Below are 97,161 nucleotides of genomic sequence, written 5' to 3' on the forward strand. Positions count from 1 at the left end.
CTCAACCGCCGCCGACGCGGCGAAATCGAGTGGCAGGAACTCCAGGCCGGGCAACGCGCCTACGTGGACGGCGACTCCCGGGAGCTCAAGACCCGCCGCGACCAGGCAGAGCGCGGGGACATGCGCTCGCTGCGCCGGATCGTCGACCTCGACGACGGCGATGCCGGACAGCAGTCGGTGACCGCGGCACAGGGCGAGCACCGCCGTGTGATCGAGGATGATCACCTGCGGTCCCCGACCTGGCCCGCGGTGATGGCGGCTCGCCACAGCGCGGCCTCACGCACATCGTCGTCACTGAGGTCCGGCCGCAGATTGCTCCGCACATAGGAGACGGCACGGGCGGTGCGCTCGGCCCGCTCGGCTTCGGTGGGCCTCGCGGCGATCAGCCGCTCGACGTAGGCGCGGGTGCTGATGCCCCGCTCCTCGGCAAGTTGCCGCAGCCGGTCCCGCGCCTCTTCGGTGATCTTTATCGTCGTATCCGCCATGCCGACAGAATACTTCTGAATACCGAGGGGTGCGGGTGCGACCGCGAGGCCCGGCAGCCGGGCAGCATGCGCGAAGGGCCCGGAGACCGTGACGGTCTCCGGGCCTTTTCCTACGTGTAATGCCCGCTCAGGCCGTCAGCTTCGCCAGGGTCGCGTCGATGCGGGACAGCGTGCGCTCGCGGCCCAGGAGTTCCAGGGACTCGAAGAGCGGCAGGCCGACCGTGCGGCCCGTGACCGCTACACGGACCGGGGCCTGGGCCTTGCCGAGTTTGAGGCCGTGCTCCTCGCCCGCCGCGAGGACCGCGTTCTTGAGGGACTCCGCGTCCCAGTCCGCCTCGGCGATCTTCGTACGGGCGGTGGCCAGCAGGGCGTCCGCGCCCGGCTTCATCGCCTTCGCCCAGGACGCCTCGTCCGCCACCGGCTCGTCGAGGAAGAGGAAGTCGACATTGGCGGTGATGTCGGAGAGCACCGTGACCCGGGTCTGGGCCAGCGGGGCCAGTGCCTCGAAGGCGGCGGCGTCGAAGGACTCCGGCGCCCAGGGTGCGTGCGGGGCCTTCAGCCAGGGGCCGCAGGCCTCGATGAATGTCTTCACGTCCAGCTGCCGGATGTGGTCGGCGTTGATCGCCTCGGCCTTCTTCAGGTCGAAGCGCGCCGGGTTGGCGTTGACATCGGCGATGTCGAATGCCTCGACCATCTCCGCCATGGAGAAGATGTCGCGGTCGGCGGAGAGGGACCAGCCCAGCAGCGAGAGGTAGTTGAGCAGCCCCTCGGGCAGGAACCCGCGCTCACGGTAGAGGTTGAGGGACGCCTGCGGGTCGCGCTTGGAGAGCTTCTTGTTGCCCTCGCCCATGACGTACGGAAGGTGCCCGAACAGCGGGACGTCCTTGGCGATGCCCAGCTCGATCAGCGCCTTGTAGAGCGCGACCTGGCGCGGGGTGGAGGAGAGCAGGTCCTCACCGCGCAGGACGTGCGTGATGCCCATCAGCGCGTCGTCGAGCGGGTTGACGAGCGTGTAGAGCGGGGCTCCGTTGGCGCGGACGATGCCGTAGTCCGGGACGTTCTCCGGGGTGAAGGTCAGTTCGCCGCGGACCAGGTCCGTGAAGGTGATCGGCTCGTCGGGCATCCGGAAGCGGACGATGGAGCTGCGGCCCTCGGCCTCGTACGCCGCCTTCTCTTCCGCCGTCAGGTCACGGCAGTGGCCGTCGTACCCGGAGGGCCTGCCCGCGGCGCGCGCGGCCTCGCGGCGGGCGTCCAGCTCCTCGGTGGTGCAGTAGCAGGGGTACGCGTGACCGGCCGCCAGGAGCTTGTCCGCCGTGTCGCGGTAGAGATCCATCCGCTGCGACTGGCGGTACGGCGCGTGCGGGCCGCCCACTTCGGGGCCCTCGTCCCAGTCGAGCCCCAGCCAGCGCAGCGAGTCGAGCAGCTGCTCGTACGACTCCTCGGAGTCGCGGGCGGCGTCGGTGTCCTCGATACGCAGGACGAGGGTGCCGCCGGTGTGGCGCGCGAACGCCCAGTTGAACAGGGCGGTGCGGACCAGACCCACATGGGGGTTGCCGGTCGGCGAGGGACAGAAACGAACACGCACGGGTGCGTTAGCCACGCTTGATCACCTTGTTGGTGAGAGTGCCGATGCCTTCGATGGTGACGGCGACCTCGTCGCCGGCACTGAGGGGGCCGACCCCGGCGGGGGTGCCCGTGAGGATGACGTCGCCCGGGAGCAGCGTCATGGCCTCGGTGATGTGGACGACCAGGTCCTCGATGGAGCGGACCATCTCGCTCGTACGGCCGAGTTGGCGCTGTTGGCCGTTGACGGTGCACTGGATGGTGACGTCGGAGGGGTCGAGTTCGGTCTCCACCCAGGGGCCCAGCGGACACGAGGTGTCGAAGCCCTTGGCGCGGGCCCACTGCTTCTCGCGCTTCTGGACGTCGCGGGCGGTGACGTCATTGGCGCAGGTGTAGCCGAAGATGACGTCCTTGACGCGCTCGCGCGGGACCTCGCGGCACATCCGGCCGATGACGACGGCCAGTTCGGCCTCGTAGTGGACCTCGTCCGAGAAGGAGGGGTACTCGATCGCGTCGCCGGAGCCGATCACCGAGGTGGTGGGCTTGAAGAAGGCCACCGGGGCCTCGGGGACCGCGTTGCCCAGTTCCGCCGCGTGTTCCGCGTAGTTGCGGCCGATGCCCACGACCTTGTTGGGGAGCACGGGCGGGAGCAGCCGGACCTTGCTCAGCGGGACCTTGGTGCCGGAGAGCTCGAAGTCGGCGTACGGAATGCCCTTGATGATGTCGAGGACGAGGCCGGCGGGGTCGCCGGTGCCTTCGCCCTCGACCGCGCCGAAGGCGACATTGCCGTCGATGGAGAATCTGGCGATGCGCACGGGATGCTGTCGCCCCTCACTTGCTGGCTGGTCTGGAGACTGACGCTCCAGGCTAACGCGCGGTGAGAACGGCCCGGCGCGTGGTTTGCCGACCGTGAACACCGCTGAGCGCGGCCGGGCTCCACGGAGAGCCGCCGGGCGACCGCGCGGAAGGCTGCCGGTGCACCCCGCGTGAACGCGAAGCGACCGCCTCACGTATGGAAGCGCGGGCGGTCGCGAGCGGATCACGGAGACGGATCCGGCGGAGCGGGGCGGAGGCGGAGCCGGGTGCAGCGGCACACGAGCGGGAGTGGAGCGGGGCGCGGGCGGGAGAAGCGGCGCGTCCGCGGACCCGGCGGGCGCGGGAACCTACTGCGCGACAGGCGCGTCCATCAGAGTCGTACGGCGGGGATTGGCGGTCCGGTTCGGCAGGGTGACGGGGTGCTCCGGCTGTTCCCTGGGGGCCAGCTCCTCGGCGTCCTCGAGGTGCGCCAGTGTGGTGCGCCGGGGGTTGGCGGTGTTGCGGAACATCATCGTCGTCTTCATCTGTGTTTTCAGACCTTGTCGGGTGAACGGGCGCCGGGGCGCCGCTTGTCGGATGGGCCGTCCCTGTAAAGCGTCAGGCTAAACATCCGATTCCCCGCCACACCGGGGATCGATCGGCGATCACCCTGTGAGTTTGCTCACGAATCGACGGTCATTTCACCCATATCAGACAGGTGTGCGCACCCATCGAAACGGACATTGCGTTACTGAACGTTACATTCCGCTGTTGATCATCAGGACTGGGACACCCCCCACCCGTAAGTGGCTCGTCAATAAAAGTCCCGTTTCCTCCGCCAAGCCTTTCTACCGCTTGTGATGCGGCGCTCACGCCGTGTCATACGGGTCACAGGTCACCCCATGGCCCTTGTTGGAGATCCTGCACTGTGCTGGAATTCCCCCCACCGCCGCGGGTTTGAATTGCCGGCGCGCAGAGGCGCAACGCAGCGCCGAGTTGACGGCGGGGAAGGGGAGCAGCGCCGGTCACTCACGACCACCATGGGGAGCTTTTCCGCGCCCCACGAAGCCGACACCGTCCCGCCGTTGCGCGGAGGGACGCCTGGTCCAGAGGTTGCGACGCTAGTGCAGGGACGTTTCAAGAGGGATAGCAGTGCTGCGGCGGAGCAGGAGCACCGCGGCGGAACCGACCGCGGCTCCTCGGCCCAGCACACCCAGAACCAGGGTTCAGCGCCCTCGGGCGAGAGCGGCGGCCGCGGTGGACATCTCGGTACGGCTCCGGGTGGGGCCAAGCCGTCGGGGAAGCCGTCGGCCGCGCCCAAGTCCACTCCGGCACCCGTGCCTCAGGTCACCGGGGCGGGCGACTCGGGCTCGCGCATCGCTCTGCGCAACTGGCGCATCAGCACCCGTCTGGTGGCGCTGCTGACCCTGCCGGTGGTCGCGGCCACCTCGCTGGGCGGACTGCGTATCAACGAGTCGCTCAACGACCAGCAGCAGCTGGAGCACATGCAGCTGCTCACCAGGATGACCAAAGAGGCGACCAACCTCGCGGCCGCGCTCCAGGCCGAGCGTGACGAGTCGGCCGGTCCCCTCACCAACGGCGCGAACCCCAGGGACTTCAAGGTCCAGGACCGCCGTACGAAGACCGACCGGGCGAAGAAGACGTTCATCAACGCCACCGTCGACATCGGCAACGCCGACAACGACGACGCGCTGGAGAGCATCCGCTCCAACGTCAAGCAGATCGCCACCCAGGTCAACAAGATCAACGAGATCCGCAAGGACGCCTACACCTCGCGCTCGGAATCCAGCGAGGAAGCGAACTCGCTCACGGTCGACGCGTACAGCGGACTGATCGACTCGCTGCTGAGCCTCTCGCAGGACATGGCCCAGGCCACCAGTAACCCGGACATGATCAAGCGGACCCGTGCGCTGGCCGCCTTCTCGTCGGCCAAGGAGTACGCCTCCATCCAGCGGGCGGTCATCGCCGCCGCGCTGCCCGCCGACGCGAAGACCCCGGGCCGGCTCAGCGAGAACGACCGCCTCTACGGTCTGGCCGCGGCGAACAAGGAGAAGAACGCCCTCGCCTCCTTCACCTCGCTGTACGAGTCGATGGGCGGCGACGCCGAAGAGCTGATGGCCCCGCTCAACGGCCAGGGCAACCCGGAGATCCAGGCGTCCGAGAAGTACGCGGACCGGGTGCTCGACCGGACCGACGGCCTGCAGAGCCAGCCCGAACGCTCGTATCTGGACTGGACCGACCAGGCATCTACGCGGATCAACGCGATGAAGACCATCGAGTTCACGCTGCTGGGCGAGATGGAGGCCAAGGCCCGCGAGCTGCGCGACGAGTCGGAGCAGGACGCGCTCATCAACGCCGCTCTGATCGTCGTCGTCCTCGGTGTCTCGCTCGTCGGCGCCTTCGTGGTCGCCCGGTCCATGATCCGTTCGCTGCGCCGGCTCCAGGACACGGCGACCAAGGTGGCCCAGGACCGGCTGCCCGAACTGGTCAAGCAGCTCTCCGAGTCGGACCCGCAGGACGTCGACACGTCCGTCGAGTCGGTCGGTGTGCACTCCCGGGACGAGATCGGCCAGGTCGCCACGGCCTTCGACGACGTGCACCGCGAGGCCGTCCGGCTCGCCGCCGAGCAGGCGCTGCTGCGAGGCAACGTCAACGCGATGTTCACCAACCTCTCGCGCCGCAGCCAGGGCCTCATCCAGCGTCAGCTGTCGCTCATCTCCGAACTGGAGTCGCGCGAGGCCGACCCGGACCAGCTGTCCTCCCTCTTCAAGCTCGACCACCTCGCGACCCGTATGCGCCGTAACGGCGAGAACCTCCTCGTCCTCGCGGGCGAGGAGCCGGGCCGCCGCTGGACCCGGCCCGTACCGCTGGTCGACGTGCTCCGTGCCGCCGCCTCCGAGGTGGAGCAGTACGAGCGCATCGAACTGTCCTCGGTGCCCACGACCGAGGTCGCCGGCCGCGTCGTCAACGACCTCGTGCACCTCCTCGCCGAGCTGCTGGAGAACGCGACGTCGTTCTCCTCGCCGCAGACGAAGGTCCGGGTCACCGGTCACGCGCTGCCCGACGGGCGGGTGCTCGTCGAGATCCACGACACCGGTATCGGCCTCTCCCCCGAGGACCTCGCGGCGATCAACGAGCGGCTCGCCTCGCCGCCCACCGTGGATGTCTCGGTCTCGCGCCGCATGGGTCTGTTCGTGGTCGGCCGGCTGTCCCTGCGTCACGGCATCCGGATCCAGCTGCGCCCCTCCGACTCCGGCGGTACGACCGCGCTGGTCATGCTGCCGGTCGATGTCGCCCACGGCGGCAAGAAGGTTCCGCCGGGCAGGCCCGGCGCCGGTGGTCCCGGTCAGGGACCCGGTGGTACGGGCGGTCAGCTGACCGGTGGTCCCGGTGCGGCCGGAGGCGGCCGTCCCGGTGGCGGCCCCGGCGGCTCGTCGGCTCCCGGCGGCCTGCTCGGCGCGGGTGCGCCGCGTGGCCAGGTCGGTGCGGGGCCGCGTGCCGCGCTGCCGTCCCGCGACGGGAACCAGGGCGGGTCCGACTCGCAGCGCCAGGGCCAGGGACAGAGTTCCGGGCAGCCCAGCATCTTCAGCCAGAACGCCTTCGGCTCCTCCTCGCAGAACAAGGGCCGGAGCGGTCCCGGTCAGGGCGGTCCCGGTCAGGGCGGTCCCGGTCAGGGCGGTCCCGGTCAGGGACACGGCCGTACCGACCGCCCCGGCGCCCCCGCGGCGCCGGACAGCCCGGCGGGCGGCCGTCAGGACGCCGGTCCGGACCAGGGCGGCCAGAACGGCTTCAGCGGTCAGGCCCAGAACGCCTTCCAGCAGGGTGGCGCCCCCGACCGCGGCCGGCAGCTCCCGCCGCCCGGCGGACCGCGCGCCGAACTGCCCGGCGGCAACCCGCAGCCGCGGCACTCCCAGAACACCACCTGGGGCAGCGGCCAGCAGTCCCCGCCGCCGCGCCCCTCGCTGGACGCCCCGCGCGGCCACGAGGAGCACGAGTCCACCGGCCCGTTCGCCCGGCCGACGGGCGAAGGGCAGGGGCCCGGTGCCACCGCGGAGTTCCAGCGCCCGGACTTCAGCATGCCGCGGCGCGACGCGGGCCCCGCGCAGGGCGGCGGCGCGCAGGACCCGGCGGCCACGGCGCAGTTCCCCCGGCCGGACTTCAACGCCCCGGCGGCTCCCGGAGGTTACTCGCCTGACCGCGACGGCCGGCAGGACCGGGACAGCGGCCAGGACCGCGGCGACCCGTCCGGCTTCCGTCCGGGCCAGTCCGACTTCCGTCCGCCGTCGGACTACAACGCGCAGCAGAACTACAGCGCCCAGCAGAACTTCAACGCCCCCCGGCCCCCGGCGCCGGCCCCGGTGCCCGGCTCCGAGGGCGGCTACCAGCCGCCGAGCCTGCCGCCGCAGCCGCAGCACGAGGCGCTGCCTCCGGCCTCGGGTCCGGGTGACGGCCGTACTCCGCTGTACGACAATCTGGAGACCAACTGGTTCCACGGCACACAGCAGGACGACGCACAGCAGGGCGGTCCGCGGCAGGACGACGGCCGGCGGCCTCAGGAGCCGGACCCGTTGGGCTCGCAGGCCTCCTTCGGTTCCTCGGACCCGCTGGGTTCGCCGGACCCGCTGGGCATGTCGGACTCGTCGGAGCGGCAGGGTCTGTCCCAGCCGCCCCAGCGTCCTCCGATGCCGCGGCGCGAGCCGTCCAACGGCAGCGGCGCCCGTGGCTCCGGCGCCAACGGTTCCGGCACCGGCGGTTCGGGCTTCGGCGTCTTCGACGCCAGTCCGGACACGAACGGCATCGGCGTCTCGTCCTCGTGGCGCACCTCGCCCAACGACGAGCTGGTGCGCCAGGCCGAGCGGGCGAAGAAGCCCCAGGCAGGCGGTATCACCACCTCCGGTCTGCCCCGCCGGGTACCGCGCGCCAATCTGGTGCCCGGTACCGCGCAGGAGCAGAGCAACCAGACCGGTCCGCAGGTCTCGCGTGCGCCAGCGGACGTACGCGGCCGGCTGACCAATCTCCGTCGGGGTATCCAGCAGGGTCGTCAGGCGGGCAATACCGGCCCGGCGAACAGCGGATTCAACCTCGGCAACTCTCACCAGCAGGAGCGTTAGTTGAGTCCGATGAGTCAGGCTGCGCAGAATCTGAACTGGTTGATCACCAATTTCGTGGACAACACCCCTGGGGTGTCCCACACGGTGGTGGTCTCCGCAGACGGACTTCTGCTGGCCATGTCCGAGGGCTTCCCCCGCGACCGCGCCGATCAGCTCGCGGCCGTGGCGTCCGGTCTGACCTCGCTGACCGCGGGGGCATCCCGGATTTTCGAAGGCGGCCCGGTCAACCAGACCGTGGTGGAGATGGAGCGCGGCTTCCTCTTCCTGATGTCCGTCTCCGACGGTTCGTCCCTGGCCGTACTCGCCCACCCCGAGTGCGACATCGGCCTGGTGGGGTACGAAATGGCCCTTCTGGTCGACCGCGCGGGCACGGTCCTCACTCCGGACCTGCGCGCCGAGCTCCAGGGAAGTCTGCTGCACTGAGGATTCCCAGGATCAATCCCAGCTCAACAACCGTCAGGCCGCCCAACCGGCCCCCCACCGGCCAAGTCAGACGGCACGCAGACATCTTGCTGTCACGCCCGGAGGATTCATGACCCCGCCACCCGCCTCTCACGATCCGTACGGCGCCTCGATAGACGCGTCCTACGGCCCTGAAGGCGACCAGCCGCTGGTACGTCCGTACGCCATGACCGGCGGCCGGACCCGGCCGCGGTACCAGCTCGCCATCGAGGCGCTGGTCAGTACGACAGCGGATCCGGCCCATCTCGCCACCCTGCTCCCCGAGCACCAGCGCATCTGCCACCTGTGCCGTGAGGTGAAATCGGTGGCGGAGGTGTCGGCACTGCTGACCATGCCGCTCGGTGTCGCGCGCATTCTGGTGGCGGACCTGGCGGAGGCCGGCATGGTGGCCATTCACCAGCCCGGCAACGGAGAGGCCGGCGGCACGCCGGATGTGACACTGCTCGAAAGGGTGCTCAGTGGACTTCGCAAGCTCTAGCGGCGGTGCGGGCGCGGGTGCGGCCCGATCGACCACCAGCGCGAAGATCGTGGTGGCGGGCGGCTTCGGCGTGGGCAAGACCACGTTCGTCGGCGCCGTCTCGGAGATCAACCCGCTGCGTACCGAAGCCGTCATGACCAGCGCATCCGCCGGCATCGACGACCTCACCCACACCGGAGACAAGACCACCACCACCGTGGCCATGGACTTCGGCCGCATCACCCTCGACCAAGACCTCATCCTCTACCTGTTCGGCACCCCCGGACAGGACCGCTTCTGGTTCATGTGGGACGACCTCGTACGCGGCGCCATCGGCGCCGTCGTCCTCGTCGACACCCGCCGCCTCGCCGACTGCTTCCCCGCCGTCGACTACTTCGAAAACTCAGGACTCCCCTTCGTCATCGCCCTCAACGGCTTCGACGGACACCAGCCCTACACCCCCGACGAAGTACGCGAAGCACTCCAGATCGGCCCCGACACCCCCATCATCACCACCGACGCCCGCCACCGCGCCGACGCCAAAAGCGGACTCATCACCCTCGTCGAACACGCACTCATGGCACGGCTCAAGTAGTCGTACACCTACGGAAGTTGCCGTAGCCGAGGCCGGAGGCGGGCTATGTCCTTTGACACAGCCCGCCTCCGTGTTCATAACATTTCGACAGAGAATTCACCGTCTCCGGACACACGACGCACTCGTCCGGTGCCGCTGCGCTCACATCGGCCCCGCCTTTTGGCGGGGCTCGCTCTTTATGCCCGTTTTACGTGAGGCCTGTACCACTCGGAATGGCTTGTTCCAGCTGTTTGGAGCCGGACCCTTCCCCGTGCTGGAATTCGACAACCCCGAATAGCACGGCCCTGAGAGAAAAAAACACGGCACAGCGTAGGTGCCGACGCCGAGAGGTTGTTGGTCGAGTGAGGCGAAGCAAGAACAGCTCCGCGGAGCAACAGGCGCGGGGCAACTTCACCCCGCCCCAGCGCGCGGCGGCGCCTCATGCGTCCGAGGCAGGCTCGCCCGCGAAGACCGGTAGCGCCAGCCGGTTCTCCCCGCGCAACTGGCGGGTACCCACCAAGCTCAACGCCATTCTCCTGATACCCGCGATCGTCGGTCTGGTGATGGGCGGCTTTCAGGTCAAGGCCTCCCTCGACACCTGGCAGGACGCCCAGGACGCCGAGGGGACGGCGCTCGTCGTACGGGCCGCCTCGGAGTACGCCCAGGCCGTACTCAACGAGCGTGACCTCACCGCTCAGTCGCTGCTGACCAACAAGCGCGACGCGCCGGTCGTCGTCCAGGCCCGCGCGGCCACCGACGCCGCGAAGGAGAAGTTCGACGTCGCCGTGCGGGACATGCCGCCGAACCGGGGCCTGGAGCGGCGTCTGAGCCTGTTCCGCAGCGAAGAGCCCAAGCTGGCGGACATCCGCAAGACCGCGTACACCGCGGGCGTCGAGACCCCGGACAAGACGGACAACAACGGCGGTCCGGTGGCGACCGAGGAGGGCTATGTGCTGATCCAGCACTCCCTCATGGAATTCGCCAACGAACTGAGCCTGGGCGTCGGCAACATCACCAGCTACGGCCGTACGGTCTACGCGATCCAGCTGGCCAAGGCCGCCGGGTCGCTCCAGCGCTCCATCGGGACGCATCTGCTGGTCAGGCCGAGCCAGAAGGAGGACGTCAGGCGGGGCCAGACGATCGCCTTCTCCTCGTACGCCTACCTGGAGGACATCTCCATCGCCGAGTACGTCTCCGGCGGTACGGAGGCGGACACGGTCAAGCTCCAGGACGTCATGAAGCGGCAGGCGGCCGAGGGAGCCAAGAAGCTCGCCGCCGCCGAGCAGCAGGCCGCGGCAGCCGGCCAGGACTTCACACCGCCGCCGACGCAGGAAGGCTCCGTCTTCGAGGGCATGGTCGCCGCCATCGCGAGCGGTGACAGCCCCGAGCAGCTGGCTCAGCGCGGTGTCACGCCCGAGACCTGGATGGCCGCCGCCACCGCCAAGTTCGACGGCTACACGGTCATCGAGAAGGATCTCGTCGACCGGGCCGTGACCGACGCGGCCCAGATCTCGGACAACGCCAGGAACGACGCCATCACCAACGGCGCCATCGTGCTGGTCGCCCTGCTCGCCGCCTTCGTCCTGGCCGGGATGGTCGCCCGGCAGATGAGCCGCTCGATGCGCTCGCTGCGTACGGCCGCGTTCGGCATCGCCGAGCAGCGGCTGCCGATGCTGGTCGACCAGCTCTCGCGGACCGAGCCCGGCCGGGTCGACACCCGGGTGCAGCCGATCCCGATCGATTCGCGTGACGAGATCGGCGAGGTCGCCCGCGCCTTCGACCAGGTCCACCGCGAGGCGGTCCGGCTCGCGGCCGAGCAAGCCATGCTCCGCGGCAACGTGAACGCGATCTTCACCAACCTCTCGCGCCGCAACCAGTCGCTGATCGAGGGCCAGTTGACCCTGATCTCCGACCTGGAGAACAACGAGGGCGACCCGGACCAGCTGGAGAACCTCTTCAAGCTGGACCACCTGGCGACCCGTATGCGCCGCAACGGCGAGAACCTTCTCGTCCTCGCCGGTGAGGAGCCGGGCCGCCGCTGGAACGAGCCGGTGCCGCTCGTGGACGTCCTGCGTGCCGCCTCCTCCGAGGTCGAGTCGTACGAGCGCATCGAGCTGTCCGGCGTCCCCGAGAGCGAGATCCACGGCCAGGCCGTGACCGACCTGGTGCATCTGCTGGCCGAGTTGCTGGAGAACGCCACCACGTTCTCCTCGCCGCAGACCAAGGTCCGGGTCACCGCGACCCGGCTGCCCGACGGCCGCGTGATGATCGAGATCCACGACAAGGGCATCGGCCTCACCGCCGAGGACTTCGCGGACATCAACCACAAGCTGGCCAACCCGCCGACCGTGGACGCCTCCGTCTCGCAGCGCATGGGCCTGTTCGTGGTCGGCCGGCTCTCCGACCGGCACGGCATCCGGGTCCAGCTGCGCCCCTCCGGCGAGCAGGCCGGCACGACCTCGCTGGTCATGCTCCCCGACGCGATCACGCACGGCGGTGGCGCGCAGGCGGCGCCGTCCGAGGACTTCGCGGTCTCGCAGATGATCCTCGACGAGACGGCCCCGGTGGCGGAGCGGGTCTTCCGGCCGAGCACCCCGAAGACCGCCGCGGAGCTGGGGTTCGACGACTCGCGTTACGACGAGCCGGCGGCCGATGGTGCTCTCACGCCGAACACGGTCAACCGCTCGCTCGCGGGCGAGGGCCCGCAGGCCGCGCAGGGGACCTCGCCGGAGGGCGCACAGCCGCTCTACAGCGATCAGGTCGATGGCCGGTACCGCGGCGGAGCCGATGACCGGTTCACGCCTCAGGACATGGCGTACGACGCGGGATTCCCGACCGGGCCGGACTTCACCGGGGGCAACGGAGCGGGGCACGGCACGGACCACGCGACGGCTTCGTTCGACGAGTACCGCGCGCCCGCGGAGCACCAGCAGTCCGACGCGTATCAGGGGCCCCAGGGGCAGCCTTATACGGAAGCCCCCTTCCCGGCTTCGCAGGGCACCGGCGGATCGTACGAGAACGCCTTCGCTCCCCAGACCCACCAGGACGACTGGGCCGGTCAAGGTGCATACCAGAGCACTCAAGAGACCGAGCGGCGAACGGAACCGGAATCTTCACCGCGCGCTCCCGAGATCGCTCAGGAACGCGTAGGCTTCGACCGTCCGGGTCCCTCCCCGAGCGCCAGCCACGCATTGACGGATGCGGGCCTGCCGCGCCGTGGCGGCAGCCAGCCGCCTCAGCAGTGGCAGCCCACCGGTCAGGCCAACGGGCCGTCCGTACCGACCCAGTTGAACGGCCTGAGCACCGGCCTGGACAATGGAAACGGCGGCAACGGCCACAGCAGCGGTGGTGATCAGGACAACGACCGGAGCGACGACCGGATCAACGGCCTCGGCGGCCTGGTCAACGGCCAGGCCGTCAACCGTGACAATGGTCAGGACAACGGGCAGAGCAACGGGCAGATCGGGGCGGCCGGTTCCGAGGACTGGCGATCGATGAACGACGATCGCTTTCAGCGGGCCGAGAAGCTCCGTGAGCCCAAAGCCGGCGGGATCACCTCGTCCGGTCTCCCCCGTCGCGTGCCCAAGGCCAATCTGGTCGAGGGAGCGGCGGAGCAGACCACGCAGAGTGGACCTCAGGTTTCCCGCGCCCCGGAGGACATCCGCGGCAGGTTGAGCAACCTGCGGCGCGGTGTCCAGCGGGGACGCAACGCGGGATCGGACACGAACGGACCGGGCCAGGGCCCCGGCAGTACCTACAACCAGGAGCGTTAGTGTGAGCCCGATGAGCCAGGCGGCGCAGAATCTGAACTGGTTGATCACCAACTTCGTGGACAACACCCCTGGGGTGTCCCACACAGTGGTGGTCTCCGCCGACGGACTCCTGCTGGCCATGTCCGAAGGTTTCCCCCGCGATCGCGCCGACCAACTCGCGGCCGTGGCTTCCGGTCTGACCTCGCTGACCGCGGGGGCGTCCCGGATCTTCGAGGGCGGCGCGGTCAACCAGACCGTCGTCGAGATGGAGCGCGGTTTCCTCTTCCTCATGTCCATCTCCGACGGCTCGTCGCTGGCCGTACTCGCCCACCCCGAGGCCGATATCGGCCTGGTGGGCTACGAGATGGCGCTTCTGGTCGACCGCGCGGGCACGGTCCTCACTCCGGACCTGCGTGCCGAACTCCAGGGAAGTCTGCTGAACTGACAGACAGTGCACGTTCCGCCACCGCACCATTAAGGTGCGGTGGCGCGGCCTAGAGGGACATGGACCGGCGACCGGCAGTCGGAGGAGGACACGTGGCTACACCCCCAGGCGGACACCCCTATGACGGTGGCCCGCAGTCCCCGAGTGGTCATGCTCGGAACCGTTTCAACTTTCCCTCCACGCCGAGCAGGCAGAGCGGCCTGGGCGGAAAGGACGGCCAGGGAGGTCGGGACGGGCAGGGCGGGCAGAGCGACGGCCGGAGCCCGCGACAACAGCCCTACCGCCCGCCCCAGCAGCAACAGCAACAGCAACAGCAACAACCGTACGAGCAGCCGCAGCAGCGGCAGCCGTACGAGGAACCGCCGCAGCGCACCCCGCAGCGGCAGCCGTACGAGGAACCGGCGCGGCAGCAGCCGTACGAGCAGCCTCGGCAGCCCCGCATCCAGCCGGTGCCGCCGAAGCATGTGGAACCCGCTCCGTCCATGGGCGCGCACAACCCGTTGGTGCGCCCGTACGCGATGACCGGCGGCCGGACCCGGCCGCGGTACCAGCTCGCCATCGAGGCGCTGGTCAGTACGACGGCGGATCCGTCCCAGCTGCAAGGGCAGTTGCCCGAGCATCAGCGGATCTGCCAATTGTGTTTTGAGATCAAATCGGTCGCCGAGATCTCGGCGCTCCTCTCCATTCCTCTCGGCGTGGCCCGGATCCTCGTAGCCGACCTGGCGGAGGCGGGCCTCGTCGCCATCCATCAGCCCGGCGGCGACGAGACCGTCGGGGGTCAGCCAGACGTGACACTGCTCGAAAGGGTGCTCAGTGGACTTCGCAAGCTCTAGCGGCGGTGCGGCCCGCTCAACCACCAGCGCGAAGATCGTGGTGGCGGGCGGCTTCGGCGTGGGCAAGACCACGTTCGTCGGCGCCGTCTCGGAGATCAACCCGCTGCGTACCGAAGCCGTCATGACCAGCGCATCCGCCGGCATCGACGACCTCACCCACACCGGAGACAAGACCACCACCACCGTGGCCATGGACTTCGGCCGCATCACCCTCGACCAAGACCTCATCCTCTACCTGTTCGGCACCCCCGGACAGGACCGCTTCTGGTTCATGTGGGACGACCTCGTACGCGGCGCCATCGGCGCCGTCGTCCTCGTCGACACCCGCCGCCTCGCCGACTGCTTCCCCGCCGTCGACTACTTCGAAAACTCAGGACTCCCCTTCGTCATCGCCCTCAACGGCTTCGACGGACACCAGCCCTACACCCCCGACGAAGTACGCGAAGCACTCCAGATCGGCCCCGACACCCCCATCATCACCACCGACGCCCGCCACCGCGCCGACGCCAAAAGCGGACTCATCACCCTCGTCGAACACGCACTCATGGCACGACTGCGGTAGTACACCGCCCCATGCGACGGCCCCCGCACTCGAAGGAGTGCGGGGGCCGTCGTATGCGGTGCGGGGGGGGGAGCGGTGAGCGTGCTCAGCCCTGCCAGCTGTGCGGGGCGCGGAAACCGGGGGTGCGCTCCAGGCGGCGCCAGCCGGCCGTGGAGCGGCCGCGGTGCGCCGGGGCCTCGGGCTGGGACGCGGCGCGGGCCATCAGGATGGCGGTGATCGCCGCGAGCTCCTCGGGGCCGGCGTGGCCCTTCTCGACGCGGAGCAGGGATTCTTTGGTGGGATCGCTCATGGAAGTCGTGTCTCCGTCTTCTCGCCCGATGGTCGGTGGCTGCTCGCCCGAAGGGCGCTGGATCACTGCGGCGGGTTGCCGTGCTTGCGGGACGGCAGGTCGGCGTGCTTGGTACGGAGCATGGCCAGCGCCCCGGCGAGGACCTCGCGGGTCTCGGTGGGGTCGATGACGTCGTCGACCAGGCCGCGCTCGGCCGCGTAGTAGGGATGCATCAGCTCGGCCTTGTACTCCTTGACCATGCGGGCGCGCATGGCGTCGGAGTCCTCGGCCTCGGCGATCTGCTTGCGGAAGATGACGTTGGCGGCACCCTCGGCGCCCATCACCGCGATCTCGTTGGTGGGCCAGGCATAGGTGAGGTCGGCACCGATGGACTGGGAGTCCATGACGATGTACGCGCCTCCGTACGCCTTGCGCAGGATCAACGAGATCCGGGGCACGGTGGCGTTGCAGTAGGCGTACAGCAGCTTGGCGCCGTGCCGGATGATGCCGCCGTGCTCCTGGTCGACGCCCGGCAGGAAGCCGGGAACGTCCAGCAGCGTGACGATCGGGATATTGAAAGCATCACACATCTGGACAAAGCGTGCGGCCTTCTCGGACGCTTCGATGTCCAGGACCCCGGCGAGGGACTGCGGCTGGTTGGCGACGATGCCGATGACCTGGCCGTCGAGCCGGGCCATGGCGCAGATGATGTTGCGGGCCCAGCGCTCGTGGACCTCCAGGAAGTCGCCGTCGTCGACGAGCTCCTCGATCACCTTGTGCATGTCGTACGGGCGGTTGCCGTCCGCGGGCACCAGGTCGAGCAGGGCCTCGGAGCGGCGGTCCGCCGGGTCCTCGGAGGGGACCGTGGGCGGGTTCTCGCGGTTGTTCTGCGGCAGCATCGACAGGAGGTAGCGCACCTCGGCGATGCAGGTCTCCTCGTCGTCGTACGCGAAGTGCGCGACGCCCGAGGTCTCGGCGTGCACATCGGCGCCACCGAGCCCGTTCTGGGTGATCTCCTCACCGGTGACGGCCTTGACCACGTCGGGGCCGGTGATGAACATCTGCGACGTCTCGCGGACCATGAACACGAAGTCCGTGAGCGCCGGGCTGTAGGCGGCGCCGCCCGCGCACGGGCCGAGCATCACGCTGATCTGCGGGATGACACCGGAGGCGCGGGTGTTGCGCTGGAAGATCCCGCCGTAACCGGCGAGCGCGGAGACGCCCTCCTGGATACGGGCGCCGGCGCCGTCGTTCAGCGAGACCAGCGGGGCACCGGCCGAGATGGCCATGTCCATGATCTTGTGGATCTTGGTGGCGTGGGCCTCGCCGAGGGCGCCGCCGAAGATCCGGAAGTCGTGCGCGTACACGAAGACCGTCCGGCCCTCGACGGTGCCCCAGCCGGTGATGACACCGTCCGTGTACGGCTTCTTGGCCTCCAGGCCGAAGCCGGTCGCGCGGTGCCTGCGCAGCTGCTCGACCTCCTTGAACGAGCCCTCGTCGAGCAACAGCTCGATGCGCTCGCGGGCGGTCAGCTTGCCCTTCGCTCGCTGCGCCTCGGTCGCGCGGTCGCTGGGCCCTCGGCGGGCCTGCTCACGCAGGGCGTGCAATTCGGCCACACGGCCCCTGGCGTCTGCGGGCTCGCTCGAAGTCTCGTCCACTACGGTCATGTCCCAACCCTACGAACATCACCAAGGAAAGCGCGCCGTCGACTCCACACAGTCTCCCGGCGGTATTCCTGGTGGGCCTGGACAGAACCCTGCCCGATGCGGGGTTCCCGAACAGCAACGTACCCCTGCCATTTGTGGGGATCCCCCTAGACTTCAGCGCAACGACACCGTGCAGCCATGAGTGGCGCCGGCCACTGACGGACTGATCCTCAGCCGCACCGTACGGCCCGCATCGACCACCTCGACGGACGGGTCCAGTGCGGTGACGGCCCGCACCCGGCGGCTCCAGGCGATCTCGAACGGCCGGCCCGACCGGGTGGGGTCGCTCACCCGCAGCGTCGCGGTCCGGCCCCGGACGGTGACGAGCACGCTCGCGGGTGCGCTCGCGGTGAGCGGTCCCGCCGTACCGGATTCCCAGAAGTTCGCGGCGGTACAGCCGAGGGAGCGAATCTCCACGGCCTGGCAGGCGGACGTGTTGGCGAGGATCTCCAGCCAGTGGCGGTCGTCCGCGCGGGCCGCGAGCGTACGCCGGGAGGCTCCGGGCATCAGCAGGTAGACGTAGGAGGCGTCCACCGGATCGGTGCCGTGGTCCAGCCAGAGGGTGCGGTAGCGGCGGGTGCGCCGCTCGGTGGAGCCTCCGGTGTTGATGTCGTGCCAGGCGCCGGTCCGGTCCTCGGCGAGCGTCCGCAGGGGCGCGCCCCCGGGGAGGACCCAGCCGCCGTGGCCCTCCAGGTGCGCCCAGCGGGGGCGCGGCCCGTGGTCGAGGGTGAAGTCTCCGGGGCCGGCGGTGCCGGTGGACTCCCCCAGGTTGCGGTTGTCCACGACCGTCTCGACCGGCACCCCGTCCGTGCTCGTGATCCCCGCGCCCAGGCAGACGACGGCGTCGTCGGCGCAGAACCAGGACTTTCGCGCTTCGAGGGTGGAGCCGAGCCCCTTGAGGTGCGCTCCGACGACCGCGAACCGCCCGTCGGTCGCGCCGCCGACCCACCGTACGGCGGGCTTGGGTTCGCCCCACTCGCCGCCCGCCCGGTCCGCGAGCCGCTTCGTGGAGACGGTCGTGCCCGGCAGCCGGTACGGGTCGACCGTGGGCCAGAACCAGTCCGTGTACTGGTCGTTGCCCTGCCGCGCGCCCCACCAGTAGAGCATTCCGGCTCCGGTGTGCCAGCCGCGCGGATGCTCGCCGCCGCCGCACTCGTAGTACGTGATCCGGTCCGAGGCCATGGCGATGTTGGCGGCCCAGCCGCCGCTCCCCCGGTGCACGGCCCGGTCCATCGAGGCGAACAGCCGGTGGCCGGCCGGTTCGGGGGCGGCGGGCACCCCGGAGGCGGCGACGGCGGCCAGCCGGGCGAGGTCCGCGACACCGAACTGCCGGGCGGTGAGGATCGGCGCCACGGTGTCCCGTTCGATCCAGCCCTTGACGAGCGCGGTCCAGCGCTCGCGCTCGGCGGCGGACGCCCCGCCCGCGAGCAGCGGGATGGCCGCGATCAGCTCCTGGCCGTGGAAGTGGTCGCTGCGCATCACCCGGCGCTCGTCGCTCGCGAGGTAACCGCGGCTGACGGCACGGCCGTTGACGCTGTCCATCATCAGACCGTTGAAGATCAGCGGGGCGTAGGCATGCTCCACGCTGTCGAGGACGATCTGCCGGTTCGGGTCGGTGACGGCCCAGGTGGAACCGGCGAGCAGGGTGAAGAGCCGCCCGAGGCCGTCCAGCATGACCTGGCCGTACGTACCGGAGTACGGCACCCAGGTGTGCTGGACGAACGAGCCGTCGGCGTAGAGGCCGTCGCCCCTCGTGACGTACGGGAACACGGGCGACAGCGCGTCACGGGCGAGCGCGATCTTCGCGGGGGCCGCGCCGATGATGCCCCGCAGGGTGACGGAACGGCAGAGGTCGACGCGGTTGGCGCCGGTGCTGGTGCCGGAGTAGTCGGTGAGCGCGGTGTCGGGGATGAAGTGGTCGACGGCTGCTGCCGCGGCGGCCCGCTGCTCGGCGGTGAGGTGCTCGTACAGGACGGCGACGATGTCCATGAGGAGCCGGGGGCTGCCGATCTGCCACTCCCACCAGTTGCCGTACGGGGTGGTGGCGGGCCGGTAGACCGTCGCGGAGAGATGGTCGAGCCCCCGGACGACGGCCGCGAGGAGCGTCTCGTCGCCGGTGAGGCCGGTGCCCGGCTGGGCGAAGGCCTGGGTCATGGTCCAGAGTCTGCTGTAGCTCTGGGTGATGCCGGACGGCGGGTCGTACGGCCGGTCGGGCCAGAGGGAGGTGTCGGCCGGGGCCATCGACTGCCGGAATCGCGCGGCGAGTTCACCGGTCTGCGCGAGCCGGGCGGCGTAGGGCGCGGCGGCCGGGTCGTAGCCGCTGCCGAGCTGGAGGTCGACCCAGCGCAGCCGTAACGCCTCGAACTCGTCGGCGGATCGCGCCTTCGCGGCGGCCGGGCGAGGCAGGGCCAACAGGACGGATCCCGCTCCGGCCGCGATCAGAAGGGCACGACGGGTCCAGGCGGACAGCAGCGACACGGGAGCCTCCGGAAGCGGAAGTGGTGCGGAGCGGCTACCCGTTGGTGTAGCACGCCCGTACCGGGTCCTCAACAGGATTCGAGGGCGGCCGGAGATCGCGGACGGCGGGAACCATCCGATCACCCCCAACAGTCTGAACAAGTGTTCTGTCCTCAGGTGCAAGGAGAAACACGATCGTGCAACCCACAAGACCCTCTTCCCGCCGTGCGGTACTGGCCCTCGGCGCCGGGGCGTTACTGGCGACAGCGATGCCCTCGGCTGCATACGCCGTGGCGTCGGGCGGCGGGGAGATCTCCCGGCAGCTGAGCGACCTCGAGGCCAAGTACGCCGCGCGCATCGGGGTGTTCGCCCGCGACACGGCCACGGGCCGGACCGTGGCGTACCGCGCGGACGAACTCTTTCCGATCTGCTCGGTGTTCAAGACGCTCGCAGCGGCTGCCGTCCTGCGGGACCTCGACCGGAACGGCGAGTTCCTCGCCAAGCGGATCCGGTACACGAAGGAGTACGTCACCGACATCGGTCACGTCCCGGAGACCGGCAAGCCCGAGAACATCGCCAACGGCATGACGGTCGAGGAGCTGTGCTCCGCCACCGTCTCCCACAGCGACAACGGGGCGGGAAACCTGCTGCTCCGCGAGCTGGGCGGGCCCACCGCGATCACCCGTTTCAGCCGGTCGCTGGGCGACCCGGTCACCCGCCTCGACCGGTGGGAGCCCGAGCTGAACACGGCGGAGCCGTGGCGGAAGACCGACGTCACCAGCCCCCTCGCCATCGGGCGGACCTACGGGCGGCTCGTACTCGGTGACGCTCTCCCGGCGCAGGACCGGGAGCGGCTGACCCGCTGGCTGGTCGCCAACTCGACCAACACCGAGCGTTTCCGGGCCGGTCTTCCCGCCGACTGGATCCTGGCCGACAAGACGGGCGGCGGCAGCCAGTACGGCGTCGCCAACGACGTGGGCGTCGTCTGGCCTCCGGACAGGGCGCCCCTGGTGCTGAGCGTGCTGACGACCAAGCACGCCGCCGAAGGGCCGACGGACAACCCGATGGTCGCCAAGGTCGCCGAGCTGGTGGCGGCGGAACTCACCTGACGCGCCCCGGCCCCGTGCGCCGCGATCGTCACTGAGTCTCGTACCGGGAGTCCCGTCTCATGGGACTTCTGGTACGAGATCCGCGTCCCGTCGTCAGCCAGGTGTCGATGACGGCTGCCAGCTCGTCGCGGCCGGTGAAGACGTGTCCGTTCATACCGGTGGCCCGTGCGGCGCGTACGTTCTCCGCGCGGTCGTCGACGAAGAGGAAGTCGGCGGGGGCAGCCCGCATGGCGACGACGCAGTGGTGGAAGGCCGCCGTCGCGGGCTTCGCCGCTCCGATCTTTCCGGAGAAGGCCACGTGGTCCAGGTCGTGCAGCCAGGGCTGCGCGGCGAGGAAGGCGTCCGCGTGGTCCGAGGGGATGTTGGACAGCAGCGCGACCTCGGCGACGTCGCGGAGTGACTGGACGTAGGCGACCATCGAACCGTCGACGCGTGACCAGCTGTCGATGTCGGTGAGGCGCAACTCCTCGATCGTGCCGGCGTCGACGGGCACGGACAGCCATCGCAGTACCGCGGTCCAGTACTCGGGCGCGGACTGCTGACCGGCGTCGTAGGGCGGACGGCAGGCCCAGTAGGCCGTGGTGAATGCTTCGGTGGGCGCGTGAGCGCGGGCGGCCATCTTCTCCAGGGCACCCGGGCGTTGGTGGCGGGCGATGACCCCGAAGAGGTCGAACAGCACGATGCTGCGGTCGGTGGATATCTCGGTGGACATCGTCGTGGGTTCCTCCCTGTCTCAAGGGGCGTTCAGCGGGCGCGTCGCCATCTCGGGCGTGCGGTCGGATCCGGTGCGCAGGATCCCGGCGGCCACAGCGGTGATCGCACACAGCAGGGTCAGCAGTACGAAGGCGTGGTTCAGGGCGACGATGTGGGTCAGCCAGCCGATGACGGCCGGGCCGGCGAGCATGCCGACGTAGCCGAGCCCGGCGACGCGGGAGACATTGGCCCCCGCGGCGGAGGAGTCGGCGTGCCCGGCCGCGCTGAACAACTGCGGGACACAGCCGGACAGCCCCAGACCGAACAGCGCCCACCCGGCGAACGCGGCCCATACCCACGGGGAGACGGCCACGACCGTGATGCCGACGGCGGCCGTCGCCGCGCCGTAGCGCAGGATCGGCATGGACCCGAACCGGGCGACGAGGCGGTCCGCGAGCAGCCGGCCGATGGTCATGGTCGCCGCGAAGGTGCCGTACGCGAAGGCGGCGACGCTCGCGGGTGCGCCGAGGGTGTCCTTCAGCTGAAGCGCGCTCCAGTCGTTGGCGGCGCCCTCGCACAGCATGACCATCAGAGCCAGGACGGCGAGGATCCAGACACGCCCATTGGTGCCCCGGCCCCCGGCGGCCGGCGCTTGCCCGGCCGCACCCGCGAGACCTTCGGCCGCACCCGCGAAGCCTTCGGCCTCCCCCGTGGAGCCGGTGTCGGCAGCAGAGCCGGTGTCGGTGTCGGCAGCGGTGGGTGCGGCCGGCAGCAGGGCGCGTCCCGACACCAGGGCGATCACGACACCCAGGGCTCCCACCGCGGCCATGCCCACGACCGGGCTCAGGTCCGCGCTCGCCGTGGCCGCTCCGACGAGTGCGGCGAGGACACCACCGACCGAGAACGTGGCGTGGAAGGCGGACATGACGGGGCGGCCGTACGCCTTCTCCACGTGCACGGCGTGGGCGTTCATGCTCACGTCCAGGCAGCCGTTGCAGAAACCGAAGACCAGCAGGGCGCCTGCCAGCGTCCACGGCTCCAGCGAAAAGCCGGGCAGCACCAGGGCCGCGCTGCACAGCACACCGGTGGCGGGGACGACCACGCGTGCACCGAGACGGTCGGTCAGCCGCCCGGCCACCTGCATACCGATGAAGGCCCCCAGCCCCAGCAGCACCAGCAGTCCGCCGAGCGTCGCGTGGCTGATGCCCACGCGCTCCTCGATGGCGGGGATGTTCACCACCCAGGTACCCATCACAGTGCCGCAGAGGATGAAGTAGACAAAGGTCGCCGCACGGGCGGATCGAAGCGAATCGCTCATGACATCCACCGTAACGAACATGTAGATCGATTGAATATTGTCGTTTCGCACACATTGAGTGTTCGTTTCGGGTGGTGTTCAATCGCGGTATGAGCCACGCAGACCGGCACGGGATGATCGCGCAGGCCGTCAGGGAGTCGGGAAGAGTCACGGTCCAGGAACTCGCAGAACTGACCGGCGCCTCCGAGATGACCATCCGGCGCGACCTCGACACGCTGGCCGCGCAAGGCGTCCTGGAGCGCGTCCGCGGCGGGGCGCGCACACTGCTGCTCAGGGGCGACGAACCGCCCTTCGCCCTGCGCACTCACGAGGCCGTCGACGCCAAGCGCCGCATCGCGGCCGAGGTGTCCTCGCTCGTCGCCGACGGCGAGACCGTCCTGCTCGACAGCGGCACCACCTGTCTGGAGATCGCCCACCTGCTGCGCCGACGGCCGGTCACCGTGATGCCCCTGTCCTTGCAAGCCATCCATGTACTCGGCGAGGGCCCCGGCCGGGCCACGCTGATGGTGCCCGGCGGGCAGCCCCGGGCCGCCGAGGGAGCGCTCACCGGCCCCCTCACCCTCGCGTCCCTGGCGGCACTGCGCTTCGACACCGCCGTCATGGGCTGCTGCGGCCTGAGCGCGGCCGACGGCCTGACCGCCTACGACCTCGACGACGCGGCCGTGAAGAAGGCCGCCATCGCCTCCACGCGCCGCGTCATCGTCGCCGCCGACGGCAGCAAGCTCGGCCACACCGCCTACGCCCACGTCGGCCCGACCACGCTCCTGCACACCCTCGTCACCGACACCACGGCACCCGCCGACGAGGTCACCGCGCTCGAAAGGACAGGCGTCGTCGTCAAGGCCGTCTGACCCGTCAACACCCTTCGCCTCACGTCATGTTGTGAACATCACCCATCACTGAGAGCGCTCTCAGCCTCAACTCTTGACGCAATCCCCATGGGTAGCAAGAGTGTTGGGCAACGCAGGTGCGGCCCCCCACATACCGCACTGCCTGCGTACCCCCACATCTCAGGAGAACATCCGTGATATCCCGCAGAATGTTTCTGTCCGGCACCGCCGCGGCGGCGACGGCGCTCACGTACCCCGTCTGGGGAAGCTCTCTCAGCTCCAAGGCCTCGGCGGCTCCGGCCACGTGTGAACTCGCCCTGGAGAACAAGTCGCTGCCCGGTTCGGTGAACGCCTACGTCACCGGTCACGACCAGGCCACCAACAGCTGGGTACTGCTGCGCGCCGACGGCAGCGTCTACCGGCCGGAGTCGCCGGGCGCCCCGCAGACTCCGCTGCCCGTCGACTGCGCGATCCCGCTGAATGCCGCGGGTGCCGCCCCGGTGCTACTGACGCTGCCTCAGATGTTCGGCGCGCGCGTCTACTTCGTACGCGACGACAAGCTGGACTTCCTGCTCAACCCGGGGCCCTCCCTGGTCGAGCCGGCCTTCGCGACCGAGTCCGACCCCAACTACGGCCGCACCTGGTCGTTCGCCGAGTTCACCTTCAACTCGGACCAGCTCTACTCGAACATCAGCTATGTCGACCTGGTGACGGCCCTGCCGATCGGCATCAAGCTGGAAGGGGACGCCACCCATACGGTCGCCCCGCTGCCCGAAGGCGCCCTGGAGAAGATCGCGGACGGGCTCACCGCCCAGGCGGCCGTCGACGGGCACCCGTGGGACAAGCTGGTGCTGCGCGGCGAGGACGGAAAGGTGCTGCGCGTCATCTCACCGCAGAACCTGTCCGGCGAGAAGCCGTTCGAGAACGTCTTCAACAGCTATGTCGACAAGGTCTGGGAGAAGTACCGCTCCGAGGACCTGAAGATCGACCTCCAGGGCGGCCGGGGCGTGTTCACCGGCCGGGTCAGCGGCGACACGCTCACCTTCAACGGTGGGCACACCTTCGCCAAGCCGACCTCGATGGACATCTTCACCTGCAACAGCGGGCCGTTCGCCAACAACCCGAACGACTCGGACGACAAGAAGGGGCTGCTCGCGCGGCTCGGCGCCGCCTTCAACCGCTCGACGCTCCTCACCCACCCCGACCAGCCGAACGGCGCCACGGCGGCGGACTACTACAAGGACCCGGTCACCAACCACTTCGCACGGGTGCTGCACGCCAACACCCCGATCGGGTACGCCTTCCCGTACGACGACGTGCAGCCGACCGGCCAGCCGGACGTCTCGGGCGCCGCGCACGACGGCAACCCGCGCCGCTGGACGGTGGCGGTCGGTTCCTGACCCGCGCCGTACATGCGTACGTGAGCAGGTGCGTACGTGACGGAGGTGCCCCGCTCCCCCAGCTTTTCAGCCGGGGGAGCGGGGCACCTCCATGTGTGACGACATGCGTGACGACATGTGTGACCGGGCAGTGCGTGACCCGGCAGTGCGTGACCGACAGCCTCAGCAGCCGCAGCTGTGGAACGTCACATCCCAGTGGTTGCCCTCGTCCGCGTAGACGTTGCCCGCGCCCGACTGCCACTGCGGAGCGCCGTCACCAGGACGCACGCCTATGTAAGTGAACGTGTTCTTCACGTAGTTGGTGACACAGGTGGCCATGGCGAAGTCGATCTTGTAGCCGTTCCAGTGCGAGTACGTGCCGCCCGCGTGACCGGTCTCCGTACCTCCGGTGATGTTGAGGGCGCAGCCGCTGGCGCTCTTCAGGGTCTGCGCACCCTTGGCCGAGTCGAGGTTGAGCTGGTCGAACGAGGTACAGGTCGGGTTGTTGCGGTCGGAGCAGCCGCCCGACGAGGACCAGGTGATGCCGGACGAGCTGAACATCGAGGTCGCCGTGGCGTGGGTGACCTTGGTGGCTGCCTGGGCGTCGGTGGACGTGCTGAGGACGCCGAATCCGGGGGCGAAGAGTGCGCCCGTGACGAGGGCGAGGGCGCTGAGCGCCGAGCGGATCTTCATGGGGGGAATGCCTCCAGCGTGGGGACCGTACTCAAAGGACTTCAAGGACTTCAAGGACTGTCGGAACAAGAGAACTGTCGACGACCGCGCTTACGGGCCGTGGCACGGACCGTTACGTCGATCGGGCGGCGGTGCGGCGGTACGGGTGGGGCCACGGAGATCGTGCCCGACGTCTACGCGCGTCCGCCAGGGCCCCAGGAACTCGATCGGGTGACATTGTTGAACCTTGAACGAGATGGGTCTATGGTGAGGTCATCGAACTTCGTTGAACGTTGAACAGTTACTCCCAGGAGGAATCATGGCTCTCTTCGGCCGCAAGAACGCCGCCGTCCGCACCCCCGCCGCCCCGGCCACCGCCGTGGCCACCCTGGACCCCGCTCTGGCGGCGCTGACCGGCGAATACACCGTCGACCCCGCCCACAGCAGCATCGGCTTCACGGTCCGCCACGCGATGGTCACCAATGTCCGTGGCACGTTCACCGAACACCAGGGCTCGCTGAGCCTGGACGGCTCCAACCCGGCGGCCTCCACGGCCTCCATCGATGTCTCGATCGCCAGCATCGACACCGGGATCACCGACCGCGACGGACACCTCCGCAGCGCCGACTTCTTCGACGCCGAGGCCTTCCCGAAGATGTCGTTCCGCTCCACCTCCGCCGAGCAGGTCGACGCGGAGACCTACCGCATCACCGGCGACCTGACCATCAAGGACGTCACGCGGCCGCTCAGCATCGACCTGGAGTTCCACGGCTCCGCCACCGATGTGTACGGCAATGAGCGCGTCGGCTTCGAGGGCAGCGCCGACATTCTGCGCTCGGACTGGGGCCTGACCTGGAACGCGGCGCTGGAGACCGGCGGTGTGATGGTCAGCGACAAGGTCAAGCTGACGTTCGACATCTCCGCGATCAAGCAGGCCCCCGGGGCTGCCTGAGCCGGTCGGTGACTGTGACAGCGGGAGAGGACCGGCGGGAGAACGCGGGGGCGGCAGGCTAGAAGCCGCCCCCGCCGTCGAACCCGCCGCCTCCTCCGAAGTCCCCTCCCCCGCCGAAGCCTCCGCCGCCGAAGTCACCCGGGTCGAAGTCCGAGCCCGAGTAGTCGCCGCCGACGGAGCCGTCCCCGTAGCCCCCGTAGTCTCCGCCGAAGTCCGCGCCGTACGCGGGAGTCGCCATCATCGAGCCGAGCGCCGTGCCCACCAGCAGTCCCGGCAGCAGTCCGCCGCCGAAGTAGCCGCCGGCCCAGGGGCCGTATGCCGCTCCCGCCTCCCAGTAGGGGCGGGGACCCTGGTCGGTGTGCACCGTACGGGTCATCGGGTCGTCGCCGTCCGCCAACCGGGCCGCGTCGGCCGCGCAGACCGGGACGGTCCGCCGGGCACCGGCGGGCGGGGCCCATTCCGCGTCGGTCACCGACGGGCCGTGGCGCGGGTCGAAGAAGCACGGTGAACGGCGCTCCGGAAGCGGGGCGCCTTTTCTGCGCGCGTCGAGCACGGCCAGGGAGAACCGGCCGTCCTCCAGCGTTTCGGTCACCCCCCGCACGTCGGCGGGCCGTTGGGCCGAGGCCATCAGGGACTTCGCCCTCTCGTACGCGTCGAGCGAGTGCTCGTAGTCCGCGCGCATCGCGTCGTCGGCGCCGGCCTCGGCGGGGCGGAAGTCGAGCCGGTCGAGTTCCTCGCCGAAGGCGGTGATGTCCTCGTCCACGACGACGCGCAGCTTGTCGAGGGCGGCACGCTCCCGCTCGGCCTGCTTGCGGCGGTTCCGGTGGATCACGGTGTACGCGCCCGCTCCGCCCAGTACGACGACCGCGCCGAGCACGATCAGTCCGGTGGACGCGTCGCCACCCGATCCGCCGCCCGATCCGGAGCTCAAGTTCCACGAGTCGGGGGCGTGGCCACGGATCTGCGGGAGTGCCTGGTCGACGAAGTTGTTCAACTCGGTCGAGGCGTCGACGCCGCCGCCCGCCTTGACCGCGTCGGTGAGGTTACGGACCGCCCGCTGCGACATCACACTGGAGTCGGCGCCCGCGTTGAACCCGTCGCCCAGGTGGATGGCGTACAGACCGGTCACCCCGGTCTCGGCCCGTATCGTGCGCAGCACAGAGCCCGGCGGGAACTGGGCGTTGTCCGGCAGGACCGCCACGAACAGCGGCTTGTCCGCGTCCTCTATCTTCTTCGTCAGGCCCTTGGCCTGAGCCGTCGAGAGCTGGTCCGAGACCCGTGGGTCCACATAGACCGGGCCTTTCTTGAGGGCCTGGGCTACGGCCGTGGGGCCGGTGGCGGTCTGCGCGGCGGGCGCCACTCCGAGGGCGGCGGCCGAAAAGGCGAGCAGCAGCCCGGACAGCGCGGGGAAGAGCCTCGTCCTCATACCTATCGACGCTACCCGAAACGGGGCAATACGGAACGGCGAAAAGTTCGGCACTCGCACAGATGTCCGAGCGCCGAACCTCTCGGGAACGCGGCTAAGAGGCCCGGTAGGCCGCCGTCAGCCTGGCCACCGCTCCCGCCGGGTCGCCGGTGAGCAGCAGATGGTCCGCGTCGGCGAACGGCTTCGCCGTCGCCGCCGTCGGATACTGTCCGATCCTGTGCTGTACGAGCAGCCTGGCCCGTTCGACCAGGGCCCTGCTCTTCGGGGAGTACCCGCGCCCCGCCTTCGCCAGCGCCCTCGCCTCGGCACCGAGGCCGGTGAGGGTCCGCAGCCCGCCCCCGGGCGGCGGCTTGAGGGTCGTCAGCCCCCAGCCGTACGGGAACTGGGGATCGTACGACGTGTCACCGACGTTGACCGGCAGCGAGGCGACGGACTTCGGCCAGGTCAGCGGTAGTTGACCGGTGAAGGGGCGCGCGCCGTAGAGGACGTCGGCGACGCCGTCGCCCTCGGTGCCCGGCAGCCAGGACGCCACCAGCGCGTCGATGCCGGCCAGGCGGTCGCCGATGAGCAGCGGACGCCCCGACACGGTCAGCACCGCGCATTTCATGGCCCCGCAGACCCTGTCGACGGCCTTCTTGTCGGCGGCGGACAGCTCCAGGTCGTGGCCGTTGCCGACATCGCCCTTCCCCTCGGTGTAGGGCGTCTCGCCGACGACGACCACACCCACGTCGTAGCCCGCCGTGCCGGTCGACGCGTCCTCGGAGTAGGTGAGAGAAGCGCCGTGGGCCGCCTTCCTCATGCCCTCAAGGATGGTCGTCCCGGTGGTCGTCGTCCCGGACGCGCCCTGCCAGCTGATGGACCAGCCGCCCATCTGGTTGCCGAGGTCGTGCGCGTTGGACCCGGCCACGTACACCTTCTGGGACGGCTTCAGCGGCAGGATTCCCCCGGCGTTCTTCAGCAGCACCTGGGACTTGGCGACCGCGTCCCGGGCCACGGCGCGGTGTTCGTCCGAGCCGACCGAGGAGAGGTGGGTGGTGTCCGCGTACGGCTTCTCGAACAGGCCCAGCCGGAACTTCTGTTCAAGGATCCGGGAGACCGCGTCGTCGATCCGGCTCTCGGCGATCCGGCCCGCCGTCACCTCCTCCTGGAGGATCCGGCTGAAGTCCCGGTACGCGGTCGGCACCATGATCATGTCGAGACCGGCGTTGACCGAGGTGCGGACGTCGCTCGCGTAGTCGCCGGGGATCTGGTCGATCGCCTGGTAGTCGCTGATGACGAAGCCCTGGAAGCCCATCCGGCCCTTGAGTTCCTTGTTGATCATCGCCGCGTTGGCGTGCATCTTCACCGGGCCCGCGCTCCTCCTCCCCGCACCGAGGATGTCCAGCGAGGAGTACGAGGGCATGACCGTGCCCGCGCCGCGCCGGACCGCCTCGGTGAACGGGGCGAGGTGGACCGTTTCCAACTCGTGGCGGGTGACCTTCGTGACGCCCTGGTCGATGGTGTAGGGGCCCGAGGTGGACGAGCCGTACTCCGTACCGCCGTCTCCGACGAAGTGCTTCGCGCTGGTCAACACCTTGTCGTTACGGGACAGTTCCTCGCCGGACCGGGCGCCCTGCATGCCGTCGACGACCGTCTCCATGGCGGTCACCAGGGCCGGGTCCTCGCCGAAGGCCTCGTACGTACGGCCCCAGCGCTCGTCGCGGGCGACGCACAGGCAAGGGGCGAAGTCCCATGGGATGCCGGTGGCGCGGACCTCCCGCGCCGTGACGGCCCCGGTCTTCTCCGCGACCGACGGGTCGCGGGTCGCGCCGATACCGATGTTGTGCGGCATGATCGTCGCGCCGATGACGTTGTTGTGCCCGTGGACCGCGTCCACACCGTAGATCAGCGGGATCTGGTGGCGGGTGGTCCGCGTCCTGAGCTGGTAGGAGTCGACCATCTCGGCCCAGGCGGCGGGGGTGTTGGGGGTCGGCGCGGACCCGCCGCCGGAGAGCAGCGAGCCGAGGGCGTACGTGCCGATGTCGCCCTGGTCCGTGAGGGCGTTGCGCTCGGCCTGGGTCATCTGACCGGCCTTCTCGGCGAGCGACATCCGGGAGAGGAGGTCGGCGACGCGCCGCTTCACCGGCAGCCTCGCGTCGAGATAGGGCAGGCCGTGCGCGTCGATGACGATCTTCGGGGTCTCGGCGGGCGCCTCGGCTCCGGTGACGGTGAGCGGGAGCGGGACGGTCTCCGCGCTCTCGGCGACCCGGTCCCGGCGGGTGGGAACGCTGACCGTACGGGAGGTGCCGGAGGGGGTGCCCGCCGGGAAGGTGAGCGTGCCGGAGACGGCGCGGTGGTCCGTACCCGGGGCGGCGGCGCGCTCGGTGGCGCTGTCTTCCGAGGCCCCTGCCCCGGTCTTGTAGGCGACGGTCACGGCCCCGCCGGTGCGGCCGCCCCCGGGGGTCGTGACCGAGATCGTGACCTCGGCCGTGTCCCCTTCCTCTACCGGGTACACCGGGGCGTCGGTGAGGACGCTCGCCCGCGACGCCGGTTCGCCCACCGGGGCGAGGTCGTCCACCGAGACGGACGACCCGGCCCCGGTGAGCGGCAACAGGCCCGCGAGGACGGCGCCCGCGACGAGCACCACCGTCCGCACTCCCGGCCTCGCGCTGCCTCTCGGCCCCCGTCTCACATGTGTGTGGTGCATGGTGTCGTGCTCCTTCGGCGCGCGGTCAGTGCTGCTGCCGCGTCGCGTCGTGCGTGGGGCCGGGCGCGAGTTCGTGCAGGGAGTCAGTCGTGAGACCGGGCGTGAGATCGCGGGTGAGCCGGATCGTGTCGCGGTACCACTTGGCGCTGTCCTTGAGCGTCCTGGCCTGGGTGCCGTAGTCGACCCGGACGATCCCGAAGCGCTTGTCGTAGCCGTACGCCCACTCGAAGTTGTCCATCAGCGACCAGGCGAAGTAGCCGCGTACGTCCGCGCCTTGGGCCCGCGCCTCGGTGACGGCCGCGATGTGGTCGGCGAGATAGGCCGTACGGTCGGCGTCCGGGACGGAGCCGTCGGCGGCGACGGTGTCGTCGAACGCGGCGCCGTTCTCGGTGATCACCGTCGGTACGCCGTAGTCGCGCTGGAGGCGGACGAGCAGCTCGGTGAGCTCGGTCGGGGTGATCTCCCAGTCCATGGCGGTACGGGGCAGATCGCGCGGCACGACCCGGGTGACGGGCAGCCCGTCGGCGTCCGCCGGGGAGCCCTCCTCGGTGACTCCGGAGAAGAGCGTGCCCCGGTAGAAGTTGACCCCGAGGGTGTCGAGGGGCGCGGAGATGATCTCCAAGTCGCCGTCGCGCACGGGGAGTTCGACACCGCGCAGGGCCAGGTCGGCGACGGTGTCCTCGGGGTAGCGGCCATGGACGAGCGGGTCGAGATAGAGCCGCGTACCCATGCCGTCGGCGCGGCGGCAGGCCTCGGCGTCGGCCTCGCTGCCGGTCTCGGGGGTGGCGGTGCCGAGGTTGAGGGTGATGCCGAGGTCGAGCGGGCGGTCGCCGGCGGCCTCCCGGATACGGCCTGCGGCGAGGCCGTGGCCCAGGAGGAGATGGTGGACGGCGTGGACGGCGTCGCCGAAGTTCTTCCGGCCGGGCGCGTGGACGCCGATGTCGTAGCCGAGCATGGCCGAGCACCAGGGCTCGTTGAGCGTGGTCCAGTGCTCGACCCGGTCGCCGAGGGCCTCGTGGGCGAGCATCGCGTAGTCGGCGAAGCGGTACGCGGTGTCGCGGGCGGGCCAGCCGCCCGCGTCTTCCAGTTCCTGCGGGAGATCCCAGTGGTAGAGGGTGATCCAGGGGGTGATGTTCCGCCCGCGCAGCTCGTCGACGAGCCGCTTGTAGAAGTCCAGGCCCTTCGCGTTGGCGGGGCCCCGGCCGCCCGGCTGGATGCGCGGCCAGGCCAGCGAGAAGCGGTAGGTGTCGACGCCGAGTCCGGCGATCAGCTCCACGTCCTCGGGCATCCGGTGGTAGTGGTCGCATGCCACATCGCCGTGCTCACCGCGTACGACGGCGCCCGGCACCCGGCAGAAGGTGTCCCAGATCGAGGCGGTCCGGCCGTCCTCGGTCGCCGCGCCCTCGATCTGGTACGCGGAGGTGGCGACGCCCCAGCGGAAATCCGTGGGCAGTCCGGGGACGGCCACGGCGGGGCGGGCGGCGGCGGCGACGGGGGTGGTGGCGGCCTGGACGGGGGTGGCGTTCATAGGTCTCCTGGGGCAGGGGGGCACCCAGCGGTGCGTGAGGGTGGGGGTGCGTGAAGGCGGAGGGAGGGAACACGTACGAGAGTTGGCAGATATGGCCGAAAATGAACGAAGGTGGTCACACGGAGTCAGCGGGCACCGGATGGTGCAGCCAGCAGGCCACCGATCGCGCCGGTTCGCCGTCCGGGGCCGCCGGCACCGGCACCCGTTCCGCGCAGGGCGCGAACGCCTTGCCGCAGCGCGGATGGAACGCGCAGCCGGCCGGCATCGCCGACAGGTGCGGGGGCGAGCCGGGTATCCCGGTCAGCTCGCGGCGGGGCCCGTGCAGGGCGGGGAACGAGTGGAGGAGTCCGTCGCTGTACGGGTGGCGCGGGTCGCGGTAGATCTCGGCGGCGTCGGCCTCCTCGACGATCCGTCCGCCGTACATGATCGCGATCCGGTCCGAGAACTCGATCAGCAGCGAGATGTCATGGGTGATGAAGACGACCGAGAAACCCAGCTCCTCGCGGAGCCTGACCAGCTGCCGGAGAATCTGACGCTGCATCACCACATCGAGTGCGGTGGTCGGTTCGTCCATGATGACGATCTCGGGCTCCAGCGCGAGCGCCATCGCGATCATCACGCGCTGGCGCATGCCGCCGGAGAGCTGGTGCGGAAAGGCGGTCAGCCGGTCCGTGGAGATGCCGACCAGCGAGAGCAGTTCCTCGGCGCGCGCCGTGCGTTCGGCCGCCTTCATGCCCGGCCGGTGCGCCTTGAGCACATCGGTGAGCTGACTGTGCACGGTGTGCACGGGGTTGAGGGAGTTCATCGCGCCCTGGAAGACGATCGACAGCTCCTGCCAGCGGAAGGCCCGCAGCCGGCGGGGGCTGAGCGCCAGCAGGTCCACCGGGGCCGCGTCCCGCGCGCCGGGCGGATGGTAGTGGACCTCGCCGCCGGTGATCACCCCGGGCGGCGAGAGCAGCCGGGTCACGGCGTACGCGAGCGTGGACTTGCCGGAGCCCGACTCCCCCGCGAGACCGAGGACTTCGCCCCGGTGCAGGGTCAGATCGATGTCGCGCAGCGCGCGCACCGCGCCGGTTCCGGTGCCGTAGTCGACGGTGAGTCCGCGGATCGTGAGGACGGGGCTGCCGGTCATGCGCGCGGCTCCTTGCCGTCGTGGAGATTCTGGGATTTCCGGGGGTCCTGGGGTTTCCCGGGGTCCTGGGGTTTCCCGGGGTCCTGGAGGTCTCGGACCACCGGGGTGAAGCCCACGCGCATCCTGACCTTCCTCGACGCGCCGGTCTCGGTGCGCAGCCGTGGGTTGATGAACTCGTCGATACCGAAATTGATGAGGGAGAGGGCCGCGCCGAGCAGGGCGATACAGACCCCGGCCGGTACGAACCACCACCACGCGCCCTGGGCCAGTGCCTGGTTGGACTGGGCCCAGAAGAGCACCGTCCCCCAGTTCCAGTTGGAGATGTCGGCGACACCCGTGAACGCGAGGGTGATCTCCAGCAGGACGGCGAAGATGACGGTGCCGACGAAGCCGGACGCGATGACGGCGGTGAGGTTCGGCATGATCTCGAAGCAGATGATCCGCCAGGTGGGTTCGCCGGTGGCCCTGGCCGCCTCCACATAGTCCCGGCGTCGCAGCGAGAGCGTCTGCGCGCGCAGCACGCGGGCTCCCCAGGCCCAGGAGGTGGCGGCGATGACGGCGGCGATCAGCATGTCCCCGGTGTCCGAGACGAAGCTGGCGATGATGATGATCAGCGGCAGCGCGGGGATGACCAGGAAGATGTTGGAGAGCGCCGAGAGCAGTTCGTCCGCGACGCCGCCCAGGAAACCGGCGCTGACGCCGATCAGCACGGACAGGACCGTCGCGAGGAATCCGGCGACGAAGCCGACGACCAGCACGCCCCGGGTGCCGACGAGGATCTGGGAGAGCACGTCCTGACCGGTCTGGGTGGTGCCGAACCAGTGCGCCGCCGAGGGTGCCTGGAGGATGTCGTCACTCATCCTGTCGGGGTCGTACGGCGCGATCCACGGTCCGACGACGGCCAGCAGAGTGAAGAATCCGAGAATGGCGAGCCCGGTGACGGTCTTTCCGCCGCGCAGGAAGCGCAGCCTGGCCCGTCGGCCCCCGCCCCGGCTCGGGCTCCGGCCTGGCTCCGGGTCCCCACCCGCTTCGAGGACGGCTGCTTCGGCAGCGGTGACGGCCATGGCTCAGGCCTCCCTTCGGGTACGCGGATCGAGCAGCAGGTAGATCAGGTCGGCCAGCAGGTTCGCGGCGAGGACCGCGAGCGTGATGATCAGGAAGACGCCCTGCATCAGCGGGTAGTCCTTGGCGCCGACGGCCTGGAAGAGCTGGAAGCCGATACCGGGATAGGAGAAGACCATCTCCACGAGCAGCGTGCCGCCGACGATGAAGCCCAGGGACAGGGCGAAGCCGGAGATGTTCGGCAGGATCGCGTTCCTGGCGGCGTACGAGAACATCACGCGCCGCTCCGTCAGGCCCTTGGCCTGCGCGACCATGACGTAGTCCTCGGAGGAGACGGTCACCATCATGTTGCGCATGCCGAGGATCCAGCCGGCCATGGCGCTCAGCACGATCGTCACGCCCGGCAGCACCGCGTGGTAGAGCGCGCTGGAGAGGAACGGCACGTCGAAGGCGGGCACCAGCGCGCTGTCGTAGCCGCCCGCGGCCGGGAAGAGCGGCCACTTCACGGCGAACAGGGAGATGGCGATCAGCCCGAGCCAGAAGTAGGGGATGGACGAGATGAAGGTGGTGACGGGCAGCAGCCCGTCCAGCCAGGAGCCGCGCCGCCAGCCGCTGTAGACGCCGATACCGGTGCCGAGGAGGAAGCTGATCAGGGTGGCGGTGCCGACCAGGGCCAGCGTCCAGGGCAGCGACTGGGAGATCACCTCGCTGACGGGCGTGGGGAAGAAGGTGAAAGAGAGGCCCAGGTCGCCCTGGAGGAGATGGGACCAGTAGTCGGTGTACTGCTGCCAGAGCGACCGTTGCTTGTCGAGGCCGAAGAGCGCCCTGAGGGAGTTGACCGCGCTGGAGTCGAGCTGGCCCTGGAAGCGGGAGATCAGCGCCTGGACCGGGTCGCCCGGCATCAGGCGCGGGATCAGGAAGTTGATGGTGATCGCGGCCCAGGCGGTGAGGGCGTAGAAGGCGAGCCGCTGGAGTACGTACTTCACGAGGCCGCTCCTTCCTGCGTGCCGGCCGCCGGGCCGGGTACGTCGGCCGCCTGAGCCGGTGCGTCGGCCGCCGACCCCGGCGCGGATGCCGCCGGTCCGTTCTCGTACAGCCAGCAGGCCGCCCACTGGTCGCCGTCCCCGTCCAGCTCGAAGCGCGGCGGGAGTTCGGTGCGGCAGCGCTCCATGGCCTTCGGGCAGCGGGGGTGGAAGCGGCAGCCGTCGGGCGGGTCGATCAGGGAGGGCGGCTCACCGCTCTCCTCCCCGTCCGCTTCCCGCTCCTCGCCCGGCCCTCCCCCCGACACGACCCGGTCGGGGTCCGGCGCGGAGGCGATCAGCAGCTGGGTATAGGGGTGGGCCGGGCGCTGGGTGACTCTCTCGCTGTCCCCGCCCTCCACGATCCGGCCCGCGTACATCACCAGGGTCGTGTCGGCGAAGTACCGCGCGGAGGCGATGTCGTGCGTGATGTAGAGAATCGCCAGCCGCAGCCGCTCCTTGAGGTCGCGCAGCAGATTGAGCACGCCGAGCCGGATGGAGACGTCGAGCATCGAGACCGGCTCGTCGGCGAGCAGCACCTGCGGATCGGCGCCCAGGGCGCGGGCGATGGCGACGCGCTGGCGCTGACCGCCCGACAGTTCGTGCGGGAACTTGTCCAGGAACTGTCCCGGCGGGGTCAGTTGGACCCGTTCCAGCAGCTCGGCCGCCTGGGCCTCGGTGGCCTGCCTGCCATGGATCTTCAGCGAGCGCGTGAGGTGGTAGCGCACGGTGTGCACGGGGTTGAGGGAGGCGAACGGGTCCTGGAAGATCAGCTGGACCTGCCGGACGTACGCGCGGAAGGACCGGCCGCGCCCGGCCACCACCGGCTTGCCCCCGAGCCGTATCTCACCTCCGGTGAGCGGGTACAGCTGGGCAAGCAGCCGGGCGACGGTGGATTTCCCCGAGCCGGACTCCCCCACCAGCGCGGTGACGCTGCCCCGCCGCAGCCGCAGCGAGACATCGTCCACGGCGTGGACCGTACGGCGGCGGCGTGCGAGCAGGTCGCCGCCGGTGCGCTTGACGGGGAAGTGCTTGGTGACGCCGCGCGCTTCGAGTACGACGGCGGAGTCCTGGGTGCCCGGGACACGGGCCTGCTGGCTCTTCTGCGTGGTCATGGCCGCGTCCCGCCGTCACTTGGCGGGCTTGAGGCGCAGCACGATGTCCAGCGCGTTCGGCTGGGTCGGCTGCGGAGGGCCGTACGGATCGGCCTCGCTCGGCCAGCCGACCCAGTTCTTGGTGGAGTACTCCGCTCCGAGGGGCGCCGCCGCCGTCGGGATCATCGGCACCTCCTCGACCATGATCTTCTGGAGGGTGTTCATGGCCGCCGTACGGGCCGAGTCCTCCTCGGCGTTGGCGTACTCCCTGAGCGCCTTGGTCGCCTCGGGGCTGTCGAAGCGCCCGAAGTTGCCGAGCGGGGCGCTCTTGCCGATGGGCTGGAGCAGCGAGCCGTCCATGATGTTCTGGTACATGTCGTACGGCGTGGGCCCGTTGTTGGTCCAGTGCAGGGTGGCGTCGAAGTTGCCGTTGGCGACGTCGGACGTCCAGGCCTCCACGGTCTGGGTCTTGACCTTCGCCTCGATACCGAGTTGCTTGATGTTGTCCTTGATGATGGAGAGCCCGGTGATGTAGTCGTTCCAGCCGGCCGGGTCGGTGAAGGTGAGCGACACGGGCTTGCCCGAGGGATCCTTCAACTGTCCGCCGGAGAGCGTGAATCCGGCGTCGCTCAGCACCTTCTTCGCCCCCGCCACATCGGGCTTCGTCGTGGCGTTCTTGTACGCGGGCGCGAGGAAGGACTCACCGGCGGGCAGCGGCACACCGGTGGGGTTGGTGATCTCCGGGTAGAGCGTGGCCTGCGCCTGGACATGGATGGCGCGGCGGTCGACCACCATCGCCATGGCCTTGCGCAGCGACGCGTTGCTCAGTGCGCCCTTCTCGGTGTTGAACCACAGGCCGTGGATGCCGAGTCCGGAGGGGAACCAGAGCTTGTTGTTCTTGGGGTCCCTCGCGACGTACAGCTGCTTGTAGTTCGGCATGAAGACGAACGACCACTCGGACTTGCCGCTGCCCAGGGCGGTGGTCTGCGCGCTGTTGTCGTTGTACGAGGTGTAGCGCAGCTCCTTCACCCGCGTGGTGCCCTTCCAGTAGGAGGGCGTCGCGGTGAGCGTGGTGGTCTGCGGGGTGAACGTCTTGAGCCGGTACGGTCCCGAGCCGACCGGCGTGCGGTTGGGCCAGGTCGCCGGGTCCTTGACGCCCTGCCATATGTGTTTCGGCACGACATAGGTGGTGCCGATCTTGTTCTGGTTGACGAACTGCGACTCCTTGAAGGTCAGTACGACCTTGTCGCCCTCCGTCGCGATCCCGTCGTACGGGATGCCGAAACCGTTGAGCGCCGGGTACTTCTTGATCAGCCCGAAGGTGAACGCGGCGTCCTCGGCGGTGAGCGGCTTGCCGTCGGACCACTTGGCCTTGGGGTTCATCGTGAAGGTGACCTTGGTGAAGTTGGCCTCCCACTTCCAGGCGCCGGCCAGCCAGGGTTGGCCCTTCTCGTCGGGCCGCACGAGGTTCGTCATCACCAGCGGCTCGTAGATCATGTAGCGGTAGCCGAGCGAGGCACCGGCGGAGGTGCTCAGGAACGGATTGCTGTTGTTGGTCTGCGGGCCGTTCGGCATGCCGATGGTCAGGACGCCCGAGGCACCGGCGGACCGGTTGGCGTCCGAGTTGGCCGAGGAACATCCGGCGGCGAGGGCGGCCACGGCGGTGGTGGCGGCCAGCGCCCGGAGCGTGCGGGGTGCGGACATGGTGAGGACTCCTGGAATGGGCTGCGCTGCGGAATTCGAGGTGGTCACGTTGACGGTGTCGGGCTATCGGATACGGGCCGCCGCGGCGGCGAGCGGGGCCGACCGCCGTACGACGAGTTCGGTGGGCAGGACGACCCGTCGCTCCGGCACGGACACCCCGCCGAGCCGGGTGAGCAGCATCCGCGCGGCCGTCTCGCCCATCCGCCGGGTGGGCTGGCGCACGGTGGTCAGCGGCGGCTCGGTGTGCCGGGCCAGCGGGATGTCGTCGAACCCGACCACCGCGACATCGTCGGGGACGGTCCGCCCGGCGGCCCGCAGGGCCCGCAGCGCGCCGGCCGCGCAGATGTCGTTGTGCGCGAACACGGAGTCGATGGCGGTGCCCTCGGCGAGGACGCGTTCGACGGCGAGACGCCCGGACAGCTCGGTGAAGTCCCCTTCGAAGACGCGGGCGTCGGGCAGGATCCCGCTGAAGCCGGCGAGCCGGTCCCGTACGCAGCCGAAGCCCGCGGGTCCCGTGATGACCAGGGGTCTGCGGCGCCCGTCGGCCAGCAGGTGGCGGGCCGCGGACGCGCCTCCCTCGTGGTTGGTGGTCGCGACGGACGGAAAGTCCTCCGGGTGGCTGCCGCGGTCGTCGATCAGGACGACGGGCAGGCCCTTGTGGTGCAGGCCGACGAGGGTGTCGAGGGTGTTCGCGGGTTCGACCACGAGCAGTCCGTCGAAGGCGCGGGCCGAGACCTGGGTGGTGAAGCGCTCCACCGATTCGGCGCCGCGGTTGCAGCTGAAGAGCAGCAGTCCGTAGTCCGCGGCCTCGACGGTGTCCGCCACGCCCTGGAGGACCTCGCCCATCCATGGCCAGACGAGTGACGGGACGAGCATGCCGACCGTACGGCTGTTGCCGCGGGCCAGTCCGACGGCGCCCGAGCTGGGTACGTAACCGAGCCGGGCGATCACGGCGCGGACGCGGGCGGCCGTACCGCCGTCGACTTCACCCTTTGTGTTGATCACCCGGGACACGGTCGTCTTGCTGACGCCGGCCTGACGGGCGACGTCAGCCATCGTGACACGCATCGGGCCTCCGCGTTGAGGTGCTGTGGATCAGTGCCGTACGACGGTGCCTGCAACCGGTACCGGAACCGGTACCGGCGCTGGGCGGTGAGTTAACCGGGACCACAACACGCCCGTCAATACTTCACACCACAATTGGTCCACACCTTTACTACGCAGCAGGCCAGCGTTCAGGTCAGGGGTGAGGCATGGTGGTTGTGCGTTCAGGTTGTGAATGCGCGTCCTCTTGACGGGAGTTCACCGGAGCAGTTCACTCACGCCGCACAGCACCTTCGCACCACCCCCCACACCCTGCCGAGAAAGGCAGCAGACCTATGTCGAGATCGAGATCGGGTTTAAGACCGAGTTCGGGATCAGGACCGGCCCGCACCGGGCTGCGATCGGCCCGCACCGGGCGGCGGCTGACGAGGATTCTCCTGTCCGGCGCCCTGGTCACCGCCGGACTCACCGGGCTGTCGGCCGGTCCGGCGCAGGCCGCCGGCGAACAGGTCAACATCTGGCTGACGACCACCGACGACAGCGGCGGACGCCATGTCACCCGCGGTCTCCAGCAGCAGACCCCCGTCAACTTCCAGACGGGCACCGGCGGCAGCGGCACGAACATCAGCGTGGACGAGGGCACCCGCTACCAGACCTTCACCGGCGGCGGCGCCTCGTTCACGGACACCGCGGCCTGGCTGATGAAGAGCAGCGGCGCGCTCTCGCAGGCGACCCGCGACGACACGATGAGGAAGCTCTTCTCCCCCACCGACGGGATCGGGCTCTCCTTCATCCGCAACCCGATGGGCGGTTCCGACCTCGCCCGGTTCGGCTACACGTACAACGATCTGGCGGCCGGTCAGACCGACCCGAGCCTCGCCAGGTTCTCGATCGCGCACGACCTGGCGGACGTGCTGCCGCTGACCAAGCAGGCCAAGCAGCTCAACCCGGCGCTGACGACGATGGCCTCGCCGTGGACGGCTCCGGCCTGGATGAAGGACAACGGGCAGCTCAACGGCGGCTGGCTGAAGGCCGAGAACTACGGCACCTACGCGAGCTACTTCGTTAAGTATCTCCAGGCCTACCGCGACCAGGGCGTACCCGTCGACTATGTCTCGGCGCAGAACGAGCCGACCTGCTGCGCCGGTTACCCGTCGATGAGCTGGAACGGCTCGGGCCTCGCGTACTTCACCAAGAGCGAGTTGCTGCCGAAGCTCCAGGGCGCGGGACTGTCCACGAAGGTGCTGGCGCACGACTGGAACTGGGACACGTACGACGCGTACGCGGCGGCCACCGTGAACGACGCGGCGGTCCGCGACCACCCCAACTTCGGCGGGATCGCCTGGCACGGCTACGGCGGCGACGTACAGAAGCAGACGACCGTCCACAACCAGTACCCGCAGCTGAACGCGTTCCAGACCGAGCACTCGGGCGGTACGTGGATCGCCAATCAGCAGCGCGAGGACATGTCGAACATCATCGACTACACCCGTAACTGGGCGAAGTCGGTGACCAAGTGGTCCCTGGCGGTGGACCAGAACCGCGGCCCGCACAACGGCGGTTGCGGCACCTGCGACGGCCTGATCACCGTCCACAACGGGGACGGCAGGCACGGCCAGGTCGACTTCACCATCGAGTACTACACGATGGGCCACCTCACCAAGTTCGTGAAGCCCGGCGCCCAGCGGATCTCCTCCTCCGCCAGCGCCACCGTGCCCAATGTGGCCTGGCGCAACCCGGACGGGTCCAAGGCGCTGATCGCCTACAACGACGCGTCGGCGGCCAGGGAGATGCGGGTCAACTGGGGCGGGCAGACGTTCAGTTACTCGCTGCCCGGCAAGACCTCGGCGACCTTCACCTGGGCCGGCACCCAGTCCGGCGGCGGTTCGGGCACGGGCTCCGTCACAGGGCTCGGCGGCAAGTGCCTGGACGTCGCGGGCGACTCCAGCGCCGACGGGACGGCCGTCCAGCTGTACGACTGCGACGGCTCGACGGGCCAGCGCTGGACGTTCGGCGCGGACTCCACGGTCAGGGCGCTGGGCAAGTGCCTGGATGTGACCTCGGCGTCCACGGCGGACGGCGCGAAGGTCCAGTTGTACGAGTGCAACGGGTCCGGGGCGCAGCAGTGGAGATACGAGTCGGCCTCCGGCGACCTGGTGAACGTACCGGCCGACAAGTGTCTCGACGCGTCGGACAACTCGTCGGCGAACGGGACGCGGGCGCAGATCTGGGCCTGCACCGGGGCCGCCAACCAGAAGTGGCGGCTTCAGAGCTAGCTGTTCTGTGCCAGATGTTCGGGACTCGATCGCCGGGCGGGCCGAAGAGCGGCCCTGGGCCCGGCCGGCGATCGAGTCCCGACGCGGCGGTCACTGCGGCGGTTCGACCCCGGCCCGCATCAGTCCGTAGGTGTACGCGTCCTCCAGCGCCTGCCAGGAGGCCGCGATGACGTTCTCCGCGACCCCGACCGTGGCCCAGTCGCCGTTGCCGTCCGCCGTGGTGATCAGCACCCGGGTGGTGGACTCCGTACCGTGCCGGCCTTCGAGGATGCGGACCTTGTAGTCCACCAGTTCCAGCTTGGCCAGCTGCGGATAGATCCGCTCCAGGCCGACCCGCATGGCCCGGTCCAGGGCGTTGACCGGGCCGTTGCCCTCGGCGGTGGCGACGATGCGCTCGCCCTTGGCCCACAGCTTCACGGTGGCCTCGTTGGCGTGCGATCCGTCGGGGCGGTCCTCGACGATCGCGCGCCAGGACTCCGTACGGAAGTAGCTGCGGGGGCGGCCTTCCACCTCTTCGCGCAGCATCAACTCGAACGACGCGTCGGCCGCCTCGTACGTGTAGCCCTTCAGCTCACGCTCCTTGACCCGGCCGACGACCCGGCCGACCAGATCGCGGTCGCCGCCCAGATCGATGCCCAGCTCCTTGCCCTTGAGCTCGATGGAGGCGCGGCCCGCCATGTCGGAGACGAGCATCCGCATGGAGTTGCCGACCGCCTCGGGGGCGATGTGCTGGTACAGGTCGGGGTCGACCTTGATCGCGGAGGCGTGGAGTCCGCCCTTGTGGGCGAAGGCGGAGACGCCGACGTACGGCTGGTGGGTGGAGGGCGCGAGGTTGACGACCTCGGCGATGGCGTGCGAGATCCGGGTCATCTCGGCGAGCGCCCCGGCGGGCAGGACACGCTGGTCGTACTTCAGCTCCAGGGCGGCGACGACGGGGAAGAGGTTGGCGTTGCCGACGCGCTCGCCGTAGCCGTTGGCCGTGCACTGGACGTGGGTGGCGCCCGCGTCGACGGCGGCGAGGGTATTGGCGACGGCGCAGCCGGTGTCGTCCTGGGCGTGGATGCCGAGCCGCGCGCCGGTGTCGGCGAGCACGGTGGAGACGACGGCCTGGATCTGGGCGGGCAGCATGCCGCCGTTGGTGTCGCAGAGGATGACCACATCGGCGCCGGCCTCGGAGGCGGCCCGTACGACGGCCTTGGCGTACTCGGGGTTGGCGCGGTAGCCGTCGAAGAAGTGCTCGCAGTCCACGAATACGCGGCGGCCCTGTTCGCGCAGGTAGGAGACGGTGTCGCGGACCATCGCGACGTTCTCGTCGAGGGTGGTGCGCAGCGCCAGTTCCACATGCCGGTCGTGCGATTTGGCGACCAGCGTGACCACCGGCGCCCCGGACTCGACCAGCGCCCTGACCTGGGGGTCCTCCGAGGCCGTCGCGCCCGGTCGCCGGGTGGAGCCGAAGGCGACGAGCTGGGCGTGCCGGAAGTCGATCTCCTGCTGGGCGCGGGCGAAGAACTCGGTGTCCCGCGGGTTGGCGCCGGGCCAGCCGCCCTCGATGAAGCCCACGCCGAAGTCGTCCAGGTGCCGGGCGATGGTCAGCTTGTCGGCGACCGTCAGATTGATGCCCTCGCGCTGGGCGCCGTCGCGCAGCGTCGTGTCGAAGACATGGAAACTGTCGTTGCTCACCGTGGACTCTGTGGTCATGGTGTCCTGCTCCTGTCGAGTGGATGAGATCTGCCTTCCGGAGACATCGGAAGGTTCCGGAAGGCCTGGCTCCACTTGCCCCCATCTTCCCGCGCGGCCCGTTCTCCGCCGGGGTGGGGTCGGAAAACGAAAAAACCCCTCGCGGGTAGCGAGAGGTCTGCGCGCGGGTCTGAGGCACGATGGCCGCGCCGTACGGGGTGGTACGGGGCGGTCACTGCGGACCGGCGCGCTTGCTGCCGATAATCATGGCGAACGAGAGCACGAGCCGATTTTCGCACGTCTGCCGCGCTGGTGAAATCCCGTCTCACGATGCGGTCATATCCGGTGACACTGGGCGGTTGAGGGGCCCGGTGGGGCCCGCACCCGGATCGGATGCGGGCCCGGACCTCAAGCCCCCGAAGCCTCAGGGCCTCAGGGCCTCAGGGCCTCAGGGCCTCAGGGCCTCAGCCCAGCTGGTGCATCCAGCCGTGCGGGTCAGCCGCCGAGCCCGTCTGGATGTCCAGCAGCGCCTTGCGCAGCTTCATCGTCACCTCGCCCGGCTCGCCGCCCGACTGGACCCACTCGCCGTCCGCCGACTTGACCACGCCGACCGGGGTGATCACCGCGGCCGTGCCGCAGGCGAAGACCTCGGTGAGGGTGCCGTTCTCGCTGTCGCGGCGCCAGTCCTCCGTGGAGATACGGCCCTCCTCGGCGGTGCAGCCGAGGTCCCCCGCCAGCTTCAGCAGCGAGTCACGGGTGATGCCCGCCAGCAGGGAGCCGGTCAGCTCGGGGGTGACGATGCGGTCGCCGTAGACGAAGTACAGGTTCATCCCGCCCATCTCCTCGACCCAGCGGTGTTCCAGCGCGTCCAGCCAGACCACCTGGTCGCAACCCTTCTCCGCAGCCTCGGCCTGGGCGAGCAGGGAGGCCGCGTAGTTGCCGCCGGTCTTGGCGAAGCCCATGCCGCCGGGGACCGCGCGGACGTAGTTCTCCGAGAGCCAGACCGAGACCGGCTCGACACCGCCGGGGAAGTACGCGCCGGCGGGTGAGGCGATGACCAGGAACAGATACTCGTTCGCCGGCCGCACACCGAGACCGACCTCGGTCGCGATCATGAACGGCCGCAGGTAGAGGGACTCCTCCCCGCCGTGCGCGGGCACCCACGCCTTGTCCTGCTGGACCAGCGCGTCGCACGCCTCGATGAATGTCTCGGCCGGCAGCTCCGGCATCGCGAGACGGCGGGCCGAGCGCTGGAAGCGGGCCGCGTTCGCGTCGGGGCGGAACGTGGCGACCGATCCGTCGGGACGGCGGTAGGCCTTGAGTCCCTCGAAGATCTCCTGCGCGTAGTGCAGCGTCATGTTGGCCGGGTCGATCGAGAGCGGCGCGTACGGAACGAGTTCCGCGTCGTGCCAGCCCCGCCCCTCCGTCCACTTGATCGTCACCATGTGGTCGGTGAAGTGACGGCCGAATCCCGGGTTGACCAGGATCGCCTCGCGCTCGGCGTCGGACAGCGGATGCGCGGAGGGCTTGAGCTGGATCGTGGGCCTGGCCTCGATCGTGGGCGTTGACGTACGCGTGGTCATGAATACTCGTCCTTCACGTTTGGTTGTGACGGACCGCGTTCACGTCGCTACTAGGACGTCCGAGCATTCCCGTATACCGCGGCCCGAGCCGATTATCACTCGACAGGGACGGCGGAAGGAAGAAATGGGGTGAATGCGGCCCGGGGGCTGGTGAAGCACCCGGTGGCCGCACAGCACAGCCGCCGGGTGCGAGGACCCGGCGGCTGTAAAAATCCGACGGGGCGTCAGCTCGCTACTCGTACGGCGAGCGCGTCGCCGATCTCGTCGGTCGTGCGCGGGGCCGCCGTACCGTCGCGCCCGGCGAGATCGGCCGCGACGGCCTCCTCGATCCGGGCGGCCTCGGCGTCGAAACCGAGGTGCCGCAGCAGCAGGGCGACGGAGAGAATCGTGGCCGTGGGGTCGGCCTTCCCCTGTCCCGCGATGTCCGGCGCCGAGCCGTGGACCGGCTCGAACATGGACGGGAAGGCGCGGTCCGGGTTGATGTTCGCGGACGCGGCCAGGCCGATGCCGCCGGTCACGGCAGCGGCCAGGTCGGTGAGGATGTCACCGAAGAGGTTGTCGGTGACGATCACGTCGAAGCGCTCGGGCTGGGTGACGAAGAAGATCGTCGCGGCGTCGACATGCAGATAGTCGGTGGTGACCTCGGGGTACTCCCGGCCGACACGGTCGAAGATGTTCTTCCACATATGGCCCGCGTAGACGAGGACGTTGTTCTTGTGGACCAGCGTCAGCTTCTTGCGCGGACGGGAGTTGGCCCGCTCGTACGCATCGCGGACGACACGCTCCACGCCGTACGCCGTATTGAGACTCACCTCGGTGGCCACCTCGGCGGGCGTACCCGTGCGCAGCGAACCTCCGTTGCCCGTGTACGGACCCTCGGTGCCCTCGCGGACGACGACGAAGTCGATGTCGGGGCGGCCGGCCAGCGGGGTCTCCGTGTTCGGGAAGAGCCTCGACGGGCGGAGGTTCACATAGTGGTCGAAGGCGAAGCGGAGCTTGAGCAGCAGTCCGCGCTCCAGGACGCCGGACGGCACGGTCGGGTCGCCGATCGCGCCGAGCAGGATCGCGTCATGGGACTTGAGGGCTTCCAGCTCCGTGTCCGGGAGGGTCTCCCCGGTCCGGTGCCAGCGGCTCGCGCCGAGGTCGTACTTCTTGGTCTCCAGCTTCACATCCTGCGGGAGGACGGAACTCAGGACTTTCAGGCCCTGGGCCACGACCTCCTGACCGATGCCGTCACCGGGGATCACTGCGAGATTGATGCTGCGAGACATGTCGGCACCCTACCCTCCGTCCCACTGCCTGACACAGGCCATCCATTCTGTGGACACATTGCGATTCGGTCGCCCGCTGTACGCCCCGGCTCCACGCTTGCGCCACCCTGCGGTGTCACCGTCGGGCCATGGACACTCCCCGCGTCGGGATTCCCGACCATCTCGCTTCCCGCATGACCATGCCGGAGCAGCACGAGTATCTGCGCGACCGTATCGGACGGCGCGGCCTGCTGCGCGCGGGCACGCTCGCCGCCGGGACCGTGGCGGGCGCCGGTCTGCTGGGCTCCAGCTCGGCGACCGCGGGCGGCACCACGAACGGCCTCGCCGGAGCCGGAGCCGGTGCCCCGGCTTTCCTGCCGTCGTCGGCCACCCCCCGGGTCGACGGATCGCTGGTGGCGCCCTTCGGCCGGCATCTCGCCTTCGGCTCCGACCCGAAGACGAGGATGACGGTCTCCTGGCAGGTGCCGTTCGCGGTCAAGAACCCCTACGTACGGGTGGGCCTGAAGCCCTGGGACCTGAGCCAGAAGATCACGGCCGAGGTCCGGTCGCTGCACACGCCGTCGCTGTCGGCGAAGCTGCCGGCGGTGGAGCAGTACTACCTGCACGCGGCGCTGGAGCGGCTGCGCCCCGGGACGACGTACTACTACGGCGTGGGCCACGACGGCTTCGACCCGGCGGACGCGCGCAACCTCGGGACCGTCAGCACGTTCCGTACGGCCCCGGCCCGCGCCGAGTCGTTCGTCTTCACGGCCTTCGGCGACCAGGGGGTCTCGTACGACGCCCTCGCCAACGACCAGGTCATCCTCGGCCAGAACCCGGTCTTCCATCTGCACGCGGGCGACATCTGCTACGCGGACAGCAGCGGCCAGGGCACCGAGTCGGACACCTACGACGCCCGGGTCTGGGACCAGTTCCTGGCGCAGACCGAGACGGTGGCCTCGCGGGTGCCGTGGATGGTGACGACGGGCAACCACGACATGGAGGCGTGGTACTCCCCCAACGGCTACGGTGGCCAGAACGCGCGCTGGACCCTGCCGGACAGCGGTCTCGACCCGGTGAAGTCGCCGGGTGTGTACTCCTTCACATACGGCAACGTCGGGGTGGTCGCCCTGGACGCCAACGACATCTCGTACGAGATCCGCGCCAACACCGGCTACACCGACGGCGCCCAGACCCGCTGGCTGGACCGGCGCCTGGGCGAGCTGCGCGCGGACAAGGGCATCGACTTCATCGTGGTGTTCTTCCACCACTGCGCCTTCTCCACGACCAATTCGCACGCCTCGGACGGCGGCGTGCGCGACGCGTGGGTGCCGCTCTTCGACAAGCACCGCGTGGACCTGGTCGTCAACGGCCACAACCATGTGTACGAGCGCACCGACGCGCTGCGCGGAGGGAAGGTCGGGCGCAAGGCCCCGGTCGGCGAGTCGGTCAGCTCGGTGCGGGACGGCATCGTGTACGTCACGGCGGGCGGCGCGGGCAAGGCGCTGTACGACTTCCCCGTGCCGGACAGCTACGAGGGCCATGTCGCCGACCTGGACAGCGTGCCGTCGTACCACTGGGAGACCGGCGGCGAGAAGGCCACCGAGACCGTCGAGTGGTCGCGGGTGCGCTACACGGGCTTCTCGTTCCTCGCCGTCGAGGTGACGACGGGCAGCCACCCGGAGCTGAAGGTCACCGCGCTCGCCGAGACGGGCGAGCGGGTGGACCATTTCACCGTCACCCGCTGATCCCCGTCCGCACAGGCGGCCGGGCGGATACGGCTCAGTGACCGGTCGAGCCGCCGTTGTCCCTGCGGTCGAGCGCGCGCTGCAGGGCGGCGGCGGCATTCCTGCGGTCGGTGTCGCTCGTACGGGGGGTGTGACGGACGCGGCGGACTGTCGTCTCGGCCATGGTGATCGACTCCTTGAGATCGCCGAGTCACGCGGCGGAGCCGCATGACGCATCTTCGAGGCGCCGGAAGAGGCGGAGGGCGTGCGCCGCAGGGGTGACCTGCCTGAGGGCGCGGGCCCACGACCGCCATTCGCTGGATGAAGCGAGACGTTCGGCTATTCCAAGCTAAGGGAGCCGGCACGCCCTGTCTCTCCATTTACTCGGACGTCCTACTATCTGAGACAGGGATCACTTCGCCCTGCGAAAGCCAGTTCCCGTGATCCCGTCAGGAAGAGGGGGTCTCGGGGTACGGGGTTCCCGGAGGAACGAGATTCTTGGAGCACGAGACCCCGGAGCATGAGTCCGCCCCCGGGCCGGCGGGGAAGCCGGCCCGGGGGCGGTGTCCTGGAGGGGCCACGCCCCTACCGGTCAGCCCATGTGCGGGTAGCGGTAGTCCGTCGGCGGCACCAGCGTCTCCTTGATGGCGCGGGTCAGCGTCCAGCGCATCAGGTTCTGCGGGGCGCCCGCCTTGTCGTTCGTACCGGACGCGCGGCCACCGCCGAAGGGCTGCTGGCCGACGACGGCGCCGGTCGACTTGTCGTTGATGTAGAAGTTGCCCGCCGCGTAGCGCAGCTTCTCCATCGCGTCGGCCGTGGCCGCGCGGTCGTTGGCGATGAACGCGCCGGTCAGCGCGTACGCCGAGACGGACTCCAGCTGCGCGAGCACCGACTCGTACTCGGCGTCGTCGTAGACGTGCACCGCGAGGATCGGGCCGAAGTACTCGGTCCTGAAGACCTCGTTCTCGGGGTCGGTACAGGCGATGACGGTGGGCCGGACGAAGTAGCCGACGGAGTCGTCGTATGTACCGCCCGCGACGATCGTGCAGCTCGGGTCGGCGGCGGCGCGGTCGATCGCGGCCTTGTTCTTGGCGAAGGCGCGCTCGTCGATGACGGCGCCGATGAAGTTCGTCAGGTCGGTGACATCGCCCATGGCGATCCCGTCGACCTCGGCCGCGAACTCCTCCTTGAAGCCGTCGTTCCAGATCGACGCGGGAACGTACGCGCGCGAGGAGGCGGAACACTTCTGGCCCTGGAACTCGAAAGAGCCCCGGGTCAGCGACGTCTTGAGGATCCCGCGGTCGGCGCTCGGGTGCGCGACGACGAAGTCCTTGCCGCCCGTCTCTCCGACGATCCGGGGGTAGGAGCGGTACTTCTCGATGTTGTTGCCGACCGTCTTCCACAGGTGCTGGAAGGTCTTGGTCGAGCCGGTGAAGTGGATCCCCGCCAGCTCCGGGTGGTTCAGCGCCACCTCGGAGACGGCGATGCCGTCGCCCGTCACGAGGTTGATGACGCCCTTGGGCAGCCCGGCCTCCTCCAGCAGCTCCATCAGCAGCACCGCCGCCAGCGTCTGGGTCGGGGACGGCTTCCACACCACGACATTGCCCATGAGCGCGGGCGCGGTCGGCAGGTTGCCCGCGATCGCCGTGAAGTTGAACGGCGTGATCGCGTAGACGAAGCCTTCGAGCGGGCGGTGGTCCAGACGGTTCCAGACGCCCGGCGAGTTGGCCGGCGGCTGCTCGGCGAGCAGGTCACGGGCGTACTTGACGTTGAAGCGCCAGAAGTCGATCAGCTCGCAGGGGGTGTCGATCTCGGCCTGCTGGGCGGTCTTCGACTGGCCGAGCATGGTCGCGGCGGCCAGCGTCTCGCGCCACGGCCCCGACAGCAGCTCGGCCGCCCGCAGGATGATCGCGGCGCGGTCGTCGAACGCCATCGCGCGCCACGCCGGGGCGGCGGCCAGGGCGGCGTCGACCGCGTCCTGCGCGTCCTGCTCGGTGGCCCCGGCGAACGTACCGAGTACGGACTTGTGATTGTGCGGCTGTACGACGCTGACGCGCTCGCCGCCGCCCATCCGCTTCACACCGCCGATGGTCATCGGAAGGTCGACCGGGTTCTCGGCCAGCTCCTTGAGCTTGACCTCCAGACGGGCCCGCTCGGGGGAACCGGGGGCGTAGCCGTGCACCGGCTCGTTGACCGGCGCGGGTACCTGGGTCACAGCATCCATGGTGCCGAATCTCCTTAATCTGCTTTATCTGTAGGTCAGTCGGTGCGAATCGGTGCGTACCGGTGTGCGGCGGTACGGGGGTTCAGCCGCGGCTGACCAGCGAGCGCAGGAAGAACGCGAGGTTGGCGGGGCGCTCGGCGAGGCGGCGCATGAAATATCCGTACCAGTCGGTGCCGTAGGCGATGTAGACACGCACCCGGTGTCCCTCGGCGGCGAGCCGGTCCTGCTCGGCCGCGCGAATGCCGTACAGCAACTGGAACTCGTACTCATCGAGCTTACGTCCGGCGCGCCGGGCGAGGTCCTGGCCGATCGCTATGAGGCGCGGGTCGTGGGAGCCGATCATCGGATAACCGCTGCCCTCCATCAGGATCTTCAGGCAGCGGACGTACGCCATGTCCACCTCGGCCTTGTCCTGGTACGCGACGGCGGCGGGCTCCTTGTACGCGCCCTTGACCAGCCGGACGCGCGACCCGGCGGCGGCGAGCGCGCGGCAGTCGTCCTCCGTACGGAAGAGGTACGACTGGACGACGGCGCCCGTCTCCGGGAAGCGCGCGAACAGCTCGCCGTGGATGGCGAGCGTCGAGTCGGCGGTGGTGTGGTCCTCCATGTCGAGGGTGACCGTGGTGCCGATCGCGGCGGCGGCCTCGACGACGGCGGTGACGTTCTTCAGCGCGAGATCGTGGCCGCCGGGCAGGGCCTGCCCGAAGGAGGACAGCTTGACCGACATCTCGGCGCGCGTCCCCAGCTCCAGCGGCGCGAGGGCCTCGATCAGCCGCAGATAGGAGTCCCGGGCGAGCAGCGCGGCGGCCGGGTCGGTGATGTCCTCACCGAGGACGTCGAGCGTGACCTCCAGGCCCCGGTCGGCCATGGCCTGGATGACGGGCGCGGTCTCCTCGACCGATTCACCCGCGACGAAACGCTTCACCACGGGCTTGGTGACCGGTGCGGCCGAGACGGCACGGCGCATGGCTTCGCTGCGGGACGCGGCGAGGATCACGGGACCCAGCACAGGGCACCTCCACGGTAGGACGAGCGGGGCCGGACCGGAGTGGATCAGAAATGACCAGGTCCGGTACGGCACGCGGAACCACTGTGAAACCTAGGGACCGCTCCGATCCTCTGCCATCGACAGCTGTCACGCATCCGTGGCCCGGATCTCAGACATTTGTCTGAAGGCGGTGCGAGAATGTCCGGATGAAAGGCGATTACCAGGACCTGGTGGACGAGATCTCGGCACTGCTCGGTGTCCCCGCGACCCTGGAGAACCGGGACTTCGGGCTGATCGCCTTCGGCGCGCACGACAGCGAGGACGACACGGCGATGGACCCCGTCCGGACCCGCTCGATCCTGACCAGGAAGTCGACCCCGGCGGTCCGCGCGTGGTTCGAGGCCTTCGGCATCACCCGCGCCGCGGAACCGGTCCGTATCCCGGCGGCCCCGGAGGCGGGGGTGTTCCGGGACCGGATCTGTCTGCCCGTACGGCACCGGGGCATGGTGCTCGGCTACGTCTGGCTGCTCGGCGACTCCGACCCCGGCCCGAGCGAGGCCCGGCTGGCGGCGGCCATGGAGGTGACGTCCCGGATCGGCGACCTGCTGGCCGAGGAGGTGAAGGCCGGCACGGACCTCTCCCGTGAGCTGCGGGCCGTGCTCACGGCGGAGCCCGGCTGGCAGCGGGACATGGCGGTGGCGACGCTGCGCACCGCGCTGGGGCCGGGCGCGGACGGGCTGCATGTGGTGGCGTGTGTGGCGCCGTGGCGGGGCGAGGAGCCACGCGTACGGGCGGTACCGGGGACGGCGGCGCTGTGCACGCTGCCGTACGGGCCGGGGCCGGAGCGGTCCGCGTACGTGTCCGAGCATGCGGGGCCGGACGCCTTCCCGGCGGCCGAGGACAGCGCCGCCGGGAAGGAATCCGGCGGCGTCGAGGCACTGGCCCTGCTCGTACGGCTCCGCTCGACGGACGCGCTCCCGCCCGTCCTCACCGCCGTGTCCCGGCTGCGCGAGGGCGCGGGCCCGGAAGCCGCGGCCGGGGCCGGGGCGCCGCGCCGGGGCCCGGCGGAGCTGCCCGCGGCCTGGCGGGAGGCGGTCGCGGCGGCCCGCGCGTCCGTGGCGCGGCCCCACCTCGGCCCGGTCGCGCAGTGGGCGTCGATGGGCGCGTACCGCCTGCTGACCGCACTCCCCACCGAGCCCGACCCCGCCGTCCGGCCGCTGCTCACACGGGCCCACGGCGAACTGGCGCACACCGCCGAGGTGTTCCTCGACTGCGCGGGCCAGGCGGGCCGCACGGCGGCGGCCCTGGGCATCCACCGCCAGACGCTCTACTACCGGCTCTCCCGGATCGAACAGCTGACGGGCCTGGACCTGGACGAGGGCGAGGACCGCCTTCTCCTCCACATGGCACTGAAGTCGGCCCGGCTCTGACCTGCCGCGATCCGGCGGGGGTCCGGCCGGTCCTGGTGGCCGCCGACATGCCCGAAGGGCCCGGTGGAAGCCACCGGGCCCTTCGGATCGTTCACCTCGCGACCGGGTCAGTTCACGACCAGGTCAGTTCACCACCGGGCCAGTTCACCACCACGTCGCTTCGCGACCGCGTCGGTTCAGTCGGTCAGGTCCACCGAGCGCGCCGAGGCCGCGCCGATCTCCTCGGAGATCTCGGCGAGCACGGCCGCCGGTACGTTGTCGTCGACGGTGAGAACGACCAGCGCCTCGCCGCCCTCCTCCGCGCGCGAGACCTGCATCCCCGCGATGTTCAGCCCGGCCTCGCCGAGGATCCGGCCGACCGTGCCGACCACACCGGGACGGTCCTCGTACCGGAGCACGATCATGTGCTCGGCCAGCGCCAGGTCCGTGTCGAACTCGCCGATTGCGACCATCTTCTGGAGGTGCTTGGGGCCCGCCAGCGTGCCGGAGACCGAGACCTCCTCGCCACTGGCGAGGGTGCCGCGCACCGTGACGACATTGCGGTGGTTCGGGGACTCGCTCGACGTGGTCAGCCGGACCTCCACGCCACGCTCCTGCGCGAACAGCGGGGCGTTGACGTAACTGACGGTCTCGGCGACGACATCCTCGAACACGCCCTTGAGCGCGGAGAGTTCGAGCACCTTCACGTCGTGCTGGGTGATCTCGCCGTACACCTCGACGTCGAGACGGGCCGCGACCTCGCCCGCGAGCGCGGTGAAGATCCGGCCGAGCTTCTCGGCGAGCGGCAGACCCGGGCGGACGTCCTCGGCGATGACCCCGCCCTGGACGTTGACCGCGTCCGGCACCAGTTCACCGGCGAGCGCGAGACGCACGGACCTGGCGACCGCGATGCCCGCCTTCTCCTGCGCCTCGTCGGTGGACGCGCCCAGGTGCGGGGTGCAGACGACCTGGTCGAACTGGAACAGCGGGGAGTCCGTGCAGGGCTCCTTCGCGTACACGTCCAGGCCGGCGCCCGCGACGCGGCCCTCCTTGAGCGCGGAGTGCAGCGCTTCCTCGTCGACGATCCCGCCGCGCGCGGCGTTGACGATCCGCACCGACGGCTTGACCTTGTGCAGCGCCTCGTCACCGATCAGGCCGAGCGTCTCGGGGGTCTTGGGCAGGTGCACGGTGATGAAGTCCGACACCTCCAGCAGCTCGTCCAGCGTCAGCAGCTTGACGCCCATCTGGGCGGCGCGGGCCGGCTGTACGTAGGGGTCGTACGCGACGATCTTCATGCCGAAGGCGGACATCCGCTGCGCGACCAGTACGCCGATCCGGCCGAGGCCGACGACACCCAGGGTCTTCTCGCTCAGCTCGACGCCCGTGTACTTGGAGCGCTTCCACTCGCCGTTCTTCAGGGCGGTGTTGGCCTGCGGGATGTTGCGCGCGGTGGCGACCAGCAGACCGCAGGCCAGTTCGGCGGCGGTGACGATGTTGGAGGTCGGCGCGTTGACGACCATCACGCCGGCCTTGGTGGCGGCGGAGACATCGACATTGTCGAGCCCGACCCCCGCTCGGGCGACGACCCTCAGCTTCGGCGCCGCGGCGACGGCCTCGGCGTCGACCTTGGTCGCGGAGCGGACGAGGATCGCGTCCACGTCGGCGATCGCCGGCAGCAGCTCCGCGCGGTCGGCGCCGTTGCAGTGCCGGATCTCGAAGTCCGGACCGAGCGCGTCGACGGTGGCGGGCGAAAGCTCTTCGGCGATGAGTACGACAGGTTTCGAGCTCACGTGAGTCCTCACAAGTCCCATTGCGGACGGCCGTCCCGACGGCCGCAGGCGGTGGAGGGGAAGGGGGTGTCTGTTACGGATCAGGCCGGGCCTGCGGCTTCATCCGTACACACCCCCAGCCGCGTGGAAGACGCACGACGCTGTGGGCCCTGACGCGTATGTCTCGTGCAGTGTAGTGCCGCCACCGGGCGGATTTCTGCCCGTCTACCAGGGTCACTCGTCCGTGCGGTCCCCACACCGGCTCAGGGCGTACCGCGAAAGTCGCGCCGAGACGGAGCGAGCGACGCGGGTGCGGTGCACCGGACGTCGCGGCCCCCGCCCCGCGGGCGGACGGCGCCGCATTCGCGATACGCGACAGCGGCGGGCGCCCCGGCTCGTCCCCGGCCCGGACGCCCGCCGCACGGTGTTACGCGTCCGGGTCGTCGACCCAGCTCATGAGCTTGCGCAGCTCACGGCCCGTGGTCTCCAGCAGGTGCTCGCTGTCGGCCTTCTTGTACTCGTTGTACTTCTTCAGACCGCCGTGGTACTCGTCCATCCAGTTCTTGGCGAACGTGCCGTCCTGGATCTCGGACAGGATCTTCTTCATCTCGACCTTGGTCTGGTCGTTGATGACGCGCGGGCCGCTGACGTAGTCGCCCCACTCGGCGGTCTCGGAGATCGACCAGCGCATCTTCTCCAGGCCGCCCTCGTACATGAGGTCCACGATCAGCTTCAGCTCGTGGAGGCACTCGAAGTACGCGATCTCCGGCTGGTAGCCGGCCTCGGTCAGGGTCTCGAAGCCCGCCTTGACCAGCGCGGCGGTACCGCCGCAGAGCACGGCCTGCTCACCGAACAGGTCGGTCTCGGTCTCCTCGGTGAAGGTCGTCTTGATGACGCCGGCGCGGGTGCCGCCGATGCCCTTCGCGTACGAGAGGGCCAGCTCGAAGGCCTTGCCCGTGGGGTTCTGCTCGACGGCGGCGATGCACGGAACGCCGCGGCCCTCCTCGTACTGGCGGCGGACCAGGTGGCCCGGTCCCTTGGGGGCGACCATCGCGACATCGACGTTGGCCGGCGGCTTGATGAAGCCGTAGCGGATGTTGAGGCCGTGACCGAAGAACAGCGCGTCGCCGTCCTTCAGGTTGTCCTTGACGGACTCCTCGTAGACCTGGGACTGGATCGGGTCCGGCACCAGGATCATGATGACGTCGGCCTCGGTGGCGGCCTCCGCCGGCGTCACCACGCGCAGGCCCTGCTCCTCGGCCTTGGCCTTGGACTTGGAGCCCTCGTGCAGACCGACCCGGACGTCGACACCCGAGTCACGGAGCGACAGCGCGTGGGCATGGCCCTGGCTGCCGTAACCGATGACCGCGACCTTGCGGTTCTGGATGATGGACAGGTCGGCATCGTCGTCGTAGAACAGCTCGGCCACTGGGTCTTCTCCTTGGTGTGCGCTGCATGAATGAACGCAGCTGTGAAATGTCGCAGCTTGTGTCCCACCGTACGGCGGGACGTTCGAAGCCGGTCGCCCGGTCTCGCCATACGAACCGGACGGACCGGCCGCGGCGGACGGGAAGGGGAGGGCGTACTGAGAGGGCGCGGGCCCGGACAGGCCTAGGCGCTGCGGTCGAGGGCCCGCAGGCTGCGGTCCGTGATGGACCGGCCACCGCGCCCTATGGCGATCGTCCCGGACTGCACCAGCTCCTTGATGCCGAACGGCTCCAGCATCTTGAGCATCGCGTCGAGCTTGTCACTCGAACCGGTGGCCTCGATCGTGACGGCCTCGGGCGAGACGTCGACGGTCTTGGCACGGAACAGCTGGACGATCTCGACGATCTGGGAGCGGGTCTCGTTGTCGGCTCGAACCTTCACCAGGACGAGCTCGCGCTGGATCGCAGCGCCGGGCTCGAGTTCGACGATCTTCAGGACGTTCACCAGCTTGTTGAGCTGCTTCGTCACCTGCTCCAGGGGCAGTTCCTCGACATTGACCACGATGGTGATGCGGGAGATGTCGGGGTGTTCTGTGACACCGACGGCGAGAGAGTCGATGTTGAAGCCGCGGCGGGAGAACAGGGCGGCGATCCGGGCGAGGATGCCGGGGGTGTTCTCCACCAGGACGGAGAGTGTGTGCTTGGACATGGTGTCGGTCTCTCTCGGCTCAGTCGTCTTCTGGTCGTCGGTGGTCAGTCGTCTTCGTTGTCGCCGAAGTCGGGGCGGACCCCCAGCGCGGCCATGACCTCGTCGTTCGAGGTGCCGGCGGCGACCATCGGCCACACCTGCGCGTCCTCGTGGACGATGAAGTCGACCACGACCGGGCGGTCGTTGATCGCGTTGGCCTTGGCGATCACCGCGTCCAGCTCGTCCGGGGACTCGCAGCGCATGGCGACACAGCCCATGGCCTCGGACAGCTTCACGAAGTCGGGGACGCGGGTGCCGCCGCTGGGGCCGCCGTCCGTCTCCGTGCTGGAGTGGAGCACGGTGTTGGAGTAGCGCTGGTTGTAGAAGAGGGTCTGCCACTGGCGGACCATCCCGAGCGCGCCGTTGTTGATGATGGCGACCTTGATCGGGATGTTGTTGAGCGCGCAGGTGGTCAGTTCCTGGTTGGTCATCTGGAAGCAGCCGTCGCCGTCGATCGCCCAGACGGTACGGTCCGGCTGTCCGGCCTTGGCGCCCATGGCGGCCGGGACGGCGTAGCCCATCGTTCCGGCGCCGCCGGAGTTCAGCCAGGTGGCGGGCTTCTCGTAGTCGATGAAGTGCGCGGCCCACATCTGGTGCTGGCCGACGCCCGCGGCGTAGATGGTGTCGTCCGGCGCGAGCTGTCCGATGCGCTGGATGACGTGCTGCGGGGAGAGGCTGCCGTTGCCGGGCTGGTCGTAGCCGAGGGGGTAGGTCTCGCGCCAGCGGTTGAGGTCCTTCCACCAGGCGCTGTAGTCCCCGGTCTGGCCTTCGGTGTGCTCGGCCTGCACGGCCTGGACCAGGTCGGCCAGGACCTCCCGGGCGTCGCCGACGATGGGCACGTCCGCGATGCGGTTCTTGCCGATCTCGGCCGGGTCGATGTCGGCGTGGACGATCTTGGCGTACGGCGCGAAGCTGTCCAGCTTGCCGGTGACGCGGTCGTCGAAGCGGGCCCCGAGGGCGACGATCAGGTCGGCCTTCTGCAGCGCGGTGACGGCGGTGACCGAACCGTGCATGCCCGGCATTCCCACGTGCAGCGGGTGGCTGTCGGGGAACGCGCCCAGCGCCATCAGGGTGGTGGTGACGGGGGCTCCGGTGAGCTCGGCGAGGACCTTCAGCTCGGCGGTGGCGCCGGCCTTGATCACACCGCCGCCGACGTACAGCACCGGGCGCTTGGCCTGGGTGATCAGCTTGGCGGCCTCGCGGATCTGCTTGGCGTGCGGCTTGGTCACCGGGCGGTAGCCGGGCAGGTCCTGGACGGGCGGCCAGCTGAAGGTCGTACGCGCCTGGAGGGCGTCCTTGGCGATGTCGACCAGGACGGGCCCCGGGCGGCCGGTGGAGGCGATGTGGAAGGCCTCCGCGATGGTCCGCGGGATCTCCTCGGGGTCGGTGACCAGGAAGTTGTGCTTGGTGATCGGCATGGTGATGCCGCAGATGTCCGCCTCCTGGAAGGCGTCCGTACCGATGGCCTTGCTCGCCACCTGGCCGGTGATCGCGACCAGCGGCACGGAGTCCATGTGCGCGTCGGCGATCGGGGTGACCAGGTTGGTGGCGCCGGGGCCCGAGGTGGCCATGCAGACGCCGACCTTGCCGGTGGCCTGGGCGTAGCCGGTGGCCGCGTGGCCCGCGCCCTGCTCGTGGCGGACGAGGACGTGCCGGACCCGGGTGGAGTCCATCATCGGGTCGTAGGCGGGGAGGATGGCGCCGCCGGGGATGCCGAATACCGTCTCGGCGCCCACTTCCTCGAGAGAGCGGATGAGGGACTGCGCGCCCGTGACGTGCTCGACGGGGCTGGAGGACGATCCGCCGTTACGGGCCCGCGGCTGCGGATGCTGGGCCCCGGTGGCCTGCTCGGTCATCGGCATTCTCTTCTCGAAGCTGAGGTTTTTGCGATGTTTTGGGGGGTGCTGATGCAACAAAAAACCCCTCGTGCCGGGAGGCAGGCGAGGGGAGCGCGTCGGTGCGGTCGCAGAGCGGGAGGGGGCTCTGCTTCAGCCGACGCGCTTTCCAAGTACGAGAATTCGGGTGCGCATGGAACCGACCCTCCCCCCCGCGCGCTATGACTGTCAAGTGGGTGGGACGGGAGTCTCAGTATTTGAGCGCAGCGTGGTGTGCGGGATCCGGTCGGGGATGGGACGGGAGTGCCGTACGGGCAGTGCGCTCCCGGTGAGGACGGGCAGGGCGGTGTCGCCCGGCAGCGGATACGCGCCGCGCACCAGGGCCCGGCGCAGCCGGTACTCGTCGAGCGGCCCGGAGAACGCCATCCCCTGGCCGTGGGTGCACCCCATGGCGCGCAGGGCGAGCACCTGCTCGGGGAGGTCCACACCGTCGGCGACGGACTGCATGCCCAGGTCGCCGGCGATCCGCAGCAGCCCCGCGGTGATCTTGTGCAGCCGGGCGGACTCCACGACGCCCTCCACCAGACCGCGGTCCAGTTTCAGTACGTCGACGGGGAGCCTGCGCAGTGCGTTGATCGCCGCGTAGCCGCTGCCGAAGCCGTCGAGCGCGATCCGTACACCGAGCCGGCGCAGCGCGACGAGGCGGTGTTCCAGCTCGTCCAGGGAGGCGCGCGGGTCGCTGTCGGCCAGCTCGATCATCAGGGCCCCGGAGGGCAGGGCGTGGCGGGTGAGCAGCCCTTCGATGGAGCCGAGCGGCAGGGACTTGTCGAGGAGTCTGCGGGCCGGGAGCCGTACGGCCACGGGCACGTCGTGGCCGGCTCCGGCGCGCTCCGCGGCCTGGGCGACGGCTTCCTCCAGCAGCCAGCGGCCCAGCTCGGCCGTGCGGTCGCCGTCGTCGGCGACGCGCAGGAACTCGGCCGGGGTGAAGAGGATGCCCTGGGCGGAGCGCCAGCGGGCCTGGGCGGCGACGGAGGAGACATGGCCGGTGGCGAGGTTCACGACCGGCTGGTGGAGCAGGGCGAACTCGCCGTCGTGCAGGGCGGTGCGGAGCCGGGCTGCCAGCTCGGTCCTGCGGACGACGTCGGCCTGCATCTGGGGCGCGTACAGCTCGACGCGGTTCTTGCCGCCGGCCTTGGCGCGGTACATGGCGAGGTCGGCGTTGCGCATCAGTTCGCTGGGGGTTATGCCGGGCCCGGCGAAGGCGACGCCGATGGAGGCGGCGACGCGGACGTCGTTGCCGTCGATGCGGTACGGCTGGGAGAGCTTGAGGCGCAGCCGGTCGGCGATCTCGTGGACCTGGTGCTCCCGGGCCGCCCGGTCGGGATTGCCGTCGCCGAGGACGATGGCCGCGAATTCGTCGCCGCCGAGGCGGGCCGCGGTGTCCCCGGACCGTACCGAGTCCTGGAGCCGGTGGGCGGCGAGGACCAGCAGCTCGTCCCCGACCTGGTGGCCCAGCCGGTCGTTGACGCCCTTGAAGCCGTCGAGGTCGATGAAGAGCACGGCGGTGCCCGGGTCGGTCGTCCGGCGGCCGCAGAGGGCCTGGCGGACCCGCTCGGTGAACAGGGCCCGGTTGGGCAGGTCGGTGAGCGGGTCGTGCTCGGCGTTGTGCTGCAACTGCGCCTGCAGGCGGACCCGTTCGGTGACATCTCGGCTGTTGAAGATCAGCCCGCCCTGGTGGCGGTTGACGGTGGACTCGACGTTGAGCCAGTCGCCGGTCCCGGACCTGAAACGGCATTCGATGCGGGTCGTGGGCTCGTCCGAGGGAGGAGCGGCGAGGAACCGGCGGACCTCGTGGACGACGCGGCCGAGATCCTCGGGGTGGATGATCGAGGCCAGTTCGGCGCCGACGAGATCCTCGGCCTCGCGGCCGTAGACGCCCGACGCGGCGGGGCTCACGTAGCGGAGTATGCCGGAGGGCGCGGCGATCATGATGACATCGCTGGAGCCCTGCACCAGGGAGCGGAAGTGGTTCTCCTTCTGGGCCAGTTCATGGGTGAGCGCGATGTTGTCGACGAGCATGATGCCCTGCCGGACGACCAGGGCGAGCACGACCGTACAGCCGGTGAGGACGACCACCCGGTCGACCCTGCGGTCCTCGATGACGTTGTAGAGGATGCCCAGGGTGCAGACGGCCGCGGCGAGGTACGGCGTGATCGCGGCGAGCGAGCCCGCGATGGGACGGCCGGACTGCCGGGACTGGCGGGGTTGCGGGACGCTCTCGGGGACGCGGCGCACACCCCAGGGCGCGTAGGCCAGGAGCAGCGAGCCGGCGAACCAGCCGGCGTCCAGCAACTGCCCCGAGCGGTAGGTCTCCCGCAGCAGCGGGGAGGTGAACAGGGCGTCGCACAGCACGGTCAGGGCGAGTGCGGCGATCGCCGTGTTCACCGCGGAGCGGCTGCCCGTGGCCCGCCGGAAGTGCAGCGCGAGCACCATGCTGACGAGCACGATGTCGAGCAGCGGATACGCGAGGGAGAGGGCGGCCTGAGTGACGCTCTCGCCCTGGAATTGCGTGGTGCGCGCCAGGGCGAGGCTCCAGGAGAGGGTCAGCAGTGAGCCGCCGATCAGCCAGGAGTCCAGCCCGAGGCAGACCCAGCCGGCCCTGCTGACCGGGCGTTTGGCGAGAACGAGCAGGCCCACGATCGCGGGCGGTGCGAAGCAGAGGAAGAAGAGGTCGGCGAGCGAGAAGCTGGGCACGGGCCGGCCGAGCACGACCTCGTACCAGCCCCAGACCGCGTTCCCGCCGGAGGCCATGGCCGAGGAGAACGAGAACAGCAGCCAGGCGGGCCGGAACCGGCGGTCGCGGCCACGTGCGTAGAAGAAACAGGAGACCGCGGCGATGGCCGCCGCGAGGCTCAGCCCGAAGTCACCCATGAACAGGGCCAGTTCGTTCGACCCCCAGCCCAGCGCCGCGCCCGCCGCGTAACCTCCGCAGATCAGGGCGAGGACGAGCTGGGCGACCAGACCGGTGCTTCCGCCGCAGAACTGCCGCCTGCCGACGACGACGCTCCCGGCGCTCACCGGATCGCCCCGGGGTGCGTCGCCGTCACTGTCACGGTCGGGGAAGTCACTGTCACCGTCGGGGAACTCGGGCAGCGCACCGGGGTGTCCGGCGTGCGCGCCGGGGTAGGCGGGATGCGCACCGGATCCTCCGGCATGCGCGCCGGGATACCCGGCGTACGTACCAGGGTGTCCGGAGGCCGCTTTCGGCGTCCCTGCCGCGTCGGATCGTTGGTCCATTGGCCGTACATCGCCCGTCGCCCCCCTCGGATTCTGATCTTTCCGCCGCACCGTCACAGGTTCGGTGCAGCCCCCGGATCGGGACGATACACCAGACTCGTCACTCAGGGACATAGTTCTCCTACTCTCCGTGACGACCAGGGATATTGTCGGCCACGAGGGTGTTCGAGCGGCTGCGGAGAGTGGTTACGGGGCGATTCCGGCGGCTGTTCGCGCGGCGGTTCCCGCGGCTGTCCCGGCGGCGGTTCGGGCGGCGGCTCGTACGGACCACCTCCCGCGTTTTCGGCCGCTGTCGCGCCGTCCCGTCCGCTCCTCGCTTCGTTCCTCAGGTCCGGGGCGCTCCTTCGGTGGTGAGGACGACGTTCCGCAACTCCTCGCCCGCGGCGAACCGGGTGAGCTGTGCGGCCAGCAGCCGCTTGGCGCGTGGCAGGAACGCCGAGGTGGATCCGCCGACATGGGGGCTGATCAGGACACCCGGAGCATGCCAGAGCGGATGGCCGGCGGGCAGGGGTTCCGGATCGGTGACATCCAGCGCGGCCCTGATCCTGCCGCTTTCCAGTTCCGAGAGCAGCGCCCCGGTGTCGGCGACGGCGCCGCGCGCGACATTCACGAACAGCGCGCCGTCCTTCATCCGGGCCAGGAATTCGGCTCCCGCGAGGCCCTTTGTCCGCTCGGTGAGCGGCGTCGAGACAATCACGACATCGGCGTCGGGGAGCAGTTCGGGAAGATCGGTGAGCGCGTGGACCGCACCACGCTCCGTCGTGCGGGCGGAGCGCGCGACGCGCGCCACCCGCGCGCATTCGAAAGGCGCGAGCCGGTCTTCGATGGCGGCGCCGATCGAGCCGTATCCGACGATCAGCACGGACTTGTCGGCGAGCGCCGGATAGAAGCCGGAGCGCCATTCCTCCCGCTGCTGGCCCTGGACGAAGCCGGGAATTCCGCGCAGTGAGGCGAGGATCAGTGCGAGGGTGAGTTCGGCGGTGCTGGCCTCGTGGACGCTCTTGGCATTGCACAGCCGGACTCCGGCGGGCAGCGCGCCGAGTCCGGGTGCCACATGATCGATACCGGCCGAGAGGGTCTGCACGACGCGCACCGAGGTCATCTCGGCGAACGGCCGTATACCGGCCTCGACCTTCTTCATGTAGGGGACGGCGTAGAAGGCGCACTCGGCGGGGTCCGCGGGAAAGTCCGGACCGCCGTCCCAGAGGCGGTAGTCGAGGCCCTCGGGAAGCCCTTCGATCTCATCGGCGGGGAACGGGAGCCACACGTCCGAAGTCTGTGAAGTCATGGTCAGGAGGCTATGCGAAGCGTTCCGGGCCGATGAGGTTAGCTTGAGGACGGAACGAGGAGGGGTACGGCAGTTGGAGCGCAGGACAATCGGTGCGGCGGCGCTCGAAGTGGGGGCGGTCGGGCTCGGCTGTATGCCGATGCACTGGGCGTACACCGGCTCGCAGCAGCGCGGTGACCGCTCACTCCGTACGGTGCACGCGGCGCTCGACGCCGGTACGACCCTGCTCGACACGGCCGACATGTACGGCCCCTTCACCAATGAGCTGCTGCTGGGCCGGGCGCTGGGGCAGCGGCGCGCGGACGCGTTCGTCTCCACCAAGTGCGGGCTGCTGGTCGGCGACCAGCACATCGTCGCCAACGGCCGGCCCGGCTATGTGCGGCGGGCCTGTGACGCCTCGCTGCGGCGTCTGCAGACCGATGTGATCGACCTCTACCAGTTGCACCGTGCCGATCCCGAGATACCCGTCGAGGAGACCTGGGGGGCGATGGCGGAATTGGTGCGCGCCGGGAAGGTGCGCGCGCTCGGGCTGTGCGCGGTGGGGGCGCCCGCGCCTCGCCGCAGATCGGGAACGCATCCGCACGACGCGACGATCCGGCAACTGGAGCGCGTACAGCAGGTGTTTCCGGTGAGCGCGGTGCAGGCGGAGCTGTCGGTCTGGTCGCCGGAGGCGCTGCGGCGGCTGCTGCCGTGGTGCGAGGCGCGCGGTATCGGGTTCCTGGCGGCGATGCCGCTGGGCAACGGCTTCCTGACGGGCACGCTTCCCCCGGGACAGGGCTTCGAGCCGGACGACATACGGGCGCGCCATCCGCGGTTCACGGCGGAGATCATGGCCGCGAATCAGCCACTGGTGGCGGGGCTGCGCCGGGTCGCGGAGCGGCACGGCGCGACGCCCGCGCAGGTGGCGCTGGCGTGGGTGCTGAGCCAGGGGCGCCATGTGGTGCCGCTGCCGGGGACGAAGCGGGAGCCGTGGGCGGTGGAGAACGCGCGTGCGGCGGAGCTTGAGCTGACGGCGCGGGATCTGGCCGAAATAGCGGCGCTGCCGCCGGTACGGGAGTCCTGGGACTGAGACGACCGGGGCACAGGGGGCCGGCGGGCCGGCTGGTGCGACCGATCGGACGGGCTTCGGGGCCGGATGTGCTGATCGGCCGTCATGGGGAACCCGAGGCGGAGCGGCAGTGTAAGAACTGTAGGAACGCAGCCGTCGAAGGGATCAGAACCGTGCAACGTTCAGCAGTGACGGCCGTATGGGCCGCTGCCGCGCTTCTCGTGGTCACCGCGTGTTCCGACGGCGGCGGGGACGGTACGGGCCGTGGTCTGCCCGCCGCGTCGAGTCCGGCCGCCACCGCGTCCGGGGAAGGATCCGGGGACGGCTCCGAGGACGCGTCGCCGAGTCCGTCGGCCGCGCCCGCGAAGGGTTCGGCGAAGGTGGTGGCCACCCTGGCCCAGGGCCTCAAGTCGCCCTGGGGCCTGGCCGCCCTGCCGGACAGCGACCTGCTGGTCTCCTCACGCGACGAGGGGACGATCACGCGCGTCGACCGGGCGAGCGGGAAGAAGACCACGATCGGCACGGTGCCGGGGGTCTCCCCGGCGGGCGAGGGCGGTCTGCTGGGGATCGCGCTCTCCCCCGGCTACGCCTCGGACCATCTGGTGTACGCGTACTTCACCACGGAGTCGGACAACCGCATCGCCCGCATGGTGTACGACGCGAAGAAGCCGGACGGGCAGCAGTTGGGAGCGCCCGACACGATCCTGCGCGGCATCCCCAAGGGCACCATCCACAACGGCGGGCGGATCGCCTTCGGCCCCGACAGGATGCTCTACGCGGGCACGGGCGAGACCGGTGAGACGGGGCTCGCTCAGGACAAGAAGTCGCTGGCGGGCAAGATTCTCAGAATGACCCCGGACGGGCAGCCCGTGCACGGTAATCCGGAAGCGGATTCGGTCGTCTATTCGCTGGGCCACCGCAATGTACAGGGACTTGCCTGGGACTCCGGGAAACGGCTGTGGGCATCGGAGTTCGGCCAGAACACCTGGGACGAGCTGAACCTGATCGAGCCCGGGAAGAATTACGGCTGGCCGACCGTCGAGGGCAAGGCCGGCAAGGCCGGATATGTCGACCCCGTGGTCCAGTGGAAGACGAAGGACGCGTCGCCGAGCGGTATCGCCTACGCGGAGGGTTCCATCTGGATGGCGTCGCTGCGTGGCGAGCGTCTCTGGCGGATTCCGCTGAAGGGACGGGAATCGGCGGCCGCTCCTCAGGCGTTGCTGGAGGGGAAGTACGGCCGCCTGCGCACGGTGCTTTCGGTGGGCGGCGACAAGGTGTTGCTCATGACCAGCAATACGGACGGCCGGGGCACACCGAAGCCGGGGGACGACAAGATCCTCCAGCTGGAGGTCTCATAACGACGCACGGTGAGCGGTAACGCACACAAAGAGGTGGGCAGTCTGTGTTCAACATGATCGAGCAGCTCTTCGCGCCGGGCCGTAAGCACGCCCATGACGAACAGAAAAGACTGGAACTGAGCCGGACCGACGTGAATGACAACGACCCGGGCCGGGGCCCGATAGACCTCGCTTCGGGAAAGGTCACGATAAGGGTCGAGGAGGAGCCTGCGGAATCCGCGAAACCCGCGGATCCTGAAAACTGATCAGGACTCGCCCGTTACGGGGACGGGGAAGAGACGGAGCCGATGGGCCAGCGCGGCGGCTTCGGTGCGGCCCGAAACCCCCATCTTGGCCAGGATGTTGGACACGTGGACGCTCGCGGTCTTGGGCGAGATGTACAGCTCCTCGGCTATCCGGCGGTTGCTGTGACCGGCGGCGACCAGGCGCAGTACGTCCCGCTCGCGCGGGGTCAGTCCCAGTGAGCGTGCGGGGTCGGCGGTCTCGGTGGGCGTGCCGGGGGCCTGGGCGGTACGGCCACCGGCCGCCTGGGCGAGGCTGATCCGCGCCCGGCCCGCCGTCCTGGCGCTCTCCTCGGCCAGTGGGATCGCACCGAGCCGGACGGCGGTGGTGTGGGCCCGCACGAGCAGCTCCGCCGCTTCCGCGCGGTCGCCGTGCGAGTCCAGCAGGGCGGCGGCCCGGCGCTGCCGGGCGAGTGCCCGTTCGTAGGGCCGCCCGACCGCTTCGAAGCCCGCCACGGCGCGCGCCCAGAGCTCCGGTGCCGCCCGGCCCTGCGCGCGGGCCAGCTCGGCGTCCAGCATCAGGCCGTACGCCCGCCAGACCGGCACCAGCGTGGGCTGCCGCTTGGCGTGCGCGCGTACGGCGGCAAGGATGTCGGCCCGTCCGGCGTCCGCGCCCTGAAGGCCCCTCGCGTCCGCCTCGATGACCGCCGCCGCGCACAGCAGCGGCAGCGCGTACCGGTGCGTGCCCAGAGGGAGGCCCAGCGAGAGGATGCGCTCGAACTCGGCCCTCGCGTCGGCCAGTGCGCCCCGCCGCGCCGCGAGGGTCATCGTCAGCCGGGCCGGGGTGATGAAGTGCTGCGGCTGGAAGTCATGGCTGCCCATCGAGCTGCGGTGCACCGCCACCTGGCGCTCGGCCTCATCGAAATCGCCCCGGCCGAGCGCCAGTTCGGCGCGGCGTACGGCGACGAGGCCGCGCGCCTTGCGGGACTGGGCGAGGCCCGAGGCGACATCGAGGACGGCGTCCGCCTCGGGCCAGCGGCCGAGTGAGCAGAGGGACTGGGCCTGGTTCGTACGGACCCAGGCCTCCGTGTCGGCGAGACCGTAGCGGTGGCTGAAAGTGATGCCCTGCTCGGCGGCGGTCACCGCCTCCTCGGAGCGGCCCATGCTCTCCAGCGTGGACGGCAGATTGACACTGGCCCGCCCCAGGACCCCGACGGCGCCCAGCTCCACGGCCCGGTCGCGCGCCTCGTACGTCTCGGCGATGCCCGTCTCCATGTCTCCCGCGTCGGCGGTGAGCCAGCCGCGGGTGAGGCGGGCGTGCAGCTCGGTTCGCTCGGCGCCGACCAGGCGCGCGTACTCCACGGCGCGGTTGGCGGCCGTCAGACTGTCGGGGCCCGGCCGGTGCAGGGCGCCCCAACTCGCCACGAAGGCGAGGACCTCCGCGTGCACCGCGGACGGCTGGAGCCCGCGCACCAGCTCCTCGGCGGTGGCCAGTTCTCGCCAGCCGTCGCCCCTGGTGAGGTCCTGAACCAGCCGGGAGCGCTGGATCCAGAACCAGGCGGCCCGCAACGGGTCCTTCCCGCCGTCCTCCCCCTCCAGCACCCGCACGGCCTTCTTGGCGATCGCCAGGGCACGCTCGCGGTCACCGCCGAAACGGGCCGCGACCGTCGCCTCCGCCATCAGGTCCAGATACGTCAGCGGAGCGGACTCCTGACCGCCGCAGGGCGGATAGACCTCGACGTCGTCCGGCGGGCGCAGGGTGCCGCGCACGTCCGCGGGGGCTTCGTCCCACAGCTCCATGGCCCTTTCGAGCAGCCCCAGTTGCTCGGAGTAGGCATAGCGCTGCCGCGCCTCGACGGCGGCGTGCAGGACCGTGGGAAGGGCCTTCGCCGCGTCGTGCGCGTGGTACCAGTGGCTGGCGAGGCGGGTGGTGCGCTCATCGGCCCGTACGAGCGAGGGGTCGGCCTCCAGCACCTCGGCGTAGCGGCGGTTGAGCCGGGAGCGCTCGCCGGGGAGCAGGTCGTCGCTGACCGCCTCGCGCACCAGGGAGTGCCGGAAGCGGTAACCGTCGCCGTCCGCCGTGGGCAGCAGGATGTTGGCGCCGACGGCCGCCCGCAGCGCCTCGATCAGGTCGTCCTCCTCCAGCCGCGCGACGGCGCGCAGCAGCGGGTATTCGACGGTGGTGCCGCCTTCGGCGACGATCCTGGCGACCCGCTGGGCGTCCTCGGGCAGCGCCTCGACCCGTACGAGCAGCAGATCGCGCAGGGAGTCGCTCAGTCCGGTGCGGCAGCCGGCCCCGATGGAACAGGCCAGCTCCTCGACGAAGAAGGCGTTTCCGTCGGAACGTTCGAAGATCTCGTCCAGCAGGCCGGGATCCGGCTCCGCCGCGAGGATGCCGGTGAGCTGTCGCCCCACCTCGGCGCGGGTGAACCGGGCCAGCTCGATCCGCCGGACGGACCGCAGCCGGTCCAGCTCGGCGAGGAGCGGGCGCAGGGGGTGGCGGCGGTGGATGTCGTCGGAGCGGTAGGTGGCGATCACGACGAGCCGGCCGCGGCGCAGCGCGCGGAAGAGATAGGCGAGGAGATGCCGGGTGGAGGCGTCCGCCCAGTGCAGATCCTCCAGGACGAGGACGACCGTACGGTCCGCCGCGAGCCGCTCCAGTAGCCGGGCGGTGAGTTCGAAGAGCCGCGCGGTGCCGTTCTCGCCGAGCGCGCCGCGCTCCGACTGCCCCAGCTCGGGCAGGATCCTGGCCAGCTCGTCCTGCTGGCCCTCGGCCGCCGCGGTCAGCTCGTCGGGCAACTGGCGGCGCAGGGACCGCAGGGCGGTGGAGAAGGGTGCGAACGGGAGTCCGTCCGCGCCGATTTCGACGCATCCGCCGATCGCGACGACGGTCCGCTCCGCGCGCGCGAGATCGCACAGCTCCTCGATCAGCCGGGTCTTGCCGACCCCGGCCTCACCGCCGATGAGCAACGCCTGAGGCTCGCCCGCGCCACCGGCCGACGGCGAGGTGCCTGAGGCGGTGGCGCGGGCGAGCGCCTCGGTGAGCGCGGTGAGTTCGCCGGTCCGACCGACGAACACCGGGCTGACGGACCTGTTTTCCACAGGCCTGAGCATCGCACAGGGGTCTGACAGTGCGGCACTCGTTATCGTCCGGAGCGGGAGCGGGAGCGGGAGCCGGCATGGCGGCGGAACCGTGAGCGTTCGGCTTGTTCGGTCCGTCGGCCCGCTTCACGGATCTCCCGTACGAGCCGGTGGTGGTCCGCCTGCCGGATCAGCTCGGCCGCGCGGATCTTGTGGAGTTCGTACTCGAACATCGGGTCCCCCTGGTGCGAAGTGTTGTGGCATCTGGTGATGCCTCAACCCTCGTCTCCCAGGGGGCGCCGCCACATCGGGAGAGTGCCGCATCCTGACGGCCCGTGGGCCTTAGAAAGGCCGTGGAAAGTACGGACGGGACATACGTAAGGCCCTAAGGTCCGGGCGCGAAGCCCGTAAGGCCTCAGGGCCTGTCCGGCGGATCTTCGCGGGCCCGCGACGCCCGGCACCGCACCTCGCCGCGTTGTCGGAGTCGTCCGAGTGCGTCCAGTACGCGGACGATCCTCCGCCTTGCGAGGCACGGCACCAGACGCCGCGGCCTGATCCACGAAGATCCGCCGGACAGGCCCCGGGCCTTGGTCGGTTCTGAACCGGCCTCCGGCCGGAACGGACGAACTCAGGCAGCGGCGCTCGGCAGTGCCACGAGGAGGTCGAAGTACATGCCGAAGGAGACCAGCAGGCCCAGGAGGCCGAGGACGGCTCCGGCGACGGCGACGGGGCGTACCCAGGCCGCGCGGCCCGCGCGCTGCGGCAGCGTCAGCACGATCACGCCGACGAGCAGCGCGACCAGGGCCACGACGCCGTTGACCGCCGCGGTGGCGTGCCAGGCGTCGCCGTAGAGCGCCGAGATCTGCTGCTCGGGAGTGGCGGACTGACCGGTCTTGATCTGTCCGACGAGCGTCGCGCGCTCGCCGATGATCCGGCTGGTCCAGGTGCCGGTGAGGGCGACGATCCCGAGGCAGACCGAGACGACGGCCGCGGCGGCGGCGCCGATTCCGGCCGGGCGGTGCTCGGTGACGGTGTCGTCGTCGTGCGTCTCGTCGTCCTCAAGGGCGTCGTCCTGGTCGGCCGGCTCACCGGCGTCCTTGACGTCCTCCGTCGCGGCGGGTGCCGCGTCGCGCTCCTCGGCGGACCCGGCCTCGGGGGCGGTCGCCTCGGTCTCGGCCACCTTCGTGTCGGCCGTGGCCTCGGTGGTCTCCGGCTCGGTGGTCTGGGTCTTGGGAGTGGGGTTCATACGGCGCACGCTAGGGGCCGCGTATGAGAACTCTCTGAGAACGCGGCGCCCAGGCGTACTGCCGTACGTAGTACGGCAGGTGAGCCGGCCGCGCGTTCCCTCCACGAGGTCACCGCCGGCGCTCGCGCCACTCGGGCGCCAGGAGCGACCAGATCTCGATGTCGTGCCGTACTCCCCGGTACGGATAGCTCTCGCGCAGGACCCCGTCCCGCGTCATGCCGAGCCGCTGGGCGACCCTGACGCTCGCGGTGTTGGTGGACGACACCCGCCACTCCACCCGGTGCATCCCGCGCTCCTCGACCGCCCAGTCGATCAGCACCCGCGCGGCCCGCGTGACCAGCCCGCGGCCCGTCGCCGCGGGCTCCAGCCAGCAGCCGACCTCGCAGTTCCCGGCGTCCGCGTCGAAGACACGGAAGAGCAATCCGCCGACCAGGGTGGAGTCGAGCCAGATCCCGTAGAGCCGTCCGGTGTCGGCCGCCTGCTGCCGCGCGTACGAGGTGAGCAGCGCCCGTGCCGAGTCGAGATCGGTGGCGCTCCGGGCGAGCTGGATGTGCTGGTCGACCAGGTCCCTGGCGCGGTCCATATGGGCGAGGAACTCCTCGGCCCGCCATGGCTCCAGAGGGCGCAGCTCCGCGCCGTCGTCCAGCGGTGTGGCGAACATCCGGCTCCTCCGAGCAACTGGGTCCTGGCCGGACCGAATCGTGCGGTGCGCTAAATCCTCACACACTCGCGCACCGCACGTTCAGATGTTCCCGCGTTACCGCGTTACCGCGTTCGCGGATCAGCCGGAGACGCTCACCCGGCCGTTCTCGATGTGCCCCATCAGGCGACGGCAGAAGCCCACACCGGCAGTGGTGTCGGGGCCGTCGGCCGTGGTGATCTCTAGGTCGTACCAGCCGTGCGCGTCGGCCGCCGAGTGCACGACGGTCCGGCTGCGGCCCGGCTTCACCGTGATCTGCCGGGTCCAGTCGGCCAGGTCGTCCTCGTCCACATAGCCGAGAGGCCGCACCGTGAACGTGACGGGCCGCTCCCCCTTGTTGCTCAGGGTGAGATGCAGATCGCGGTCGTGGTGGTCGACGGACGAGCTGACCTCGGCGCCCTCACCGGTCACGGGACCGGCGAACTCGCGCCGGAAGCCGTTCGGTCCGGTGACCGTGAAGCGGTACGCGTCGCCGGTCAGCCCGGTAAGGGGCACCGTCCATTGCGCCGAGCCCCTTACATCGCGGTGCTGCGGGATCGCGAACTCACCGGCGTACGGATAGAGCGCGAAGTGCGCGCTGGCCCGTCCCGTGTTGTTGAGCGTGACCTTGAAGGCCTTGCCGTCGGCGTCGATCCGGCCGTACGCGTCGGTCTGGTACGGCAGTGGCCTGGCCGGGCGCACGCCCTTCTCCTGTACGGGCATGCGCTGTTCGGCGGGCGGCTCCGGCTGCCAGCGGCCGCTGAACGGCGGGACGGCTCCCGGCTGTTCCACCTCGGGCCGCGGCCGGCTGCTGCGGAAGTCGAAGGCGGAGGTCAGATCGCCGGTCACGGTGCGCCGCCACGCGGTGATGTTGGGCTCGTCCACCCCCGTCCACTTCTCCAGGAAGCGGATGACCGAGGTGTGGTCGAAGACCTGCGAGCAGACGTAGCCGCCGACGGTCCAGGGCGAGACGACCAGCAGCGGGACCCGTATCCCGAGCCCGGTCGGCCGTCCCTGCCAGCGTTCGGCGGACCCGGTGGGTCCGTCGGCGGGCGGTACGGGCGGCGGCACATGGTCGAAGAAGCCGTCGTTCTCGTCGTAGTTGATCAGTACGACGGTGTGCCGCCAGACATCGGGATGCGCGCCGAGCGCGTCCAGCACCTGGTAGACGAGCGTGGCGCTGGCCACCGGCGACGAGGAGCCGGGGTGCTCGGAGTCGGCGGCGGACGGCACCAGATACGACACCTCGGGCAGCGTCCCCGCCGCCACATCGGCGCGGAACCGCTCGGCCAGGGTGCCCATCTCGACGCGTCGCAGCCCGCGCTCGAAGAGCGAACGCTCATGCTCGCTCAGCGCGGCGACCCCCTCGTCCAGCGCTCCGAGCAGGCGCTCGCGCTCGGCGTCGTCCCGGGTCTCGCGGACGGCCGCGTAGAAGGCCTCCATGTAGGTGAAGCCGTCGGCTCCGGGCCGGCCGGGCAGCGCGCGGGCCTTCGCGAGCGCCTTGTGGGCGATGTTCTTGAAGGTGGTGAAGAACTCGATGTTGTTGTCGGTGAAGTTCTCCCACTCCGTGTACGTCCGCCAGCTCCGGCCCGCCCGCTCCAGCCGCTCGGCGTAGGTCGGCCAGGGGTAGCCGGGGTGGGTGCCCTCGTCGTACGCGTCATTGCCCACGGCCCGCTGCCCGTCGGCCTCGAACCCGGTCCAGCCGCTCCACAGATGGTTGCGGTTGGGGCTCGTCGACGTATGGACGGACGAGTGGTACGCGTCGCAGACCGTGAACGTGTCCGCCAGCTCGTAGTGCAGCGGGATGTCGCGCCGGTCGTAGTACGCCATGGTGGCGGCGGTCTTGGCGGAGACCCAGCCGTCCATCCACCCGTTGTTCCAGGCCGCGGCCCCGCCGTCCCAGGAGTGGTCGAGAGCCCCGATGTACTGGAGGTCCTTCTTCTGCGTCTTCGCCGCGTCCCGTACGGGGAAGGGCAGGACGGTGCCGCCGGTCGCCGACGGCTGCTCGAAGACGGGCTTTCCGGAGGGAAGCTCGACCGCGTTGCGGTCCTCGAACCCCCGCACGCCGCGCAGCGTGCCGAAGTAGTGGTCGAAGGAGCGGTTCTCCTGCATGAGCACGACCACATGCTTGATCGCCCGCATCCCGCCGTCGGCCGGCTCGGCCGCCAGCGCCGCCCGCAGGGACGGCGGCAGTACGGACCCGGCGGCCGCCGCGCCCAGGGCTCCGGTGCCGAGGGCGAGCATTCTTCTGCGCGATATCTCCGGTGACATGCCGGGGACGCTAGTGAGAGCGGATGGCAGCGGAAAGGCTCCGGGACGTCCGAGAAATGAACGGGCCGCCCATTCATTCCGCCGCTCGCCCGGCGAGGAGGGCTACGGCCGTCGGGGGAGCGACGGCCGTGTCAGCTTCCCCACCGACACCACCACCGCGTGCCGCCTGGCCGCGATCTCGGCGGGGCTCGTCGTGTCGCTCACGGCCTCGGGGCTGCCCTCGCTCCACGCGCCGGAGAGCGCCACGATCTGAGCCAGCAGCAGGTGCGGCGCCAGGCCCGCGTCCACCGTGCCCGCACCCTGGGCCGCGGCGAGCGCGCGGAGCTTCGCCGCGTTGGCCTTCGCCGCGACCGGCAGCACCTCGGCCCGCCGTTCCAGACTCTGCCAGCGCACCAGCCGCATCAGATGCGGGTGCGAGAGGTGGAAGTCGAAGAGCGCGCCCGCATATCCGGGCAGGTCACCGGCGTCGAACGGCGCGGCGTCGAGGATCTCCTCGACGGCGGCCTCGTACACGGCGTCGAAGAGCTGTTCCTTGCTCCCGAAGTGCACATAGATCAGGTTCTTGTTGTACCCGGCCGCCCCGGCGATGCGGTCGACGCGCGCGCCCGCGATGCCGTGCGCGGCGAACTCGTCGGTCGCCGCGCGCAGCAGGCTCGTCCTGGTCGTTCGGGAATCTCTGGCCATCTCCTCATGGTAATCAGCGATGGCGACCGGGTGACCAGTCAGTCACTGATCTCACCACTTGCGACCCCAAGGCCCTGGTCCTACAGTGAAAAAGGAAGTAACTGAATAGTCAGTTACGATGCTCGAAGCCCGGCGGACGCGCTCAGCCCGCGCCCTCTCCCCCTAGGAATCCACCATGTCCGAGGTCTGGTTCATCACCGGCAGTTCACGCGGCCTCGGCCGCGCCCTCACCGAAGCGGCACTCGCGGCCGGCCACCAGGTCGTGGCCACGGCACGCAGGCCCGCCCAGCTCAACGATCTCGTCCGTACGTACGGAACGCGACTGCACACCGTCCCGCTCGATGTCACCGACGCCGCTGCCGCACGCGCGGCCGTACAGAGCGCGGTCGACACCTTCGGACGGCTGGACGTGGTCGTCAACAACGCCGGATACGGCGACATCGCCGCTATCGAGGATGTGTCCGACGCCGATTTCCGCGCCCAGATCGACACCAATTTCTATGGCGTCTACCACGTCACGAAGGCCGCCGTTCCGATCCTGCGCGAGCAGGGATCCGGGCACATCATCCAGATCTCGTCGAGCGGCGGCCGGCTGGGCGTTCCCGGTCTCGGCGCCTACCAGAGCGCCAAGTGGGCGGTCGCCGGATTCTCCGAGGTACTGTCCCGCGAACTCGCCCCGCTCGGTGTACGGGTCACCGTCATCGAACCGGGCGGTCTGCGCACCGACTGGGCCGGGGCCTCGATGACGATCCCGCCGATCAGCGAGCCGTACCGGAAGACGGCCGGCGCGCACGCGGAGTTGGTACGGGGCATGGACGGCCGGCAGACCGGCGATCCGGCCAAGGCCGCGCAGGTCATCCTCGGTCTGCCTCACCTGGACGAGCCACCGCTGCATCTCCTGCTGGGCAGTGACGCGTACCGGTACGTGACCGAATCCGACCGCGCCCGGATGGAATCCGACGTGAAATGGCGGCAGCTCACCGAGTCGATCGACTACGACACCGAGGCCTCCGCCTCCTGAGGAGCGCGCCTCCTGAGGACCGTACGTCGTAGGGGCCGCTCCTCCTGACGGCCTGTCCTCTACGGACCCGCCTCCCCCAGGGGCCACACCAGCAGCACCGGGCACGGCGCGTGGTCCACCACGAAGCGGGTCGCCGGGCCGAGGCTGTGCGGGCCCGGCCGTTCGCGGTCGCCGTCCCGCGCGCAGATCAGCAGATCCACATCGGCCGCCGCCCGTACCACCTCGTGCTCCACGCGGCCGTGCCGGTCGAGGAGTTCGCACGGCCGCCCCAGCCGGTGCGCGGCGGCCTCCAGCAGATCGGCGCCCACGGTGCCCGAGAGGGCTTCGAGGCGGGTGCCGGGGTCACGGTCCGTCCGGTGTCCCCGGCCGAGCAGCCCCGCGTACGCGTGGTGCGCGGCGGCGGCCACCTCGTCGTCGCCGACGTGGAGCAGCACCACCTGATCGTGCGGGGCACGGGCGCGAGCCGCGTCCACGCACGCGGGCCAGGTGGATTCGGTGATCCAGACGAGGACCGTCGGCGGCGCGGTGGGCGGCCCGGACGCCGGAACGGCCGAGGTCGACGGTGAGGACGAGGACGAGTGCGACGGCGGGGACGGGTGTGACGGTGACGGCGGGTGTGACGGTGACGGCGGTACGGTCATCAGGATCGGCCTCCGATCACTTGCAGCGTGCCCCACAGCGCCACCGTAGAAGCGACCAGCGTGGCGGGCACGGTCACCAGGCCGAGCAGGGTGAAGTGGCCCAGCTTCGGCTCGGTGTCGTGCTCGTGCAGGATGCGCCGCCACAGCAGGGTGGCGAGCGAGCCGACGTACGTGAGGTTCGGCCCGAGGTTGACCCCGATCAGCGCGGCGAGCACCGGTCCGGGCCCGGCGGGCGCGACGACCGGCAGCAGCGCCAGGATCGCCGGAAGATTGTTGATCACATTGGCGAGTACGGCGGCGATCACGGCGATCCCGAGCAGCGAGAGCAGCGACGAACCGCCCGGCAGCAACCGGCTGATGCCGATGTCCAGGCCGTTGTCGACGACCGCCTTGACGACCACACCGAGGGCGAGGACGAACAGGCAGAACAGCGGTGACGCGGCGCGGACCAGCCCCGTCACGGTCGTCCGCCGCTGCCTCAGGGCGCGGGCGGCGAGCACGACCGTACCGGCGAGGGCCGCCCACACCGGTTCGATCCCGACGAACGAGGTGACCACGAATCCGGCCAGCGTCAGACCGAGCACGACCAACGTGAACACCGGCATCTCGCGCCGCTCGTCCGTCTTCGGAGGGTGCGCCCCGGCGGCCAGGTCGGCGGCGAACCAGCGGCGGAAGACGGCGTACTCGACGGCGATCGCGGCCAGCCACGGCAGCGCCATCAGCGCCGCGAACCGAGTGAAAGAGAGCCCGCTCGCGGTGAACGCCAGCAGATTGGTCAGGTTGGAGACCGGCAGCAGCAGCGACGCCGAGTTCGCCAGATGCGTACAGGCGTAGACATGAGGCCGGGGGCGGGCGCCCACCCGGGCGGCGGTCGCGAAGACCACCGGCGTCAGCAGCACGACCGTGGCGTCCAGGCTGAGTACGGCGGTGATCACGGCGGCGACGCCGAACACCCCGCCGAGCAACCGGCGCGGCTGCCCGCCGCAGACCCGCGCCACCAGATCGCCGGCGGCGGCGAACAGCCCCTCCTCGTCGCAGAGTTGGGCCAGCACCAGCACCGCCGCGAGGAAGGCGACCACCGGCAGCAGGCTCTGCGTCTGCTCCCACGCCTCCTGGGGCGAGACCGCGCCGAGGGCGACGACCAGCAGCGCCGCGGGTACGGCCGCGACCGCCTCGGGCCAGCCGCGGGGCCGCATGACGGCGAACGCGAGCACGGCGAGCAGCAGGCCGACGGAGACGACCTCGGCGGCGACGGTGTTCACTGCGATGTGCCTCGCGCTTACGGGTCGGGAGCGGGACGGGACGGGAGCGGGACAGGGACCGGACCGGACCGGGATCCGGGGGTCCGGGGGTCCGGAACCGGTGAGAGGCGGCGCGCCCGCAGGCACGCCGCCCCTCACACCCTACGTACGCCTCGAACGACGCGTGCGGCCCGTACGCACCGCGAGGCGCGTAGTCCCCCTACGACACCTGCGCCCCGCACTCCCCAGTGGGTCCGACGTCAGCCTTCGGCCCCGTAGCCCCGGGGTCAGCCCTCGACGCCCAGCTTCTCCAGGATCAGTTCGCGCACCCGGGCCGCGTCGGCCTGGCCGCGTGTGGCCTTCATGACCGCGCCGACCAGCGCACCCGCCGCGGCGACCTTTCCGGCGCGGATCTTGTCGGCGATGGCGGCGTTGCCCGCGATCGCCTCGTCCACGGCCGCGCCGAGCGCGCTGTCGTCGGAGACGACCTTGAGGCCGCGCTTCTCCACGACGGCATCCGGGTCGCCCTCGCCCGCGAGCACGCCCTCGATGACCTGACGGGCCAGCTTGTCGTTGAGGTCGCCGGCCGAGACGAGCGCGGCGACCCGGGCGACCTGCTCCGGCGTGATGGGCAGTTCGTCCAGCGCGCGGCCCGACTCGTTGGCGTGCCGGGCCAGTTCGCCCATCCACCACTTGCGTGCCTGGTCGGCCGGGGCGCCCGCGTCGATCGTGGCGACGATCGGCGCGATCGCGCCCGCGTTGAGGATCGACTGCATGTCGTGCTCGGAGACGCCCCACTCCGCGCGCAGCCGGTTGCGGCGCACCCGCGGCAGCTCGGGCAGGCCGCTCCGCAGCTCCTCGACCCACGCGCGGGCCGGGGCGACGGGCACCAGGTCGGGCTCCGGGAAGTACCGGTAGTCCTCGGCGTTGTCCTTGATTCGGCCCGACGTGGTGGAGCCGTCCTCCTCGTGGAAGTGACGGGTCTCCTGAAGGATCGTGCCTCCGGAGTTCAGCACCGCGGCGTGGCGCTGGATCTCGAAACGGGCGGCGCGCTCGACGCTGCGCAGCGAGTTGACGTTCTTCGTCTCGGAGCGCGTACCGAACTCCTCCCGGCCGTGCGGCCGCAGCGAGAGGTTCACGTCGCACCGCATCTGGCCCATCTCCATCCGGGCCTCGGAGACGCCCAGCGCCTTGATCAGCTCGCGCAGCTCGGCGACGTACGCCTTGGCGACCTCGGGAGCGCGCGCACCGGCGCCCTCGATGGGCTTGGTCACGATCTCGATGAGCGGGATGCCGGCGCGGTTGTAGTCGAGCAGGGAGTGGGACGCGCCGTGGATACGGCCGGTGGCGCCGCCGACGTGTGTCGACTTGCCGGTGTCCTCCTCCATGTGGGCGCGCTCGATCTGCACGCGGAAGATCTCGCCGTCCTCCAGCTGGACGTCCAGATACCCGTCGAAGGCGATCGGCTCGTCGTACTGGGAGGTCTGGAAGTTCTTCGGCATGTCCGGATAGAAGTAGTTCTTCCGGGCGAAGCGGCACCACTCGGCGATCTCGCAGTTGAGCGCGAGGCCGATCTTGACGGCCGACTCGACACCGATCGCGTTGACGACCGGGAGCGAGCCGGGCATGCCGAGACAGGTCGGGCAGGTCTGCGAGTTGGGCGCGGCGCCCAGCTCGGTCGAGCAGCCGCAGAACATCTTGGTCTTGGTGCCCAGCTCGACATGGACCTCAAGGCCCATGACGGGGTCGTAGGTCGTCAGCGCGTCCTCGTACGACACCAGTTCAGTGACGGTCACAGGTATGTCTTCCTCTTCAGTGCTTCATCGGTGTCGGCCAGCCTGCGCTGGTAAGACGACAGCTTTCCGAGTACGGGGAGATCCGCTTCGCCGGCGAATGTGGCTGCGGGTGAGGCGGCGGGTGAGGCGAGGAATTCGCCGGGGCCGGGCCGCCGGGCCTTCGGCCATGCCGCGCGGTTCACACGATCACCTGCCCCACGGGCTCCAGCAGGCACTTCACCTGCTCGGCCGTGACCGTGTCGCCCGGTTCGCCGTCCGCCAGGGGCGCACGGACGGGGCGTGCTCTGGTCACGGTCGAGACCCCCGCGCGTGCCGGGTCGGGATGGGACGCCTGTTCCAGGAGGACCAGGCTTCCGGTCGTGTCGTCGCGAAGGGCGGAGTCGTCACGCAGGGCGGAGAGGAGTACGGGGGAATGCGTGGTCACCATCAGCTGGCGGAAGCCGGACACCAGCCGCGCCCGGTCCACAAGGTCCGGGAAGTCGTCCACGTCCCCGCTCAGGCGCCGTACCAACTCGGCGGCCAGGGTGGGGGGCAGCCCGTTCTCTATCTCCTCGACGGCCAGCAGGCCGGCCCGCCGGTCGTCGTGGCGGGCGGCCAGCAGCGCGAGGACACGCATCGTGCCGTCGGACAGCATGGGCGGGGACGTCCAGCCCGTGTGCCGGAGCCGTACGTCGAAGCCGTACTCGCCGCGCAGCTCGTCGAACACCGGCCTGACGCCGGACGCTTCCGGGATCAGCGCGGCCAGGTCCGCCTCCAGGTGGCGGAGATCCTGGGCATCGAGCCGGTGGAGGACGGCCGCCAGATTGCCGCCGTCGGGACGCAGCGGCATCTCGTCGCTGCCGCCGAACGGCCTGCGCATGGCGGCGGGGTCGAGTGCGATCCGCTCCCAGTTCTCGCTTTCGCGGGCGAGGTGGCGCAGCAGCGCCCGTGCTCCCTCCGACGCGCGGTCGCCGAGGCCCTGGCCGCTTCCGCGCAGCGGCGTCCAGTCGGTGCCGTAGCTCGCCACGAACGACTCCCTCGCGGCGGCCAGCGCGCCACGCAGGTGGGCCGGCATCTCCAGCCGGTCCATCCACTCCGTGAGCATGAGGCTGCTGACCCACACCCGCCCGGAGCGGAGTGTGGCTTTCACCGGGCCGTGCGGCGTGCCGTGGCGGGCGGCTCCCAGCCGTACGACCAGCGGAAGCGGACCGTGCAGGCTGGGCACGATCATGCCGATCTTGATGGTCAGTTGGGGTGCCGTGTACGTGCCACCGGAGCCGTCCGGGTCACCGGTGCCGTCGGAGCCGTCGGCACGGTGGAAGAGGTCCCGTACGGCGAGCCGGGGATTGTCACTGTCGTAGGCCTGCGGGAGGCCCACGGCGACCGTGCGCCGGACGAAGTCCAGAGCGTCCAACAGGTTGGACTTTCCCGCCCCGTTGACGCCCATCAGTACGGTGCGGGGCCGTACGTCCAGGCCGAAGCCCACGAACGACTTGAAGCCGTCGATCTCGATGCGGGTGATCACTGTGTCACCTCCTTCCGTGGCACGGTCCGGCGCGGTGGCCGCCGGGAGTCCGCCCCGGAACGGGCGGACGGACTCCCGGCGGTCCGGTCAGCCCAGCAGGACGTCGTCGTCGCCCAGCCGCTTCAGCTCGCGGTACAGGATCGCCAGGCCGGTGACGATGGCCACGGCGGAGACCGCGGCGTCGACCAGCCGGAGGGTGTCGTTCTCCTTGCGGGCCAGCTTGGCCTGCTTGACGACGCCGACCGCTCCGAGCGCGGTGCTCCCTATCGACAGATACGTACCGGCCCTGGACTTCTTGAAGCCCTTCGCCTTGCTCACTGCACTACTCATAGTGACGGTGCCTCCTCCAACAGCGGATGCCCCCACTTTTCCACGAAGGCCGCTTCGACAGCGGCACCGACCTTGTACAGCCGGTCGTCCTTCATGGCGGGGGCGATGATCTGCAGGCCGACCGGCAGGCCGTCCTCCGGCGCGAGGCCGCAGGGCAGCGACATGGCGGCGTTGCCCGCCAGGTTGGTCGGGATGGTGCACAGGTCCGCGAGGTACATCGCCATCGGGTCGTCGGCACGCTCGCCGATCGGGAAGGCGGTGGTCGGGGTCGTCGGGGAGACGATCACGTCGACCCGCTCGAACGCCTTCTCGAAGTCCTGGGTGATGAGGGTGCGGACCTTCTGCGCCGAGCCGTAGTACGCGTCGTAGTAGCCGGAGCTGAGCGCGTACGTACCGAGGATGATGCGGCGCTTGACCTCGTCGCCGAAGCCCGCCTCGCGGGTCAGCGCCGTGACGTCCTCCGCCGACTTCGTACCGTCGTCGCCGACCCGCAGGCCGTAGCGCATGGCGTCGAAGCGGGCGAGGTTCGAGGAACACTCGGACGGCGCGATCAGGTAGTACGCGGCGAGTGCCAGGTCGAACGACGGGCAGTCCAGCTCGACCACCTCGGCGCCGAGGCCCTTGAGCAGCTCCACCGACTCGTCGAAGCGCTGGAGGACACCGGCCTGGTAGCCCTCGCCGCGGAACTGCTTGACGACGCCGACGCGCATCCCGGCGACCGACCCGTTGCGGGCCGCCTCGACGACCGGCGGGACCGGGGCGTCGATGGACGTCGAGTCGAGCGGGTCGTGCCCGGCGATCGCCTCGTGCAGCAGGGCCGTGTCCAGGACCGTACGGGCGCAGGGCCCGCCCTGGTCGAGGGAGGACGAGAAGGCCACCATGCCGTAGCGGGAAACCGCGCCGTACGTGGGCTTGACGCCGACCGTGCCGGTGACGGCGGCGGGCTGGCGGATGGACCCGCCGGTGTCCGTGCCGATGGCCAGGGGCGCCTGGTACGCGGCGAGCGAGGCGGCCGAGCCACCGCCGGAACCGCCGGGGATCCTGGTCAGGTCCCAGGGGTTGCCGGTGGGGCCGTACGCGCTGTTCTCCGTGGAGGACCCCATGGCGAACTCGTCCATGTTGGTCTTGCCCAGGATGACGACGTCCGCGGCCTTGAGCTTCTTGGTGAGGGTCGCGTCGTAGGGCGGCAGCCAGCCTTCGAGGATCTTGGAACCGACGGTGGTCGGGATCCCCTCGGTGGTGAAGATGTCCTTGAGCGCGAGCGGGACGCCGGCCAGCGGCCCGAGCTTCTCGCCCGCCGCGCGCTTCGCGTCCACGGCGCGGGCCTGGGCCAGCGCACCCTCGCGGTCGACGTGCAGGAAGGCGTTGACCTTCTCGTCCACCGCCTCGATACGGGCGAGATGGGCCTCGGTGACCTCGACCGCCGTGAGTTCGCCGGAAGCGATCTTCCCGGCGATCTCGGCGGCGGTGAGCCTGACGCAGCTCTCGTTCTTGTTCGTGGCCGTCATGACTGTTTAGTCCTCCCCCAGGATCTGCGGCACCTTGAAACGCTGCTGCTCCTGGGCAGGGGCACCGGAGAGCGCCTGCTCCGGGGTGAGCGAAGGACGGACCTCGTCCGCGCGCATGACATTGGTCAGCGGCAGCGGGTGGGAGGTCGGCGGAACGTCTTGGTCGGCGACCTCGGATACGCGGGCGACCGCGCCGATGATGTCGTCGAGCTGACCGGCGAAGTGATCCAGCTCTTCGGCCTTCAGCTCCAGACGTGCCAGCCGTGCGAGGTGGGCGACCTCCTCGCGCGTGATGCCAGGCATGCGGCGATCCTCAGGGGTGAGTGTGATTGGGATGTGGCCCAATCCTATGGGGCCGCGACCCGTGCCCACGAAACGGTTCGGCTCCGCCCACCACCGAGGGAGCCGTCGTCAGCGGGTACGAGAGCCCACGGTCACCACTGGGGGGCCGTCGTACGCCGCCGGAAAGCCGTCCCCCCGTCGCCGAAGCAGCCGCCGCCCGCGGGTACGAGAGCCCCACGGTCACCGCTGGAAGGCCGCCGTACACCGCCGGAAAGCCGCCCCCCGTCGCCGAAGCAGCCGTCGACCGCCCGCGGGTACAAGAGCCCCACCGTCACCGCTGGAAGGAGGGTCCCGACCGTCGGGAAGTCGTCCGCCCCGTCGCCGAAGCAGCCGCCGCCCGCCCGCCGTGGGAGCTCACGCCCGCCGCCGTGCGAGCCCCGGCGCGGCCCTGAGCGGTCCCGGGCGGTCCGGCCGACCACCCGGCCCCGCCGACCACCCGGTCCGCCCGACCACCCGGCCCCGTCGACCACCCGGTCCGGCCGACCGCCCGGTCCGCCCGACCGCCCGGTCGGTACGCCCGCGTTATCCGTACGCTCGCCCTACTGGACGACCCGGCCCGACTGCTCGCGCTTCTCGCGCTCCTCCCGCTGCTCGCGTTCGCGGGCGAGGCGCGCGGCCTCCAGCTCCGCCGGGCGCTGCCAGCCGCGCTCGCCCCTGGCCCGCAGCCAGGCCGTCGCCTCGTGGGGCGGCATCGCCGCGGCCACCAGCCATCCCTGGACCGCGTCGCAGCCCAGGTCCCGCAGCCGCTCCCAGGTCTCGTCGTCCTCGACGCCCTCCGCGACGACCAGCAGGCCCAGCGAGTGCGCCAGGTCGACGGTGCAGCGGACGATCTCCGCGTCCTCGGTGTCGACCGCCAGCCGCGCGACGAACGAGCGGTCGATCTTCAGTTCGCTCACCGGCAACCGCCGCAGATGCACCAGCGAGGAGTAGCCCGTACCGAAGTCGTCGAGGGACATCTTCACGCCGTGCCCGGTCAGACCGGCGAGGGTGTCGGCCGCCCGCTGGGGGTCCTCCAGCAGGACGTGTTCCGTTATTTCCAGCTGGAGGGAGCCTGCGGGGACGCCATGACGGGCCAGCCGGGCAGCGACCGCGCCCGCGAAGCCGGGGGTGTGGACGTCGCGCGGCGAGACATTGACCGCGACCGGCACCATCAGCCCCTGGGCCCGCCAGCGGGCGACCTGGGCGAGAGCCGTTTCCAGTACGTATTCGGTGAGGTGGGGCATCAGGCCCGAGGACTCGGCGATCGCGATGAACTCGTCCGGGGGAACCCTGCCGCGCTCCGGGTGCACCCACCGCACCAGCGCCTCCAGCCCCGCGACCTGCCCGTCGAAGCGGACCTTGGGCTGGTAGTGCAGCTCCACGTCCCCGGCGTCCAGCGCGCGCCGCAGATCTCCCAGCAGGCCGAGCCGGTCGGGGGTGTTGGAGTCCCGCTTGGACTCGTAGACCTCCACTCCCGTACGGTCACGCTTGGCCTGGTACATCGCGACGTCCGCGCGCCGCAGCAGCCCCTCCGCGTCCGTCGCGTGCTCCGGATAGACGGCGACACCGGCGCTCGCCTCCAGGACGAGCGTGAGACCGTCGAGGTCCAACGGCGAGGACAGCTCGGCCACCAGGTGCCGGGCGACGCGCTGCGCGCTGGTCGTGGAGTCGCAGGTCGGGAGCAGCACCGCGAACTCGTCGCCGCCGAGCCGCGCCGCCTCCGCGCCTCGCGGCAGGGCCAGCTTGAGCCGGTCGGCTATCTGCAACAGCAGCCGGTCGCCCGCGAGATGACCGAGCGTGTCATTGACGGAACGGAAGCGGTCGAGGTCGATCAGGACCAGACCGGACCGGGCACCCAGGCCCTCCGCGTGCTCCAGCGCGGCCCAGGTGCGCTCCAGCAGCCACTGCCGGTTGGGCAGTTTGGTCAGCGGGTCGCGCAATTGCTCCTCGGCCCGCGCCCGAGCTATCCAGAGCGTGGAGTCCAAGGCGATCAGCGGGATGGCGAAGAGCGGCAGGACGAGCGGCACCGACATCGCGACCACACAGATCAGCGGGGCGATGCCGAGTAAGGCGACCGCTACCAGGCCATGCCGGTAGAGCCCCGTACGCGCGACGGTCGGAAGCACGCCGCCCTGCGGGTTCAACGCGTACCACAACAGCAGCCGGGCGACGACGAGATGGGCGGTGGCCGCCAACACGATCTCGGAGGCGCTGACGACCCCCCACTCCAGAGGATTCCAGGGCTGCTCGACGGTGGGGACCACACCGAACGCGGCGAGGACGAGCGCGGCGGCGCCGATGCCCAGCATGTCCGCCGCGCCGTGCAGGACGCCCTGCCGCCAGCGGTGCTTGCGGGCCACTCCGACCAGTACCACGACGGCCAGGCTGACCAGTCCGGCCGCCACCCAGCCGTACAGCAGCAGGACCGCCAGGGTGAGGGACGCGCCCGAGCCCGTACCGCCCCACCAGCGGTCGCGGCCGAGCGCCACCAGATGGCCCACGATGATGCCGGTCAGTACGGCCAGGGCCCAGCCCGCCGTACCGCCGGGGAAGAGCGCACGGCCGTCCTGGACCGTACGGACCAGTCCGGTCACCAGCAGGGCCACAGCGAGTCCCACCACAAGAGCGGGTGTTCTGGCCGCCATCCCCGCGATCCCCGCGAATCCGCGCGGGGGTGAGACCGGGGCGGCGCTCTCGGTCGGTTTCATTCCCGTCCCTCTCACAGCCGGCGGAGCCGATGCCACGCGATGGCACGTCGTCATGCCATCACGGCCGAAATCGCACCCTGCGGCCGTGCACGACAGGCGTACATCCCAACAGTAGGCTGCCGAACCCCCGGACGGGCAGCGCTCTACAGCTGTTGCCCGAATGCGACCTGCCCGTCCGTAACGATCTGGTATGCGCCGAACGGGTGATGTTTGCGGCCCGAATTCGACGCTGTGGGCATGGCGCGTTGCACCACTTCTCCGCTACTCCTCTGGAGTGAGCGCGACTTCCTTCGCGGCGTCAGGACCCTGTTCCAGCAGGACGGTGAAGCCCTGTTCGTCCAGGACGGGCACCTTCAGCTGCATCGCCTTGTCGTGCTTCGAACCCGGGTTCTCACCGACCACCACGAACGCGGTCTTCTTCGAGACCGAGCCGACCACCTTCGCACCCAGGCTCTGGAGCGCCTCTTTCGCGCCATCTCGGGTGTGCCGCTCCAGCGTTCCGGTGACCACGACCGTGAGACCCGCCAGCGGACGCGGCCCCTCGTCCTCTCCGGCGCCCTCTTCTTCCATCCGGACCCCGGCCGCGCGCCACTTGCGCAGGATCTCGCGGTGCCAGTCCACCTCGAACCACCGGGTGAGGGAGGCGGCGATGGTCGGTCCGACGCCTTCGACGGCCGCCAGCTCCTCCTCCGTGGCCTGCCCGATCCGGTCGATCGAGCGGAACTCCCTGGCCAGCGCCTCGGACGCGACGGGCCCCACATGGCGGATGGAGAGCCCGGCGATGATCCGGGCCAGCGGGCGCTCCTTGGCCGCCGCGATGTGCTCCAGCATGGCCAGCGCGTTCTTCTTCGGCTCGCCCTCCTGATTGGCGAAGACCGTGGCGATCTTCTCCTTGCCGGTCTCCGGGTCCCGCTTGGGCAGTCCGCTGTCCGAGTCGAGGACATACGCCCTGATGGGCAGCAGCTGCTCGATCGTCAGGTCGAAGAGATCGCCCTCGTCCAGCAACGGAGGCGTGTTCGGCTCGAGCGGCCTGGTGAGCGCGGCGGCGGCCACATAGCCGAAGTTCTCGATGTCCAGGCATTTGCGGCCCGCGAGATAGAAGAGTCTCTCTCTCAACTGTGCCGGGCAGGTGCGGGCGTTGGGGCAGCGGAGGTCGATGTCGCCCTCCTTCATGGCGCGCAGCGCCGTACCGCACTCGGGGCACACGGCCGGCATCTCGAACTCGTACGCGTCCTCGGGTCGCAGGTCGACCACCGGGCCGAGGATCTCCGGGATGACGTCACCGGCCTTGCGCAGCACGACCGTGTCGCCGATCCACACGCCCTTGGCCTTCACCACGTCCTGGTTGTGCAGGGTGGCGAACTCCACCTCGGATCCGGCGACCGTGACGGGCTCGACCTGCGCGTACGGCGTGACGCGTCCGGTACGGCCCACGCCCACGCGGATGTTCACCAGCTTGGTGTTGACCTCCTCCGGCGCGTACTTCCAGGCGATGGCCCAGCGCGGGGCGCGCGAGGTCGAGCCCAGCCGGCCCTGGAGCGGGATCTCGTCGAGCTTGACGACCACACCGTCGATCTCGTGCTCCATCGAGTGGCGGTTCGCGCCGAAATACGTGATGAACTCCCGGACCCCCTCGATGCCTTCGACCACCTTGTTGTGCTGGGCGGTCGGCAGGCCCCATGCGCGCAGCAGGTCGTACGCGTGCGAGAGGCAGTCGATGTCGAAGCCCTCACGGGCCCCGATGCCGTGCACCACCATGTGCAGCGGCCGGGTCGCGGTGATCTTGGGGTCCTTCTGGCGCAGTGAACCCGCCGCCGCGTTGCGCGGGTTGGCGAAGGGCTTGTCACCGGCCTCCACCAGACGTGCGTTCAACTCCTGGAAGGCCTCCATCGGGAAGTAGACCTCACCGCGGATCTCCACCAGGTCGGGGATGCGCTCCCCCTCCAGCCGGTGCGGGATCTCGGCGATCGTACGGACGTTGGACGTGATGTCCTCGCCCGTACGGCCGTCGCCGCGGGTGGCCGCGCGGGTCAGCCTGCCGTGCTCGTAGGTGAGATTGACGGCCAGTCCGTCGACCTTCAGCTCGCACAGGAAGTGATAGCCGGGGGATCCCACCTCCTTGGCGACGCGGTCGGCCCAGGAGGCCAGCTCCTCGTCGTCGAAGGCGTTGTCCAGGGACAGCATCCGCTCGCGGTGCTGGACCGCCGTGAACTCCGTCTCGTACGCCCCCGCGACCTTCTGGGTCGGCGAATCGGGCGTACGCAGCTCCGGATACTCCTCCTCCAGCGCCTCCAGCGACCGCAGCAGCGTGTCGAACTCGGCGTCGCTGACGACCGGCTGGTCCTTCACGTAATACCTGAAGCGGTGCTCCTCGATCCGCTCGGCGAGCTGGGCATGCCGCTCCCGTGCCTCCGCGGGCACCACCGTCCGCTGTTCACCAGCCACCGTTACGTCCTCCCGATTCACCATGACCCGTCACCGGCCCCTCATCCGATCGTCGCCGACCCGGAACCCGGGATCGTCACTCAGGGTTGTCCGCGAGGGATCTCGCGGCCCTGACGCAGTGCGCCAGCGCGGCGTGCGCGTACGCGGGTGAAGCACCCGCGAGCCCGCACGACGGCGTGAGCACCAAGGACTCGGCCAGAGTCCCCGGATTGAGCCCCAGCCTGCGCCACAGCGTCCTGACACCCATGACGCTACCGGCAGGGTCCGACAATGGGCCGTCAGTGCCGGGCACGATTCCGGCGAACAGTTTCGTACCGCCCTCCACCGCCTCGCCGATCGTCTCCTCATCACGCTCGGTGAGCAGACCGAAATCGAACGAAATCGCTGCCGCGCCCGCCCGCCGCAGCAGCGCGAACGGCACGTCGGGCGCGCAGGAGTGCACGACCGCCGTCCCCCGGCTCAGCGCGGTCACGTCCCGCAGCGCGCTCTCCACGACCTGCCGGTCCACCGCGCGGTGCGTGCGGTAGCCGCTGGCCGACCTGACCTGTCCGCGCAGTACGGCGGTGAGGGACGGTTCGTCGAGCTGGAGGACCGGTACGGCTCCAGGCACCCGGCGCCGTACCTCCGCGAGGTGCCCGGTCAGCCCCTCCACCAGCGACGCGGTCAGGTCCCGGCAGGCTCCGGGGTCGCTCAGCGCCGACTCGCCGTTGCGCAGCTCCAGCGCGGCGGCCAGTGTCCACGGCCCGACGGCCTGGATCTTGAGCGGGCCCTCGTACCCCTGGGTGAACTCCTCCAGCGCGTCGAGGTCCTCCCCCAGCCAGGAGCGCGCCCGCCTGGTGTCGCGCCCGGGACGGTCACCGATCCGCCAGCCGCTGGGCTCCACGCGCGCGTAGACCTCGGCCAGCAGCCCGGTGGTCCGGCCGATCATGTCGGCGCCGGGGCCCCGCGCGGGCAGTTCCGGCAGGTACGGGAAGTCCTCGAAGGTCCCGGTAACGGCACGCGCGCTCTCGCGGGCGTCGCCGCCGGGCATGGAGCCGACGCCGGTGGCGGGGCCCCAGAGGCGGCGCTCGCTGTCCTTGTCCCTGGTCAGGTCCTCATGCGTGGCCCGGCCGCCGTCCCCGGTCCCCTGGTCGCTGATCCGGTCGTCGCTCATCGGCCCGGCCGTACGGTCAGGTCGTCGATCTGCGCGTCGCGGGGCAGGTCGAGCGCCGTGAGGATCAATGTCGCCACCGACTCGGGGTCGATCCAGCGGGACGCGTCGTACTCCTTGCCCTCCTGCTGGTGCACCTTGGCCTGCATGGGGCTCGCCGTACGGCCCGGATACACGGAGGTCACGCGGATGCCGTTGGGCTTCTCCTCCTGGCGCAGCGCGTCGGCCAGGGCCTTGAGGCCGTGCTTGGACGCGGCGTACGCGCCCCACTCGGCGTTGGCGGTGAGCCCGGCGCCCGAGTTGGCGAAGATCACTTGCCCGCTCGTGACCCGTAGTTGGGGCAGGACGAGCCGGGTCAGTTCGGCCGGGGCGATCAGGTTCACATTGAGCTGGCTGTGCCAGGCCTTGGGGGTCAGCTCCCCGACGGGCCCCATCTCGATCACACCCGCGATGTGCAGGACGGAGTCGAGCCGGTCGGGGAGGGACTGGTGGGACAGCGCCCAGGACAGCCGGTCGGGGTTGGCGAGGTCGCCGACGAGGGTACGGGCGCCGGGGAAGCCCGCGGCGATCTCCTTGGCGCGGCCGGCGTCGCGGGCGAAGAGCAGCAGGTTGTCGCCGCGCTCGTGCAGCCGGCGCGCGACAGCGGCGCCGATGCCGGAGCCGGCACCGGTGATCAGATGGGTAGCCATGCGGTCATGGTCGCATCACCGCACGCCGGTGATCGCACACCAGGTACCGCACACCGGTGACCGCACGCCGGTGATCGCACACCAGGTACCGCATGCCGGTGAGCGCGCACCGGTCACCTCACGTGCGTCGCCCGACGCCGGTCACCGCACGTGCGGTCGCGCACCGATCACCGCGCACCGATCACCGCACGCCCACGGACTCCTCCAGGTAGGCCAGGGCGCCCACGCCGTCCTCGGCGAAGAAGACCAGGTCGGTGAGCGCCAGCGGCAGGAAGCCCTCGCTCTCCATCCGCTGGAACTGCTGCTTCAGCCCGTCGTAGAAGCCCGCCGTGTTCAGCAGCACCACGGGCTTGGTGTGCAGGGCGTGCTTCTTGAGCTCCAGGATCTCGGTGGCCTCGTCCAGCGTCCCCGTACCGCCGACCATGATCACAACGGCGTCGGACTTGGCGAGCAGCAGCGCCTTGCGCTCGGCGAGGTCCTTGGCGACCACCATCTCGTCGGCGTTCGGCCGGGCCACGGCGCCGAGGAATTCCACCGAGACCCCGACCAGCCGCCCGCCGGCCTGCTGCACACCGTCGGCGACGACCTTCATCAGCCCGCTGTCGGAGCCGCCCCAGACGAGGGTGTGGCCGCCCTTGCCGAGCAGCTCGGCGAATTCGCGGGCGGGGCGGGTGTAGCGCTCGTCGAGGTCTGCGGCGGAGAGGAAGACACAGATATCCATGGGTCTACGGTACGGGCGGTGGCGGGAGCGGGAAGACGGCGTGGCGGATCGGTGCTGAACGGTATAAGGCAGGTGAGAGATGACTTCCGAAAGGACGCATGACCATGGCCACCGGACATCGCATCACGGTCGAACAGGGCACGGAACACGTACGCGTCGTACGCGACGGGCAGGTCCTGGCGGACAGCCGCCGCCCGCTGCTGCTGCGCGAGACGGGCTGCCCGGTCCGCTACTACCTCCCGCCCGAGGACGTACGCACCGATCTGCTGACGCCCTCCGAGAGCAGCACCCACTGCCCGTTCAAGGGCGACGCTTCCTACTGGTCGCTGCCCGACGCCCCGGATCTGGTCTGGGCCTACCCCGAGCCCAAGTCCGAAGTCGCCCAGGTCAAGGGGCACTTCTGCTTCTACGACACGGAGGTCGTCGGCGACTGAGAAAAACTTCCGCCGCGGAGCGATGAGTTGTGGCGGACGCGCCGGTCTACCTCGGCATGGACAACGTATGCAAGGTGAAATCCGCTGACGGCACCCCGATCGCCTACCGGCGGTCGGGTCATGGACGCCCGGTGATTCTGGTGGGCGGCGCGTTCAGTACAGCGGAGTCGGAGGCTCCGCTGGCGGAGTTACTCGCGCCGCGCTTCGAAGTGATCACCTATGACCGGCGCGGGCGCGGCGCCAGCGGTGACACCGCGCCGTACCTGGTGCGCCGAGAGGTCGAGGACCTGGCGGCCCTGATCGCGGCGGTGGGCGGCAGCGCCTCTCTCCACGGCATCTCGTCGGGCGCGGCCCTCGTGCTGGAGGCGGCGACCGCCGGGCTGCCGATCACTCAACTCGCCCTGTACGAGCCCCCGTACGTCACCGATCCGGCGGTCCTGCCGGAGAGCGCGGAATACACGGAGCGGCTGACCGACCTGCTGGCGCGGGGGCGGCGGGACGACGCGGTCGAGTTGTACCTGTCGGTGTCGGAGACGCCACCCGAGTCGATCGCGGGGATGCGGCGGGCGCCGATGTGGCCGGGCCTGGCGGCGCTGGCCCACACGCTGGCGTACGACAACGCGGTGATGGGATCGGGGCTGGTCCCCACGGAGCGGCTGGCGACGATAAGGACACGGGCGATGATCACGGAGGGCGGTTGCAGCCCCGCGCCGCTGCGGAAGGCGGCGAAGGCGGTGGCCACGGCCCTCCCCCGCGGCCGCCACCGCACCCTGACGGGCCAGACGCACGAGGTGACGCCGCAGGTGCTGGCGCCGGTGCTGGAGGAGTTCTTCGCGGCGTGAGCCTCCCGGGTACAGGTCGGGCGGCGAGCGACTCCCGGGTCCCGGGTCCCGGGTCCCGGACGAGCGCCCCTCTCCTCGATATGACTATCGATCGTCGTCGGTCACCGCTCGGCGGGCGGCCTCACCGCGGCCGGCACCCGCGCGTGCTCGTTCGGCGGCGGTTGTGTCTTGGGGCGCGGCCGGTGGTGTCTGCGTGGCGGAGGCGACCGGGGGCTGTATGGCGGAGGCGAGGAGCGCAAGTTTGTCGGCGTTGTCCGTGCCCGCGTCCGGGTGATAGATGACGAGCATCTGGCCCGCCGTGCCGCCGATGGCCAGCCGCTCCCAGTTCAGCCGCAGGCCACCGACCTGGGGGTGGTCGATGTCCTGGAGTTCGCCTTCGCACGCCGCTACGTCGTGGCGGGCCCAGAGCCGGCTGAAGCGGGGGCTGGCGAGGGAGAGTTCGCCGACGAGTTCGATGAATCGCGGGTCGTCCGTGTCGGTGCCGACGGACTCGCGGAAGCCGGCGACCAGGCCCACGACGGAGTCCTCCCAGTCCGGGTGGAGGGCCCGCTCGGCGGGGTCGAGGAACGCGTCCCGCAAACGGTTGGCTCCCACCGCGAGGCGGGGTGACAGAGCGGTCGCCAGGGCGTTGGCGGCCAGGACGTCCAGGTAACGGCCCTCGACCCATGCGGGGAGGGGGAGCGTGGTGATGAGCTTGGCGATGCCCGGAGGGACGGTCTCCTTCCTGGGCCGGCGCCGGCGCCGCCGGGGTTTGCCGGCGCCGAGGCGCAGAAGATACGCCGTCGCGTCGTCGTCGAGCCGCAGCACGCGGGCGAGGGATTCGAGGACCTGCACGGAAGGGTTGCGGTCGCGGCCCTGTTCCAGGCGCAGGTAGTAGTCGGCACTGATGCCGGCGAGCATGGCGACCTCCTCCCGGCGCAGGCCCGGCACACGCCGTACCCCGAGAACGGGGATACCGACCTGCTCGGGAGTGACGAGTTCGCGGCGGGCGCGCACGTAATCGCCCAGCAGGTTCGGTTGGTCGGTCATCCCTTGACTGTAATGAGCGCGGCCGCACGCGCGCCTGGTCCTGTCACCCCCAGGATCGCGGGGGCCCTGGCTGGGGCGGAGCCCGCGCGCCAGCGTGGCCGGTGGCCCCCATTCCTTCCCGTCAGCGCGGAAAGCACAGCAGGACACGCGCAGCAAGGAGCAAAGCAATGTCGACATATCTACTGGTACACGGCGCCTGGCACAGCGGACAGGCCTGGGAGCGGGTAGTCCCGTTGCTGGCGTCGGCCGGGCATCGGGTGCTCGCGCCGTCACTGACCGGCCACGGCGACACGACGCACCTGCTCAGCCGCGAGGTAGGGCTCGACACGCACGTCGACGACATCGTCGGGCTGATCATCGAGGAAGACCTCACCGAGGTCGTACTCGTGGGACACAGCTACGCCGGGATGGTCATCTCGTCCGCGGCCAACCAGGTCCCGGATCGGATCGCACATCTGGTCTACCTCGACGCGATGGTTCCGGAGGACGGCGAGAGCGCGGCGGATGTCATGCCCGCGGCCCAGGTCCTGATCGACCGCGCTGCGAGGTCCGACACCGGCTGGCGGGTTCCGCCGCTGCCCGAAATGCCGCCGCCCTTCGGTCTGTTCGGGGTCACCGACCCGGCGGACGTCGCCTGGCTGCGCACGATGCTGTCGGATCAGTCGGTGCGCTGCCTCCAGCAACCGGTCCGGCTGGACAACCCGGCCATGGACACGATCCTCAGGACGCACATCGACTGTGTCGTCGGCCGGCCGGAAGGCTTTGTCCGGCGCCCGGTCCCCGCGATGCAGCCCGATGGAACCCCCTCACAGGTATGGGAATTGCCGACCGGCCACGACTGCATGGTCACCATGCCCGCGGAGCTGACCGAACTACTGCTCAAGCTCGGCTGAGCCGCGACCCGTCGGCCTGGGTCGCCTCGCGAGCATCAGGATCGCTCACAGACGGTCAGGAAGCGCTCAATTGGGGCAAGTAACCGGAGAGCCGAACCTGAGGGGCTCTCGGTCACTACGATCCGAGCCCTATGCCTCCCGCGTCCGCCGGGCGCTCCAACCGCCCCGCCGCTTCCCAGGAGTTGCCGATGAGTGACGAACCGGTCGTCATCTCGCACGACCAGTTGGCCCGCCGGGTCGTGGCCCGGCTCGCTCCTGACGAAGCGGCGTCGTTCGACCTCATCGCCCAGCCGTATCTGGCCGATGCCACCCACGGGGAGAGGGCCGCGCCGCGCCGGAGCGGGCCGCTGGCGTCGGGCCTCGACCTGGCCGGGGCGCTCACCCCGACGGTCGTGGTGGCCAGCGGCTGGGCGATCACGGCGCTCGCGCAGGGCGCGGCGGCGGAGCTGACCAGCAGGGGTACGAGGCTCACCGGCGCCTTCCTGGACCGGTTCCGCAGGCGGTCGGGCGCCGTCCGGGCGACCGTCGTCACGGCACCGGACCCCGGGCAACTCACCGCCGTGCGCGCCTCGGTGACGGGCAAGGCCTTGGCCCTCGGCCTTTCCCCCGAGCAGGCCGGAGTGCTCGCGGACGCGGTCGTCGGCGAACTGGCTCTGCTGAGCGGCGCCCAGGAACAACAGGGGGAGCAGCGACAGGAGCCACCACGGTCATGAGCGAGAGCGGCATGCGGGAGAACGCGGCGAGCGGGAGGAGCACCGCGCCCGTCGACGTACGCGCCTTCCCGTCCGAACTCTCCCTGCTCCTGGCCCTGCTGGCGGCGAGCGTGTTGACCAACGACTTCTTCTTCGCCTACTGGCTCGCGAGCCTCGGGACCCCGGCCGGGACCGGTGAGGTCTTCGGCACCCTGTCGAACCTGAACCAGGTGGTGGCCCCCGGGCTTCTCGCGTTCGCGCTCGTCTCCCGGCTCCGGATCAGACGGTGCGTACCGCTGGAGGAGACCCCCTTCCGCGAAGCGACGCGGACCGTACGGCAGTTGGTCGGCGGGGCGGGACTGCGCCGCGCTCCGAAGCTGCTGGTGGGGCGGCGGCTGCGGTCGGGGGCCCACGTCGCGGGCCCGCCCGCGCGGCCCAGCCTCGTCCTGGGGCCCGAGCTGCTGGCGCTGCACGACAAGGGCGGGGAGCCGCGCAGGGTGTTCGAGATGGTGGTGCGGCACGAGATCGCGCATCTCCAGGCCAAGGACATCTCGCTGTACTTCCTGATGACGCTGCTTCGCTGGTCGAACGTGTACGCCGGCCTCTTCATGGTCTTCGCCCTGACGCTCGACCTGGGCAACGGCTTCGTCTCGGGAACCGAGCTCCTCCTCGTCGTGGTACGGGTTCTCCTTCTCATGACGCTCGGTGAGTTGATCGCCCGCGCCTTCCTGCGCCTGCGTGAACACCACGCCGACCTGCGCGGGGGGACGGCCGACCGGGACGCGCTGATCACCGCGATGCGTGCGGGCACGGCGGGCGCGGCCACCGGGCGACTCGGGGCCTGGCTGCGTCATCATCCGCTGGGCGCGGAGCGGCTGGGGGTGGCACAGGCGCCGGGCCGGATTCTGGCGTCCTCCCCGGGGCGGCTGTTCCTCGGGGCGACAGTCGCCGGTGTGCTGTTCGAGACGCTCCAGGACATGCTGCGGCGTATCACCGACGGGGAGACCCAGCGAGCGACACCCATCCTCTGCGGAGTGGCCGTGGGGACGGCGCTCACGCTGTTCCTGGCCTTCGGGCTGTGGCGCCAGCACTGGTACGCGGGCGGAACCGGCCCCGTCCGTCTCACCGTGAGCGCGGTGGTCCTGTCCGTGGGCGTGGTGGCGGGCACCCGTATCGCGCTCTACACCGAGGTCTCGCTCTTCAGCGAGGCCGGGGCCCCTCTCGCCCCGTCGCTCCTGGCCGCGCTGTTCTGCGGCACGCTGCTGCTCTGCGGCTGGATCGCCGCGCTCGGTACGGTCTGGCACCGGCGCGACCCGCGCGCGCAGCGCATGCCCCGGTTCCTGGCGCTGGCCGTGCCCTCGGTGTGCGTGGTGGGCGGATGGGTCTTCGCGCTGCTGTGGACGTGGGCGGCGCGCCTGCAAGGCGTTCGGCTCGGATGCTCGGCGCCGGAGAACAGGAACGTCGCCATCTGCCTGTCCCCCACTCCGGAACGGGACATCGCCGCCGCGGTGTTCGAGACGTTCGGGCCGGGGCCGGTGCTCGTACTCGTCGCCGTGGTGGCCGTCGGGGCCCCGTTGCTGGCCCGGTCGCTGGCGGGGCGGCCGGACGTAGTGCCGGGGATCTGACGGCGCCGCCGACCCGCCCGCCGGACCTGGCCCGTCAGCTCGGCGGATCCAGCAGGCGGGCTCAGCGAGTACGGCAGGCGGACAGGCTCAGCGCGCGAGCACTCCCGTACGCCGCTCCGTCGTCGCGATCGTCGCCGAGCCGACCACGCGCGGGCCGTCGTACAGCACGATCGCCTGGCCCGGGGCCACGCCGCGGACCGGCTCGTCGAAACGGACGTGGAGCGTGCCGTCCGTCAGCTCAGCCGTCACCGTCGTCTCGCCGCCGTGGGCGCGCAGCTGGGCGGTGTAGTCGCCGGGGCCGGTGGGCGCGGTGCCGCACCAGCGGGGCTTGATTGCGGTCAGGGCCATGACGTCCAGCGCGGCGGCCGGGCCGACCGTCACGGTGTTGTCGACGGGCGAGATGTCCAGGACGTAGCGCGGCTTGCCGTCGGCGGCCGGGTGGCCGATGCGCAGGCCCTTGCGCTGCCCGATGGTGAAGCCGAACGCGCCCTCGTGGCGGCCCACCTTCGTACCGGACTCGTCGACGATGTCGCCCTCGGCCCGGCCGAGGCGGTCGGCCAGGAAGCCCTGGGTGTCGCCGTCCGCGATGAAGCAGATGTCGTGGCTGTCGGGCTTCTTGGCCACGGCCAGGCCCCGGCGCTCGGCCTCGGCGCGGATCTCGTCCTTGGTGGTGAGGGTGTCGCCGAGCGGGAACATGGCGTGGGCGAGCTGGCGCTCGTCCAGGACTCCGAGGACGTACGACTGGTCCTTGGCCATGTCGCTCGCCCGGTGCAGCTCGCGGGAGCCGTCCCGGCCGGTGACGACCGTCGCGTAATGGCCCGTGCAGACCGCGTCGAAACCGAGCGCGAGCGCCTTGTCGAGCAGCGCGGCGAACTTGATCTTCTCGTTGCAGCGCAGGCAGGGGTTCGGGGTGCGGCCGGCCTCGTACTCCGCGACGAAGTCGTCGACCACGTCCTCGCGGAAACGTTCCGCGAGATCCCATACGTAGAACGGGATGCCGATCACATCGGCGGCGCGGCGCGCGTCGCGGGAGTCCTCGATGGTGCAGCAGCCGCGCGCCCCGGTACGGAAGGACTGCGGGTTCGCGGAGAGCGCGAGATGCACTCCGGTCACGTCATGGCCCGCTTCCGCGGCTCGGGCCGCGGCGACGGCGGAGTCCACACCGCCGGACATGGCGGCGAGCACGCGGAGGGGGCGCTGGGAATTCTGAGTCATAGCTCCACCAGGGTACGGCCCGGTGGGAACCAGAGTCGCGCGAGTTGGCGTTGACGATCATATGAACGAAAAAGCGCGGGACACGACGGGCAGCGGCGGGGGCCGGCGCCGGCGCGTTCCCACGGACGGCCGACCGGACGACTCGACGGGCAGCGGGCCGGAGGGGCGGACGGAGGGCGTACCGGGCAGCCGGACGGAGGGCGCGTCGCACGGCGGGACCCGCCCCGCCGACGGCGGGAGGAAGCGCGCGAAGGCCCGTGCAACGGGCGACCGGGCGGGTGGCCGCCGGATCGGGCGGCGGGTCGTACTGATCGGCGGCGCCGCCGCGGTGCTCGGCGGCGGTCTGGCCGCGCGGGACGAGATCAGCAGGCTCTGGTGGCAGGTGCCGGGCGTCCAGAAGCCCCGCAAGGAGGGTGAACTGGATCACGCGGGCGCCACCTGGGTCGCGGCCTCCCCCGCGAACTACCGGCGCGCGGACCGCCCGGAGGACTTCACCATCGACCGTGTGGTGATCCATGTCGTCCAGGGCAGCTACGACGTGGCGCTCAAGGTCTTCCGCAACCCGGCCCATGGCGCGGCCACGCACTATGTGGTCGGTAAGAGGGGCCAGGTGGCGCAGATGATCCGCGAGCTGGACGTGGCGTACCACGCGGGGAACCGCGCCTACAACGAGCGGTCGGTCGGGATCGAGCACGAGGGCTGGGTGGACAAGCCCGAATCCTTCACGGACGCGATGTACCGCTCCTCGGCGCGGCTGACCGCGGGGATCTGCGCGCGGTACGGGATACCCGTGGACCGCGAGCACATCGTCACCCATGCGCAGGTGCCGGGCACCGACCACACGGACCCGGGGCCGCACTGGGACTGGGACCGGTATCTGAAGCTCGTGGGCGAGGCGCGCGCGGGACTGGACACCCGGAAGGCCGAGGAGGAGAAGACCGCCACCTGAGCCGGTCCGGGCGCGGGCGAGGTGCGCGGACCGTGCGGGCGCGGTGTCGCGGGCGCGGGGGGGGGGGCCCCCCCCCCCCGGGGGGGGGCGGCCCGCCGGGGGGGGGGGGGCGGGGTTGTTTTTGGTGTTGTGCCCGGGGGGGGCCACCGCCGGCGGGGCTAAAAGCCCCCCCGGCGTTTGTT

78 protein-coding genes (1 of these 78 cut by a window edge) are annotated in these 97,161 nt (G+C 70.4%); 25 read left to right on the forward strand and 53 right to left on the reverse strand.

The window, feature by feature from the left end; translation table 11 throughout:
• The 5 genes from ACIOJD_RS00790 to ACIOJD_RS00810 form a co-directional block, all read right to left on the reverse strand.
• Positions 1 to 225: the 5' portion of a hypothetical protein gene (locus ACIOJD_RS00790; RefSeq protein ID WP_401907513.1), read on the reverse strand. It extends 147 nt beyond the left edge of the window; the window shows 225 of its 372 coding nt (coding positions 1-225); it begins with the start codon at positions 223 to 225; the stop codon falls past the left edge of the window.
• Positions 222 to 485 carry a hypothetical protein gene (locus ACIOJD_RS00795; RefSeq protein WP_401907514.1) on the reverse strand — a complete coding sequence of 88 codons (264 nt, stop codon included), beginning with the start codon at positions 483 to 485 and terminating at the stop codon, positions 222 to 224. The genes ACIOJD_RS00790 and ACIOJD_RS00795 overlap by 4 nt, the downstream gene beginning before the upstream one ends.
• Positions 486 to 612: 127 nt before the next feature.
• Entirely contained in the window at positions 613 to 2,085 is a 1,473-nt protein-coding gene (gene gltX / locus ACIOJD_RS00800) for a glutamate--tRNA ligase (RefSeq protein WP_401907515.1), read from the reverse strand.
• Complete coding sequence (locus ACIOJD_RS00805) at positions 2,078 to 2,863, reverse strand: fumarylacetoacetate hydrolase family protein (protein WP_401907516.1); 786 nt, start codon at positions 2,861 to 2,863, stop codon at positions 2,078 to 2,080. Before ACIOJD_RS00805 ends, gltX begins: the two co-directional genes overlap by 8 nt.
• Positions 2,864 to 3,211: 348 nt before the next feature.
• On the reverse strand, positions 3,212 to 3,388 hold the full coding sequence (locus ACIOJD_RS00810; protein ID WP_401907518.1) for a hypothetical protein: 177 nt from the start codon (positions 3,386 to 3,388) through the stop codon (positions 3,212 to 3,214).
• A gap of 579 nt (positions 3,389 to 3,967) precedes the next feature.
• Here ACIOJD_RS00810 and ACIOJD_RS00815 point away from each other — a divergent pair.
• From ACIOJD_RS00815 to ACIOJD_RS00850, 8 genes are all read left to right on the forward strand, one after another.
• The gene (locus tag ACIOJD_RS00815) at positions 3,968 to 7,975 is read left to right on the forward strand and encodes a nitrate- and nitrite sensing domain-containing protein (RefSeq protein WP_401907519.1); all 4,008 of its coding nucleotides are present in this window, start codon (positions 3,968 to 3,970) and stop codon (positions 7,973 to 7,975) included.
• Positions 7,976 to 7,984: 9 nt separating this feature from the next.
• The gene (locus ACIOJD_RS00820) at positions 7,985 to 8,398 is read left to right on the forward strand and encodes a roadblock/LC7 domain-containing protein (RefSeq protein ID WP_030351794.1); all 414 of its coding nucleotides are present in this window, start codon (positions 7,985 to 7,987) and stop codon (positions 8,396 to 8,398) included.
• 109 nt (positions 8,399 to 8,507) lie between these two features.
• Positions 8,508 to 8,915 carry a DUF742 domain-containing protein gene (locus tag ACIOJD_RS00825; RefSeq protein WP_401818081.1) on the forward strand — a complete coding sequence of 136 codons (408 nt, stop codon included), beginning with the start codon at positions 8,508 to 8,510 and terminating at the stop codon, positions 8,913 to 8,915.
• A complete protein-coding gene (locus tag ACIOJD_RS00830) occupies positions 8,896 to 9,489 on the forward strand; it encodes a GTP-binding protein (RefSeq protein ID WP_401907520.1) in 594 nt (197 codons plus the stop codon). The genes ACIOJD_RS00825 and ACIOJD_RS00830 overlap by 20 nt, the downstream gene beginning before the upstream one ends.
• A gap of 341 nt (positions 9,490 to 9,830) precedes the next feature.
• Complete coding sequence (locus ACIOJD_RS00835; RefSeq protein WP_401907522.1) at positions 9,831 to 13,241, forward strand: nitrate- and nitrite sensing domain-containing protein; 3,411 nt, start codon at positions 9,831 to 9,833, stop codon at positions 13,239 to 13,241.
• A gap of 10 nt (positions 13,242 to 13,251) precedes the next feature.
• On the forward strand, positions 13,252 to 13,665 hold the full coding sequence (locus tag ACIOJD_RS00840) for a roadblock/LC7 domain-containing protein (protein WP_010984131.1): 414 nt from the start codon (positions 13,252 to 13,254) through the stop codon (positions 13,663 to 13,665).
• A gap of 92 nt (positions 13,666 to 13,757) precedes the next feature.
• Positions 13,758 to 14,498: a DUF742 domain-containing protein gene (locus ACIOJD_RS00845; RefSeq protein ID WP_401907523.1), complete on the forward strand. Its 741-nt coding sequence runs from the start codon at positions 13,758 to 13,760 to the stop codon at positions 14,496 to 14,498.
• The gene (locus tag ACIOJD_RS00850) at positions 14,479 to 15,060 is read left to right on the forward strand and encodes an ATP/GTP-binding protein (RefSeq protein WP_031229389.1); all 582 of its coding nucleotides are present in this window, start codon (positions 14,479 to 14,481) and stop codon (positions 15,058 to 15,060) included. The genes ACIOJD_RS00845 and ACIOJD_RS00850 overlap by 20 nt, the downstream gene beginning before the upstream one ends.
• Before the next feature lie 85 nt (positions 15,061 to 15,145).
• Here the strand turns inward: ACIOJD_RS00850 and ACIOJD_RS00855 are convergent, their stop codons facing one another.
• From ACIOJD_RS00855 to ACIOJD_RS00865, 3 genes are all read right to left on the reverse strand, one after another.
• Entirely contained in the window at positions 15,146 to 15,349 is a 204-nt protein-coding gene (locus tag ACIOJD_RS00855; RefSeq protein WP_401907524.1) for an acyl-CoA carboxylase subunit epsilon, read from the reverse strand.
• Between the two features lie 62 nt (positions 15,350 to 15,411).
• Positions 15,412 to 16,995 (reverse strand): acyl-CoA carboxylase subunit beta, encoded by a 1,584-nt coding sequence (locus ACIOJD_RS00860; protein ID WP_401907526.1) that lies wholly within the window; start codon positions 16,993 to 16,995, stop codon positions 15,412 to 15,414.
• 153 nt (positions 16,996 to 17,148) lie between these two features.
• The gene (locus tag ACIOJD_RS00865; protein WP_401908834.1) at positions 17,149 to 19,503 is read right to left on the reverse strand and encodes a polysaccharide lyase 8 family protein; all 2,355 of its coding nucleotides are present in this window, start codon (positions 19,501 to 19,503) and stop codon (positions 17,149 to 17,151) included.
• A gap of 257 nt (positions 19,504 to 19,760) precedes the next feature.
• Between ACIOJD_RS00865 and bla the strand changes: the two genes are divergently transcribed.
• Complete coding sequence (gene bla / locus ACIOJD_RS00870; RefSeq protein ID WP_401908836.1) at positions 19,761 to 20,600, forward strand: class A beta-lactamase; 840 nt, start codon at positions 19,761 to 19,763, stop codon at positions 20,598 to 20,600.
• Between the two features lie 28 nt (positions 20,601 to 20,628).
• Here bla and ACIOJD_RS00875 read toward each other — a convergent pair whose 3' ends face one another.
• Together ACIOJD_RS00875 and ACIOJD_RS00880 are read right to left on the reverse strand one after the other, a co-directional pair.
• Positions 20,629 to 21,300 (reverse strand): HAD-IA family hydrolase, encoded by a 672-nt coding sequence (locus tag ACIOJD_RS00875; RefSeq protein ID WP_401908838.1) that lies wholly within the window; start codon positions 21,298 to 21,300, stop codon positions 20,629 to 20,631.
• Between the two features lie 33 nt (positions 21,301 to 21,333).
• Positions 21,334 to 22,611 carry an MFS transporter gene (locus ACIOJD_RS00880; RefSeq protein ID WP_401907527.1) on the reverse strand — a complete coding sequence of 426 codons (1,278 nt, stop codon included), beginning with the start codon at positions 22,609 to 22,611 and terminating at the stop codon, positions 21,334 to 21,336.
• Positions 22,612 to 22,700: 89 nt separating this feature from the next.
• On the opposite strand from ACIOJD_RS00880, the gene ACIOJD_RS00885 reads away from it, so the two are divergent.
• Positions 22,701 to 23,462, forward strand: a complete 762-nt coding sequence (locus ACIOJD_RS00885; RefSeq protein ID WP_401907529.1) for a DeoR/GlpR family DNA-binding transcription regulator — start codon at positions 22,701 to 22,703, stop codon at positions 23,460 to 23,462.
• 188 nt (positions 23,463 to 23,650) lie between these two features.
• Positions 23,651 to 24,841: a glycoside hydrolase family 64 protein gene (locus ACIOJD_RS00890; RefSeq protein WP_401908841.1), complete on the forward strand. Its 1,191-nt coding sequence runs from the start codon at positions 23,651 to 23,653 to the stop codon at positions 24,839 to 24,841.
• Between the two features lie 162 nt (positions 24,842 to 25,003).
• Here the strand turns inward: ACIOJD_RS00890 and ACIOJD_RS00895 are convergent, their stop codons facing one another.
• The gene (locus tag ACIOJD_RS00895) at positions 25,004 to 25,513 is read right to left on the reverse strand and encodes a hypothetical protein (RefSeq protein ID WP_401907530.1); all 510 of its coding nucleotides are present in this window, start codon (positions 25,511 to 25,513) and stop codon (positions 25,004 to 25,006) included.
• A gap of 298 nt (positions 25,514 to 25,811) precedes the next feature.
• Between ACIOJD_RS00895 and ACIOJD_RS00900 the strand changes: the two genes are divergently transcribed.
• Positions 25,812 to 26,444, forward strand: a complete 633-nt coding sequence (locus tag ACIOJD_RS00900) for a YceI family protein (RefSeq protein WP_401907531.1) — start codon at positions 25,812 to 25,814, stop codon at positions 26,442 to 26,444.
• Between the two features lie 58 nt (positions 26,445 to 26,502).
• Here ACIOJD_RS00900 and ACIOJD_RS00905 read toward each other — a convergent pair whose 3' ends face one another.
• The 9 genes from ACIOJD_RS00905 to ACIOJD_RS00945 all read right to left on the reverse strand — a co-directional run bounded on the left by ACIOJD_RS00905 (position 26,503) and on the right by ACIOJD_RS00945 (position 39,163).
• Positions 26,503 to 27,870, reverse strand: coding sequence for a hypothetical protein (locus ACIOJD_RS00905; protein ID WP_401907532.1), 1,368 nt, complete (start codon positions 27,868 to 27,870; stop codon positions 26,503 to 26,505).
• A gap of 94 nt (positions 27,871 to 27,964) precedes the next feature.
• Positions 27,965 to 30,556: a glycoside hydrolase family 3 N-terminal domain-containing protein gene (locus ACIOJD_RS00910; protein WP_401907534.1), complete on the reverse strand. Its 2,592-nt coding sequence runs from the start codon at positions 30,554 to 30,556 to the stop codon at positions 27,965 to 27,967.
• Positions 30,557 to 30,581: 25 nt separating this feature from the next.
• The gene (locus ACIOJD_RS00915) at positions 30,582 to 32,084 is read right to left on the reverse strand and encodes a GH1 family beta-glucosidase (RefSeq protein WP_401907535.1); all 1,503 of its coding nucleotides are present in this window, start codon (positions 32,082 to 32,084) and stop codon (positions 30,582 to 30,584) included.
• A 115-nt stretch (positions 32,085 to 32,199) separates the two neighbouring features.
• Positions 32,200 to 33,216, reverse strand: a complete 1,017-nt coding sequence (locus tag ACIOJD_RS00920) for an ABC transporter ATP-binding protein (protein WP_401907537.1) — start codon at positions 33,214 to 33,216, stop codon at positions 32,200 to 32,202.
• Complete coding sequence (locus tag ACIOJD_RS00925) at positions 33,213 to 34,280, reverse strand: ABC transporter permease (protein WP_401907538.1); 1,068 nt, start codon at positions 34,278 to 34,280, stop codon at positions 33,213 to 33,215. The genes ACIOJD_RS00920 and ACIOJD_RS00925 overlap by 4 nt, the downstream gene beginning before the upstream one ends.
• Positions 34,281 to 34,283: 3 nt before the next feature.
• On the reverse strand, positions 34,284 to 35,264 hold the full coding sequence (locus ACIOJD_RS00930; RefSeq protein ID WP_401907540.1) for an ABC transporter permease: 981 nt from the start codon (positions 35,262 to 35,264) through the stop codon (positions 34,284 to 34,286).
• Entirely contained in the window at positions 35,261 to 36,412 is a 1,152-nt protein-coding gene (locus ACIOJD_RS00935; protein ID WP_401907542.1) for an ABC transporter ATP-binding protein, read from the reverse strand. Before ACIOJD_RS00935 ends, ACIOJD_RS00930 begins: the two co-directional genes overlap by 4 nt.
• A 15-nt stretch (positions 36,413 to 36,427) precedes the next feature.
• Positions 36,428 to 38,095, reverse strand: a complete 1,668-nt coding sequence (locus tag ACIOJD_RS00940; RefSeq protein ID WP_401907543.1) for an ABC transporter substrate-binding protein — start codon at positions 38,093 to 38,095, stop codon at positions 36,428 to 36,430.
• A 63-nt stretch (positions 38,096 to 38,158) separates the two neighbouring features.
• A complete protein-coding gene (locus tag ACIOJD_RS00945) occupies positions 38,159 to 39,163 on the reverse strand; it encodes a LacI family DNA-binding transcriptional regulator (protein ID WP_401907545.1) in 1,005 nt (334 codons plus the stop codon).
• Positions 39,164 to 39,474: 311 nt separating this feature from the next.
• Between ACIOJD_RS00945 and ACIOJD_RS00950 the strand changes: the two genes are divergently transcribed.
• Positions 39,475 to 41,415, forward strand: a complete 1,941-nt coding sequence (locus tag ACIOJD_RS00950) for a ricin-type beta-trefoil lectin domain protein (RefSeq protein ID WP_401907547.1) — start codon at positions 39,475 to 39,477, stop codon at positions 41,413 to 41,415.
• A gap of 90 nt (positions 41,416 to 41,505) precedes the next feature.
• Here ACIOJD_RS00950 and cimA read toward each other — a convergent pair whose 3' ends face one another.
• From cimA to ACIOJD_RS00965, 3 genes are all read right to left on the reverse strand, one after another.
• Complete coding sequence (cimA, locus tag ACIOJD_RS00955; protein ID WP_401907549.1) at positions 41,506 to 43,113, reverse strand: citramalate synthase; 1,608 nt, start codon at positions 43,111 to 43,113, stop codon at positions 41,506 to 41,508.
• Positions 43,114 to 43,556: 443 nt separating this feature from the next.
• Positions 43,557 to 44,675 (reverse strand): branched-chain amino acid aminotransferase, encoded by a 1,119-nt coding sequence (locus ACIOJD_RS00960; protein ID WP_401907550.1) that lies wholly within the window; start codon positions 44,673 to 44,675, stop codon positions 43,557 to 43,559.
• Between the two features lie 224 nt (positions 44,676 to 44,899).
• Complete coding sequence (locus ACIOJD_RS00965) at positions 44,900 to 45,946, reverse strand: 3-isopropylmalate dehydrogenase (RefSeq protein WP_401907552.1); 1,047 nt, start codon at positions 45,944 to 45,946, stop codon at positions 44,900 to 44,902.
• A gap of 128 nt (positions 45,947 to 46,074) precedes the next feature.
• Here ACIOJD_RS00965 and ACIOJD_RS00970 point away from each other — a divergent pair, with 128 nt between their 5' ends.
• Entirely contained in the window at positions 46,075 to 47,673 is a 1,599-nt protein-coding gene (locus ACIOJD_RS00970) for a purple acid phosphatase family protein (protein WP_401907554.1), read from the forward strand.
• Between the two features lie 34 nt (positions 47,674 to 47,707).
• On the opposite strand, the gene ACIOJD_RS00975 is transcribed toward ACIOJD_RS00970, so the two are convergent.
• The 3 genes from ACIOJD_RS00975 to ACIOJD_RS00985 all read right to left on the reverse strand — a co-directional run bounded on the left by ACIOJD_RS00975 (position 47,708) and on the right by ACIOJD_RS00985 (position 50,885).
• Positions 47,708 to 47,836 carry a hypothetical protein gene (locus ACIOJD_RS00975; protein ID WP_401907555.1) on the reverse strand — a complete coding sequence of 43 codons (129 nt, stop codon included), beginning with the start codon at positions 47,834 to 47,836 and terminating at the stop codon, positions 47,708 to 47,710.
• Between the two features lie 408 nt (positions 47,837 to 48,244).
• Positions 48,245 to 49,876, reverse strand: a complete 1,632-nt coding sequence (pruA, locus tag ACIOJD_RS00980; protein ID WP_401907557.1) for an L-glutamate gamma-semialdehyde dehydrogenase — start codon at positions 49,874 to 49,876, stop codon at positions 48,245 to 48,247.
• Between the two features lie 82 nt (positions 49,877 to 49,958).
• Complete coding sequence (locus tag ACIOJD_RS00985) at positions 49,959 to 50,885, reverse strand: proline dehydrogenase family protein (protein ID WP_401907559.1); 927 nt, start codon at positions 50,883 to 50,885, stop codon at positions 49,959 to 49,961.
• 185 nt (positions 50,886 to 51,070) lie between these two features.
• Between ACIOJD_RS00985 and ACIOJD_RS00990 the strand changes: the two genes are divergently transcribed.
• Positions 51,071 to 52,294 (forward strand): PucR family transcriptional regulator, encoded by a 1,224-nt coding sequence (locus tag ACIOJD_RS00990; RefSeq protein ID WP_401907561.1) that lies wholly within the window; start codon positions 51,071 to 51,073, stop codon positions 52,292 to 52,294.
• Between the two features lie 176 nt (positions 52,295 to 52,470).
• Here the strand turns inward: ACIOJD_RS00990 and serA are convergent, their stop codons facing one another.
• The 6 genes from serA to ACIOJD_RS01020 form a co-directional block, all read right to left on the reverse strand.
• Positions 52,471 to 54,063 carry a phosphoglycerate dehydrogenase gene (serA, locus tag ACIOJD_RS00995; RefSeq protein WP_401907562.1) on the reverse strand — a complete coding sequence of 531 codons (1,593 nt, stop codon included), beginning with the start codon at positions 54,061 to 54,063 and terminating at the stop codon, positions 52,471 to 52,473.
• A gap of 406 nt (positions 54,064 to 54,469) precedes the next feature.
• Positions 54,470 to 55,471, reverse strand: a complete 1,002-nt coding sequence (gene ilvC / locus ACIOJD_RS01000) for a ketol-acid reductoisomerase (protein WP_401888562.1) — start codon at positions 55,469 to 55,471, stop codon at positions 54,470 to 54,472.
• 182 nt (positions 55,472 to 55,653) lie between these two features.
• Positions 55,654 to 56,178, reverse strand: a complete 525-nt coding sequence (gene ilvN / locus ACIOJD_RS01005; RefSeq protein ID WP_401888560.1) for an acetolactate synthase small subunit — start codon at positions 56,176 to 56,178, stop codon at positions 55,654 to 55,656.
• Positions 56,179 to 56,222: 44 nt separating this feature from the next.
• On the reverse strand, positions 56,223 to 58,073 hold the full coding sequence (locus ACIOJD_RS01010) for an acetolactate synthase large subunit (protein WP_401907564.1): 1,851 nt from the start codon (positions 58,071 to 58,073) through the stop codon (positions 56,223 to 56,225).
• Positions 58,074 to 58,280: 207 nt separating this feature from the next.
• On the reverse strand, positions 58,281 to 61,349 hold the full coding sequence (locus tag ACIOJD_RS01015; RefSeq protein ID WP_401907566.1) for a putative bifunctional diguanylate cyclase/phosphodiesterase: 3,069 nt from the start codon (positions 61,347 to 61,349) through the stop codon (positions 58,281 to 58,283).
• 325 nt (positions 61,350 to 61,674) lie between these two features.
• Entirely contained in the window at positions 61,675 to 62,637 is a 963-nt protein-coding gene (locus ACIOJD_RS01020) for a 2-hydroxyacid dehydrogenase (protein WP_401907568.1), read from the reverse strand.
• A gap of 73 nt (positions 62,638 to 62,710) precedes the next feature.
• Here ACIOJD_RS01020 and ACIOJD_RS01025 point away from each other — a divergent pair, with 73 nt between their 5' ends.
• The 3 genes from ACIOJD_RS01025 (at position 62,711) to ACIOJD_RS01035 (ending at position 65,288) form a co-directional block, all read left to right on the forward strand.
• Complete coding sequence (locus ACIOJD_RS01025; protein ID WP_401907570.1) at positions 62,711 to 63,706, forward strand: aldo/keto reductase; 996 nt, start codon at positions 62,711 to 62,713, stop codon at positions 63,704 to 63,706.
• Positions 63,707 to 63,858: 152 nt separating this feature from the next.
• Positions 63,859 to 65,043 carry a PQQ-dependent sugar dehydrogenase gene (locus ACIOJD_RS01030; RefSeq protein WP_401907571.1) on the forward strand — a complete coding sequence of 395 codons (1,185 nt, stop codon included), beginning with the start codon at positions 63,859 to 63,861 and terminating at the stop codon, positions 65,041 to 65,043.
• 44 nt (positions 65,044 to 65,087) lie between these two features.
• The gene (locus ACIOJD_RS01035; protein ID WP_401907572.1) at positions 65,088 to 65,288 is read left to right on the forward strand and encodes a DUF6191 domain-containing protein; all 201 of its coding nucleotides are present in this window, start codon (positions 65,088 to 65,090) and stop codon (positions 65,286 to 65,288) included.
• Here ACIOJD_RS01035 and ACIOJD_RS01040 read toward each other — a convergent pair whose 3' ends face one another.
• The 6 genes from ACIOJD_RS01040 to ACIOJD_RS01065 all read right to left on the reverse strand — a co-directional run bounded on the left by ACIOJD_RS01040 (position 65,289) and on the right by ACIOJD_RS01065 (position 73,225).
• Entirely contained in the window at positions 65,289 to 68,378 is a 3,090-nt protein-coding gene (locus ACIOJD_RS01040) for an AAA family ATPase (RefSeq protein ID WP_401907573.1), read from the reverse strand. It abuts the gene before it with no gap.
• Positions 68,379 to 68,407: 29 nt separating this feature from the next.
• A complete protein-coding gene (locus tag ACIOJD_RS01045) occupies positions 68,408 to 68,578 on the reverse strand; it encodes a hypothetical protein (protein ID WP_401907574.1) in 171 nt (56 codons plus the stop codon).
• 395 nt (positions 68,579 to 68,973) lie between these two features.
• Positions 68,974 to 69,591 (reverse strand): hypothetical protein, encoded by a 618-nt coding sequence (locus ACIOJD_RS01050; protein WP_401907575.1) that lies wholly within the window; start codon positions 69,589 to 69,591, stop codon positions 68,974 to 68,976.
• Positions 69,592 to 69,700: 109 nt separating this feature from the next.
• Positions 69,701 to 70,252: a GNAT family N-acetyltransferase gene (locus ACIOJD_RS01055; protein WP_401907576.1), complete on the reverse strand. Its 552-nt coding sequence runs from the start codon at positions 70,250 to 70,252 to the stop codon at positions 69,701 to 69,703.
• Positions 70,253 to 70,372: 120 nt separating this feature from the next.
• Positions 70,373 to 72,541, reverse strand: coding sequence for a phosphocholine-specific phospholipase C (locus ACIOJD_RS01060; protein WP_401907577.1), 2,169 nt, complete (start codon positions 72,539 to 72,541; stop codon positions 70,373 to 70,375).
• A 102-nt stretch (positions 72,542 to 72,643) separates the two neighbouring features.
• Positions 72,644 to 73,225, reverse strand: coding sequence for a TetR family transcriptional regulator (locus tag ACIOJD_RS01065; protein ID WP_401907578.1), 582 nt, complete (start codon positions 73,223 to 73,225; stop codon positions 72,644 to 72,646).
• Positions 73,226 to 73,400: 175 nt separating this feature from the next.
• Between ACIOJD_RS01065 and ACIOJD_RS01070 the strand changes: the two genes are divergently transcribed.
• Positions 73,401 to 74,246 carry an oxidoreductase gene (locus tag ACIOJD_RS01070; protein ID WP_401907579.1) on the forward strand — a complete coding sequence of 282 codons (846 nt, stop codon included), beginning with the start codon at positions 73,401 to 73,403 and terminating at the stop codon, positions 74,244 to 74,246.
• A gap of 59 nt (positions 74,247 to 74,305) precedes the next feature.
• Here ACIOJD_RS01070 and ACIOJD_RS01075 read toward each other — a convergent pair whose 3' ends face one another.
• The 13 genes from ACIOJD_RS01075 to ACIOJD_RS01135 all read right to left on the reverse strand — a co-directional run bounded on the left by ACIOJD_RS01075 (position 74,306) and on the right by ACIOJD_RS01135 (position 89,300).
• Entirely contained in the window at positions 74,306 to 74,719 is a 414-nt protein-coding gene (locus ACIOJD_RS01075) for a universal stress protein (protein WP_401908842.1), read from the reverse strand.
• 167 nt (positions 74,720 to 74,886) lie between these two features.
• Positions 74,887 to 76,149 carry an arsenic transporter gene (locus ACIOJD_RS01080; RefSeq protein WP_401907580.1) on the reverse strand — a complete coding sequence of 421 codons (1,263 nt, stop codon included), beginning with the start codon at positions 76,147 to 76,149 and terminating at the stop codon, positions 74,887 to 74,889.
• Between the two features lie 266 nt (positions 76,150 to 76,415).
• Positions 76,416 to 77,924: an Asp-tRNA(Asn)/Glu-tRNA(Gln) amidotransferase subunit GatB gene (gene gatB / locus ACIOJD_RS01085; RefSeq protein ID WP_401907581.1), complete on the reverse strand. Its 1,509-nt coding sequence runs from the start codon at positions 77,922 to 77,924 to the stop codon at positions 76,416 to 76,418.
• Complete coding sequence (locus ACIOJD_RS01090) at positions 77,921 to 78,106, reverse strand: hypothetical protein (RefSeq protein ID WP_401907582.1); 186 nt, start codon at positions 78,104 to 78,106, stop codon at positions 77,921 to 77,923. Before ACIOJD_RS01090 ends, gatB begins: the two co-directional genes overlap by 4 nt.
• The gene (locus ACIOJD_RS01095; RefSeq protein WP_401907583.1) at positions 78,103 to 79,428 is read right to left on the reverse strand and encodes an AAA family ATPase; all 1,326 of its coding nucleotides are present in this window, start codon (positions 79,426 to 79,428) and stop codon (positions 78,103 to 78,105) included. The genes ACIOJD_RS01090 and ACIOJD_RS01095 overlap by 4 nt, the downstream gene beginning before the upstream one ends.
• 87 nt (positions 79,429 to 79,515) lie before the next feature.
• Positions 79,516 to 79,758, reverse strand: a complete 243-nt coding sequence (locus tag ACIOJD_RS01100; protein ID WP_401888515.1) for a hypothetical protein — start codon at positions 79,756 to 79,758, stop codon at positions 79,516 to 79,518.
• Positions 79,755 to 81,266, reverse strand: a complete 1,512-nt coding sequence (gene gatA / locus ACIOJD_RS01105) for an Asp-tRNA(Asn)/Glu-tRNA(Gln) amidotransferase subunit GatA (protein WP_401907584.1) — start codon at positions 81,264 to 81,266, stop codon at positions 79,755 to 79,757. Before gatA ends, ACIOJD_RS01100 begins: the two co-directional genes overlap by 4 nt.
• Positions 81,267 to 81,272: 6 nt before the next feature.
• Positions 81,273 to 81,569, reverse strand: a complete 297-nt coding sequence (gatC, locus tag ACIOJD_RS01110; RefSeq protein ID WP_010984178.1) for an Asp-tRNA(Asn)/Glu-tRNA(Gln) amidotransferase subunit GatC — start codon at positions 81,567 to 81,569, stop codon at positions 81,273 to 81,275.
• A gap of 578 nt (positions 81,570 to 82,147) precedes the next feature.
• Complete coding sequence (locus tag ACIOJD_RS01115) at positions 82,148 to 84,295, reverse strand: putative bifunctional diguanylate cyclase/phosphodiesterase (protein ID WP_401907585.1); 2,148 nt, start codon at positions 84,293 to 84,295, stop codon at positions 82,148 to 82,150.
• A gap of 261 nt (positions 84,296 to 84,556) precedes the next feature.
• Positions 84,557 to 86,740 carry an NAD-dependent DNA ligase LigA gene (ligA, locus tag ACIOJD_RS01120; protein WP_401907586.1) on the reverse strand — a complete coding sequence of 728 codons (2,184 nt, stop codon included), beginning with the start codon at positions 86,738 to 86,740 and terminating at the stop codon, positions 84,557 to 84,559.
• Between the two features lie 76 nt (positions 86,741 to 86,816).
• Positions 86,817 to 87,893, reverse strand: a complete 1,077-nt coding sequence (locus ACIOJD_RS01125; RefSeq protein WP_401907587.1) for a methionine synthase — start codon at positions 87,891 to 87,893, stop codon at positions 86,817 to 86,819.
• Positions 87,890 to 88,579 carry an SDR family oxidoreductase gene (locus ACIOJD_RS01130; RefSeq protein ID WP_401907588.1) on the reverse strand — a complete coding sequence of 230 codons (690 nt, stop codon included), beginning with the start codon at positions 88,577 to 88,579 and terminating at the stop codon, positions 87,890 to 87,892. The genes ACIOJD_RS01125 and ACIOJD_RS01130 overlap by 4 nt, the downstream gene beginning before the upstream one ends.
• A gap of 181 nt (positions 88,580 to 88,760) precedes the next feature.
• Entirely contained in the window at positions 88,761 to 89,300 is a 540-nt protein-coding gene (locus ACIOJD_RS01135) for a TIGR00730 family Rossman fold protein (RefSeq protein WP_401907589.1), read from the reverse strand.
• A gap of 98 nt (positions 89,301 to 89,398) precedes the next feature.
• Between ACIOJD_RS01135 and ACIOJD_RS01140 the strand changes: the two genes are divergently transcribed.
• Positions 89,399 to 89,734, forward strand: a complete 336-nt coding sequence (locus ACIOJD_RS01140) for a DUF427 domain-containing protein (protein ID WP_401907590.1) — start codon at positions 89,399 to 89,401, stop codon at positions 89,732 to 89,734.
• A 56-nt stretch (positions 89,735 to 89,790) separates the two neighbouring features.
• Positions 89,791 to 90,576 carry an alpha/beta fold hydrolase gene (locus ACIOJD_RS01145; protein WP_401908845.1) on the forward strand — a complete coding sequence of 262 codons (786 nt, stop codon included), beginning with the start codon at positions 89,791 to 89,793 and terminating at the stop codon, positions 90,574 to 90,576.
• Between the two features lie 84 nt (positions 90,577 to 90,660).
• On the opposite strand, the gene ACIOJD_RS01150 is transcribed toward ACIOJD_RS01145, so the two are convergent.
• A complete protein-coding gene (locus ACIOJD_RS01150) occupies positions 90,661 to 91,605 on the reverse strand; it encodes a helix-turn-helix domain-containing protein (RefSeq protein WP_401907591.1) in 945 nt (314 codons plus the stop codon).
• A gap of 167 nt (positions 91,606 to 91,772) precedes the next feature.
• Here ACIOJD_RS01150 and ACIOJD_RS01155 point away from each other — a divergent pair, with 167 nt between their 5' ends.
• The 3 genes from ACIOJD_RS01155 to ACIOJD_RS01165 all read left to right on the forward strand — a co-directional run bounded on the left by ACIOJD_RS01155 (position 91,773) and on the right by ACIOJD_RS01165 (position 94,815).
• Positions 91,773 to 92,498 carry an alpha/beta fold hydrolase gene (locus ACIOJD_RS01155; RefSeq protein ID WP_401907592.1) on the forward strand — a complete coding sequence of 242 codons (726 nt, stop codon included), beginning with the start codon at positions 91,773 to 91,775 and terminating at the stop codon, positions 92,496 to 92,498.
• A gap of 188 nt (positions 92,499 to 92,686) precedes the next feature.
• Entirely contained in the window at positions 92,687 to 93,211 is a 525-nt protein-coding gene (locus tag ACIOJD_RS01160; RefSeq protein ID WP_401907593.1) for a hypothetical protein, read from the forward strand.
• Entirely contained in the window at positions 93,208 to 94,815 is a 1,608-nt protein-coding gene (locus ACIOJD_RS01165) for a M48 family metalloprotease (RefSeq protein WP_401907594.1), read from the forward strand. The genes ACIOJD_RS01160 and ACIOJD_RS01165 overlap by 4 nt, the downstream gene beginning before the upstream one ends.
• A gap of 87 nt (positions 94,816 to 94,902) precedes the next feature.
• Here ACIOJD_RS01165 and mnmA read toward each other — a convergent pair whose 3' ends face one another.
• Complete coding sequence (mnmA, locus tag ACIOJD_RS01170) at positions 94,903 to 96,030, reverse strand: tRNA 2-thiouridine(34) synthase MnmA (protein WP_401907595.1); 1,128 nt, start codon at positions 96,028 to 96,030, stop codon at positions 94,903 to 94,905.
• Between the two features lie 289 nt (positions 96,031 to 96,319).
• Here mnmA and ACIOJD_RS01175 point away from each other — a divergent pair, with 289 nt between their 5' ends.
• A complete protein-coding gene (locus ACIOJD_RS01175; RefSeq protein WP_401908848.1) occupies positions 96,320 to 96,979 on the forward strand; it encodes an N-acetylmuramoyl-L-alanine amidase in 660 nt (219 codons plus the stop codon).
• Positions 96,980 to 97,161 lie beyond the last annotated feature (182 nt).

Origin of the sequence: Streptomyces sp. NPDC088116 (genome assembly GCF_044741745.1) — a bacterium.
In the GTDB taxonomy this organism is placed as follows: domain Bacteria; phylum Actinomycetota; class Actinomycetes; order Streptomycetales; family Streptomycetaceae; genus Streptomyces.

What these genes read in the sequence shown, in the direction of transcription:
- ACIOJD_RS00890 (WP_401908841.1), top strand. Translation starts at nt 23,651, where the DNA reads ATGTTTCTGTCCGGCACCGCCGCGGCGGCGACGGCGCTCACGTACCCC.
- ACIOJD_RS00945 (WP_401907545.1), bottom strand. Translation starts at nt 39,163, where the DNA reads ATGCGTGTCACGATGGCTGACGTCGCCCGTCAGGCCGGCGTCAGCAAG.
- ACIOJD_RS01165 (WP_401907594.1), top strand. Translation starts at nt 93,208, where the DNA reads ATGAGCGAGAGCGGCATGCGGGAGAACGCGGCGAGCGGGAGGAGCACC.
- ACIOJD_RS00860 (WP_401907526.1), bottom strand. Translation starts at nt 16,995, where the DNA reads ATGACCGTAGTGGACGAGACTTCGAGCGAGCCCGCAGACGCCAGGGGC.
- ACIOJD_RS01045 (WP_401907574.1), bottom strand. Translation starts at nt 68,578, where the DNA reads ATGTTCGAGTACGAACTCCACAAGATCCGCGCGGCCGAGCTGATCCGG.
- ACIOJD_RS00795 (WP_401907514.1), bottom strand. Translation starts at nt 485, where the DNA reads ATGGCGGATACGACGATAAAGATCACCGAAGAGGCGCGGGACCGGCTG.
- ACIOJD_RS00855 (WP_401907524.1), bottom strand. Translation starts at nt 15,349, where the DNA reads ATGAGCGATCCCACCAAAGAATCCCTGCTCCGCGTCGAGAAGGGCCAC.
- ACIOJD_RS01010 (WP_401907564.1), bottom strand. Translation starts at nt 58,073, where the DNA reads ATGACCGAGCAGGCCACCGGGGCCCAGCATCCGCAGCCGCGGGCCCGT.
- ACIOJD_RS01115 (WP_401907585.1), bottom strand. Translation starts at nt 84,295, where the DNA reads ATGAAACCGACCGAGAGCGCCGCCCCGGTCTCACCCCCGCGCGGATTC.
- ACIOJD_RS00990 (WP_401907561.1), top strand. Translation starts at nt 51,071, where the DNA reads ATGAAAGGCGATTACCAGGACCTGGTGGACGAGATCTCGGCACTGCTC.
- ACIOJD_RS00885 (WP_401907529.1), top strand. Translation starts at nt 22,701, where the DNA reads ATGAGCCACGCAGACCGGCACGGGATGATCGCGCAGGCCGTCAGGGAG.
- ACIOJD_RS00825 (WP_401818081.1), top strand. Translation starts at nt 8,508, where the DNA reads ATGACCCCGCCACCCGCCTCTCACGATCCGTACGGCGCCTCGATAGAC.
- ACIOJD_RS00965 (WP_401907552.1), bottom strand. Translation starts at nt 45,946, where the DNA reads ATGTCTCGCAGCATCAATCTCGCAGTGATCCCCGGTGACGGCATCGGT.
- ilvN (WP_401888560.1), bottom strand. Translation starts at nt 56,178, where the DNA reads ATGTCCAAGCACACACTCTCCGTCCTGGTGGAGAACACCCCCGGCATC.
- ACIOJD_RS01130 (WP_401907588.1), bottom strand. Translation starts at nt 88,579, where the DNA reads ATGGCTACCCATCTGATCACCGGTGCCGGCTCCGGCATCGGCGCCGCT.
- ACIOJD_RS01140 (WP_401907590.1), top strand. Translation starts at nt 89,399, where the DNA reads ATGACCATGGCCACCGGACATCGCATCACGGTCGAACAGGGCACGGAA.
- ACIOJD_RS00960 (WP_401907550.1), bottom strand. Translation starts at nt 44,675, where the DNA reads ATGACCACGCGTACGTCAACGCCCACGATCGAGGCCAGGCCCACGATC.
- gatA (WP_401907584.1), bottom strand. Translation starts at nt 81,266, where the DNA reads ATGACGGCCACGAACAAGAACGAGAGCTGCGTCAGGCTCACCGCCGCC.
- ACIOJD_RS00975 (WP_401907555.1), bottom strand. Translation starts at nt 47,836, where the DNA reads ATGGCCGAGACGACAGTCCGCCGCGTCCGTCACACCCCCCGTACGAGC.
- ACIOJD_RS01065 (WP_401907578.1), bottom strand. Translation starts at nt 73,225, where the DNA reads ATGGCCAGAGATTCCCGAACGACCAGGACGAGCCTGCTGCGCGCGGCG.
- pruA (WP_401907557.1), bottom strand. Translation starts at nt 49,876, where the DNA reads ATGGATGCTGTGACCCAGGTACCCGCGCCGGTCAACGAGCCGGTGCAC.
- ACIOJD_RS00940 (WP_401907543.1), bottom strand. Translation starts at nt 38,095, where the DNA reads ATGTCCGCACCCCGCACGCTCCGGGCGCTGGCCGCCACCACCGCCGTG.
- ACIOJD_RS01125 (WP_401907587.1), bottom strand. Translation starts at nt 87,893, where the DNA reads ATGAGCGACGACCGGATCAGCGACCAGGGGACCGGGGACGGCGGCCGG.
- ACIOJD_RS00880 (WP_401907527.1), bottom strand. Translation starts at nt 22,611, where the DNA reads ATGAGCGATTCGCTTCGATCCGCCCGTGCGGCGACCTTTGTCTACTTC.
- ACIOJD_RS00935 (WP_401907542.1), bottom strand. Translation starts at nt 36,412, where the DNA reads ATGACCACGCAGAAGAGCCAGCAGGCCCGTGTCCCGGGCACCCAGGAC.
- ACIOJD_RS00905 (WP_401907532.1), bottom strand. Translation starts at nt 27,870, where the DNA reads ATGAGGACGAGGCTCTTCCCCGCGCTGTCCGGGCTGCTGCTCGCCTTT.
- ACIOJD_RS00950 (WP_401907547.1), top strand. Translation starts at nt 39,475, where the DNA reads ATGTCGAGATCGAGATCGGGTTTAAGACCGAGTTCGGGATCAGGACCG.
- ACIOJD_RS01050 (WP_401907575.1), bottom strand. Translation starts at nt 69,591, where the DNA reads ATGAACCCCACTCCCAAGACCCAGACCACCGAGCCGGAGACCACCGAG.
- ACIOJD_RS00910 (WP_401907534.1), bottom strand. Translation starts at nt 30,556, where the DNA reads ATGCACCACACACATGTGAGACGGGGGCCGAGAGGCAGCGCGAGGCCG.
- ACIOJD_RS00915 (WP_401907535.1), bottom strand. Translation starts at nt 32,084, where the DNA reads ATGAACGCCACCCCCGTCCAGGCCGCCACCACCCCCGTCGCCGCCGCC.
- ACIOJD_RS00970 (WP_401907554.1), top strand. Translation starts at nt 46,075, where the DNA reads ATGGACACTCCCCGCGTCGGGATTCCCGACCATCTCGCTTCCCGCATG.
- mnmA (WP_401907595.1), bottom strand. Translation starts at nt 96,030, where the DNA reads ATGACTCAGAATTCCCAGCGCCCCCTCCGCGTGCTCGCCGCCATGTCC.
- ACIOJD_RS01150 (WP_401907591.1), bottom strand. Translation starts at nt 91,605, where the DNA reads ATGACCGACCAACCGAACCTGCTGGGCGATTACGTGCGCGCCCGCCGC.
- ACIOJD_RS01160 (WP_401907593.1), top strand. Translation starts at nt 92,687, where the DNA reads ATGAGTGACGAACCGGTCGTCATCTCGCACGACCAGTTGGCCCGCCGG.
- ACIOJD_RS00810 (WP_401907518.1), bottom strand. Translation starts at nt 3,388, where the DNA reads ATGAAGACGACGATGATGTTCCGCAACACCGCCAACCCCCGGCGCACC.
- ACIOJD_RS01015 (WP_401907566.1), bottom strand. Translation starts at nt 61,349, where the DNA reads ATGGACCAACGATCCGACGCGGCAGGGACGCCGAAAGCGGCCTCCGGA.
- ACIOJD_RS00895 (WP_401907530.1), bottom strand. Translation starts at nt 25,513, where the DNA reads ATGAAGATCCGCTCGGCGCTCAGCGCCCTCGCCCTCGTCACGGGCGCA.
- ACIOJD_RS00840 (WP_010984131.1), top strand. Translation starts at nt 13,252, where the DNA reads ATGAGCCAGGCGGCGCAGAATCTGAACTGGTTGATCACCAACTTCGTG.
- ACIOJD_RS01040 (WP_401907573.1), bottom strand. Translation starts at nt 68,378, where the DNA reads ATGCTCAGGCCTGTGGAAAACAGGTCCGTCAGCCCGGTGTTCGTCGGT.
- ACIOJD_RS00820 (WP_030351794.1), top strand. Translation starts at nt 7,985, where the DNA reads ATGAGTCAGGCTGCGCAGAATCTGAACTGGTTGATCACCAATTTCGTG.
- ACIOJD_RS01100 (WP_401888515.1), bottom strand. Translation starts at nt 79,758, where the DNA reads ATGAGTAGTGCAGTGAGCAAGGCGAAGGGCTTCAAGAAGTCCAGGGCC.
- ACIOJD_RS00925 (WP_401907538.1), bottom strand. Translation starts at nt 34,280, where the DNA reads ATGGCCGTCACCGCTGCCGAAGCAGCCGTCCTCGAAGCGGGTGGGGAC.
- ACIOJD_RS01055 (WP_401907576.1), bottom strand. Translation starts at nt 70,252, where the DNA reads ATGTTCGCCACACCGCTGGACGACGGCGCGGAGCTGCGCCCTCTGGAG.
- cimA (WP_401907549.1), bottom strand. Translation starts at nt 43,113, where the DNA reads ATGACCACAGAGTCCACGGTGAGCAACGACAGTTTCCATGTCTTCGAC.
- bla (WP_401908836.1), top strand. Translation starts at nt 19,761, where the DNA reads ATGCCCTCGGCTGCATACGCCGTGGCGTCGGGCGGCGGGGAGATCTCC.
- ACIOJD_RS00920 (WP_401907537.1), bottom strand. Translation starts at nt 33,216, where the DNA reads ATGACCGGCAGCCCCGTCCTCACGATCCGCGGACTCACCGTCGACTAC.
- ACIOJD_RS01135 (WP_401907589.1), bottom strand. Translation starts at nt 89,300, where the DNA reads ATGGATATCTGTGTCTTCCTCTCCGCCGCAGACCTCGACGAGCGCTAC.
- ACIOJD_RS01060 (WP_401907577.1), bottom strand. Translation starts at nt 72,541, where the DNA reads ATGTCACCGGAGATATCGCGCAGAAGAATGCTCGCCCTCGGCACCGGA.
- ACIOJD_RS01020 (WP_401907568.1), bottom strand. Translation starts at nt 62,637, where the DNA reads ATGACTTCACAGACTTCGGACGTGTGGCTCCCGTTCCCCGCCGATGAG.
- ACIOJD_RS01070 (WP_401907579.1), top strand. Translation starts at nt 73,401, where the DNA reads ATGTCCGAGGTCTGGTTCATCACCGGCAGTTCACGCGGCCTCGGCCGC.
- ACIOJD_RS01145 (WP_401908845.1), top strand. Translation starts at nt 89,791, where the DNA reads ATGGACAACGTATGCAAGGTGAAATCCGCTGACGGCACCCCGATCGCC.
- ACIOJD_RS01155 (WP_401907592.1), top strand. Translation starts at nt 91,773, where the DNA reads ATGTCGACATATCTACTGGTACACGGCGCCTGGCACAGCGGACAGGCC.
- gatC (WP_010984178.1), bottom strand. Translation starts at nt 81,569, where the DNA reads ATGCCTGGCATCACGCGCGAGGAGGTCGCCCACCTCGCACGGCTGGCA.
- ACIOJD_RS00900 (WP_401907531.1), top strand. Translation starts at nt 25,812, where the DNA reads ATGGCTCTCTTCGGCCGCAAGAACGCCGCCGTCCGCACCCCCGCCGCC.